This window comes from Microcoleus sp. B4-C2, from assembly GCF_036705265.1.
In the GTDB taxonomy this organism is placed as follows: domain Bacteria; phylum Cyanobacteriota; class Cyanobacteriia; order Cyanobacteriales; family Microcoleaceae; genus Microcoleus.
Genome location: NZ_JAUBUB010000004.1, coordinates 68,467 through 154,610, shown reverse-complemented (window position 1 = coordinate 154,610; position 86,144 = coordinate 68,467). Strand labels below are relative to the sequence as shown.

The window sequence follows — 86,144 nt, the reverse complement described above, 5'->3', positions numbered from 1 at the left end:
GTCCAAAAAGGACGGGCGGGACGCCCATCCCACAATAACAATTAAAATTGTAAGTTATTTAATTCGCGATCCTTAGTTAATCCTGGACGCATTCGCGGCCCAAGAAACCTAGTTTTTTACGAGAATTCAAACGATTAACGCAGTATTTTTGGAAAAAAAGCCGGTTGCGCCATCCAGGGCTATTAGCTATTAATCATTAGTCATTAGTCTCAAGCAATCAACTCATGACTAATGATTAATAGTTAATCAAACTAAGCGTCGTCTTGCGGCCCAAAAACCATTTGTAAAATCATCGTCGGTTCGCCCCGCTTGTGATAGCGATCGGCCCAATTGCGAATAATTTCATCTAATTCCTCAAGGGCTTGGTCGAGCCGTTCCGGCGGAATATCCAAAGTCTCCATAATTCGCATCACCTTCGGTTGTTTTTCCGCCCAATCCTTCATCAGCCGGAAATATCTAGCCGTATCCTCAACCATAGTAAATGTCCGCTCTTCCTGCTCTGCGGGAGAGTAAGTAGCGCGAGTGAGGGCATAAAACGGCATTCCCCAAGGAGAATCAATGCGAGTCACTGTCCCAGAATAGATCAAGCGTCGCTTAATGTGTTCTGCTAGAGCTTCGCTCAAAGGCATTCGTCTTTCTGGAGACATATCTTCTTGCGATCGCCTGTGCAGAAACTCGATCAACTCCATAAACTGAAAAGAATTGATCAGTTGAGCATCAGGCGGATTCGGAGGAATCTTGCCTTCGAGATATTTTTTTTCATCTACAGTCAAATTGTTTCCCGGAATGCGAGGGCGTCCCGGCATCCAACCATACTGTTCCAGCCAGACATAAGGAAACTGAATCAAATATCTAGGTTCTTGGGAACCCAACATTTTCAGCAATTTTCCCTGAGTCAGAGCTTCCCGGACTTCTTCAACAATCACCTTCACCCGTTTAGGCTCAATGTGATGCAAATGTCCGGTCATCCGCAGGTTGTTGTCCTGCTCCATATAAGTCATATAAATGGCACACTTAGCCGCCGTTGCGGCCGCGTCTAGAAACGCCCCGTGCCTGTGCCCACTGGTTCTCATGGCGCTAAACGCCAGATATAGCATGATCTGATCCATTGCACTAGGGCTGAGGCTTTTGACCAGATCTAAAGAGTCATTTTTCATCACTATCCCCGAAATAGCCAAATTAGGAGGCATTTTGTCATCCTCCATTAAATTATTGCGAGAGCGCCGAATCAAGCATAGCCGACTGTTGCCGGAAAGCTTGCCAGCTACCCTAATATTCAGGTTAGTTAATTTCCCTGAGGTAACAGGGGCATGGGCTTAAAGGCTATCAACACCGCATAAGTGGTTCTTATTGGTGGCCAATTTAAGTAGATTGCTGCACCCTCTGCGCTGACAGTTTACCTATATATAAGTTAGTTATCGCACGTTTATTATAGTGCAGCGGTTGAAAATTAAACCCTACCTGTGGGGGGGAGAAGGTAAATAACTGTTGCGATGCCAGGAATTTGAGGCGACTCCGAGCCCCTAATTCTTGAATAGTCATGGATGCCCAAACCCGGTTTTATCAACTAAAATAAGGCTGTTGCATAATTGCGGGAAGATTTTGATAGTTTTGTGGGATGGGATCTCGTTGCCCGTCCGCTGTATTTTCACAGCAGGCGGGACAGCCCACAAAAATCCGCCTCAAATTGTGCAACGCCAAAATAAGGCGTGGGGGGCGAGGGATATCGGTTGAAAAACCCAGATGATCCGAGGCCTGTGGTTAGTGCTTGTTTAATTGAAGCGTTTTCAATACAAAACCGCCACATACTAGAATCTATCTCTAGGTAGATGGCGGTTCCGCGTTTATATGCTAACATTTCTTACACTAAAAAAAATCTCCTAATAACTGTCCACAAAAAGTGCAGTTGTCGCTTAACCTGAAAAACTAGAATCCCAGAAAATCCGATCGAGCGATCGAATGAACGGCCCAAAGCAACTCAGTTGTGGTAATCACTTGCCTCCAGTGCGATTAGAAATCTTGTAGCGGATGAGTGTAAACATTAGACTCGGTAAAATCCCTGCGGTTGCCTCGCCTCTTAATAGGACGCTCGGGCTTTTGTTGAGTTTGGGCTGACAACATATATTGGGCGGTGGCAGTTTCGAGCATGGGGAGTGAAGATTCAAAAGCTTGAGCGGCGCTGGCACTCAAGGTAATGCCCAACAGGCTCAGTAAAGCAATTGCAGTGTAGGTTTTCATGGGTAGTATTCGTCTCAGTATCTATTTAGAGATACGACATTTACCCAGACCTATCAGGATGAATTTCCCTGAAATTATCAAACTATAGAATTAGGAATCAGGAATCAGGAATCAGGAATCATAAGGAAGAAGGAAAAAGAAAGAAGGAAAAAGGCTTTAGTTAAGCTATCGCGCCTTTAAATTGTCTCCTAAAATCCTTGTATAAAAAGCGGAAAATTATCTTTACCTCTCCCTTTCTCACCCTCTCCCCCTCCCGAAGCAACAGACACTTTAGATGCGTAGCATCTGATCTATGAGAGCAGCCAGAAGTCGATGTAAAATGAAATAAAATCTCTTGCTTCAGTAATAAAAAAAATCCTAATTGCACTACCCAGAAGGTTGCAATAATATACAAAACCGCCAAATACGAGCTTCAATGTCTCGATAGATGGCGGTTTAAGGTTTATATGCTATCATCACATAAAAGAATATCCTAATGACTGTAAACAAGAAATGCAGTTGCCTTGGAAACCAGAAAAACTATCATCCCAGGAAATCAGATTCAGCGCTCGACACGGGCGGCAGAAACTAACTCAATAACGGAAATCGCTTTCGTCCAATGTCATTAAAATGCTTGTAGTTGATGAGTGTAAAGATTAGGTTCACTGAACTCTCGGCGTCCGCTGCCTCTTTCAGGAGAACGATCGCCCCTTTGTTCGGTTTGGGCGGATAAAATGTATGAAGCGGTGGCAACTTCCAGCAGTCCGACGAGGGATTCAAAGGCTCGAACGACAGTGGCGCTCAAAGTAACGCCCAAAAGACTCTGTAAAGCAATCTGTAAAGCAATTGGTGTGTAAGTTTGCATGGGGTTAGTATCCGTGTCATTGTCTATTAACTGATACGGACTCTCCCCGATCTATCAGGATAAATTTCTGTGAATTTTTCGGATCTCTGCAAAAAACCTCACCTCTTCAATTCTACTGAGTCCGCCAGCAGCCAAGCACCTGCCGAATTCAGCCGGCCCCATACTGTCAGAGGCTTTTCGGTTTCGCAACTGTGTAAAAATCTGTCGGTTTCCGAGTCCAAAGTCACGAGTTGCCAAGTTTGACCGGCCGCAGATGCGGGGCTTGTCAGCGTTAGTGTCCAGTCTTGTTCGCGGAGGCGACGGAAAATGCCAGAAAATTGGCTGTGGGTATTTGCTGTTTGACTGCTTGGTTTTTCTACTGACTCCTGACATTCGCCGCTGGCGGGATATGCTTGGGGTCGATCGAGATAATAGCGTTGCCAATCGAGCCAGTCCGATCGATCCCGTGTCAAATTAAATAAAGGAATAACCGCCGCACTCGCCTCGGAATCTTGCAGCAAAGCTTCCTGCAAAACTCTCACCGGCAACTCCCGCGGCTGACATCCAGATTCCGCGCACAAAGCCGCCGCCATCCCCGCCGCCTGTCCAATATTCATTACCGTCGGTTGCAAGCGAGTTGCACCGTTAGCGATGTGAGATACGGAAATATTTTTTTCGCAGACTAGCAAACCGTCCGTACTCGCAGGAATTAGCGCGCTGTAAGGAATGGTAAACGGAGTTCCAGTCCAGCGGCCGCCCCAGCGGATCGATTTTGGCTGCAAGGGAATGTCGCCACTGGTGTAGTGGTGATCATTGGCATAGTTCCCGATCGCAATTGTTTCACAAATGCCCTCAGAATTTATCGGCAACTTCGCGACTCTGCCACCGACAATAGGCAAAATATCTTGTTCTCTGATTGTTTGTACTCCCCGCAAGCGCCGACTTTCTCGGTAGTAAGGATGTAAGGCAAAGGAAGAAAGAAGGGAAGAATTTTGTTGATTGTCGATCGTTGAAAGGGGGAAAATATTCTGTGCAAGGCCGTAGCGGGGGCCGAGTTGCGTTTGAATGAAGCGGGCGAAACTTTGACTGTGCCAGAGACTTTCTTGGAGGAATTCTTGTCGAGATGCTTTAGATGCAATTAGTCGATCGATCCCTTCACCATAATCATTACCTCGAATCGGCCAATTAATCATCAACAATCCCCCCGGAAGCCTGCCGTAATTGAGAAATTGTTCGGGAGTGTAACCGTCCCAAGCACCGATAAATCGATCGAGATTGTCAACAGGCGGCGCGGGAATTTCTGGCGCCACCGCACCTTTACCAAAATCCTGCATAATTGCCACCCAAGTCGGAGCTTGCACCGAATAACGCTCTGTGAGAGCATTAGAGGCAGCCGGCGCGCTGGGTTCTCCCCACTCGGCTTGGAATTCCCAACCCCAGCGGTGCCCAACATCCGCTAAAGCCAGCAAATCTCCCAATTCCGTTGCATCCAAAGTGATTTTGGCCGAAACCGTAAAATCTGCAAACTGAACGCCAGAAATGCGATCTCCTTCATACAGCACATCGTGAGCTTTTTGTCCACAAATCCACTGTAAGTTCGGCAAACATTTAACCCAATCAGCGAAAATTTCAGCACCGATGCGGGGATCGTAAGTAAAAAAACTTACCCAGCCCCAATCCAAACCTCCCGGCTGTCGCTGCTGGAGTTCCCGGAGAAACGCGCCCCACAAACCAGTTTGAAAAGCTGCTAATTCATTGCCATCGGGGGCAGAAACGCCAGCAGAAGTCAGCATTCCTCCCAGCCAGGGGAATTCACTTACTAAAATAGTTTTGGCCCCTCGGCGGGCTGCTTGCACGGCTGCGGCAGTGCCGCCAGTGCCGCCACCGACTACCAAAACATCTGCTTTTAAGACCGAAGACATGGGCAATACCATTTTAGATTTTAGATTTTAGATTTTAGATTGCAAGAGGCTCATTCATCATGTAAGGTGCGACCACAAGCACCCAGAGGATAGATGTTCGGCGTTGGCGCCCATTGAATGTAAGGGTACACAGGCGGCGCACCCTACAGATTTTAAAATTACCTCTTTCTCCTCTTCCCTCTACCTCTGCGTCCTCTGCGTCCTCTGCGGTAAAAAAAAATTAGTTATTGTGAAAGTCAGATCGCATCTCAAATCAAAAAGAATCAGAAAATGGGGAACCGGGACACTAAAGTCATACGTCGCGTAATTTCCCCACTACTCACTACTAACCAAGCAATTGAAAATGGAAAAAGGTTTTATTTTGTGGTTCACCGGGCTGAGCGGTTCCGGCAAGACAACTATCACCAAAGCTCTCGAACCTGAATTGAAGGCAAGAGGTTGCAAAGTGGAAATATTGGATGGAGATGTCGTTCGCACCAACTTGTCAAAAGGTTTGGGATTTAGCCAAGAAGACAGAGATACTAATATTCGGCGGATTGGATTTGTAGCTCACCTACTGAGCCGCAATGGAGTAGCCGTAATGACCGCAGCTATTAGCCCCTACAGAGCAATTCGCGACGAAATTAGAGCAATGGAGCCCCATTTTGTTGAAGTATATATCACAGCGCCGTTAGAAGTGTGCGAAGGTCGCGATGTCAAGGGGCTATACGCTAAGGCGAGAGCAGGAGAAATTAAGGGTTTTACGGGAATTGACGATCCTTATGAAGAACCGCTTAATCCTGAGATTATTTGTTACACAGAGCGAGAAACTGTGGAAGAGAGTGTTAAAAAAGTTCTGACCAAGTTAGAACAGTTGGGTTACATTTGATGTTGGCGGGGTTGGATGAGGATAGGGGCAAAAAGCGATGGTGGTGAAAAGTTATTCGCACGGCGTGCAACTTGAGAAAAAATCTCATCCTTGTGTCCCCTTCGCGGAGAGGGAGGGTGAAGAATTTCTCCCATTTCCTGCAAGAAGAGGGGCTCAGGGAGACATTTCCAGCAAAAGCTGCAAGCTAAGTTATTGGGCAAGCAATGCTGTCAAAAGTTTAATGATTCAAAGTTTAACAGTGTCAGTGCTGGCGGCGGTGGGTTCATCTCCTGCAGCGGCCCAGTTTATGCCTCCTCCTCCTCCTCCTGCGGATGCGGGTTCTCCTGTTCCTGTACCAGTACCCGCAGCGCCGGGATTTCCGGGATTTCCGGCAACTGAACCTTCAAGTGTACGATCGGAAGTTTACACTTTAGGCGCGGGCGATCGTATTCAAATGGACATCTTCAACGTCCCGGAATACAGCGGCCCCAACGGTCAACACCAAGTACAGGCCGACGGTTCCCTGAGTTTGCCGTTAATTGGCAGCGTTTCGGTGTACGGGATGACCCTAGAACAAGCTTCTAATGCTGTTAAAGACAAATACGGCAAATACCTTAAACGTCCCTGGATTACCCTGAAACTGCTAGCGCCACGTCCTTTGCAAATTGCGATCGCGGGCGAAATCAACCGCCCCGGAGCCTATACAATATCCTCAGCAGCAGGCCCCGGAGGCACAGCAGAGCAAATGGGAACTCAAATGCCAACGATATCGCGGGCTCTGCGAATGGCCGGCGGAATTACCCAGTCAGCAGACGTGCGGCAAATCAAAATCCGCCGCCCCCAGCGCAACGCACCGGAACAAATTATTAGTGTGGATTTGTGGGAATTATTGCAAAACGGCGATTTGCGGGCCGATATGACTTTGCGCGACGGCGATACTATATTTATTCCCACTGTAACTAGCCTCAACCGCCAAGAAGCACCGACTTTAGCAGTAGCTAACATTACCGGACAAAGCACTCAACCAATTAATATTGCTGTGGTGGGCGAAGTAACTCGCCCCGGTACTTATACTTTGACAAAAGAGGCTCAAAGTAGGGTACAAGAGAATGAAATGGGTGAAAATTCTGGTTTGTTTGCTGCCAGCGAAACCAACGGCGGGGAAAATGTTTTGCAGCAAACTGTAACGAGGGCAATTAAAATGGCGGGCGGCATTACGCCGGTAGCTGATATCAGACAAATACAAGTTCGTCGCCTGACGCGGGCGGGTACAGAACAAATTATTAATGTAAATTTGTGGCAACTTTTGGAAGGGGGAGATGTATCCCAAGATTTAGCGCTACAACAGGGAGATACAGTAATCGTCCCCAAAGCCGAAAACCTCGATGAAACCCAAGACGAACAAGTTGCTAATTCTAATTTTTCACCGGATACGATTAGGGTGAACATTGTAGGAGAAGTCGTGAAACCGGGAACGATTGCGGTGGTGCCCAACACTACTTTAAATCAAGCGCTGGTAGCAGCGGGAGGTTTTAATAAAGCGCGGGCAGAAATGGATTCGGTGAATTTAATTCGCCTCAATCCTAACGGCACCGTTTCGCAGCTAACTGTTAAGGTGGATTTTTCTGCAACTGCCAATGAAGAAACTAATCCCAAACTGAAAAATAATGATGTAATTATGGTAAGGCGATCGGGTCGCGCTACGTTCTCGGATAATGTAGGAGGGACTCTCGCTCCTCTCAGCCCGCTGTTAGGAATATTTCGGTTGTTCGATATTTTTCGGTGATTTGAATAAACTGGCATTAAGACCTCAGAAACCCGCTTTATAGAAAAAATTGCGGTTTGGTAATGAAATATCTAGGAATCAACCGATTTCCTGAAACTCCGCCACCAATACAGACGTTTAAACTAATAAGTTGTAGAAATCAAATGAAACCAGGGAAACAATCTCAAGTAGCACTGTTTAATCATAAAAAAGCCGCTGATTTGCAAAAAATGTCTTCTGGGCTTTATGGAGAAGATCAATTTTTAGGCAGCAACAAAACCGAGACAGAAGAGTTAACTTTTTGGGAAGTTTGCCGCAGTCGCTCCATCTTAGTAATCGGCGTAGCAGCGGCAGTGACTACCGGAGTTTTCGCCTGGACACTGAATCAAAAAAGCGAGTACGAAGGGCGCTTTCAATTATTAGTAGAACCAGCGGTTACGCAAAATACTTTAGCCAAGATATACTCCGGTGAGCTGAAACTGCAACCAGCGGCGCCCGCGACGACAGAAAATGCTGGTTTTGACTACGAATCGCAAATTCAAGTTTTACAAAGCCCGCAAGTAATGGCGCCGATTGTTAAAGAGTTGCAGGCTAAGTATCCTGACATAAATTACAACTACCTCTTGAACCAAAAAGCAGATAATTTGCCGTTTTCTCAGGAAACTAGGTTGTCAATTAATCGATTCAAAAATACCAAGATTATCGAAGTTAGATATCGGGATTACGATCCGAAAAAAATTCAGTTTGTTTTGGAAAAAGTTGCGCTAGGCTACCGCAACTACAGCGTGCAAGATACCACAACTCAAATTAGTCAGACTCTGGATTTTGTAAAATCGAAAATTCCCAATCAGCAAAAACGCCAACAAGCTCTGCAAACAGAAATTCAAAAGTTGCGGCAGCAGTACAATTTCATCGACCCGCAAATTCAAACGCAACAACTCGCGCAGCAAATCAGTGAACTTCAAACGCAAAGATTGGAAGCGCAAACGCAGCTCAATCAGCAGAGATTGCTCTATTCCAATCTGCAAAATCAGCTTGGATTAAACCAGAAGCAAGCGCTGATGGCCTCGGCTCTGAGTCAAGCTCCCCGCTATCAAGGGATGCTGACTCAATTGCAGCAATTAGAAGGGCAAATTGCGATTAACTCGGCTACGTTTACAGACGAAACTCCGCAAATGCAATTGTTGCGAGAACAGCGTAAAAACCTGATTCCTTTATTGAAGAAAGAAGCCCAACAAGTTCTGGGAACTGATTTGGCTAAGGTAAATTCACAAGTGCTGGCTTTTCAAGATCCGGTGCGGATTAAGTTAATCGAGCAGTTTATCGGTACTGCTAATTTAATTCAGGTGCTGGGCGTGCGGAATCAAGTTTTGGAACAAGCTGCTAAGCAGTTGAATCAATACTCTCAAAAATTCCCGGTGATTTTGCGGCGCTATTCGGATTTGCAGCGCGAGTTGGATTTAACTAACAATACGCTGAATGGTTTGCTGGCAAAACAGCAAGCTTTGCAGCTTGAAGCTGTGGGCAAAAAAGAGGTGGCTTGGGAAGTTATTGCTAAGCCGGAAATTCCACGTTACAAAAATGGCGAGTTGAGGGCTGTTGCTCCGATTATGCCTTTGAATTTGGCTTTGGGGGGATTAACTGGTTTGCTGTTTGGTATGCTGGCGGCGCAGTTGGCGGAACGGTTTAAAAATAAAACGGTGTTCCAAACTCCAGAGGATGTCAAACAGTCGATTCGCCTGCCTTTGTTGGGGGTAATTCCTGCTAGCGATAAAATTTTGAGACTTCCTCCTGCTGAGACAAGCCCGGTGGATGTGGCAATTTCGCCGATGCCGACGGATGCTTTTCAAGAAGCTTTTCGATCGCTCAATGCGAATATTCGCTTACTAAACGTTGATACTCCGATTAATTCTTGCGTAATTACTTCTTGTCAAGTAGGTGACGGCAAGTCTACGGTAGCAGTCAATCTGGCGCGGGCGGCGGCTGCAATGGGGCAGCAAGTGCTGTTGGTGGATGGGGATTTACGGCGCCCGCAGGTACACGAAATGCTGGGTTTACCGAATTGGCAAGGCTTGCACAATGTGATTGCTGATGATGTGGATGTGCAACAGGTGATTGTGCGATCGCCCCGCGATGAAAATTTGTTTGTGTTAACTTCCGGCCCGGTTCCTTTCGATCCCACAAAGGTGCTTTCTTCCAAAAAAATGCAGCATTTAATGGCAGCTTTGTCAAGTCATTTTGACTTAGTTATTTACGATACTGCACCACTTTTGGGTTTGGCGGATGCGAATTTGTTGGCGGCTCACACTAACGGATTGATGCTGGTAGTAGGGCTGCATCAAACTGAGCGGGAGGCGCTGTTGTTGGCTTTTGAAGATTTGAAAATGGCGGGAATTCCGCTGTTGGGAATGGTGGCGAATAACGATAAAGGCAGCAGGTATTACTATCAGTCTTACGTGCAGGATTACGTCCAGGAACCGTCTGTTTGAGGGAGGGGAATTGAGAAATGTGTAGTGGGACAGGCCGTCGGGCCTGTTCTTGAGAATGCAAGGCTGGCGGGACAGCCGACAAGATATTTCATCCATCTTGCACCATTAATTGTGAATAAAGCTGTCATGGGCGGGCGGGACGCCCCACAAGAACATTTAACTTTTGTGGAACAGGCCGTCTAGCGTGTTCGGGAGATTTGTGCGTGATTTCAGAAAGACAAATTTTCTTAAGATTTGCGATCGAGACTCTGAACTATAATAAAAAGTAGAGAAATTTAAACAAATCGCGGCACTTGCAACTTAGCAATATCTGAAAGAAAACGTGGCAGGTAAATTCCTATTTTGTAATACCTTGATACAACTCCCTGCCTCGGCTCAAAACTAGCAGGGAGTTTTGTGTTTTTCACACAGGAGATGAAACAATGGCTATTGCTACTATCAACCCGGCAACGGGAGAAACGCTGAAAACTTTCGAGCCGATCGCGGATGAGGTAATAGAAGCTAAGCTGGAATTAGCACAGCAAGCTTTTAACAAATACCGCCAACTGCCGTTTGAGCAGAGAGCTCTGTGGATGCAGAAAGCGGCGGACATCTTGGAGCGCGATCGCGAAATTTACGCTGAAATGATGACTCTGGAAATGGGTAAAACGCTCAAATCTGCGATCGGCGAAGTGGAAAAATGCGCCTTAGTTTGTCGGTATTACGCCAAAAATGCCGCTCAATTTATGGCAGACGTACCGGCAACCACTGACGCTAGCAGCAGCTTTGTCCGCTACCAACCGCTAGGCGCTATTTTAGCCGTTATGCCCTGGAATTTCCCATTTTGGCAAGTTTTTCGGTTTGCGGCGCCGGCGCTGATGGCGGGCAATGTCGGCTTGCTCAAACACGCTTCCAACGTGCCTCAGTGCGCTTTGAAAATCGAAGAAATTTTTACGCTTGCTGGCTTTCCCGAAGGCGTGTTTCAAACTTTGTTAGTTGGCGCCGACAAAGTAGCCGATATCGTTGCGGACGATCGTATAAAAGCAGCAACTCTCACCGGTAGCGAACCAGCGGGTGAAAGTTTGGCAGCAAATGCGGGCAAAAATTTGAAAAAAGTAGTGCTGGAATTGGGAGGAAGCGACCCATTTATTGTGATGTCGAGCGCCGATGTAGCAGCAGCTTTATCAACTGCTGTGACATCCCGGATGCTCAATAACGGTCAATCTTGCATCGCCGCCAAACGCTTTATTTTAGCAGAAGAGATTGCCGACGAATTCATCACAGGATTTGTCGAAAAATTCGAGCAATTAAAAGTAGGCGATCCGATGTTGCCAGAAACCGATATCGGCCCTTTAGCTACTCCCGCAATCCTCAAAGACTTGGACAATCAAGTGCAAACTTGCATCCAATCGGGAGCAAAACTTCTGACAGGTGGCCGCCGATTGTCAGAGAATGCCGGCAATTTCTACTTGCCAACTATTTTGGCAGATATTCCGCCGAATGCCTCTGCCCGTCAAGAAGAATTTTTCGGGCCCGTAGCTTTAGTATTCCGAGTTGCAGGCATCGATGAGGCGATCGCCCTGGCAAATAGCACATCTTTTGGCTTGGGTGCGTCAGCTTGGACTACAGTAAACTCAGAGAGCGATCGATTTATTTCCGAACTAGAGGCGGGCGCGGTATTCATCAACGGTTTAGTAAAATCCGACCCTAGATTGCCCTTCGGCGGCATCAAACGCTCCGGTTACGGACGCGAATTGAGCATCCAGGGAATGCACGAATTTGTTAACATAAAAACAGTGTGGGTGAAATAAGCTCCCACTGTATCAACCGATCGCACAAATCTACATAAGTCTGCGTTTATCTGCGTTTATCTGCGGTTAAAAATTCCCATTTAGTATTTTTGCGATCGGTTGAAAAAGACAAAAAAACCATTAACCGAGGAGAGAAACGGAAATGAACACAGCTCAACTATTGGTAAAATGTTTAGAAAATGAAGGCGTCGAATACGTCTTTGGACTTCCCGGAGAAGAAAATTTAGAAGTTCTAGAAGCCCTGAGAAACTCTTCAATTAAATTTATTACTACTCGCCACGAACAAGGCGCCGCATTCATGGCAGACGTTTACGGTCGTCTCACCGGCAAAGCCGGCGTTTGCTTGTCCACCTTGGGCCCAGGCGCAACTAACTTAATGACAGGAGTTGCTGACGCCAACTTAGACGGCGCTCCTTTAATAGCAATTACCGGACAAGTCGGCACAGATAGAATGCACATAGAATCGCACCAATATTTAGATTTGGTCGCCATGTTTGCGCCAGTTACTAAGTGGAATGCTCAAATTGTTCGCCCCAGCACGACGGCCGAAATTGTCCGCAAAGCCTTTAAAGTAGCTCAAAGTGAAAAGCCGGGAGCAGTTCACATTGACTTACCTGAAAACATCGCAGCCATGCCTGCTGAAGGACAGCCGCTCACCAAAGACAACCGCGAAAAAACTTTTGGCGCTTACCAAAGCTTGAATAAAGCCGCTGTGGCAATTTCCAAGGCAAAAAGTCCTCTGCTTTTAGTAGGAAACGGCGCGATCCGCGCTAACGGCAGCGATGCTTTGACACAGTTTGCTACTCGATTGAATATTCCTGTAGCTAATACTTTCATGGGTAAAGGTGTTATTCCTTATACTCATCCTTTGGCACTCTGGACGACGGGATTGCAAAAACGGGATTACATTAGCTGTGCTTTTGAAGAAACGGATTTAGTGATTGCTGTTGGCTACGATTTGATTGAATATTCCCCGAAAAAGTGGAATCCCGAAGGAAAAATTCCGATTATTCACATTGGATCTTTGCCAGCCGAAATTGACAGCAGTTATATTCCTCTTATAGAAGTTGTGGGGGATATTTCTGATTCCCTCAATGAAATTTTGCAGCGTGCCGATCGCATGGAGAAAGTAGACCCTTTTGCTAAGCAATTGCGGGCGGATATTCGGGCTGGGTACGAACAATATGCAGCCGACGACGGTTTCCCGATCAAGCCACAAAAACTCATTTACGATTTGCGGCAAATCCTGGACCCGGAAGATATTCTTATATCTGATGTGGGAGCTCACAAAATGTGGATCGCGCGGCACTATCATTGCGATCGCCCGAATACCTGTTTGATTTCCAACGGCTTTGCGGCGATGGGAATTGCGATTCCGGGTGCGGTAGCTGCAAAACTCGTTTATCCCGATCGCAAAGTAGTAGCCGCCACCGGCGATGGTGGTTTTATGATGAATTGCCAAGAGTTAGAAACTGCTTTGCGAGTCGGTACTAATTTTGTGACGCTGATATTTAATGACGGCGGTTACGGGTTAATTGAATGGAAGCAGCAAGATTATTTTGGTCATTCCGATTTCGTCAAATTTGGCAATCCCGATTTTGTGAAATTTGCGGAAAGTATGGGTTTAAAAGGCTATCGAGTGGAATCTGCAACAGATTTTATTCCGATTCTGAAAGAAGCCCTGGCTCAAGATGTCCCTTGCGTGATTGACTGTCCGGTAGACTATCGGGAAAATGCGCGTTTCAGTCAATTATCTGGGGATATGAGTTGCAATTTGTAATAGTAGCTAGAGCCTCGGCTTCTTTAATAAGTCGGGGTTCTAATAATGGATATTCTTCGAGATAGAGTTTTGTAGCTTGTTTAAGATTGGCGATCGCTTCTTCTATGGTTTCGCCTGGGTCAACCGTGCTGACTTCAGGACATTCGGCAATGTACATATCTTCTTCTTGGTAAATGATGCCTGTGAAGCTTGGATTTTTCCTTATAATTTTCGCTTCCATTTAGATAACGCTCAAGCTAGCATCCGGGCGTGAGCAATTTCTCTATCACCTATGAGACGGACTTGGGAGCTAAAGAGTGAAATAATAGCTAATGTTTTCCCCGTCAAGGTAACAAATTCTACTTCATATCCTACCCCACCTTGATGTACTAAAACAACAGTGCCAATATCGCCTTGGCTTAATTTTTTTTCTGGGATATCAATTGTTAAAACAATGCTGTCAAGTTCTTGAATCATTTTATTTTTTAATCTGGTGGATAGGCACTTACTAGCCTGGGAGTGTCGCCTCCGGTTTCAATAAACCAAACAGAACGCACAAAGGGTTTTCTGCCATCTGCTGCTAGCATTTCTCCTTCAATAACGTACCGACTGCCAAAAGGAGATTCTTCAATTTTAGCTAATTCATGGTCGGCGGCATGACGCAGCAAGGCCGTTGCCATGATTTCCCAAGCATCAACTGAAAAGCCAAACCGTAAAAAAAATTTTGCTTTGCTTTTCCCGTCGCGGTGGGTGAGTGAGAGCAGATATTCGGTAATTTTCTTTTCAGGAACGACTGCTCTTTCATAATTGGGCAGTTTCAAGCACTCTCTCCAAAGCTTACTCTTGTATATTAACCAGAGTGGAGGCGATCGGTCAAGCAGGGGCGATTACCTACGGGATAGCTGCGCCTCGCGTGCTTTTTGACAAGTTGGGATGTAAGGGCGATCGCTATTACGTCAGTCATTATTCCGCACTGTTTGCTAGAATTATTTAAGTCAGCTATAAGGACGGCTATGACTGAAGCTATCTCAACAAAAAATGAATATCAAATAACTGTGAGTTCTCCAGTTTGGCAAAGAGTTGAGCAAATTGCCGCAGAATTTAACTTGTCAGTTTCGGAACTATTGGAACAGATAGGCAAAAATCAACTCAAAGTTGTTGCGGTTCCCGGTAATTCAGTAAAAGTGAGTGAGCAAGATATTGCAAATGCGTTTATTTGGTTAGCCGCCCAAACTAATGTAGCAATCAACGCCTACAAGCTACAAAAACTTATATATTACGCTCAAGCTTGGTATTTAGGAGTTTACGGAAAGCCACTATTTGATGCAGATTTTCAAGCAGGGATTCACGGGCCGGTTATTCCTGATTTATTAGAAAAGTATCAACGCCAATTTAGTTGGGAACGCATTACAGAGAAAATCGAACAACCGAAAATTCCCCAAAAAGTTGGGCAATTTATCGAAGAAGTTGCGGAGGCATATTTTGAGTATGATGATGAAACTTTGGAACGAATGATTTGCAGTGAAATGCCTTGGCTGGAAGCGAGAGGGGATTTGCCGAGAGACGAATCTTGTCATGGGATTATTTCTCACGAATCGATGAAGAAATATTATTCGGGCCGTTTCTTCTCTAAATAATATAAGGGCGATTCCCTACGGGATAGCTGCGCCGCGCGTGCTTTTTGACAATTTGGGATGTAAGGGCGATCGCACTTTTTCAGCTTCAAGTATTCGGATTAGCTGTTACCTGCGTGATGTACGGGATAATCAGGTCAAAATCCTTACGGATTTCTGCCAGTTGTTTTACCTAAGTATGAGAAGCATAAATCACTTCCTCTTACTTCGGGCGATCGGTTGCAATTTGCTTCTCAATCTCTCCGTAGAGTTTTATTTTAACTTGTCGGATTTGATATGATGCGTTTTTTCAGTCAATTCAGACCTAGTTGAGTTTTTGGCTACTTAAACTAATATTTAAGGACACTAACTAAGAAAGAGCCTATTTTTTGATTGTTTAGCGACACGCCACACTTCTCTCTAAAATATCATCACTTCAAACCCAATAATAAGGCGATTCCGCCGATCGCACCAACTACCCCCAAAACAGCCCGAAGGCTCACTTTTTCGCCCGCCAGCACCGCTAAAGGCAGTATAAATAGGGGACTGGTAGAACTGAGTGCTTGAGCTATTGCTGCGGGTGCATATTTCAGCGAAGTCTGTTGCAGAAAAATTCCGAGATAGGTTCCTAAAAAAGCTGCTAGAATTATTGCACCTAATAGTTTGGGCGCTTTTAATTGTTTGAAACTGTCAAGTTTTTTGGGGTTCAAAAAGCATAGCATAACGGCCATGCCGCCGCTCAAACGCAAGGCGGCTGTCCACAGGGGATCAATATCTATTTGAGTGAAAGCGGCGCGGGATAAAATTGCTCCGATGGCGTGGGATGTTTGTCCTAATAAACTAATGGCTAATCCTTGCCAAAGATGTTTTGATGGTAAGGTTGTTTCGGCTGTTCGTTCGGCAATTACCCAAGCTACGCCGCAAATTGTTAAAAGAATGCCAGTACAAGCAATGGGCGATAACTTTTCTTGCAAAAAGATTAAGCCGAATAAAGCTGTTAAAGGGGGAGATAGGGTTTCTAAAAGCAGCGTTCGCCTCGCGCCTAAATATTTTAAGACGATAAAGAAAGCGGTGTCTCCGATGCCAATTCCTAGGCCGCCGCTGATGAGCAGCATTGCTAAAATATTAGGGTTGATTGCGGGTAAGGGTTTACCTAAAATTAGTGTAGTGGCAAGGAGCATGAAAAGGGCGATCGCACCTTTGAGTAAATTTAGCACGACTGCGGGGATTTGCTGTCCCACTCGCTGCCAGATGCTGGAAGATAGAGCCCAGACAAATGCAGCGCCTAAAGCGGCAATTTCACCCATAAAATCTATTGACGGTTGACGGTTGACTGTTGACTGTTGACTGACTAACGACTAATGACTAACGACTAATGACTAATGACTGTTGTTACCGATGCCCGATGCCCGATTCCCCATGCCCGATGCCCGATTCCCGATGCCCGATTCCCCATGCCATATAAATTAGGGTTCCAGACTTATCATCTGGAACCCTAGATTTATTAAGCTTCTTTAGCAGTGGGCGGGGAGAGAATCGAACTCTCATACCTTTCGGTGTCAGATTTTGAGTCTGATGCGTCTACCAATTTCGCCACCCGCCCTTTTTCGTTTCACCATCATAACACATTGATCGATTTCCTGCAAGCAAAGATTCATAATCTTTTGAACTTGCCCAACGATCGATCTCTCTGGCGCGCAATACTGGTACAGGATGGGACAACTGAGCCGTTTGAGCTTGTTTGAGCATTTCTCCCAGTTGAGTGCTGCTGAGGTCGTCGTAGGCCCGCGCCTGCGCCAAAAACGCATCTACATTCAGTTTCGGAGCTAAAGTCGGCGAACCTCCGGCCAGTTTCATCAACAGCGATGCTACCACTTTTGGGTCTTGGGTGGCGAGCAAGGCGGCGCGATCGCACGTAAATTCCGCACACCGCAACCATTCCAACATTTGCGCCTGCAAACCCTGCGCCAGCACGGTTCCCACAGGCGAAATTTGACCTGCAGCCAACACAATTAAATTAGCCAGAGTCAGGTAAACTCCGTGCTCGCACTTCAAATGCCCCAACTCGTGAGCAATTACTGCCTTAACTTCCTCGTCTGTGAGCAAATCAATCAGAGAAGTGTGCATCACCACAAAAGGCTGTTTTCCCCGCATCGCAAACGTGTAAGCATTTGGCATCGGATGCTGGCGGACATAAAGCTGCGGCGGCTCCAAATCAAGAGTTTTGCAGGCATCCAACAACAATTGATGCAGGTGGGGCAATTGATTTTCGCCGACTTGGACACTGGAAGCCAGATTTTCCAGCATAAAAAACTGTTCGCCAAGTTGTCCCAACAACTGCCGGACGATCAAATCCAGGCCCGGCAGTTGTTTGAGAGTGCTGGTAGCTTCCAAGTCTAGGGGGTGGCGAAACTGGTCTGCTTTCAAACCGATGAGGGGTATGTTAGACATTTTAATCCTGAGTCATTAGTCATTGGTCATTAGTCATTGGTCATTGGAAAGTGGGAATTGGCAATTGGGAAGCGGGAATTGAAAAAGGTTGAATTATTTTTCTTTCTTCCTTTTTCCTTCTTCCTAATGACTAATGACTGCTGACTAATGACTAATGACTAATTAACAGTTTAAACCCGATCGCACGGGATTGACAGGAGCCTCTGCAGTCGCCGGGTCTGTACCCTCTTTGACCCGTCGCAAATTCGCTCCCAATTTTTGCAGTTTCACCTCTAACTGCTCGTAGCCGCGGTCTAAATGCTGCAAGCTGCTGATGGTGGTGACACCATCGGCTGCAAGTCCCGCTAATACTAACGCCGCCGAAGCCCGCAAATCTGTTGCCACTACCGGCGCACCGGACAGCCGCGACACTCCGCGCACAATCGCGACATTGCCTTTAAGGCGAATGTCGGCGCCCATGCGGTTGAGTTCTGCTACGTGGCGCAAGCGATTCTCAAACACGGTTTCTTTGATCAAGCTGTCTCCTTCGCTCAGCGTCAGCAAAGCCATAAACTGAGCTTGCATATCTGTGGGGAAACCGGGATAAGGCAGAGTTTCGATGTCTGTGGCGGAGTGAGTTTGGCCGGGAACTATCCGCAAAATGTCGGGGGATTCTGCAATAATTTTCGCCCCAATTGTCTGCAATTTGGCAATGACTGCGGTCAGGTGGTCGGGAATTACTGGCGACAAACTGATTTCCGAGTGAGTGATGGCTCCTGCTACTAAAAATGTTCCGGCTTCAATGCGATCGGGAATAATTGGATAGTCTACCGCGTGCAGCTTGGGAACTCCCGAAATGACGATCGTATTCGTGCCCGCGCCTTGAATTTTTGCTCCCATGGCGCGGCAGAAATTCGCCAAATCTGCGACTTCCGGCTCTTGAGCCGCATTTTCAATCACGGTTTCTCCTTCAGCCAGAGTCGCCGCCATCATCAAAGTTTCAGTTGCGCCAACGCTGGGGTAGTCCAAATAAATTTTGGCTCCTTTCAGGCGGCGGTTCGGCCCTTTGACGTAAGCGTGAACCGTGCCGTGGTCGATGTGGACTTCGGCGCCGAGAGCTTGCAGACCGCGAACGTGGAGTTCAACGGGTCGCGCACCGATGGCGCAGCCACCGGGCAAGGGCACTTTGGCAAATCCCAAACGCGCTAGCAGTGGGCCGATGATGAAGAAGCTCGCCCGCAGTTGGCTGACTAATTCGTAGGGGGCTTGAGCGTCTATGAGGTTGCTGGCGTTGATGTCTAAAACGTCGCCGTGCTGCAGTAATTTGACTCCTACAGCCGAGAGAATTTGCCCCATGCGGGCAACATCGACTAGACCGGGAACGTTGCGGAGACGGCAATCCTCTGGGCATAGCAGGGCTCCTGCCATGACGACTAAGGCCGAGTTTTTGGCGCCGCTGATTTTGACGTGTCCTTTAAGGGGCTGGCGACCCCAAATTTGCAATACTTGTTGGTCGCTTTCAGGTGAAGCTGGCAGGTTAGATGAGTTCTGAGCTGGTGTAATGGGTTTGCCCTCCATAATTCGCTTCGTTACTTTATACATTATTAATTTTGGTTCGATTTTACCGGAAAGTTTTTATATGTCTAGGGGTAACATTAGGAATTCCGGGAATTGTATTTGCTGGAATTCAATCTGGACAAGGCTTTCAGGTTTAATCGCACAAATAATGTCGATCGAGTCTCATGAAATTATCTGTATCAAAATTTACGTTCATTTGTAGCGGTCGCTCGGATCGCAGATGTTGTACTTTTGTCAACGATCTTTTGAAGTAAAAGCCGGCTGGGTTGTTGACAAAGGTGTAAGATATCTGTTCGATCGACAATGCCAGAAAGTTAACACATTGTCGATCGCCCCATTGCCTGTGCTACCCTGTGACAACAACCTAGAGCCAAAGCTACTCCTAGCATATGGTTCACATTAAACGGATCGAACTGACTAACTTTAAATCTTTTGGCGGCACGACGGCCATTCCCGTGCTGCCCGGTTTTACTGTGGTTTCCGGGCCCAACGGTTCTGGGAAGTCCAACATCCTCGACGCTTTGCTGTTTTGTCTCGGACTTTCGAGTTCTAAGGGAATGCGGGCTGAACGTTTGCCGGATTTGGTGAACAGCGCCCAAAACAAACGCGGTACGATCGAAGCTAGCGTGACTGCGACTTTTGCCCTGGAAGATGTGGGAGAGGAATGGTTCGCGCGGGATGAAGATGAGGAGGAAAATGCAGCAGATGAGTTATCTGTGGAAGCAGAGGAAGTCGAAGGGATAGAAACTGCCGAAACTCAAGACAACAACGGACAATCATCTGCCAATCGAAAATCCAAAATCGAAAATCGAAAATCGGAAGAGTTATCTGTTGAAGCAGAGGAAGTCGAAGGGATAGAAACTGCCGAAACTCAAGACAACAACGGACAATCATCTTCTGTCAATCAAGAATCGCCTCTCTCTGTTGCAGAAGCCGAAGGGATAGAAATTACCGAAACTCCAGACAACAACGGCCAATCACCTGCTGCCAATCGAAAATCCAAAATCCAAAATCAAAAATCGGATGAGTTGTCTGTTGAAGACGTAGAAGAAATAGAAATCGCAGCAACTCAAGACAACAACGGACAACTACTCGCTACTAATAAAAAATCCAAAATCGAAAATCAAAAATCGGATGAGTGGAGTGTGACGCGCAAACTTCGGGTAACTCGCCAAGGTACTTACACTTCAACTTATTACATTAACGGCCAACCTTGCACCCTGACTCAACTTCACGAACAACTCAACCGCTTGCGAATTTATCCCGAAGGCTATAACGTCGTGCTGCAAGGAGACGTTACCAGCATTATTTCGATGAATTCTAAGGAACGCAGAGAAATCATTGACGAATTAGCTGGGGTGGCTCAGTTCGATCGCAAAATCTCCTTAGCTAGGCAGAAGTTGGATGAAGTTAAAGAGGTGGAAGAACGCAGCAGGATTGTGGAAAAAGAGCTGATGTCTCAGCGCGATAGACTGGCTTCCGATCGCACAAAAGCGGAAAAATATCAAAAATTGCGGGCGGAATTTCAAGAAAAGTCGCAGTGGGAAATTGTGCTGAAATTCCGGCAATTGCAAAAGCAAGAATGGAAACTGCGCGAACAAATCGAAGCGGGCGATCGCACTTCAGCATCTCTTACCGAACAACTGCAAACAATTAGCACCCAAATTCAAGCAGCAACCGCCGAACTAGACGCGCTGAATGCCCGCGTTAAAGCTTTGGGAGAGTCGGAATTGTTGGCTTTGCAAGCGACGATTGCCACTCAGGAAGCGGAAAGGCGGCAACTGCAAAACCGCAAACAGGATTTGGAAAAAACTGCTGGGCAAATGGCGGCTAATATAGCACAAACCGAGGAAGAAGTTCGGCAATTTCGGCAAAGTTTGGAGCAAATTGAGATTGAAATATCTTATGTTAAGTCTCAAATAGGAAGTTTGCAGGAACAGCGGGACGCAGCCCAGCAAAGTTTAGATGAAAATCGGGAAGTTGCAAATGCGATCGCCTCCACGGCAGAAGTTTGGGTACAGCAGCAAACGGAACTGCACCGCCAAATCGAAACAATTCAACAAACTTTGGAACCGCAGCGTACAGAACAAGCTACCATTGGCGAAAGAGCCGATCGCCTGCAAAGTCAAATTCAAGAACAAAACCAATCGCTGCAAGTATTGGAACAGGAAATTGCAGCGAAAAAAGAGCAGCAATCTCGCCTTGTGGAAACCAAAGGCGTGGCATCTTTGCAAGTAGAATCGCTGAATCAGATTTTAGTCGAAGCCGAACAAGAATTACAACTGCAACAGGAAACTCAAACTCGTTTGTTGGAAGAACAGCGGGAAAGACAGCGCAAATTAGACAAACTAGAAGTGCAGTTTCAAGCACTGCAAGAAGCGACGGGAACGTTTACTGCAAAAATTGTCGCGCAAAGCGGAATTGGCGGAGTTTGCGGCTTGGTGGCTCAACTGGGTAGGGTGGAACCGCGCTATCAGTTGGCGCTCGAAATTGCGGCGGGCGGGCGCATGGGAAATATGGTGGTGGAAGATGACAGCGTGGCTGCTGCTGCGATCGAATTGTTGAAACAAAAACGGGCGGGAAGGATGACGTTTTTGCCTTTGAATAAGATTAGGGGCGGCAGGTATTCGGTGAATGAAAATTTGCGGCGCGCGGCTGGGTTTGTGGATGCGGCTGTTAATTTGATTGATTGCGATTCGCGGTATCAGGAAATTTTTGCTTACGTTTTTGGCAGTACGGTTGTGTTTAGCAACCTCAGCGACGCGCGCCGCTATTTGGGACAGTACCGGATTGTCACTTTGGACGGGGAAATTTTGGAAACTAGCGGGGCGATGACTGGGGGAAGTTCTACTAACAGATCTACTTTGCATTTTGGCACGGTTGAGGCTAGTGAGGCTGCTAGTGAAGCGCGGACGATCGCATCTTTGCAAGAAAGGTTGGAGGAAATTGAGCGGATTTTGGAACGGTGCAAAATTGCGATCGATCGCGCTTCTGTTGCAGTCAAAACTCGCAGCCAAGAATTGATGGAAGCGAAACAAAATTTGCGCGAAAATCAGTTGCGCTTGGAACAGTTGGATTCAGAAATTAAGAATTTGCAAGCGCAACAGGAACAAGTGCGATCGCAAATTGCCAAAAATACACAGGAATTAACTAATTCGCGATCGAGATTGCAGTTGCTGGAACGAGAATTGCCCGCACAGGAAACTCAATTGCAACAGTATCGGCAAACTTTGGCGCAGTTGGAAGAGTCGAACAGTCACAGCGAATGGCAGCAAATGCAATCGGGTTTGCGCGCTCTAGAAGCGCAACTGCAAGAGCGAGAATTGGCTCTGAGAAACGTCCAGCAGCGCCTTGTAGACTTGGAAAATCAATTCGGGCGTTTGGAAGACAAAATTAAGGAAGGCAGCGAGAAATTGCAGGAATGGCAAGTGCAGCAAAACGCCGGGGCGGATGCACTCGATCGCATTGTTTCGCAGCAGTTAGAACTCGATCGGCAAATTGCAGAAGCTAAGGCGGCTTTGGGGGAAATTGAGGAAAAATTGGGCGTGGAAAAGGGAGAGCGCGATCGGGCGGAATCTCAATTGCGAGAACAGCATTTAGCCAAACAACAGTTACAATGGCAGTTGCAAAAACTCCACGAAACCCAGCAAGAACGCCGGGAACAATTAGCCGCTGTCCGCACTCTATTGGAAACGCAGCGGGCGGAAATGCCCGACCCCGTGCCGTCAATTCCTGAAAATGTCGAGAAAGCCAATTTGACGGAATTGCAGCAGGAAGTAAAGGCGATCGCCAAGCGCATTCAAGCTTTAGAACCAGTCAATATGCTAGCCTTGGAAGAGTACAACCGCACTCAAGAACGCCTTCAAGAATTGAGTCAAAAATTGACGACATTGGAAGGAGAACGCACTGAACTGCTGTTGAGAATCGAAAACTTTACCACACTCAGGCGACGCGCTTTTAAGGAAGCTTTCGACGCGGTTAACGAGAACTTCCAGACTATCTTTGCGGAACTTTCCGAAGGCGATGGCTATCTCCAGCTAGATGACCAGGAAGACCCTTTCAGCAGTGGCTTGAATTTGGTGGCTCACCCTAAGGGCAAACCCGTACAGCGGCTGGCTTCCATGTCTGGAGGCGAAAAGTCGTTGACAGCGCTGAGTTTTATTTTTGCGCTGCAACGCTACCGCCCGTCTACGTTTTACGCTTTTGATGAAGTGGATATGTTTTTGGATGGGGCAAATGTGGAGCGATTGGCTAGAATGATAAAGCGACAGTCGGAACAAGCCCAGTTTATTGTGGTGAGTTTGCGGCGACCTATGATTCAATCGGCTGAGCGTACAATTGGTGTTACTCAAGCACGGGGAGCTTATACTCAAGTCATAGGACTGAAGTTGTAGTCCGGGAGTCTCTGTTGATGACCCTACCCAAAAACGGATACAAGCCGCCGACAACAGTCGTGGATAGATCAAAATTTTAGACCCTAGTTCCAGCTCCCACATTCCTCTGTGGAGTAAATCTAAAATCTAAAATCTAAAATCTAAAATCGACTGACTGAAGTTGTAGTCCCGGAGTCTCTGTTAAAGCTCGTGTTGAGTGATATATGTACTTATTGACACTCCTCGCCCGGTCGGTACGAGGATTCTTGGCTCACCGAGACCACTTAAACTAGATTCCTTGAAGTCTCTAGCCCAGAGGTGGGACTCTCCCCAAGCGTTAATTCGGGTATGCCCTACCCTATTTGCTTTTAGGCAAGTCCTGTTTCAGTTTGAAGCAAATTCGCTTCACATGCTGTTTGTCTAGCTCCTCTGAATCTTTTACCTACTGCGAGGTGGAGTCTAGAAAAATGCAGTAGAACCGCTTAGATTCAATTTTCAAGGTTCAGCGCTTTGTCTTTTGACAGCTAGGTTTTTAGAGTGGTTGATTACCTTTCCACTACTACAAGCATACAGCAAAGCCGTGCTAGAAGCACGGGGGTTTTAGGCCCATTTTTATGATAAATAAGGATTAAAGTTAGAATGACATCAGAACAAATCTGCCAACGCTCCGACCTTCTCGGCACTCAAGTCATCACTCGCGACAGAGGTAAACGCTTGGGGGTGGTTAGTCAATTGTGGGTGGACATCGATCGGCGGGAAGTTGTGGCGATCGGTCTGCGTGATAATATATTCGCGGTCGCTGGAATGCCGAGGTTTATGTTCCTCAGCAATGTCAGTGAAATCGGCGACGTGCTGTTGGTGGAAGATGAGAGCGCGATCGAAGATGATGTTGATGTTGAAGTCTACAGCATTTTGATTAACAGCGAAGTTATTACCGAAACCGGCGAACTTTTAGGTAGGGTGCGGGGCTTTAGGTTCGACCCCGAAGACGGTAAGTTAGTTTCTATAATTATCGCTTCCCTGGGAATCCCCCAAATCCCCGACCAAGTTCTCAGCACTTACGAGTTGGGGATTGAAGAAATTGTCAGCAGTGGCCCGAATCGCTTGATTGTGTTTGAAGGTTCCGAGGAAAGGCTCAGGCAGCTTAGTGTGGGTTTGCTGGAGCGCGTTGGTTTGGGCCAAGCACCTTGGGAACGAGAAGAGGACGAGGCAGGTTATTATCCGAAACCCGTGGCTACGGGCAATCAATTGGGCCCGGGCGTGCGGATACCAGCACCGGAAATGCGGAGCCGCGTAGCTGCGCCTGCGGTGGAGGAAGTTCCTTGGGATGAGGATTTAGAGTGGAATCGGCCTGCGGTTCGCCAGCCGCCGATGCGCGCGGTGCAGGTACAGCAGCCGCCAATCGACGATTACGAGGATTACGAAGAGGATAATTGGGGCGGGGAGGAGGACGATTACGAAGAGGAGGAGTACGAGGAGAAGCCGCAATACACTCGCGCCGAGATTTCTCGCCCGAAGCAGCCGGTGGTGGAGTACGAAGATGATGTGGAGGCTGATGCTTGGGCTGACGATGAGGCACCGAAGCCTTACCAGGCTCCTCGCGTGAATATCCCTGAGAAAACTAAGACTCCTGAGTACGAGGAAGAGCCTGGTTATTAGAAATTAATCCATTAGCTCAAACCAATATTTGGCACTCTTCTTAAGAACGGGCAAGATGCCCGTTCCACAATCAAGTTTATTTTTTGTGGAACGGGCTTCTAGCCCGTTGCTGATATTGGTGCAAGATGTGAGTTTAAACTGAGATGTGGCACCATTCTTAAGAACAGGCAAGATGCCTGTTCCACAAAGAGTAGATTTTCTTGTGGAACGGGCTTCTAGCCCGTTGCTGATATTGGTGCAAGATGTGAGTTTAAACTGAGATGTGGCACCATTCTTAAGAACAGGCAAGATGCCTGTTCCACAAAGAGTAGATTTTCTTGTGGAACGGGCTTCTAGCCCGTTGCTGATATTGGTGCGCTCAATCTAATTAAATTAGATCCATGAACTAGAGAATACTGGCATGGCAGTTTATTATACTTTTGCTGACGTTTCATATTATGTTAATGATCGAAAAAGATTTTGCTAAAAATGTTGCTTTCAGATTAATAACATATCTAATTTTTCCAATTTTTTTATCCACCACCACGGCTGAAATTGTCTTGCGAGTTGCGGGATACAAACCCTGGCAAATAGAAAATGTCGATGTTGCGGTCGAACCAAAAGGTAACTTTTTTACCAAAGACTCGGAACTTGGCTACAAGCATTGGCCGGGTAAATTCAAGGTGACACTTAACGGCAATTACTCGTTTAATGCAACTCATCTCAATAATAGTCTCAGAATAACACATCCCCTCAATACTTACAATTTATCGTCAAAAAAACCTGAAATTTGGATATTTGGCTGTTCTTTTACCTACGGTTGGTCATTGAATGACAGCGAAACTTATGCTTGGTTGCTGCAAGAGAAATTACCGAAATATGAAATAGTGAATTTTGGCGTTAACGGCTACGGCACGCTGCACTCGTTAATTCAGTTCAAAGCAGCACTCAAACAAGGAAATAAACCAAAAATTGCGGTGATTGCTTATGCGGGATTTCACGACCGCCGCAATACTTTGTTAAGGGCTAGAAGAAAGCAAATGGCTGCTTGGAATAAACTGGGTATTTTATTCCAGCCCGATGCTAGGCTGAATGGAGAAAATAATTTTACATACCAAATGGCAAAACTTGAATATCACGAGTTCCCCCTGATGCGGGTTTCTGCATTAAGCCATTTTTTGGAGGTTAATTACAATCAATTTGAAGAGGGATTGTACAAAAGTCACGAGGTTTCTAAGGCAATTATTCAAGAGTTTAACCGTGTGGCCGAGGCTAATGGTGTTAAGTTAGTTGTGGCCGGAATTAATGTCGGTTCTGCTAAGATGTTGGGGGAGTTAAGTCAGGAGGGAATTTCTACGGCGGATATTTCGGTTGATTTGAAAATACCTGCCAATAATAATTTACCTCATGACCTTCATCCAAGTGCGATCGCGAATCGGCAATATGCAGAAAAGTTGGACGTTTTTTTGCAAGGTAGTGTTTTAAGGTAACAATCTTGGACGCGCATCCATACCAAAGAAACCGGGTTTTTACCGAAATTAAAAGTTTTGATGCAAGATTTTGGCAAAAAAACCCGGTTTCTGACTACCCGTGCGTCCAGGACTATACAATTGATTGAGGGTTGCTAGAGTGATGGAAGTATTTGATGTTGTTTCTTTTAAATTGCCTCGAAAATTTCTAATTGATGGGTTTTTCCTGTTTTTACTTGTTCTCCTCACAGTTGCAGTAACATCAATCTATGTATCCAGCGAACATACTTTTTATTGGTGGGATTACGCGGGATACAATACCGCTACAGTCAACACGGCAAATTTATTTCGAGAGTCGCCAGATAAAGCATGGCGCGGAGTTATAGAATCGCTATCTAAGGAAAAAAACCTATTAATTTCTCTGCCGTTAGTGCCGTTTATTCTCTTATTTGGCGAGTCTCGGCTGAGTTACATTCTCAGTGTATCCCTGATTTATGTGCTGCCGTTTCGTCTGTTGCTGGGGGCAATTTCTGCAAAGCTAATTCCAGTTTATCCCCGCCGGGTATTTTGGTCAACTGTGCTGCTGAGTTTATTAATTCCTATGAGTTGGATACCGACTCTGCGGGGATATCTGGATACTGGCGGCTGTGTGTTTGTAGCCTTGGCAATTTTGGTTTATTTGCAGGATGTCACGCTGAAATCTTGGTGGAAAATCCCGTTGATTGGGTTTTTGCTGGCGGCGGCGATTCTGTTGCGGCGCCATTTTGCTTATAGTGCGATCGCATTTTTTGGTGCCGCGACTTTACAGGCTTTCATCGAGTTTATTGTACAGTATAGCAATCCCAAGGCAGTTATCACAATGGTTCAGGCTTTTAGCCGGGACGGGCTAGAAGCCCATCCCACAAGTCATTTAGGATTGCTATTTCAAAGTATTCAAAACAAAGGTTGGAAAAATTTGTTTGAATCCGCTGTAAAATTGGGCTTGATAGCTGTAACTAGCTTGATTATTTTAATGTTGGTAGCGGGGGATTTTACTCGCAGTGCTCTGACGGTTGACTACCGCAATTTGTATGTCGCTTGGAGTTTGCCTGTAAATGATATTTTAACTCGTTATGCGGATTTTTACGGTTTGGGAACTTGGCTGCTGGTACTGATTGGTTTTTCGGCGGGAATTCTGACTCGAATGCTGGTTCCGGCGGCGGCTATTTTTGTTTCGCTGTTTGGGGTTTTGTCGCTGATTGAATGGCTGTTAGTGTTGCGTTATGGCTACTTGCACTATACAATTCATATTACACCGATCGCACTTTTGGGACTCTCCACATTTTTCTGGACAACTTGGCTGACACTCAAGGGAAAAGTCCGGTATTTCATGCTGGGCGCGGCGGGTTTGTACCTGGTTTTGAATGCCGGAGTCGGGTTAATTCCTCTCAAAATAGATTTGCCAAGACTGTTTGTGGGTAATTTTCCGCCGTTAGTGCGATCGGACTACGATGAAGTTGTAAAATTAGTAGAGTTTCTGCGAAAATTAGCACCGAATGAAGAACCAATTTATATTGCTGGTGCTTCTAACAATTTCAATGCTAATATCCTCAGACAAGCCAACCGAAAATTAAACCCGCCGGAGGGCTGGTGGAAATTAAATACAATCGGGAGGCCGCAAATTGACTCGCGCGATACTTACCCGCTACCGGAGTTGTTGCAGGCACAATATGCGGTGGTTGCTGTACCTTTTCAGCAGGTGTTGCCGACTGACGAACAAGTTTTGCGATCGCACGAACAAGATGTTGTTAAAGTTGTGTACGATGCCTTTACTCAAAACTGGGAAATTGCCCGCGATTTCCAATTGCTACCGGAACAGTTTAAGCTAGAAAACGGCGTGACACTCAGCGTTTACCGGAGGATGCGGCCGACTGATACAGCAACGGCAGTTAGGACTCTGGATGCAATGCAGCGACAAATAGTCGATCGACCAGGCACGCAGTTAGATTGGATTAGTTTGCATCAATCAATCTACACAAGTGCCAATTATTCAGTAAGTCAAGAATCGGATAACCTATATAATATTGTAACTCATCCAATTAAAAACAGCAAGAAACTCGATACATCTTTTCTGTATTTAGGTTCCATTTCAGATAAAGTAAAAGTTACCGGCAAACTCAATTTACCTAACCAACAATGTCCGGGAGTTGCCCTGCGCTTGACTTTGTGGGACAAGCAAGGTAAATTAGTAGACTCAGCAGAGATGGCTTATAGTCAAAAAAGTTATCTCGCCTTAAATCTATTAGTTGAAGGCAAAAATCCCATTTATCTGCTGCTTGAGGTATTGAGTAGCAGCCAACAGGATTTAACAAACCAATGTCAACTGGAGATTAACAATTTGGCTGTCAGTAGATAAATTGAACCGTCAATGCAAAAACATCAAAAATCCCACTGGTATTTTAATCTATCTCTCTATACTTTTGTCATCATCGGCTCCCTGATGGCTACTGGCTATATTTTCCCCATTGGAGGCAATTTCCCGGAAGTGCCACCAATTCAATTTATGTTAAATCCTGAACTCTACAAAAATGACTATTACGTTCAGGAAATGGTGAAATTTAATCCGAGATATTACTATTATTATATTATCTATTTTCTCGCCAACTTAGGAACAAGCATTCCCCTAGCGCACTTTATTTATCAATTCCTCGCCTTCGGTTCATTTGTCCTAGCTTGCTACGCAATTCTCAATATCTATACTAATTCCAAACTGCCAGCAGCAGCGATGGCTTTTTTATGTATAGCCGCTTCATTTACCGATGTTGGTAACACGCTGATATTTTCCACTAAATCAGTACCCAGTATCTTCGCAATGGGTTTCGCAATCTGGGGAATTTACTTTAGTTTGCGCCAGAAATGGCTGACTGGATATTTCTTTTTTGGACTAGCTTGTCTGCTGCAATTCTTAGTGGGTTTGTTGCCGGGATTGATGATGGTTCCCGTTTTATTTATTGAATCTGTAAGACAGCGGAATTTCAAAACATTGATTTTGGCGATCGCACTTTTAGCAGCAATGGCAAGTATCGTTTACGTACCGATGTTATTAACAGGTACTACCAGCACTCAAACTATCGACAACGCCGATTTTGTCTACATTCACGCAAAAGTCCGCAACCCCCACCACATCCTCCCGTCAAATTGGTATTTGGGGAATTGGTTCAACTTTATATGTTTCATAATTGGTGGCTTACTGTGCATCAAAAATTCCGATTTATTGTCCAAAGAAGACAAGGTTAATTTTTATATAATTGTTACTACATCCATTTTGGGACTGTTTCTAAATTACATATTTGTAGAAATTTACCCGCTGGCTTTTATCGCAAAACTACAGTTAGCTAGAACCGTACCTTTTGCTCAACTAATTATATTTATTGCTGTTGCTTTGACGGTCGAGCAACTTTACAGAGAAAAACACATAGCTATTAGCTTGTTGCTGTTAGCTGTACTAACTTTGCCTTTTAGGGGTATCATTTTCCTAGGATTATCAGTTTGGCAAACAAAAAAATACGTATTTCCCAAACGATATAATATATTGTTGTGGATTTTAGCAGCAGGAACGGTAATTTTCAGCTTGATATATCCGGTGACTGATTCATGGGAAATAATGGGCGATAGAATAATTAGCATCCCAGTTTTTTTCTCAATCCTCGCCTTCCCATTCATTTTAGAAAAAACATCCCTAGCTACATCTATCAAACAAACTCTAACTCACACCTTAGCCTTAATAACTACTGCCACCTTAGTTTGTGGAATAGCAGGAATTCTGCCCAAACCTATATTAAATGTATTTCAAACAAGAGTTAATATCAATGCCGTTCCCAGAGACGACTTAAGCAAATTAGCTGTGCGATTTTCGCAAAGTAGCAGCCCCGATTCACTCGTATTAATTCCACCCTCAGTTACCAGCTTCCAGTTTTTCTCCGAAAGGGCGATTGTCGTCAACTTCAAAAACTTCCCCTTTACCGAAAAAGGCATCAAAGAATGGCAAAATCGCATGGAAGCTGTTTTAGGGGTTCCCTTAAACCCGCAAATGATTTGGGGAGGAAATGACTTTTTCATCCGCCGCAGCAGTGCGGATTTAGTCAAAGTAGCCAAAAACTATCATGCCGATTATATCCTGACTCGTACTGACTGGCATCCAAATATTCAAGGGGAAATCGCCGACAAACAAGGCAAATGGATACTGTATAAAATCAGATAATACTATTCTTGAAAATATGATATCTTTCTTCAGTCTGCGGAGGCAGACTTTGCTTGTGTAGAAGCCATTTCAATCGCCGTTTCCATCTTGCGCTTAAATATCAAAACCCGAATCATCAATAATTTCGCTAATTTGCTTATCCACATAATCAGCATCCACATTCCGCGCCATCAACTCAGCTAAAATCCCCAAAGAAATCAACTGCACCGACAGAATTGTACACAAAATCCCAAAAAATAACAAAGGTCGATTCCCGATCGGCCCAAAATTCATCCCCGCCAAATTCAGAAACCAAATAACTATCAAATAACTCAGCGAAACAGTTCCAACGAAGCCAAAACACAATCCCAAACCGCCAAACAAATGACCCGGTTTGTGCAAATATTGCGTCGTGGCTAACACCGTCAACAAATCAATAAAACCCCGCGCATAACGTTCCCAGCCGTAATTCGATTTTCCGTGCTTTCGCGGATGATGTTCTACGACTACTTCGCCAATTTTAAACCCTAAATTGTTTGCTAAAGCTGGAATGTAGCGGTGCAATTCTCCGTACAATTTAATCGACTGCAAAACTTCCCTGCGGTAAGCTTTAAAACCGCAATTCATATCGTGCATTTGCACCCCAGTCAGCAAACACGCAACGGCATTAAACAGCTTGGAAGGTAAAGTTTTAGAAAGCGGGTCGTTCCGCTGTTTTCGCCAACCGGAAACTAAATCAAATCCCGATTCTAAATGATGTAAAAACTTGGGAATTTCAGCGGGGTCATCCTGAAGGTCAGCATCGAGAGTAAAGATAATTATCCCTGCTGCATTGCGAAATCCTGCTGAAAGTGCGGCGGATTTGCCAAAGTTGCGGCGCATTTTAATCGCTTTAATTAGTTTGGGATGTTGGCTGGCTAAATCTGTGATTTCTTGCCAGGAATAATCGCGGCTACCGTCATCTATGAAAATGACTTCGTAACTGTCAATTTCTGTTTGCAACATGACAATTTTGATTTTGTCAAACAGCAATTTTAGGGTGGCTTCTTCGTTGTGAACTGGGATTACGAAGCTGAGTTGTTTTGGCATAGAGATATTTTATTTCATTTTTGTTGTTAATGAGATTTTTTTTTATTAACCGCAGAGGGCGCAGAGGGCGCAGAGGAGGAGAAAGAGAGGTTTTTTAGTTTTTATTGATAACTTGGGAGTTTCGTAAGGCTACCCAACCTTTGCGGTTTTTAAAGGAGGCATAGGCTGTCAATAGTTTATCTGTTGGTGATGTTTGAATGTATCCTCTCCAAGCTGCGAATTCGTAGGAAGGGCCAAATAATTTAACTAAATCTGGGCGCGGAAATCCTGACATGGCAAAACCTCTAACGATATTTTCTTGGTTGAGAATGGCAATACATTTTACATTGTTTTCGGGGTCTCCTACCCAGCCAATTACTCTGGCTGCTGTTGGTGCCAGTCTGGTGGCTGTATCAAAGTATCCGGGTACTCCGTCTTTGGGGGCTGACAGTAAATTTGCGTCGATTTTTGTGTCTAATGCTGCACAGAAATTGTGTTTTTTGATGTCTCGGTTAAATGGCACTAAGTTGTTAGTTTTTAAAGCGTCGATTAAGCCGACAAAAGCGGCGGGTTTGTTGCCTACGCGGTCTTTAATTAGGGTTACGTCGGTGATGCCTAGTTGCAGTGATAATGCTACTAACGGTTGATAGGTTGCTCTGTGGGCGATCGCCATTGCAGTTTCGCCTCCCACCCCGTACATTAAAATAATCGCGACTGTGGTGACAGCAAACAGCGGTGTCAGCCAGCGCCCTTGAATTCTTGGTGTTGGCTGCCACTCGCGCACCCACAATACTGTCAGCACAATTGTGCTCATCCAAAACAAGGCTGGGAGTGTGGCGTAGCGGGAAGCGGTGGCTTGTTCGACGCCAAATCCCGATCGACTAACCGCGGCCATTAACGCCGTTTGCAGCGTGTAAAGTTGGATTGATAGCCAAGGTAGCCAATCCGGGCGATCTACCTTTTTTACAAATAGCCAATAACCCACAAAACCCGTCGCTGCAATCAAACCAATTATACCAATAATTGAAGCAACAATAATATTTTCGCTAAAAATTCCGCCGAGATAAATGGGAATATATTCGAGAGTTTTGAGCGGGTTAATTTTAGTTAAAGAAGGGTGATGAGATGGAGTTTTATAAGTTAAAAAATAAATCCCAATCACTGCAATCGAAGCAATGAAATACAAATAAGTTATTCGCCGAGGAAACCGCAGCACAACAGCAGCAGCACACAATATCGGCCACAAACCTAAAGGAGTGCTGTAACTAATACAGCCTAAAACGCCAAAAACAATGCTGCCAATTACCCACTTATTTTGTAAATGCGGGGGCGGGCACGGGGGCACCGCCCCTACCAACTCGTTACCAGGCTCTGCCTCCCTTTTCTTTAATAAATCTGTCACATAGGATTGCAAACAAAATATCGAACAAATCACAAATAAATTAGCAATTATCCAGTGAACACCGCTGAATCCCCGCATCCAATTGTGAGCCGCCGCCGGAGTAAAATTAAAAATAGAAATGCAAAGGAGTAGCGAGATAAATTGCAGCGGAAAACGCCTCAATTTTAATGGCAGCAGAGCAATTAATACATGGCACTGCATCCAAGCCAAGAACCAGGCAACTAAACATAAACCAATATTTGAACCTTGCGTTACAGCTATATTCAAGCCATAAATAATTGCCGGAATCAAGACAAAATGCTCGTTCGCCCGAAAGATCCAATTAAAAGGATTTGTAGAAAAACCGTCTACTGAATAAAAATTCCATGTCATCCACCAATAATCAAAATTAGACAAGTCTCCCGCTTGCGATATCAAGTACAAAATATATGAAGCTGGTATTAGGATGCCGAGAACTGAGGCGGCAATTAAAATATATTGTTGCTTGATTTTCATGGATTCAGACATGGGGTATTTTTAATTAATGGGGCAGGTTTAGCGACGCACTCCCGACAAAGAAACCGGGTTTTTTATTTAATCTCTAGGCTACAGCGAAGGATTTTCGTAAAAAACCCGGTTTCTGGCCACCTGTGGATAAGTCCTATTGTCCTGAATCCCTAAATTTTAGACTAAAGTTCAAACTCCCAGATTCAATGCTGCAAGTAAATCTAAAATCTAAAATCTAAAATCTAAAATCGACTGACTTCTCTTGCCAGCATTTGTCTGAGCCCTTGCCGCCAGTGGGGAGGATACGTGCCCAAAAGTGCTGATATTTTTACCGTAGATAGGACAGAAAAAGCGGGGCGTTTTGCCGGTGTCGGATATTCGGCGGTGGTGATGGGAATTACGCGCTGAACTTTTAGGGGAAAGCCGAGTTGTGCTGCTTCCTCAAAAATGGCGATCGCAAAATCGTACCAACTACAAACACCGCTGTTAGTGTAGTGGTAAGTCCCAAAAGTTTCTGATCCAAGGAGAGGAATAATTTGTGAAGTCGCCGCACCTAAATCCCGAGTCCAAGTAGGACTTCCGATCTGATCTGCTACTACTCGAATTTCTTCCCTTTCCTTTCCCAACCTCAGCATGGTTTTGACAAAATTACCTTTGCCACCGTTGCCGTAAACCCACGCGGTTCTAATAATAATATGTCGGTTTCCCGATTTGAGAATTGCTGCCTCGCCTGCTAATTTCGACTTGCCGTAAGTTCCCAGTGGATTCGTAGAATCTGTTTCCAGATAAGCAGAACCGTGGCTGCCGTCAAATACATAATCAGTAGAAAAGTGAATCAAACTTGCTCCCTGTTTTTCGCATTCTTCGGCAAAAATTCCTGGGGCAATAGCGTTGACTGCATATGCTAATTCTGGTTCACTTTCGGCTTTGTCTACCGCAGTGTAAGCACCCGAATTGATGACTAAATCCGGTTTAATTTCAGCCATTGCTTGACGGATGCTTTCGGGTTGGGATAAGTCGAGGCGAGTGCGATCGAGCGCAATTACCTCTCCCGAAGATAATAAAATCGGCTGCAATTCTTGAGCTAGCTGTCCGCTGCCGCCTGCGAGTAAAATTTTCATGATCAAAACACTTGAGCTGTTTTCAACGTTTGTCCAGCTTGGTCTTTAGCTGATAAGATTGGTTTGGCACCATCTAGCGGCCAGTCGATCGCCAAATCGGGGTCATTCCACAGGATACACCGCTCGTGTGCCGGTGCGTAATAATCTGTAGTTTTGTACAAAACTTCAGCCGTCTCGGAAACCACTAAAAAACCGTGTGCAAATCCCGCCGGCACCCAAAATTGCCGTTTATTTTCTGCACTCACCAAACACCCCACCCACTTTCCGAAAGTCGGCGAACTTTGTCTAATATCCACCGCTACATCAAATATTTCGCCAGCAACTACCCGCAGCAATTTTCCTTGAGGTTGCTGCAGTTGGTAGTGCAAACCGCGCAACACATTTTTAGAGGATTTGGAATGATTGTCTTGAACAAATTCGGCTGTCACGCCTGTTTTTTCGACAAAAGCTCGGTGATTGAAACTCTCAAAAAAGAAACCGCGATCGTCTCCGAAAATTTTCGGCTCAACGATCAGAACTTCCGGTATTTCGGTAGATATAACATTCATAGTTAGCTGTGAAAGTGATAAACTCATACTCAGTCTAGGCTATTTTACTATGAAAACTGACACATATCTCAAAAAGTTGTATGCCAACCGCTTTGATTCGCGACAAATGCAAGCCAAGGTGGCACTATGGAAAGTTTTAATTGACGAATTCTTACAAAATTATGTTCCTCCCGAATCAGCGGTTTTAGATATAGGCGGCGGTTACTGCGAATTTATCAATCAAATTTGTGCTAAAAAAAAATATTTAATTGATCTTAATCCCGATTCAAAGTTATTTGCTAATGCTGATGTAAATGTGCTTAATATTGATGTGTTGAATTTAGAAAATTACACATCTTTTACCGAACAGTTCGATAGTATTTTTATCTCAAATTTTTTTGAACACCTCCGCAACAAAGAGGAACTTGTAGAAATTATCTCTTTTTGCTTCGAGGCCCTCAAGCCTAGCGGTTCTCTGTTGGTAATTCAGCCTAATTTTAAATATTCCTACAAGGAATACTACGATTTTATCGACCATCAATTACCGATAACGCATTTATCGCTACAAGAGCTTTTACAAACTGTCGGGTTTGAAATCGACTTAATTATACCGAGATTTTTACCCTTTTCGACGAAAGGCAGACCGGCCTCGCCCTTGCTGTTAAAAATTTACTTAAAATTGCCTTTGTTGTGGCGTTTTTTGGGAGGGCAAATGTTTGTTAAAGCATCGAAACAAAACAATAGAGGCAGAGCCTCATGACAGGCAATCCTAGTCATATGCAGGCAGAGAGATTCATCTGCGTTTAGCCGCGTTTATCCCCCTGTACCTGCCATTAAAAAAATCCCTACAAAATCGAACTTAACACCACCTCATTAGCAGCAATCCAATCATAAATATCCTGCAAAGCCGCTTCCGGCCCAATAACAGGCTGCCATCCTGTTTTCTCCATCACCCTAGAAGAATCCGTAATAAAAATCGGAATATCCCCCGCGCGTTCCTCCAAAACAGGATTAATTGAAATCGATTTACCCGTAATCTTTTGGCACAAATCAGTTGTCTCAACCAAAGAAAGACTGTTGCTAAAACCACCGCCTACATTAAAAACTTCGCCGTCAAATTTAGCAAAATTTTCTAACTGATAATTAACTAACCTCAACAAATCTTCCACGTGCAGCAAATCCCTAACCTGCTTCCCACTGCCACCAAAACCGATATAACTCAGCGACTTTTGAAAATAGTGAGCCGCCACCCACAAACCGCAAACTCCCTGATCTACTTTACCCATTTGCCAAGCACCAGTAATTAACCCGCAGCGGTTAATAATTGCGGGTACATTGTATGCTTCCCTGTATTCTTCAATCAGCAATTCCGAAGCTAATTTAGTGGCTCCGTAAAGCGAACGGTGTCCTTTTAATGGGAAGTCTTCTGATATGCCCAACTCGGATATACCGGGTAAAGTTTGCTCAGGGGCGATCGCAAATCTATTCGGCAACTCTAACAGTTTAACAGACTTGACACTGGCGATCGGATAAACCCGACTCGTAGACAAAAACAGCAAACTCGCACCAGTCTGTCTCGCCAACTCCAAAACATTCACAGTGCCCAGTAAATTCGTCTGCAAAACGTACTGAGGCGAACTAAAACCAGCCAGCACAGAAGGCTCCGCAGCACAATCTATAATGCAGTCAGCATTGAGTGCAACTGGATCTAAATCTGCCGCTGTACGAATATCCCCGTAAACAAACTGAATCCCCCAACTTTTAAGCCGAGGCAGATTCAATTCCGAGCCCCGGCGACGCAGGTTATCTAAACAAATTATTTGCCATTCCGGGTGCAGTTTCTTCAGGCCAATTGCCAAACAACTGCCGATAAAACCCGCACCACCAACAATTAAAATTTTATCAGGCATTCACTTTCAACTTTGCTATCTTTCTAGTCCGGTGGTAGTCGCCGCGAGACAGATGTTTTTCGAGCCAGACATACAAGACAATAAACAAATATCGACTGCCCATCTCTTTGATTTTCAGCTTAGAAATACCCGCAGTCCGATTGTACCACCTGAGAGGAATCACCGTATAGGAAAAACCCCGAACTATTGCTTTTAAAGGCAGTTCCACTGTCAAATTAAAATGATGGCTCAGAATCGGTTGCACGCCTTCAATTACTTCTCTGCGGTAAATTTTAAAAGCATTGGTGACATCGCTGTACCGCAAGCCGAAAATACTTTTGACAAACCAGTTTGCTAAGCGGTTAATTACTAACTTGTGAATTGGATAATCAACTATAAAACCACCTTTGATAAAGCGGGAACCGAAAACGCAATCATATCCTTCTTGCAACTTGCGGTATCCTGCTACCAAATCCATCGGATCGTCGGAAGCATCCGCCATCACAATTGCCGCAGCATCTCCGTCAAATTCCGCCAATCCCCGTCGCACCGCAAATCCGAAACCGTTGGGAGGTTGATTGTTGATGTATCTCACTGTGGGAAAAGTCTCTGACAACTCCTGGCAAATATCAATAGTTCGATCGACACTATTGTCATTCACAATCAAAATTTCGTGCGGAATGCCTTCTAAATCAAGCGTCTGGGCGATCGCCCGCACAGTACCGTACAAACAGCCCTCCTCATTGTGAGCTGGTATAATCACAGAAATTTTCACTCCTCATCCTCCGCGCAACTGGACAAACTGGTTGTCAACAGGATTATACACCCAAGCTTTAATTTCTGTTTGGGCGATCGGCAAATTATTATCCGACAAATCAACAGCCCACCTGGCATTATTGTATAACTCAGATTTTAAACTCTCAGCAATGTCGGGACTGTCCAAATTTACATAAGCGTTAGCAAAAAAAGATTTTTTATCCCCGACAGATAGCAGTACAATATTGGGCTGTTGCAATTTTTCTGGCCAAACCGCCCAACCAGCAGCCTTGACAGCCTCATTTTGCTTAACAGTCAAGGATTTATCGCTAGTTTGAGGTTTGTCTAAATAACCGTAAACTTTCTCCGTATTAGAAATAAACTCTACATTTTTCGCGAACTTGATCCAACCTATTTTGTCGATAATTGCAGCGCCTTCTCTCACCAGCCAAGTTTTTTTGCTCAGCACCCTCAAACAGCTTTCCGGCGAATTATTGAAAAACTCCGAGGGTTCCAGATAGTTAATTAACTGCAAACAATCTTGAGCGCCTTGTTTGTAAAGAAGTGCCGATCGAGATTGGGCGATCGCCTGTTGAGAGTTAACAATAATTGTGGCAATTAACAGCCCTGCCACTACCCGATAAATAAATTTATAATTACGCTTTAACCTTGCTTTTGTTTCTTGATAATTACCTAGAACAAACAATTGCCCTAGCTGAACCACAGCAATTAATAGCAAAATCGAATTAGTCGTATATCTAGACGATTCTAGCGCCTGAATTGCCCCAAATTCTGCCCTCCCCGCCGTAATAAACAGAGCCGATAAAACCGAAAAACCACCTATTGACAGCCAAGGTAAAGCCTCACGATGCTCGGTAATCTTTCTCCCAAAGTGGAACACAAAAAATAAGAAACTTGCAAATATGGCTAATCCAACTAATGCTGAAATTCCAGGCGATCGCACAATTGGCGAACCCAGCAAACTTAAAAAGTAATCAATCACCACAAACGGCTTATTCAACAATGAAATAATACTTGCTTTCCGACTAGGATGATAATCAATTGAGTAAACAGCACAAGTTGTCGCAAACAGCAGCATCCAGACAATAAGTCTTTTTCTTTTCTGCGCCGCATTTCCTTCTACAGCCGCCACAGCGGGAATTGCAGCCAACCAAGACAGCAAGCCTTGAGCGAGCGAAAAACTCGCAACAAAGCAGAATACAGCAGCAATAGAGATTCTAATATTAGGCAATAATTTGTGATTTGAAACCAGCGCATAAACCGCAGCTACAAAACAAAAATTGACCAAAAACCACGCTAATTGAAACCCCCAAAGCCAGTTTTCGTGCTGAACTAGCGAGAAAAGCCAAATACAAGTTAAAATATTAGCTAAATGCCACAAATCATCCCCGACATTCTTAAGCTGCATCGAGGATAACTTGTACATAGCGATAAAAGTTATCGCAGCCAAACCTATGCTGAGACACAACTGATAATTAATATTCCATCGGGAAGCAAAAGCCAGCACCGCAATAATTATTTTAGGGAAAAGTATGCGGTGGTTGCTGTGCAAAGCCCAAAAATCGTTAAAAGTTACATTTCCCGCAGCTATTTTTTCAAAAAGGCTAGCTAACCTCCACTCGTCATCAACGGGAACGTTAACGTTAAAATTCGATACAAATCCGATTAATAAGAGGACAGGAATTAGATATAAAGTAAATAATATGATTTTTTTCATTAATATCCAATCCGGTAGCATCGGAATTGTAAAATCTAGTCATATCATGTCCGATCGATTAACCATAATATCCCGGTCAGGGCGGGTTTTTGAGAGTGTAAATTATTCGCAAGTATTGTTGGCTCACGGGCCCCTACAAAAATCGCGATCGCTCGAACGGACATGATATCATCAGCTTTTCGACTGAAAATCAACAGTAAACCGTCAACGGTCAACAGTCAACAGTAAACCGTCAACAGTAAACCGTCAACGGTCAACAGTCAACCGTCAACTGTTCGCTACTTAATAGTCTTGAACGTATCCATTTTCCCAGTAAATCGGTTAATAAACATCTGCAAAACAGTCCGCTTGCCGATATTGATATTAGAACTCACTGCCATTCCAGACTGCAAACCAACCTCCACTTCATTTGCCTTGCCCTTGTTCAAAACAAACTTCTGATTTTTGAGCTTAATTTTGGTTTTGAAAGCATAGTATTTCCGCAGTTCAGTAGGAGGCTCAGCATCGCTGCTAATCTCTATCACTTCACCCTGAGCAGTACCAAACTCCATCGCCGGGAAAGCTTCTACATTCACTTCCACAGGCACGCATTGGTATTTCGTCAAACCCAGTTTCTCTCTGTTAATTTCCTTCTCTGGACAAACGCAAATTTTACCTATTTCGCAGTCAATCTTTTCTCCGTCTAATTGCTTGCCGTGATACGGCTCCAATTTTGCCCGCTTCTGTCTCAAAGCATCCAATACCAGAGCCACATTGCTGTTTTCCAGGTAAACAACTGCTTCCAAACCGTTGTCGTCATCCAAAACTTTAAGCAGCTTTTCAGTTTGCTGTGCTTCGTAATAAGCTTCTTCGCAGCGTGCTGGGCGCGGTTCGCCCGGTTTCACCACCGAATTAATAATGGATTGGCATATCGGATCTTTCGCCATATCCAACTTAGCTTTCTCCTTCGTAGAAGGCTTCAAATCGAAGATAACACCGGATACCGGAGCTTTCAGAACTTGAGTGTCGCGGTTTTGTTGAGCCTTTTCTAGCTGAGCGTTCACCTCGGACAACTTTTTCAGGTTTTCCACTTTGAAGCGGCTTAGCTGAGAATCGCTGCTGGCAATTTGTTTCTCGTTTTCAGCAATTTTGGTATAAAGTTCTCTCGCCCAGGCATCCTTGGTATTTTTTAACTGTTCTTGAGCGCGGGCGATGGACTCCTGAATGCGCGCTTGCTCTCCTTGCTGGCGCTGTATGTCAGCACTAATTTTTTGGATGTCGCCTTGACGCGCGTTAATTTCGCCTCGGCGCGTATTGATTTCACCGAGGCGCGTGTTAATTTCGCCCCTGCGAGAGTTGATTTCACCTTCGCGCTGCTTGATTTGATCTTGCTGTTTGAGAACGTCGCTTTGGCCTCTAAAAACATCTTGTTCTTGACGTTCTTTTTGCAGTTCAGCGATGGCTCCTTCCTCCACCAGGGGGGCGAGTCTGCCTAGAATGTTTTGATTCGACTTCAATACTTGTTGCGATTTCGCTAACTGTTCTTGGGCCAAATCTCTCTGAGCCAGGGCGGATTTTACTTGCTCTTGCGAAGAAGCTAACTGCTGCTGGGCATAATTTAATTGGTTCTGGGCAAAACCCAATTGTTGCTGTGCGACTATCATTTGATCGCCGGCAGCTTTCTCAGCATCCTGAGCTTGCTTCAGTTGTTTTTCTAACTCCTGAACTTGCCCTTGGGCTGTAGCGACGCGAGACAGAAATTCATCTTTGTAATTAGCATAAAGTCCTTGCTGAGCAGGAGCAAAATTTCCGCTTGCTCCCCTGTTGAGGTACAGCTCGTCAATCAAAGCTTGCAGCACTTGATTTTGTGCCGTGAGGCTCTGTCTGTCCCTGATTGTTGATTCTAGGTTAGAAGGAACAGGGCCTTGAATTTTGCCGCTGACAACATCTTCGTAAAATTTATTTTCCTTTTCCAGAGCTTCTTTAGTTTTCTGAACCGATGTTAAATCGGCACTGGGTGCAAGGGGGTTGAAAGTGAGCAGAGGCTGGTTCTTTTCCACACGATCGCCATTTTCAACGTGAAGTCTCACCACAGCGCCCGTAGCAGGTGCTTGGATGTCTCTAGCACCATCTTTGAGTTCCAATTGGCCGACAGCGGGGACAGCTTGCTCTACGCTAGCAAAATAAGCCCAAACTACAGCAGAAGTGGTCATCAGCATGATCATCCACAAAAACAAGTGCGACCAAATCGCTGGTTTTTCGAGAATGACTGGTTGCTCAGAAAGTATTAACGATTTCATAGCCATTTGTTAGTTCTCAGTTGTTAAGGGTTAGCGATCAGTTGTGAGTTGTTAGAGATTAGGTATTCGATGACTCTTGTTGTTGGAAGAGGCAGTAGTAACGCCCTTTAAGAGCCATTAATTCTTTATGAGTTCCCCGCTCGACTACAGAACCTTGATCCATCATAATAATTACATCAGCGTTTTGGATGGTAGTCAGGCGGTGAGTAATGAAAAACACCGTGCGGCCGGCGAAAGCTTCTGCTAAGTTATTGCAAACTTGGCGTTCGGAATGGTAGTCGAGGGCGCTTGTAGCTTCGTCCAAAATCAGCAGTTTCGGGTTTTGCAAAATCGTCCGGGCGATCGCCAAACGCTGTCTTTGACCCCCAGAAAGCGACGAACCACGCTCTCCGACTATCGTATTGTAGCCAGCAGGCAAGCCCATAATAAAATCGTGAGCTACCGCTAATTTCGCAGCTCGCACAATCTCATCCGTACTCGCATCTGGATTACTCAGAGCAATATTTTCCTGTACCGAGCAGTTAAACAGCAAAGTATCTTGCAGCACCACCCCAAGTTGGCTGCGGAGCGAATATAATTCCACCTTGGCAATGTCATAGCCGTCAATAAAAATCCGGCCCGACAGCGGCGGATAAAGACGCTGCAACAGCTTCATCGCCGTACTTTTACCGGAACCGCTTCCCCCCACAATTCCCACAAAACTCCCAGGGGGAAATTCCAAATTAACATTAGCCAATTGCAGTGCCCCGCTCTCCAGGAATCGGAAGGAAACCTCCTCATAGGTAACCTGCCCTTGAATTGCCGGCAGCGGGATATTGCTGCGATCTTCATCGCTGGTTTCCGTCGGCGTATCGACCACATCCTTGAGCATATCGATCGACATTGAGACTTCTTGGAAACTCTGCCAGACGCTCACAAAACGCAGCAGCGAACCAGTCACGTTCCCGGAAATAATTCGGAAAGCAATCAACTGACCCAAAGTAATCTCATTTCCCAGTACCAAATAAGCTCCCACCCACAACTGAGCTAAGTTACCCACCTGGTTTAAAAAGGCGCTAATCGTACCGGCCGTAGTCCCCGTGATAATTGTTTTAAAACTGGCTGTAATGTATTTTGCGTAGCGGCTCGACCACTCCCAGCGGGATTTCAATTCAATATTTTGAGCCTTAACAGTTTGAATCCCGCTGACTACTTCCACTAAATAAGATTGAGAGTCAGCAAAACGCATATTTCTTTGTTTTATCAGGCGAAGCACCAGCGGATTGATTAGAACAATCATCAGCCCCAGTACCGGTACCACTGCCAAAGATACAAACGTTAGCTGCACGCTGTAGGAGAGCATCACGGCGACGTAAACCACCGAAAATACCGCATCGAGAACCACTGTCAGAGCTGTACTCGTCATGAATTCCCGAATCTGGCCCATCATGCTGAATTTGTAAACCAGATCTCCGACGCGCCGATTGTCAAAGTAATTCTGGGGCAGCCGGAGCAAGTGGTCGATGACTTCTGCACTCAATTTGACATCAATGCGGTTTGAGGTATCTATAAACAAAAAGGTACGCAAACCGTTGAGCAGTCCTTCAAACAGGGCAACACCTAACAGAAATGCTCCCAAAATATCCAAGGTGTCAATGCTGCGCTGACCTAATACTTTATCAATAATTACTTGGCTGATTAATGGGTTGGCTAGACCAAATAACTGTACAAAAAACGAAGCGAGCAACACCTCAAAAAACACTGTCTTGTGTTCCATCAGCGCCGGCACAAACCACCAGAAGCTGAACTGCTCTTTTTGTTCGACTTGCGGAGCTTGCAGCAGCAGGACTTCTCCTGATTCTCCCCAGATTTCTTTAAACTGAGGTATCCGCTTCCGCATTAACCCTTTTTCGGGCGTGGCCATCACCAATTCTTGCTCGGTGATGCTGTAAATAATGGCAAAGCTGGTTTCCCATTTAATCATTACGGGAGCTTTGATGCGGTTGATGGCTTCGGCGGGCACTTGCGCCAATTGGGGCGTGAGGCCGATGCTTTGGGCGATCGCCCCGCAGGCTTGCATACTGATAGAACCGGCGGTTTTTAACTGATTTTCTAGAACTTTGCGGATGATATCTCGACGAAACTTGAGGCCGAAATACTTGCTCAACATCTGGAAGCAAGCAAGCGGGGCCTCAATCTGCCCTTTGGCGCGGAAAACTGGGTATCTCCCGGCATCCTTTGGTTGGTCGGTTTTGGGTTCTGGGGGACGATCTGGGGCGTCTATAACCGTGATCGAGGTTCCGTTGGGCGGATTCTGCCCAGAGCCTCCTGTCTCTGTCGTGCCATTTAATGAGTCTGTTTCGGGTTGGGGTTCGGAGGGTTCCCGGAAGCCGACCAAGCGGGCGCCGAGGCGGCCTTCTACTTTTAAGGATTTGGCTGCGTTTTCCACAGAGAAGCGGCTGCCGGTGGGAAAGTCGCCCAAGACGCCGCTGCTGACGAGCCAAATTCGATCGGCATCTAGCTCTTTGGCGATGTCTTGAGTTTTTTTGTTGCCGTTTGGTACGTTGACAACTGTCGCATCTTGCCAAGCTTGCAGGGTGAGTTCCTTGAGATTGGAAGTGCCGTCGGCTTGGCGCTGCAATTCCAGGCTCAACAGTTCAAATACTTCGCTCAACGAACAGTGTTCGCGAAAGGCTTCTCCAAATGTCGGCTGTTTTTCCAGTACGCTCAGGAAATCTTCGGCAGGTAGGACGATCGCGATCACATCTGTAGAGGCGATCGCCGTTTCGCAGGGAACCCCCCTGAGCAAGCCAGCCCAGCCCAGGATTTCCTTCGACTGCACCAAGCGTAAACTTACGTGGCGCTGCGAGCGCTGGTCAAAGCCCAGCAGCCGGGCCTGGCCTTGATAGATAATTGCCACCTGAGTCGGCATTTTTTCCCGTTCAAACAGGGGTTGCCCCGTCCGGTAGCCAAGGAGTTGGCATTTAGCCACCAAGGCTGTCAGAGCCGTCTCTGACATTCGGTCAAAGGGAGGTGTTTGAGCTAGGAAATCCTGAATTTGGGAGAGGGAAACAGCGGAAGAAGTCATCCAATTTTAGATTTTAGATTTTAGATTTTAGATTGAATCCAGGGGGTTTTTGTCAGGATGCTACGCTTTTTCAAGTCTCCACGGATAAATCCGGGGGCCCCTGACCAACTTGCTTGATTGTCATGAAATTGAAGACACGGAGGAGAGGGGCTGTAGCGGGCCTATTTGCGATATCTGTTCGGCGAGCCAGCTTTCAAATAGTTCGTTAATCAAGTGCAGCCGCATCGATTCATCAAGCTGGGCCGGCATGAACTTTTCTAATCGAATAATTACCATCCATTCTGCCAGAGGACGCGGCGTCCAGAGTTGATTTGGCTGGCTGACGGACAAAAGTTTGCTGATTGCCGGGTGGGGCTGGCTGAGGGGTACTGGGCCCAACAAGCCGCCTGACTTGGACTCCGGCCCTTCGGAATAGTCGCGGGCCACTTCAGCAAAGGTTTGTTCCCCTTCGAGGATGCGAAAGTAAAGTTCGTTTGCCAGTGCTGGATTTTTGGTGCGTACCAGGGAATAGACTACGTGGTCTAGGCTGGCTTTGCGGGTTAAAAAATAATTATCTACTTTAGGTCTCCAAGTGGCTTGCTTAAATTTTTCGATCAGCAAGGGCCTAACGGCCATCTCTTGAAGTTCTTCTTCCGTCATATTTTGACCGCGCAGCCAAGCTTCTTTGGCTTCCGGGGCTGTCAGTTGGTGTTGTGCCAGAAAGTCAAGGACGGCGGATTTTCGTTCTTCGTCGCTGCAACTAAAGGATGCGATCGCTTGGTCTACTATTACACCCCGCAAGAATTGTGGCATCAACTGATACCGCTTCAGGAGCGATGGCATATCCTGAGCTTGCAGTAATTTATCGCCTATTTGAAAAAGTCCTGTCATTTTTTTTTCTCCAACTGACTTGCGCTTCCCCTTTTAATTTAGCTGTGGCAGGAAAAGAGCGACAACCACTAACCCCTCGATTCCCCGATGATAGCAGACCGTCAGTGGGCTAGCGCTATTGCTGTCTATTTCTTGACGCTCTGCCTAGCGAGGGGTTCCCCGCGGGGCTCAGAATGGTAACGGGATGCGAGAGTGGGAGAGTGGGAAAATCTTCCCTCAACATCTATCCGTTAAATCCCGTACACTGCTTAGTTGCTGAACTTCCTTCTTCCTTCATCCTTCACTCTCGGAATAGTCTTTCAAAGAGTGCTTCGAGTTGGGTCGAGCAAGCGCGACTGTCGAGATATTTGGGGTTTGCTGCCATTTTTTGCTGGATTCGCTCGCGGTAGTGCCGGCGCAGTTCTGGGTTGGTTCCCAGTGCTGTGTTCAGCTCTAAATAAGAGTTCTCGCTGTCAGCTACCAGTTCCGGAATTAGTAGTTCTTCGAGCACTGCGGCTGATTGTCGCGATCGAGTTTTTTGCCCTTTTCTTACCACTACAGGCAACCCCACCAACAGGGGTTCTGCTAAGAAGCAGCCACTGCTGTATGGATAGGAGTCTAAATATATATCAGCCAATTCCAGACATTTTATGCAATCTGCGCGAGATGGCAGCGCCTTAATCACAACTAAGCGCTTTTTGTCAATCCCAAATTCGGCAAAGAGCGATCGAATTTGGTTGTAAAAAGGCACCGTCGGATAGTTTTCATTGCCGGAACTAAAGGGATACAAAACTAAAATAGAATTCGGTACGGCAGCAATAATTTTTGCCCAAGTTTCTCTCAATTCTGGGATAATTGTCCAAGCTTGAGCGCCGGACATGAACACTACAGATTCGTCGGTGGCTCCCCAACTGCTGCGAGTCGGTTCAACTGTGGCAGGTGCTGATCCTACAGTATAGCTTAAACAAACTCCCGAACCTTTTAAAGTAATTAATTTTTCGCGATACTCTGCTGCTGCACCTGCGGGTAATGTCAAATCTCCAGCAATGAAATAATCGATATTTCGGGTGCCGGTGGTTGCGGGGGTTGATGCACCGGTAGCGATTTGCACCCGCGCTAGTCGGTGCAGGCACAGCAGCGCGCTTGGTTGAGAAGTGTCGGTAGTATTGGTGCAGATTAGCAGAATATCTAAATCGTGCGATCGCATTTCTCGGACTTGATTGGGCAAAGTTTCTGACAGTTGCACCAGTTTGTCAGCGCAATTTTCGCAATATTTCCCCAGTCGCTCGTCTTGTACCTGGAAATAGTACACAATAATTTCAAATTTGCTTCTGTCTAAATATTCAAAACTCGAAATTGCTGCACGAGTCTCGGATTCCTCACTAATTTTATCCAGCAAAAAGCCAACTCGGATTTTAGTTCTTTCAGGTTCTCTCTGAGGAAAATTCCATTCTATTTGACTGCCTATATTTTTCAAATAAAATTCCAGAATATCAGCTCGCTGACTCAATATATTGAGCAGATTGACCTCGCTCAAATACAAAGCTTGGAATCTAACATTTTTCGCAATAAAATCCGCCAAATAACGCCAAACCTCTGAATCGGGGAAACTGGCGATATTAGCTGCGACGTACTTGATTAACTGCTGGAAATATTCTGAGTACATTTCTATTTCCCAGTTTTGTTGAAAATAACCGGGAGACTGAAATATAAATTTCAGAAAATCGTCAAAAAACCACTGGGGAATCGCTGCATTGTTATACTCAATCGGCAACTGATAAGCGTCGCGGTACAGCATCGCTGCGAGGAGATATTGCATCTTCTCGGCAATTTCCCCTCCTTCAGCAAGTTTCGAGGATAACTGCTGGACAAAACTTTTTTCTGACTCAGTTAAAGTTTCATTTTTGAGGGCGCTATCTAGTAGCAATTTATGAGCTTTCCCCATGTCTTTCGAGTAAGAAATTTCTAATTTTTCCGCTGGCAAATTCAGCCAATACTCAGCTAGCTGTTGGCGGTAGGGGCGCAGCGCGAGAAGAGGCTGTTTTGAGGGGAATTTATTGTATTGATCGAGCAGTGGTGATAATTCTGATAAACTCGGCTGGGTTCTCAATGCCAACTTATGGCGGATTGTCTGTTTGATTTGTTGATCCAGGAAACTGTAATCAGGACTATTTAGTAGTTTTTTGTAAAATCTGACTACATCTTTATGGTTTTCCCCAGCGGCGAAGTTTTTCCAAGTTTGTTGTTCGGGATGAATCCGCAGTGATGACAGTTTTTCATCGACAAATCCGATGTGATAGTTACCCATGATTCGCCACCACATATCTAAGTCTACATACTGAGATAATCCCGAATCAAATAATCCTATTTCTTCAAAGACTCGCGCGGCAATTAAGACGGTACTCGGTTCGCCAATTTTGTTTATCGGGTTGTTCAAGCATTTAGTATCTGCGAGTAATTCTTTTCCTGGCTGAATAGATTTTAAATTCGACCAGCTTTTGTGCAAATCTTTAATTGATTGGGAAGCTCTCCGCAAAATTGGGTTAGATTCATCTTCAGCTATGGTGATGCCGCGCGGGGAGAAAACCATACCTATTTCTGGGTTTTCTTGGGCGAGTGCGACCATTTTTTCAATACATTCTGGTGCGAGCAAGTCGTCTTGAAAGAGAAATTTAATGTATTGACCTTTTGCTTGGGATATGCAAAAATTCCAGTTTTGTGATAAGCCGTAGTTGCGGTGCAGTATGATGCGGAAATCGACTGAGGTTTGTGATTGGAATGATTGGGCGATCGCAATTGTGCGGTCTGTGGAGCCGTCATCGGATATAATCAGTTCTATGTTAGGGTATGTTTGGGCCAAAGCACTTTTGATTGCTTCCCCAATAAATGCTTCTCCGTTGTATGTCGGAATGCAAATGCTAACCTTCGGCTGTCCGTTTAGCAGTTCTGCTTTTGATTGACTTTGTTGCTGAGATGGCGACAAGTTAGCCCTGATTTGGGCAGACTGCGCTTTGGCTGTTCCTGACAGAGGTATGCTTTGAAAGTTATCGGTAATCTCGGCAATATATTCGAGACGTTTTCTAATTTTATTCCCTGTAACTTGCGGGTTGAGTAAAGTCTTAATTTCCTCAGCAGCTATAGCTCCAATTTGTTGAGCTTCCCGGTAATTGTTACAGACGTACCGCATTAAATCCGCAGCGTGTTCGACATCCGCTTGGGCCCAAACATTGCCTTTTTTGTAAGGCCCGCAATCTTGCTCAATTGGGATTAACTTATACTTGACTAAATAGCTATTTCCGACATTCATAAATTCTGTATTTGATGAATAGCCGGTGGCAATTACGGGTTTGCCGTAAAACATGGCTTCAGCCATTGTTAAGCCAAATCCTTCGCAGCGGTGCAGGGATACATAACAGTCGCAATTGTACAGCAAACCGTTTAGTTTATTTTTGGACAAATACCCGTCTAGATGTTTGATATTTGAACAATTGGCGATAGCAGACTTTAATAACTTTTGCTGTTCTAAATGTTGGGTTGAATTAGAAGATTTGATGACCAATAATACGCTGTTATCTTCGCCAAAAGCTTGCTTAAATGCTTGAATTGTCGCTAAACTATTTTTGCGCTCGATGCGGCTGGAAAAGTCGAATACAAACAAGAAAATAAATTTATCTTTAGGTAAATTCAGTGCTTCTCTGTTCAGGGAAGGTGCGGGGAGAGCAATACTGGGCATGATTTTGATAACGGGAATTGGCGAGACTGCTGAAATTGCCTCGGCGCAATAGTTGCTGTAAGTCCATATTTCGTGAAAGTTATTAAATGCTGGCTGCCATTCTGGGGGAAATTCGGGAAGTTCCCAGGCCCAAAATCCGATATTGTATTTGTTTTCAAAATAGCTGGAACCTCTATCTTTGATAAAGGTTGCAACTTCATCGGCGTTGACTTGAATTAAGTTTACGGGATGGGGATTGTCTTGGCTAAAGTTTTGATAGGTGGTGTCTTGTTTGCGGTGGGGACTGCGGGTAAAATTGTTGATAATGAAGGGAATGTTGGCTGCTTCTGCGGCTCTGATGTTGGCTCGGACACCTTCTCCTATGCCAAATTCGCCGCTGATGTAGCCGGCGATGTTCATTCCTAGATTAGGGTTCATAGTTTCTAATGTATTTAGCAAATTGTTGGGTTAATTTTTTTTGGGAAAAAGCCGAATTAATTGAGTTTTTCTATCGCGCTGAATGAGGGTAGGGGTTGAGAATAAATTATAATTTTGCTCAATTTTTGCTAAGATATAGGAATGCTTGTATGATGGGTGAATAAGATTAAATGAACCGCAGAGGGCGCAGAGAACGCAGAGGAAGAGAAGAGAGGGAATAGAAAGGGTTGGCAACAGAAAATAGGGTGCTTGACAAATGTGCCGATCGCCATTGTATACTGGCATCGCAATGCTAACCTTCGGCTGGTGGTCTGTCGGCATGGGTTGCTCTGTTTTATTTTACGATCAACTAATCAGGAATTTTAGACAAAGTGATCGATCGCGTCAACCACGACTTATTGAAGCTGCTACCGCCGGATGCTAAAGTCATTGTTGAAATTGGCTGCGGTATGGGCTCGACGGGCGAACAGTACAAGCTGATTAATCCCCATTGTCAGTATATTGGCATTGAATGCGATCGAGAAAAAGCTAAAATAGCAGTCGATCGGCTAAACTGGGTGACGGTAGCCGATATTGAAGAAATTGCCATCGAAAGTCTCGACATCGCCCCAGGAACCGTCGATTGTTTGGTTTTTGGCGACTTGCTACCCTATCTCAAAAACCCTTGGGAAGTCCTCAAGCAGTACAATTCTTTGCTGAATCCAGAGGGGCAAATTCTCGCCCGAATCCCTAATGTTCAATACTGGCGGCGGATTGTCAATCTGTTGCGGGGACAGTGGGAGAATCCCGACAACAAGATGCAGCACTGGTTTACCCTAGAAAGTATTAAATCACTATTTGCTCAAGCCGGATTGCAGGTTTATGAATTTCAAGGGAAGGGACACAAAACCGAAAATTTTGTCCAGTTTCAGCAATTGCTGCATCCAATGGTACAGGCTTTAGAGCTCACATCGAGCAGCTTTGCTACGGAAACCGGTGCTGAACATTATATCGTGCGATCGACCAAATCGACCCTACCTGCGCGCAGACTGCTGATTCAGACTATCATTATGGCTCCTACAGGGTGCGATCGTGTGCGAGTTTTGGAACCGGACAAATTTAGCGCTACAATTCCCGGTGTCCGCGCCGTATCCGGCGTGAAAAAAGCCGAGTTAATTCCGCCGCTGCCGGAAGAAGAAAAAGTCTTCATCTGGCAGCGGACAATCATGCAATATCCCGCGTACATTCCCCAAATCAAAGAACTCCTGCAACAAGGCTATTTAATAGTAGCTGAAATTGACGACAATCCCATCCGTCGCCGCGAATACGCCGACAATAATTACCTCAGCTATCGCGGCTGTCACTGCGTTCAAACTTCGACAGAACCGCTAGCAAAAATTTTGCGCCAATACAATTCAAATGTTGCCGTATTTCCCAATCAATTAGCCTATCTACCTCCGCCACGAATTTATCCGGCAGAAGATACAGTCACAATTTTTTTTGGTGCGCTCAACCGCGAAAAAGATTGGCAGCCGATTATGGCAGCGCTCAATCGAGTTTTAGTCGCACACAAGCACCGGATTCGAGTTAAAGTAATCCATGACCGCCGATTTTTTGAATCCTTGGAAATACAGCAAAAAGAATTTGAACCCTTTTGCAGTTACGAACGGTATCAAGAAATAATGTACAGTTGCGATATAGCTTTGCTACCGCTTGTTTCCAACCCGGTTAACGAAACAAAATCCGACTTAAAATTTATTGAATGTGCAGCGCGGGGAGTAGCGGTGCTAGCAAGTCCCACTGTGTACGAACATTCCATAGTCGAAGGTGAAACCGGATTGATTTATAGATATGAAAAAGAGTTTGAAACCAAACTAAATTCGCTAATTTCTGATACTTCTATGCGCCGGAAAATAGCGGCGAATGCTTACGAATGGGTGCGCGACAACCGCTTGCTGTGCGGGCACTACCGACAGCGCCGAGATTGGTACTTACAAATGCGGGACGAGTTGCCCCGTTTAAATGCTGAACTGCGCGATCGCCTGCCGGAGTTATTTGGTGACTAAGTGCGGTAAGATTTATAGGCTATTGTGCGATCGTTCTGTTTTATTGTTTAATTTCTAATTGTTACTCCACACCAATGCGAATTCTATTCACTATTGCTCACTTTTACAATCCCAGCGGCGACGGAAAACACGCTTCCCAGCGAAATGATCCGCAACCACGACTAAATGCTTTAACCGCTTGCGTGACATCGCTGCAAGCTTTATACGGCAAATCTCAGTCCATGATTGACATTCGCGAATGTGCAACTATCCCAGCAAATCAATCTCAACAGCACGAAATTGACATTGTTGTTTGCACTACTCAAGGTTATCATCTGTTGCCTCAACTGCCAGTGCAGCCCAGATGTTTTATGCACCACGCTACCAAATGCGAACCGCTGCTGTTGGGGTTTGAGTGTCAAGCAGTTTTGCGATCCTGTCTTAACAAATACGATTATTTCTGTTATTTGGAAGATGATTTAGTTCTGCATGACCCGTGGTTTTTTAGTAAATTAAAGTGGTTTACGCATCACGGAGGAAATGGGAATTTGCTGCAACCTAATCGCTATGAAATAGCGCCTCAAGGCGCGGTTTTTAAAGCATATATTGATGGTGATTTAGCAGCAACAGCTACTGCTAAGTTTCAAAATGTGGAGGAGCAGCGGCAGTTAAAGGGAAAAATCATGGAACAAACAGTCGCTTTTGAGCGGGCGTTGAATCCTCATTCCGGCTGCTACTTTTTGAATGCAGAACAGATGGCACACTGGGCTAAGCAGTCTCATTTTTTGGATAGAGATACTAGCTTTATCGGCCCCCTGGAAAGTGCGGCGACTTTAGGAATTATGCGGACTTTTAGAGTTTACAAGTCAACTCCTTCCTATGCTAATTTTTTGGAGATTCAACATTTTGGAGCGAGTTTTCTGAATTTGATTGGTAATAAGGTGAGGGTGCCGGAAGCAGGATGAGTTAAGATATTCAGGTAAGCTGCAATCCTTGAGAGGTGCATCTCACATCTTGCACCATTCTCAGGAACAGCCAAGATATTCTCATGAACAGGCAAGATGCCTGTTCCACAAATAATGAGTTTTCTTGTGGGGAGTAGGGGTTGGGCATCTTGCCCGCCCGTAAGTCCTACTATTTTACAGCAGTCAAAACATCGCCGATTTTAACTGTGCCGCTGTTGATAATTTTGGCTAAAACTCCAGTTTGTGCGTGACCGAATTCCTGTTGCAGTAAACTGAGTAGGGAAATATCCCGATCGCCCGTTTCTGGATTCACTTCTATATTGACACAGCGGCCGATTCGTGCTGTAACTTCTATACGCGCTGTTCCTAATTGAAACTGTTTTCCGATCAACTCAAATTCTGACCAAGCTGCCATACCTTCTAGCACAATGTTCGGGCGAAATCGGCCCACGTCAATGTTTTGAACAGCAATTTCTGTTAATTGGTCTAATGTGGCTTGACTGAGTAAAGAAATGTGTACGGGTTCTCGATCGGGATAACGAGTTTCGCCGCTGGTGTCGCCGACTAATTGCAAAGGTGCAAACTGCGGGTGTCTCGCTTCTTTTGTTGGTTCAATTGCCGCCAAATATTCGGTGAAAAAACTGCCAATGCGATCGCGCCCCGCTGCTGTGTTCGTTTCTGCCGATAAGACTGCAACTCCTTCACGCTTGACTGTTAAAACGGCAGTTTCCGGTTGATAATCGCATTCTAAAGCTGCTAACAAAGGCCAATCGTTTTGGACAGCAAAATGTTTTTTGCTCATCCAAGGCATATTTTGGGCAGGCATCTTTGCAGCTTCCAGATTATCTGCGAACATTAAGGCAAAAGCTCGATCGCCCTTAATTCCGTGTCCTGCTGTTAAAGCAAACTCTGACATTTCTTGCGGTGTCAGCCCTTTAATTGGATAAATAAATAACTGTTTTATTGTTGCAGGTATCATAATTTTTAGGAAGTTACTACAATTTTAACTCTCACTCTTATCCCCCCCTTTTTGTAGGGGCGGTGCTCCCGTGCCCGCCCCTTTTGTAGGGGGGCATAAGCTATTTCACAAACCTTAATAAAATTGCTATAAAAACCCGATTAAGCTAGCAATTCATAGCGGCGGATATCTGGAGGCCCAACGGCCAAACCGTCTAATTTCTGCACGGCGTCTTGAATGTGAGTTGAACCGAGATGTAGTTCGAGCAAATCTGCACTTTCCCACTCTTCAACATAGGTAAAATCTGTGGGATCGGCTTGATTTTGCAGGAGTTCGTATTTGATGCAGCCTTTTTCTTTACGAGTTGGTTCTATAATGCTCAGCAGCAGAGATTTAAGTTCTGCTACTTTGTCAGGAAAGGCAGCGAGGCGGGCGACTACTCGCAAGGTTGGTTGGGACATAGGAGAAAAAAGAAACAGATAGGACGATCGAACTTACCGATTTTTACTTGGCAAACTCAGCAAAAGACGATTTTACTTAAAATAACCTAAAGAGATCGAGCGGTCAACCGATTTTAGATTTTAGATTTTAGATTTTAGATTAAAGAATTGCAGCATTGACTTGCGCGAGATAAATACGTTCGGCAAGTTTCATCGGATACAGGTTTTTTATTTCTGGGTCCTGAGTCTGCTTTCGGAATGAATCACGTGGCGGGTATCCTGGATGCGAGGAGGTCAACCGCATTAAAATCAGCCCAGGACGCACTCAAGTCTCAGAAACCCGGTTTCTTGCCAAAGTCTTCGTTACTAAGCGCAGAGCGTCGTATAAACCGGGTTTCTTGAGATATTTTTGTAAATACCGAAGGAACTCAATCTTTGGGATAAAATCGCTTGTTTTCTGTAGAATATTCCCAGGCGAGATCCTCCGGGTCTTTTTCACGGCTCCATTGAGCAAACTCCGGCTTAAGTTTCCACTTGCCGATCGTAGTTGCGTGAACTTTGAACCTGCGAGAGAGTTCCGTCTGGGTAAAAGAGATTTTGGGCTTTTGAGGAGTCTTAGTTTGAGCAATGGGGAATAAATTTGGTTTTTTATCTTGTGCTTTTTCCCGATTTGTGGGAGGCTCTTGAACAGCTATTGCCACATTAGGTGTTTCGCTTGGAGTGACAGTTGGAGCTATTTGAAAATAATACAAAATTCCGCCTTGTTCCGTCACCTCAAAATCCGCTGCAAACTCAGAGGCTCGTTCGTCGAGATACTCTTGAACCTTTTCTCCGGGGAGTTTCGCATTCATCGCCAAATCCAAAGCCGTAACTCGCCCTTGATTTTCCTTGATCAACTTATAGAAAACCGAGTCTAAATGAGCGAGTTTATTTTTTTGCTGCTGCTGGTAGAGCTTGTAAGCCCAAGCAACGCCCGCTGTGGTGGCGATCGCCCAAAACATCTTTCCCGACTCGAAACTGGCAACCGCCGTCAAGGAAATAGGCAAAAGCAGGGTAAGATATCCCCAAATGCTTCCCTTCTTTAGGTTATTGCTGTTTTTGACCATAGTTCCTAAACAGGTAGGTAGTTTAGCTTAGTAGAGCGTGTCTGAATGCCGCGAAAGTTTTTCGACAGTCGATATATCGATCGGCCCGCTGACACACCCAAAAACGGATACTGTGCCGCGTACACTCGCCTTCTGGACAATCCCTAATTTTAGACCAAAGTTCCAGCTCCTTTAATTCAATGTCGCAAGTAAATCGAAAATTGAAAATCGAAAATCGAAAATCGAGTGACGCACTCTACGACAAAATCCCAGAATCTACTTTTTTTTGCAACCGAGGGTTCATGTACTTTTTTCGCAAACAGATTGCCATCCTGCTGATAGTTGTTGCTTGCTGTACGCTGACGATTAGTTGCAGCGATAGCCGAGCTGTCCAGTGTACTAAATTTACTGAAATTGTCAACAAAGGCAACGCTCTCATGGATGTTGATAAAGACAGCAACGATGCTGCAACGACCGACAGCTTAGCTAAAAATTTGAACCGGATAGCGAAGGAACTTGAAGATCTGCGAATAACAGATCCAACCCTCAAAGAAATTCAGGAGCCATCGGTCAAATCCTTCCAGGAAATTAGTCTAGCACTCGGCGACATAAGCAAAAGTCTTCAGGCTGGAAATCTCGCTTCTACAAGTATAGAAGGTCGAGTCCAAATCCAAACAGCTCAAGCAGATATTATTAGAGCCGGCCAACAGGCGAATCAAGCAGCAGCAAATCAAGACGCTTTGACTAGCAAACTGATTAATTATTGTAAGGGCGATCGCTAAAGGCTAAGAGTTTTGAGTTTTGAGATGGCCACGCAAACCCCAACAACCCACAGCGGGTGAATGAATTTGAGAAATGCGTCGCCTTCACCTACTATCTACCCCTTTGCAATTACCCAATTTAGTGATGAATTTCTAGATTCAAAATATAGCGACCGAGTTGCACTTTCTCCGACCACAACTCATATTCTAACCGCAAGTGATCCGGTTCCGGCTTTCCTGTCAGCGTCAAGTTGCGAGTGAAGTTGCGGAGTCGCAACTGTTCGGGAGTCGCCAAGGATTCACCCTGAAGCCAATAACGGCTCAGGCCGTACATTCCTCGTTCCCAGCAGTGGCGGTAACTATATTTGCCGTTTCCTTGCATGGTCATAATGACTCGATAGGGCGAAACTTCTAGCCAGAGCAACCGGGGTTTTGTAGTTGGGGGTAAAATTGTAACTGGCTCGGCAGATGCGTCGGAAACGTCGGAAAATTGGCGATCGATGATTGCTGGTTCATGCAACAACAAGTGAAAGCGATCGCGGTCTTTTTGATAAAGCGTAGCAGCGGTTTCAACGACTGACCACAAAGGTAAATCTGTGGAGACGAGCGATAAACTTACAGGCTTGCGGTGATGGGTCAGCATAAATAAAAGTTTAGGAGTTGTGGTGGATCGGGCAGTTTGAGATTTGAGATTTTAGACTTTAGATTTTAGATTGGCTGGGTTCCAAATTCCGGAGCTTTTGCTTAACAAAATGAAAAATCTACAACTCGCAATCGAAAATCTAAAATTGTTTAGTCACAATTCAATCATCTGGTCGATAACTCAGAGCTGGAGATGAAATCTAAGCAGATACACGGATAATATTTGTGAAATTAATGTAAAATCCGTGCCGTTGCGTCCGCACTCCCGTGTCGCCGACAACTGACAGCGGAGTCTCCGGGCGAGTTTAATCAGCCTTTAAGTTAACCGGACACATTGGGAAAAAACCCTAAGCCCGTACAAAAGACGACTGACTTAGGACTGAGAAAAAGGTAGGATAGCTAACGCCATCCAATCCTAGTTTATCTCAATGCAAGCTGACATTATAACTACTACGCTTCTTGACAAAAGCCAAACTTTAAGCATTCAAAAACCGGCATCGGGCTTGTCGCTGGTGGGGAGGATTCGAGTTCCGGGCGATAAGTCGATTTCTCACCGAGCTTTGATGTTGGGTGCGATCGCCCAAGGTGAAACTACTATTGAGGGACTACTCCTAGGAGAAGACCCCCGCAGCACGGCTAAATGTTTCTCGCTCCTGGGAGCCAAAGTTTCTGAACTCAACGCGGAACGGGTGAGGGTCCGGGGCGTCGGAATTGGCGAGTTAGAGGAGCCTGTGGAAGTCTTGGACGCGGGTAATTCCGGCACGACGATGCGGCTAATGTTGGGAATTTTAGCCTCTCATCCGGGGCGTTTTTTTGCGGTAACGGGTGACAGTTCTTTGCGATCGCGCCCGATGTCGCGCGTCATTAAACCGCTACAACTTATGGGAGCGCAAATCTGGGGCCGAAAGAGCAATTCTTTAGCTCCTTTAGGGATACTGGGACAGCAGTTAAAACCGATTCACTACCATTCTCCGATCGCCTCGGCTCAAGTTAAATCTTGCATTTTGCTCGCCGGTTTGATGGCGGAGGGAGAAACTACAGTCACAGAACCCGCTCTGTCGCGGGATCACAGCGAGCGGATGCTGCGAGCATTTGGAGCTCAATTGAGCGTCGATCCAGAAACTTGTAGCGTGACAGTCACTGGGCCGACACAACTGCGAGGACAGAATGTGATTGTACCGGGGGATATTAGTTCGGCGGCATTTTGGCTAGTTGCTGGGGCGATCGTCCCGGGTTCGGAACTCGTAGTCGAAAATGTCGGCGTCAACCCAACTCGTACAGGGATTTTGGAAGCTTTGGAAATGATGGGCGCCGACATTGAACTGCAAAATCAGCGAGAGGCGGCTGGGGAACCGGTAGCGGATATTTTGGTTCGTAGTTCCGGCCAATTGCGGGGATGCACCATTGCGGGCGACTTAATTCCCCGGCTGATTGACGAAATCCCGATTTTGGCAGTAGCGGCGATCTTTGCGTCCGGTACTACAATAATTCGAGATGCGGCCGAGTTGCGGGTCAAAGAGAGCGATCGACTGGCCGTGACTGCTGCCGAACTCAACCGCATGGGAGCTCAAATTTCCGAGTTACCCGACGGTTTAGAAATTACCGGGGGAACTCCTTTGACCGGCGCGGATGTTGACAGCTACACCGACCACCGAATAGCGATGAGTTTGGCGATCGCAGCCCTCAACGCCACAGGTATTACTAACATTCACCGGGCCGAAGCCGCTGCCATTTCCTACCCCGACTTTACCGCCACTTTGCAACAAGTTTGCCATCCAAATTAAGATTGGGCATTGGCCAAACAGGGCATTGGGCATTGGCCAAACAGGGCATTGGGCATTGGCCAAACAGGGCATTGGGCATTGGCCAAACAGGGCATTGGCCAAACAGGGCATTGGCCAAACAGGGCATTGGGCATGGGTTGCTGGTTACTTGTTATCGGTTATGGCTATAGCCTTACAAATAACAAATAACCACTAACTAATGACCAAGGACTAATGACTAATGACTAATGACCAATGACTAATGACTAATGACTAATGACTTCCTCTAAGAATCTTTGCCTACAACTTGTTCTTTTAAAGAATCAATTTCCGTTAACAACTCTTGGCGATCTGAAGCCTTGAGCAGATAGCGATAAACAAACCAACCCGTATATCCCATGCCAATCAACTCAAAAATGGGAGCTACCAAAGGGACATCATTAAGAGCACCTAAAACTCCCAGCATTACCTTAATACTAATACCGCCTGCCAAGATTAAACCAACTGTTATTAGGGGCTTTTGGTAGTCAGCAAAAAAATTAGAGAGATAGGCTGGAAGTTCCGACAAAATTGTAATAACTTGGTCTTTAATATCTTGGAACTGGCTGGCCGGTGTTTCTGTGGTGGTCACTGTAGTCATGACCCCCGGTTTGTCCTCCACCAGATCTACTGTCACGACTTCAGTGATTGTTTGTGCGTCGTCAGAAAAGTTAGCTTGTGTCATTGGATACTTACTCCGTTGTCAGGTAAAATTGCAGGCTGTGAATTGCTGCCAGTATAATTCTCCGGTAATTAGCACAGCATCCACGCTGCAGGGACTAATTGATGAGACTAAGGCAGAGTTTCACAAATTGCAAGCAAAAAGAACGATATGACTTGATTTTAAACAATTTCCCTCGTTGCCAAATCGGTCTTTTGACTCATTTTTTCACTTGAGCGAGGTCGATTTGATTCGGGCAAGGGCGTCCTTGTTCAAAGTCGGTGATATTGCCGATCGTGGTTTCGGCGATATTTTTCAAAGCTTCCTCGGTGAAGAAAGCTTGATGTCCGGTAATCAGGACGTTGGGGAAAGTCAGCAAGCGCTGAAATACGTCGTCTTGAATGACGTGATTTGACAAATCCTCAAAAAACAGATCCGTCTCTTGTTCGTAAACATCTAAGCCGAGGTAGCCAATTATACCAGACTTCAGTGCTTTGGTGACAGCTTTAGTGTCAATCAACTGACCGCGGCTGGTATTTATCAGCATCATCCCTGGTTTCATTTGCTCGATCGCCTCTGCACCGATTAAATGGTAAGTTTCCGGTATCAGCGGACAGTGGAGGCTGACAATATCAGAAGTGGCGAAGAGTTCCGGGAGTGCAACGTATTCCATGCCTATGGCAAGGCAATCTGGGTTTTGGTAAACATCGTATCCCAGCAGGCGACACCCGAATCCGTGCAGAATTTGGGCAGTAATTGCGCCAATTCTGCCTGTTCCGACAATTCCCACCGTTTTGCCGTGGAGATCAAAACCCAACAAGCCATCTAGGGCGAAATTGCCTTCGCGGACGCGGTTGTAGGCCCGATGGATTCGGCGGTTGAGGGACAAAATCAGAGCGACTGCGTGTTCGGCCACTGCGTAGGGAGAATAAGCCGGAACTCGCAGCAGAGTTAGATCTAAATCCTTCGCTGCTGCTAAATCCACGTGATTGAATCCGGCCGATCTCAGGGCCAGCAAGCGGACGCCTTTTTCGGCAATGCTAAGCAGCGTTTTCGCGTCCAAGGAGTCGTTCACGAACGCGCAAACGGCCGGAAATCCAGCAGCCAAAACGCTGGTTTCCAGGTTCAGACGCGGTTCAAAAAAAACTAAATCGTGTTTGCCGCCGACATTCGCTGCTTCCAGAAATGTGCGATCGTAGGATTTAGTGCTGAATACGGCTACCTTCATGATTTTTGCCTGCAAACCCAGTAATAGTTGGAAATTTTTTCCAGAGATCAACTCTAAATTTTACTAGAGCGCCGTTGCCCCAAACAACCCACTTTCCCTGATAAATATTGAATTTCGTAACAAGAGCATCTGTGAAGATACCAATTTTTTAGCTTTAGCACAACTCCTGCTTAATTTTTTTAATTTAATTGTTTAGACTGTAGTAAAGCGTGAGCGTTAATTGCTAAAATCTTAGGACAAACTCAGATGCGTAAAAAAATCAAAACAATAATTTATGAAATTTTAGAAACCTCAGACTCAAGCAATTTATACAGTTTAGCCGATGATGTTGTCATAACTTGTTTAATTCTGATCAACGTCGCAGCTTTTATTGCTTCTACTTCGCCCACATTGTCGCCAGAACACACATCGCTTTTGGTAAACATCGAAATTGTTTCCTCCTTAGTATTTACAATAGAATATATTTTAAGGCTCTGGGTGTCTACAGTCGATCGCAGATACAGCCACCCGCTTTGGGGAAGATTGAAATATGCTCTTACACCGCTAAGTTTGATAGATTTAATTTCTATCTTGCCTTATTATTTTTTGCTGTTGTTTCCTAGTTTTAAATTCGTTAATTTAATTCGTGTTTTGCGCTTGTTGCGCTTGCTAAAAATGAGCCGTTATTCAGAGTCAGTCAGAACTCTGGGAGCAGTATTGTACGCTAAGAAAGAGGAGTTGATTGCCACTGCATTTGCAGTTTTTATTCTGTTAATATTTGCCTCTAGCATCATGTATTTTGTTGAATACGAGGCACATCCCGAAGCTTTTGGCAGCATCCCCGATGCAATGTGGTGGGGAGTTGTGACATTAACTACTGTGGGTTACGGCGATATTTATCCAATCACTCCTTTAGGAAAATTGTTAGGAGCCATGTTAGCATTTTTGGGAATCGGAATTTTTGCGTTACCTGCGGGGATAATTGCTGGGGGTTTTTCCGAGGAACTACAAAAGAGAAAGCAGGAAAAAAAAGCTGAAAAATTAGAGGAATTTGCGAATTGTCAATCGGTCAAAATGCTGGCGGAAATCGAGGCCAGTTTTGAACAAAAGCAAAGGGCGATCGCACTTCACATCGAAAGTTCATCAGACTTGATGAAAAAATGTGTTCAAATTGCCAAACAGAAGTTAGGAAGTGAGTTTCAAAATGAACAAATTTTGCGCGATTTAGCTATTCATTTGTACAATGAAGCCGTTCGCAAATTCGAGCTTTAATTACAGATATACATTGCCTGTTATTGCCACCCCATCGTTACCATCACTTGTGGTTAGTTATCACTGCTTTATGTAATGAGTAATAGTCAATAGTTAATTACCAATCTGGTGGCAAATTGTAATATTCGAGAGTTGATTTATCTGCAAGCAAATCTTTGGTTTTTCTGTCAATTTTAATCTCACCATCCGCCAAAACTAAAGCCCTTTGAGTCGTTTTCCCGATCCAATTCAAATTATGAGAAGCGATTAAAATTACCTCGATCGGCAATTGGGACAAAACCTTAGCCAAATGACGCCGCCACGAGGGATCTAGTCCGTTGGTCGGTTCATCTAAGATCAAAATTGCCGGCTCTAATGCTAAAATTGCTGCCAAGGCTGCTAATCTTCTTTGACCTCCCGAAAGTTCATGGGCCGAACGGTTGGCAAATTCTACTAAACCAAATTCGTCTAATAGCGATAAAGCTCGATCGCGCGCAACTCCCGGCGGCACTCCGTAATTGCGTGGCCCGAACATAACATCCTCTAAAATAGTGGGCATAAATAGCTGGTCATTTGCATCTTGAAAGCAAAATCCAATCTGCCTCCGCGCCTGCGATAAAGTCGCCTCTTCCAGCTTTTTTCCCTGCACTCTAATCTCGCCCGCTTGAGGCATTTTTAATCCGATCAAGTTTTCGAGCAAAGTGCTTTTACCAGCACCTGTCAGGCCGAGTAGAGCAACTCTTTCTCCCGGTTGCAAAGTAAAAGAAATTCCCCTCAATATTGGCTTTTGATCGTGATATCCGAATACTAAATTTTCTACTTCGATTGTTGGCACGGATTTGAGTATAGTCAATTTTTATTTTCCTCGATTTTAGGATTAAGAGTATTTAACCGCAGAGAACACAGAGGGCGCAGAGAGGGGAAGGGAGAGGGCAAAAGGTAGAGGCATGAATTAATCAATTACCAATTCTACTCGTTCACAGGCTCTGCCTGGGAACGCAGATCGGGAGGCTCTGCCTCCAATTGTCCTCCGCAAGAAGCGAGGCAGAGCCTCTGGATATGGATTCCCAGGCAGAGCCGGGGAACCAGTTAAATGCCCAATGCCCAATTACGAATAACCGTAAGAAGCTGTTGTTAATCCGGCTGCGGTTAAAACTGCTAGTGTCAGCCAGATTCGCTCTTTAGGTGTTGATTTGGAGTCGGAGGGCAAACTTCCTTGATAGCCGCGAATTAGCATGGCTGCGTGTACTCTTTCTGCCCGATCGAGACTTCGCAAATAAAGCGCTCCGATCATGGAAGCACTGGCGTAGCGCAGCCATCCTCCGGTACCGGACAAGCCCCGGAGTTGGGCAGATATTTTCATGCGGTTGACTTCGGCTAGCAGGATTTCTAAGTATTGTGCTGTTAAAAGTACAATCTCTTGCAAACCTGCTGGTAGGGGCAATCCTTTGAGGGCGATTCCGAAACTGTGGGGTGGCAAAGTTAGCAGAAAACTGTTCATAATTAGCAAGCAAATTAGGGAACGCAGCAACAAAAAACTGGCGCGTTCCCAACCTTGGGGCAGCACTAATAAGGAGAGAAAAACCAATTCTGCTCCCAACAGTTGCGCTAGGGTTCGCACGGGAGCCCTGAGCCAAAACGACCAAAAAAGTGCGATCGCCCCATAAATTCCCAGCCACAGCCAAGCGCCTGTCTTCAGAAAACCCATGCCAATCACAATTGTGAGAGACACTCGCAATCGAAAAGGTATGGAGAGTTTAGACATCTTTAGGTTTTACCACCAACTGAGCAATCCCAAAAGCCGCGCCGAAGCTGAAGGCAGACCCTAAAAGTCCAGCAATGCTAGTACCAATCGGCTGTTCTTCTAATCCTTTAACTGTGTAATCTGCTAAAGGAGTGGGATTTTCGATCGCCACAGCTTCTTTATCTTTAAAGCCGTATTGTTCGGCTACCGCTTCTAACCCGTCAGGCCAACTTGAAGCAAACAGTGAAAGCACCCCCGAAATTAATAAAACTCCGATTACTGGCACTACCCATTTCTGCAATTGTGGCTGTTCTCCCGGCAGTAAATCCGGCCGCACTTTGACGAGATAAGTTAAAACTCCACCTGTAATTACCCCTTCGCCAATGCCGATTAAAATATGTACGCCTACCATTGCTGGCAGTGCAATATTCAGGCCTACTGTTCCAGAAATGGCCAGGGCGATTGTGCAGCAAATAGAAGCAGCAACGACGCTGATGGCGGCGGCGATGCCCGCGGCGAGGGGCAAACGATTTCGGGAACCTCCCAAGAGTTGCTGCAACGGTTGCAACAGCCACCAGCCCACCCAAATGCCAACTAGCCCTATGAAAATATTGGCCCCCAGGGCGGTGATGCCCCCATCGGCAAATAACACGCTCTGAATTATAACAACCGTGCTCATGGCCAAAGTTGCCGCCCAAGGGCTTCCCAAAACGACGGATGCGAGCGCCCCTCCCAACAAGTGCCCGCTGGTGCCGCCGGCTACGGGAAAGTTGATCATCTGGGCTGCAAACACGAAAGCTGTGGTTAAGCCCATGACTGGGGCTTGTCGGAGTCCCAGACTGGCGCTGGTTCGATTTAGGGCAACTGCGATTGCTGCTGCGCTTGCTATGCCGGTGGCAATGGCTACTGGCGGTGAAAGGAAACCATCGGGTATGTGCATTGATGTATCCAAACGAGAGAAGTTCCAGCCCTTTAGTCAACTATTTTTTACAAAAATTTACTATCCCCTGTGGGGGTATTTCTGCGATCGAGCGATCGGGGGAGTTGCGGCGGGCGATCGCTTATGGGATATAGATTAGCGCCTCATGGGCAGAATTTCGAGGATGAGAAATTTTACATTAAATAATCCTGAAGAATTATTCGGATAACCGACCACCCGCACATTCAAGCTTTTTGATAAGAATTATCAATGTTTGTTTACAGATTCAACTGCCAAATGTATTTACCATCAAGCTCAAGCAAGAATTTAAAAAAAATATCAAGAAAAAACTGAAAATCCCTAATTGGTTTTATTCCCACTCTTGAGAAGAGCTTACATTAAATTTTTGACAATCAAGCATCCAGGATACAAGCCCCGGATTCATTCCGAAAGCAGAATCAGGACCCAGAAATAAAAAACCTGTATCCGATGAAACTTGCCGAACGTATTTATCTCGCGCAAGTCAATGCTTTAATCTAAAATCTAAAATCTAAAATCTAAAATCGATTGACTTTTCCCATCGCAATGTGGCGCGTTAGGGAACATCTCATATTTGTAAAAACACTTCTTCTGGCTCCTTCCTTCTTCCTCTTCCCTCCTGCCTCCTGCCTCCTGCCTCCAAACTCCAATTTTTAGCTTTGCTGCTTTCATTGAGATGCTCCCGCGCGTTAGCCAAAAATAAATGTTTCGCGGTTTTCATGTCAAGTCTTTGACAATGGAGAGGCAAAATCCCGCTAATGCTGTTGCTAAGGGGTGGCCTAACCAGCTATTGCGAGTAACAGTCCGCTTCCGGCTGCAAATAATTCCAGTTTAGCTGTTGACAACCCCAAAAATTTGCCTGACAAGTCTCCAGAGGTTGTACCTTTCACTAATATGTCTACTGAAACGGCTATGGCAAGTAGGGCTACAGATAATACTCTCCAAGCTGTACCTGTATCAGCAGCCCAGCAGAAAGTTTAGGCGGTAGATGGAACAAATCAGACAGCAGAAATTACGGCGTAAAACTAGATGAGTTAACTCTGAAACTGTACGATCGCATCGATGGAAGTTGGCAAACTAGCCCTACATTCAATCAAAATCTAGTCTATCGAGTCAGTACAAGTCAAGATGGGGCGATGGCGTTCCGCCCCGCAAGCTACGGCAATTTCGAGCCGCTCAATCAACCAGCCAAGGATTACACCAAAGAAACTCCTTTGCCAAATCTCCTCAAATCTCCCGAAACTAGCAGCAACAATGCAGCACCACTCGCTAAGTTTACTGTAGTGTTTGAACCTACAGGAACCTTAGAAGTTAACCCCTAGCTCACATACAACATCTCTCCGGTAAGCTGCGCCATCAGCACCTTACTTTTCCTTTTTAACTTAAATGTGCTATTATAAACAGCGCCCTCTAAGGCATTCTACCTCTAAAACAACAAATGAAAGAACTTGACGAGAAAAAAACCCAGGAACTGCTATGCACCATCATGGAATGGGAACTTGCAGGTGTCGTGCGCTATACCCACTATTCACTAATGGTGACAGGGCCAAACCGGATTCCCATCGTGCAGTTTTTTAAAGCACAAGCAACGGAATCTCTACTCCACGCCCAACAAGCAGGAGAAATTCTCACCGGTTTAGAGGGACACCCCAGTCAGAAAATTGCTCCCATCGAAGAAACCTACAAACACTCGGTGAAAGACTTGTTAGAAGAAAGTTTAAATCACGAGAAAAAAGCCCTCAAAAAGTATAAGTCTTTACTTGAAGTCGTGACCAACTCCAGCGTTTATTTGGAAGAATATGCCCGAAATCTAATTGGGCAAGAAGAATTACACCAAGTAGAACTGAAAAAAATGCTCCGGGATTATAGTTGATTTAATCATTAGTTAATTGTGATTGGTTATGGGTTATTGGTTATTGGTTATTTCCAATGACCAATGACCAATGACCCATGCCCCATGACCATGCCCCCTAATTATAAAAAATGAATTTTAGTGAAGCCATACCAACTTTTATAATTACCCTGCGCGAAGGCGTAGAAGCCGCCTTAGTCGTCGGAATTGTACTAGCTTGCCTCAAAAAAGCCGAGCAAAGTCACCTCAATTCTTGGGTTTATGCAGGTGTCGCAGCCGGCATTGGTGCTAGCGGTTTGGTGGGTGTTTTATTCAATGGATTGCTCGCAGCACTATCAACATCCCAGCAGCCTTACGCACCAGTCATTAAACAGCTATTAGAGGGCGTATTGGGAATTGTGGCGATCGCAATGCTAAGCTGGATGCTAATTTGGATGACTCAGCAAGCGCGGTTTCTCAAAGCTGAAGTTGAAGGAGCAGTTACAGCAGCTTTGACAGAAAATAGCAATGCCGGCTGGGGCGTATTTGGCTTAATTTTTATTGCGGTACTGCGCGAAGGTTTTGAAACAGTTATATTTGTCAGCGCTCAATTTCAACAAGGTTTGAGTCCCGCTTTAGGTGCTTTGGGCGGTTTGACTGGGGCGGCAATCATTGGCGCGCTACTGTTCAAGTGGGGTGTCAAAATTGATATCCGCCTGTTTTTCAAGTTTATGGGGATTTTGTTGTTGTTAATCGTGGCAGGTTTGGCAGTATCTGCACTCAAGCATTTTGACCAAGCCGCTGGAATTTTGTCGCAGATGAATAGCCAGTATGCAGCGATTTGTGTTTATTACGATCGCCTCGCACCACTCCACTCTTGTATTTTAGGGCCGATGGTGTGGAATGCAGCGGAAATTTTGCCCGATCGACAATTTCCAGGAGTGATTCTCAAAGCACTGTTTGGATACAGAGATCGACTTTATCTCCTCCAAGCGGCGGCTTACACAATATTCTTAACCACCATCGGCAGTCTTTATTTCCAAAAATTAAGTTCTAAGCCGACTGTTCCCAACCAAAATACTCAGCTAGCTCGATCGGAAACTCGCCCTCAGTAGGTATGCAAGCGGTTTTTATCGGTTGTTTTACTAATTCTATGGCGAGCAAAAAATTAGCCCCACAGACAAAAAAATAACCAAAAATTGTCAGGTTGCGGGATTGATTATTTGACTTTTATATGATATGATTTAAAGATGTTAATTTACTTTAGTTTTTTATAAATACTTATATTGATATTATTTAATAATACCATCAATACCCGAAAAAAACAAGCCCTACCCCCTGAAAAAACACAAAAATTTTATAAGCAAAATTAACTAACTTAAAAAATTTACAGTTAACGGTTAACAGGGTAATGCAAGACGCGGACTACCGTTAGGGCGATCCTGTGAAGCCCCAGGCGCACCCGGCAAAAGTTAAGGCTGTTCTTTCCGACCAAAAAATCTGTCCCCAGCCAGATTTGGGGTAAACAGTTTTCTGATATGCGATCTTATCGCTTATAATAAGTACAAGAATATTTACAGAGCCCCGAAAGTTCTTAATCAACCTTATAATCCTTAATGAAGCTTAAAATTAAAAAATTGTTCGTTAAAGTTACCTGGAACCCCCAGAAGGCTGTAGGATCTGCCATTCGGTTAGCGGTGAGATAAATAATGATGCCCCGGATACTTGTTATTGATGATGACGCGGCGATCGCCGAACTTGTAGCCGTCAACCTAGAAATGGCTGGCTATGAAGTCACCCAGGCAGAAGACGGCATCAAAGGTCAGGCACTAGCAATACAACTGCTCCCCGACCTGATCATCCTAGACCTCATGCTGCCTAGAGTAGACGGATTCACCGTATGTCAGCGTTTGCGGCGTGACGAGCGCACCTCAGACATTCCCGTCTTGATGTTGACAGCCTTAAGTCAAACTCAAGACAAAGTAGAAGGCTTCAACTCCGGCGCCGACGACTACCTGACCAAACCCTTTGAACTAGAAGAGATGCTAGCCCGAGTGCGAGCTCTACTAAGGCGAACAGACCGCATCCCCCAAGCTGCCAAACACTCCGAAATTCTGAATTACGGCCCGCTGACCCTTGTCCCCGAAAGGTTTGAAGCTGTTTGGTACGCTCAGACAGTCAAACTGACCCACCTAGAGTTTGAGTTGCTGCACTGCTTGCTTCAGCGCCACGGTCAGACAGTCTCTCCCAGCGAAATTCTCAAAGAAGTCTGGGGTTACGACCCCGACGACGACATCGAAACAATTCGTGTACACATCAGACACCTGAGAACCAAGATGGAACCCGATCCCCGCCATCCTCGGTACATCAAAACCGTATACGGGGCTGGTTATTGCCTGGAGTTACCCAACAACGAGCAAGTAGCTGAAGAAACCAAATCTTCTGCTTGAGCTAGCCCGCCAGATGCAACAAGCAGTTAAAAATCCCGCTAGAAAAGCCTGAGAGCAAATGCTCTCAGGCTTGCTTGTTTGGAGTTTGAGTGAATATGTCAACAAGTAGGCATTGACTCTCTGGATTCGGAAAAAAACAATCCTGCACCCTCCTCCAACCGTACTTTTAGAGAAGCTTGTCCATAGGAAAGTACCGGATTTCTTTTTCCACCTTGTATTGTCCGAGAGGATGGGATAGCTACTTAAACAATAGTCTAGCCATCATACCCCTTAATAATACTATTTATCAATAAATTTAGAGGTATTCCTTTAGCTGCTATTTTTGCTAACGAGAAACCAAATTCCGCTCAAGCGCCAAAAACAGTCATACTCGTGATCTAACGAGGTTTTTTCCTACTGATTTACATACCAGAACTCAAATCAGTGAAAATTTTTCTCAAATACCCCTTGACTAAAATACTAAAATTGTTGATTATCTATATCAATAACCTGCGATCGCTTAAAACTCCACTGACATCTTTCTCAAGAGGTAAATCGCCGTGACCAGCATGGCAAAATCCTTCCCAGCCGAAGGAAAATCATTTCCCTGGTGGGTCGGCAACGCCCGCTTAATCAACCTTTCGGGCCGTTTGCTCGGTACCCATGTCGCCCACGCCCGCCTCATCGTCTTCTGGGCGGGAGTCTATACCCTATTGGAGTCTAGATTTATATGGATTCTCACGGAAAATATACTTTAGGAGCATCTAAAAATAGCACGAATAAATAACAGATAATCCCCTACAATCCTCGTTCAACTTTTTTATTTTTTCCGACATGAATTTATACAGTGCTAACTCACTCAAAGTCGAACTCAACCAAAGAGGCTGCCGCCTGACTCCCCAGCGAGAAACTATTTTGAGTGTTTTTCAAAATCTGCCACAAGGCAATCATTTAAGTGCGGAAGAATTATACAAGACATTGCAGAATAAAGGAGAACGAATAGGCTTGTCTACTGTCTACCGAACGCTGCATTTATTAGCCAGGATAGGAATTTTGCGTGAACTAGAATTAGCAGAAGGACACAAACATTATGAACTGAATTTTCCCGAATTGCACCACCACCACCATCTGGTTTGCATTCAGTGTCACAAAACCTTTGAATTTAGCGATGAATCGATTTTAAAAATTGGCAAAAAGCAAGTTGAAAAAGCTGGGGTAGAACTGCTTGACTGTCAATTAACTGTGCGTGCGGTTTGTTTGGAAGCGCTACGGGAGGGATGGCCTTCTTTGGTACCCAGCAATTGGTTGTGTCCCAGATATCATTCAGAAATGGAGGAAGAAATTAGTTGATTTGGATGCAATACACTTCCGTAATTGGTAATTTGTGCTTTTTTATTCGTTATGAGCTGTTAGTTATTAGCACCTAAAAATAACCAATGACAACTGACAACAGACGGCTGACTGCTGAATTCACTTTTGCAATTAAGCAACCTCAGAAGAATCGCAACGTTGGTGTTCCATCCGAAATATGTTAGCGTACAAACTAGCAACAATCTGTTTGCCTTCCTGCGTCAACTGCAAGTAACCGAGAGATTCACTGATGTGAGGATAAATACCGCTCCAGTAAAACTTAGAGTAGCTTTGCAGCAAGTCGCCCGGATGTCGATACCCCAAAACTTTAGTCGCACCGCTTTCTTCCAACTCGTAAAACAGCGCGCCAATTTTCTGCAAATATTGGGGGTTGCTGAGCTGACCTATCAAGTCAGCACCGCGCACTAAACTAGAGTAATTAACTGCATCCTCGTCTGTGTTACCGTCAAGCACCGAGAAACGAGTCTGTTCTATGTTCTGCTTAATTATCTCAGCATTAATTAGCTTGTGGTTGCCGAAGCGCTCGTCAATGAACAATTTAGCTCTGTCAACTCGGTAAGGAGCTAGGCTGGCCGCCGTTGCACCGGGAGCAAGTGCAATTCTCATGCCATCTTTTCCTGTAGCATACAATCCTTCTGATTCTTGGTCTTGCCGGCAAACTCCTTTGACATATCCGATGTCTTGGCACAGCAAAGAAATGATGAAGTGCAGCCAATCTTCGCAGGAAACTCCGCCCTTGCGAATGTGTTTTCCCCGCAAGATTTCTTGACCGACTAAGCTAATGCAAATGGCGTGTTCTACATTGTGATAAAGAGCGTCGCTGTTGGCGATGTTTTCTAACGCCATTGCCCCCACCCAGGCAATAATGTCAGCATAGTCTGATTTGTAGCCTCCGTAAGTGCGGCTGTAACCGTTCTGAAGTTGTTCGATGAAAGCCTCGATCAGAAGTTCTGTAGAATTAAACATACCCTATCCTTTTACCTTAATATTGCCTTTCCACAGGGGTGCATCTATTTGGGAGTCCTCTAAATTTTATGGATGAGATTTTAGCTCACAACTCCTGCACCCCGTGTGTGTGATCTGTGGATGGCAAGTGGGTAGCAATCTCAAAACTCATTGACGCAGCTACGCCCGGGGACTTACGAAGCAATCTCGCGCCCTGACTCAAAACTCCGAAGCAACTCAGTCCATCACTGACACCCATCCCCGCCGTACTGCATACAGCAGCCTGCTAACAATTTTTCGATCCTCTGAACTTTTTAAACTGTGAGAATTAATTGCGTATTGAATTTGCTGGAACACAGTGCGATCGATCTTACCGGATTTCCAAATGTTCAAGTAAAGTTCGGAAATTGTATATTCAGGAATATAAGCTTTGGTTGTCATCTGCTGTCAACTCAATGTATATTTCTTATTGTCCGGTAATTTTAGATAACTTTATGTGATGTAGATCGGCTATAGACTGTGATGCGATCCCAGGCTGGAGTTAATGCGCCTCTCCTCACAATGGTAATTCGATCGCAAAAGCGCGATATTGCGATCGTCATAAATTTTGCTGACGGCTGTGACAATCATCATAGTTGCGCCTAAATTATAGGATGTCACATACCATTCTCCCGTTGCGCTCGCCCCCTCCCAACTTGCAGCAAGGAAGGAAGTTTGAGCGCGGGTCGCGCAAATTTCTTGCCAAAGAAACACGCGTCGTGTACAATACAGAGTCTGGTATCCTCACTTACCCATAATTATTTTCATTCATCCCGTCCCCCCAGAGGGGAAGGGACTTTCAGTGCGGATACAGCCAAATCACTATATTCAGCAAAAAGCTAGAAATGCCGTAACTCATGCCCACTATTCAGCAACTCATCCGTTCAGCACGGGAACAAACGCAGAAAAAAACCAAATCGCCAGCTCTCAAGAGTTGCCCGCAGCGCCGCGGAGTTTGCACCAGAGTGTACACGACCACCCCGAAAAAACCCAACTCGGCGCTGCGGAAGGTGGCTCGGGTACGGCTGACCTCTGGTTTTGAAGTCACCGCCTACATCCCAGGGATCGGTCACAACTTGCAAGAACACTCGGTAGTAATGATCCGAGGCGGTCGGGTAAAAGATTTGCCAGGAGTTAGATACCACATCATTCGGGGTACATTAGACACCGCTGGGGTGAAAGACCGCAAGCAGGGTCGTTCCAAATACGGGGCCAAGCGTCCTAAAGAGAAAAAATAACACGGAACTCGCCCGATCGTCGGGGTTGGGAAGCAAAAATAGATCCGATCGCGCCGCTCAATTGCACGCTCGATCGTCATAAATCGAAATGTGATCCCAAAACCCCAAACTCAATCATTCAAAATCAAAAATCCCAAATAGAACTATGTCTCGCCGCACAGTTATTCAAAAACGTCCAGTTCCACCAGATCCAACCTACAACAGCCGGTTGGTAAGCATGATGGTGAGACGGATCATGCAGCACGGCAAAAAATCCGTTGCCTCCAGCATCGTCTACGACGCCCTCAAAACCATCCAAGAACGCACAGGGGCTGAACCGTTAGACTTGTTTGAAAAAGCAGTCAAAAACGCGACACCCCTGGTCGAAGTCAAAGCCCGCCGGGTAGGTGGCGCCACCTACCAAGTGCCAATGGAAGTGCGTTCCGATCGCGGTACCACCCTCGCCCTCCGCTGGCTGATCAGATTTGCCCGCGCCCGCACCGGCCGCTCGATGGCAGCCAAGCTAGCCAACGAACTGATGGATGCAGCTAACGAAACAGGGAGTGCTATTCGCAAGCGCGAAGAAACTCACAGGATGGCTGAAGCTAACAAGGCTTTTGCTCACTACCGCTACTAACTGCAACAACTGGCATGGAGAAGAGCGCGATCGTGCGGTATAAAAGCATCGGGTGAGAAATTGGAAAGTGTAAGTTTTGAGTGTTGAGATTGCTTCTCTTGGCGCAGTTGCGATTCGTGAAGCAAACTCAAGACTCCCAAAATCAAAATTCATGCACTCAAAATTCACGCACTCTCTGAATCCTCCATGTCGCATCCTTAATATTTTTGTAAACAAATCTTGCAAAAAATATTAAAATGTAACAATAAGCTCCAAAGACTTTTGTAAGTCACTGGGGAGTGCAAAATAGGGTTACTGTGTAGTATAATAGTATTATAACAGCAACACAAGATTAAGGAGGTAGCTGTGGTACGTATCGTCCCGCTAGAAAAAACTCGCAACATCGGCATCGCCGCCCACATTGACGCGGGCAAAACAACAACAACAGAAAGAATTCTGTTCTATTCCGGCATGGTTCACAAAATGGGTGAAGTGCACGAGGGAACAGCAGTCACCGATTGGATGGAGCAAGAGCGAGAGCGTGGAATTACGATTACTGCCGCTGCTATCACCACCAGTTGGAAAGATTACAAAATCAACATCATCGACACTCCCGGACACGTAGACTTCACGATCGAAGTCGAACGCTCGATGCGAGTGCTCGACGGAGTGATCGCAGTGTTCTGCTCGGTAGGGGGAGTGCAGCCGCAATCCGAAACAGTTTGGCGACAGGCCGATCGGTACAAAGTACCGAGGATCGTGTTCGTCAATAAAATGGATCGGATGGGGGCAAACTTCTACAAAGTCTACGGCCAAATTCGCGATCGCATGAGAGCGAACGCCGTACCCATCCAAATCCCGATCGGCAGTGAAGAAAACTTCCGGGGAATTGTAGACTTAGTGCACATGAAAGCCTATATCTACAACAACGACACGGGAACCGACATCGAGGAAGTAGAAATCCCCGATGAAGTAAAGGATCTAGCCGTAGAATACCGCACCAAGCTGATCGAGTCGGTAGCAGAAACCAACGACGCCCTCACGGAGAAATACCTCGAAGGCGAAGAGTTAACGGAAGACGAAATCCGCTTGGCCCTGCGTCACGGCACTGTCGAAGGTACGATCGTCCCCATGTTGTGCGGTTCGGCATTCAAAAACAAAGGCGTTCAGTTGTTGTTGGATGCAGTCATCGACTATCTGCCGTCGCCCTTGGAAGTTCCTCCCATACAAGGACTCCTGCCCAACGGCGACACAGCAGAGCGGTTTGCCGACGACAACGCCCCCCTGTCAGCCCTGGCATTCAAAATCATGGCTGACCCCTACGGTCGCCTGACCTTTGTTCGCGTCTACTCCGGTATCCTCAAAAAAGGAACCTACGTCCTGAACTCCACCAAAGACAAAAAAGAGCGGGTTTCTCGCCTAATTGTACTCAAAGCGGACGATCGGATAGAAGTTGAGGAACTGCGCGCCGGAGACTTGGGAGCAGCCTTGGGTTTGAAAGACACCTTCACAGGCGACACCCTCTGCGAAGAAGGAGCGCCAGTGATTCTGGAATCTCTGTTTATACCAGAGCCAGTCATATCGGTGGCTGTCGAACCCAAAACCAAACAAGACATGGAGAAGCTCTCCAAAGCCCTCCAGTCACTCTCGGAAGAAGACCCCACCTTCCGAGTCAACGTTGACCCAGAAACCAACCAGACAGTCATCGCCGGCATGGGCGAACTGCACCTGGAAATCCTGGTTGACAGGATGCTGCGGGAATTCAAAGTAGAAGCCAACGTGGGTCAGCCACAAGTAGCCTACCGTGAAACCATTCGCAAATCCGTCCGCGCCGAAGGTAAATTTATCCGCCAAAGCGGCGGTAAAGGTCAGTACGGTCACGTCGTGATCGAACTAGAACCCACCGAAGTCGGAAGTGGCTTTGAATTTGTCTCCAAAATTGTTGGTGGCACTGTACCCAAAGAGTACATCGGCCCAGCAGAACAAGGGATGAAAGAAGCGTGCGAATCAGGTATTGTAGCAGGATATCCCGTGATTGACCTCAAAGCTACTATGGTAGACGGGTCTTTCCACGATGTAGACTCCTCAGAAATGGCATTTAAGATCGCCGGTTCAATGGCGATCAAAGAAGCCGTGATGAAGGCGTCGCCAGTGCTGCTAGAGCCTATGATGAAAGTAGAGGTTGAAGTTCCCGAAGATTACATCGGGAACGTCATCGGAGACCTCAACTCGCGTCGGGGTCAGATCGAAGGTCAAGAGACGGATCAGGGGATAGCCAAAGTTTCTGTAAAAGTTCCACTAGCAGAAATGTTTGGTTACGCCACCGACATCCGCTCGAAAACCCAAGGTCGAGGCATCTTCACAATGGAATTCAGCCATTACGAAGAAGTGCCGCGAAACGTGGCTGAAGCCATTATCGCTAAGAACAAAGGGAACTAATGATTTTAGATTTTGGATTTTGGATTTTGGATTGAATCCAAAGTCTAGAATCTAAAATCTCAAGTCTAAAATCGCTAAAAGAAACAAGGAACAGATCAAGAATGGCACGCGCAAAATTTGAACGGAATAAACCCCACGTAAACATCGGCACGATCGGTCACGTTGACCACGGCAAAACAACTTTGACCGCCGCGATTACGATGACTCTCTCTGCACTAGGTCAAGCAAAGGCTAAGAACTACGCCGACATCGACGCTGCGCCTGAAGAAAAAGCACGGGGTATTACGATTAATACTGCTCACGTTGAGTACGAAACCACAGGTCGGCACTATGCCCACGTAGATTGCCCCGGACACGCTGACTATGTGAAAAACATGATCACCGGTGCAGCTCAAATGGACGGCGGCATCCTAGTAGTGTCAGCGGCAGACGGCCCCATGCCTCAAACTCGCGAACACATCCTGCTAGCTAAGCAAGTTGGCGTTCCCAGCCTGGTTGTCTTCTTGAACAAAGAAGACATGGTGGATGATGCTGAACTGTTGGAATTGGTAGAACTGGAAGTTCGCGAACTTTTGAGCTCTTACGATTTTCCGGGCGATGACATCCCCATCGTCACAGGTTCGGGATTGAAAGCTCTTGAAGCGATGCTTGCTAATCCCAAGACTGTCAAGGGCGAAAATGAGTGGGTTGACAAAATCTACAAGCTGATGGAAGAAGTAGATGCTTACATCCCCACCCCAGAACGCGAAGTTGACAAGCCTTTCTTGATGGCAGTTGAAGACGTATTCTCGATTACTGGTCGGGGTACGGTCGCCACTGGTCGGATTGAGCGCGGAACCATCAAAGTCGGCGAAACAGTCGAATTGGTGGGTCTTAAGGACACTCGCAGCACTACGGTGACTGGTGTGGAAATGTTCACCAAGTCTCTGGAAGAAGGTTTGGCCGGCGACAACGTTGGTCTACTGCTACGGGGGATTTTAAAGGCGGATATTGAACGCGGAATGGTGATTGCCAAGCCGAAAAGCATCCTCCCTCACACTCAGTTTGAATCTGAAGTGTACATCCTCAAGAAGGAAGAAGGCGGTCGGCACACGCCCTTTTTCTCTGGCTATCGCCCTCAATTCTACGTCCGTACCACTGACGTGACCGGCACGATCGCACAATTCACGGCTGATGACGGTACTGAAGCAGAAATGGTGATGCCCGGTGACCGGATCAAAATGACGGTTGAGTTGATTCACCCGATCGCGATCGAACAAGGAATGCGCTTCGCTATCCGCGAAGGCGGCCGCACCGTCGGCGCCGGCGTTGTTTCCAAAATCCTCAAGTAGGACTCGCATAACAGCTTAAATAGCAGAAAAGCCGCCAAATGTCAATAGGCTTTTCTGCTATTTAGTGAGTAGTGAGTAGTTATAGGTTAGTGGCCAGTTGTTAGTAGTTATGGGTTAAATGTTCAATAACAGATAACAAATAACAAATGACTGATGACTAATGACTAATGACTAATGACTAAAAATAAACTGAACCTCGAAAATTCAAGAAACAAAAATGGCAACAATTCAACAGCAAAAAATTCGCATCCGCCTCAAAGCTTTCGATCGCCGAATTCTAGACGCATCCTGCGAAAAGATTGTAGATACAGCAAATCGGACAGCAGCCACAGCGATCGGCCCGATTCCCCTACCGACAAAACGGCGGATTTACTGCTTGCTGCGATCGCCCCACGTAGACAAAGATTCTCGCGAACACTTTGAAACCCGCACGCACCGCCGGATTATCGACATTCACCAGCCATCGGCCAAAACAATTGACGCTTTGATGAAACTGGATTTGCCAGCCGGCGTAGATATCGAAGTCAAGCTGTAGATTGACTCATCGGAAACTCGGAAAGAAGGAACAATGGAAAAATACATTGTTCCTTCTTTTTTATGAAAGTTCGTTATTAGTTTAAAGTGAACATTGCCGGAGTAATAGAACTAGCTGATGAGTCAGTCAGAGATGCTAAAACTGCCCCAGTGCTAACAAGACGGATCAGGGTATCCCGGGCTTGAGTGCCTGTACCTTGGGTAATAGTTAACTGCTCAAATTTGAGGCCGCCTGCTAATTCTAATAAGTCTTGGCCCATAGTAAAATCTGCGATCGTATCAGTTTCATTTCCAGGCGTTAAAACAAAAGTATCGCGTCCTTTACCACCATTGAGCAAGTCGTCACCCGCACCTCCATTGAGAATATCATTGCCTTTACCGCCAAAGAGAATGTCATTGCCTTTGCCACCATTGAGCAAGTCGTCATCGGCATCTCCATTGAGAGTATCACTGCCTTTACCGCCAAAGAGAATGTCCTTGCCTTTGCCACCAGAAACGAAGTCATTGCCTTTGCCACCCCACAGGGTATCATTGCCTTGACCGCCAGAGAGAGTATCGTTCCCTTGATTACCATTGAGGAAATTGTCGCCGGAGTTGCCATTGAGTAAGTCATTGCCTTCAGTGCCAATGAGTGTATCGTTACCAGTCGTACCAGAAAAAGGCAGCGAATACTGCAAGCCAAAGTCAGCAGCAAGTGCGTTACTGTCGCGCCGGAGAACGTTGGAATTGAAATGACGATCGTACATTTCTCCATAGTTCCCTACTGCTTTGATCGCCTTCGCAGCAAAGTCCTTTGGCAAACCTAGCGCTTCACCTATATTCCCTTCCAACCCTAAGAATTGTCGAATGGCGGAGTTAGAGTTATTCGCGGGGTTGTCGTCAGTATTCTGGGCGATCCACTCCTCAATATTGCCTGAAGTAATGCCATATTCTTCTGCTTGAACTAAGGCATTATAAACCCAACGTACTACATCTGCCCACTTGGATTGATTTTCGTCAACCCCCATTGCCAGGGGTTCTTTAGAAATAACTTCATCAAGAATCTGATGCTGTGCGGGATTGGATAAGGTAGGAATTCGGGCACTGATAATAGTCAGGTCACTTGAGGCAGCATCTATTTCTCCTTTGTCGTAAGCTGCAAACATTTCATCATTGGTTGCAAACTTAACAGGGATAAACGTACCCCCGTATTTGCTTAAAGAATCTTGGAGGTTTTGTAAAGAAGTGGCTCCTTCCAAAATACCAACTCGGCGACCATTGAGAGCCGGTAAAACGCTTATACCGCTATTATCCCTGACTAAAACACCTTGTCCGGTGTAAAGATAAGTCGGACTAAAATCAACACCCAAACTCGCATCGCGCACAAGGTTTTGAGTTATTCCCATTGCTGAGAGATCAACCACACCATTAGCAGTATTGGCGAAACTGTCCTTAAACGACTGAACCTCAATTTCAAGCTTAGTAGGATCGCCAAATAAAGCCGCAGCAATAGCACGTCCTAAGTCAACATCAAAGCCCACATATTCGCCATTCGCTTGCTTCACGGCAAAGCCGGGGTTGTTACCGGGAAGTCCTAGCTTCAGGGTGCCACGCTGCAATACTTCTGCCAGCAAATTGCGATCGTCGTTATCAATTAAAGTCGCATCAACCTTAGTACCAGAGAACGGTGGAGAATACAACAAACCTCCCTCATTCCAGAGGAGATTGCGATCGCGCTCTACCCCAGGGAAGTGACGATCGTATATTTCTGCGTAGTTGCCAACTTGCTTGATAACGTTTACTGCGAAGTCCTTGGGAAGCCCCAGAGAAGCTCCTAAATCGCCTTCTAAGCCCAGAAAACGACGAATTGCAGGACTGGAGTCATTATTCGGATTATTATCAGTATTAGCCGCAATAATTTCGTCAATGTTTTCAGAGCTAATTCCAAATTCTTCCGCTTGAATCGGGACGTAATTAACCCAGCGCACTACATCTGCCCATTGCGAGTCATTTTGGGGTAAGACCAGGGCGATCGGTTCTTTGGAGAATTCTACGTCTAAGAGACGGTGATTTTCCGGGTCAGCGAGGCGCTCCAGAATCAGGGCGCGGTCAGTGGCGTAGGCATCAATTTCACCTCGATCGTAGGCGGCGACAACTTCTTCAAGGGTGTCAAACAATTTGGGTGTAAACTTAACCCCTTCAGGGCTTAATTGATTTTGTAAATCGTCTAATGAGTTACTGCCTTCAATAAGGCCAATGGTACGGTCCTGGAGGTCTAAAGCATTCTCAATGCCGCTATCTTTGCGAACGACGACAGCTTGGTAATCGTAGAAGTAAATTGGGCTAAAATCGATGTTGTCCTCTGCATCCGCTCCTAGGTAGTGGGTAGAGCGTTGAGCAGCGATGTCTACATTCCCATCCGCTACCTGTTCAAAGGCTTCTTCAAACGTGGTTGTTACCCCTTCTACTTTGCTAGCATCCCCAAATAACGCTGCGGCCAAAGTACGGACAAATTCAAAGTCAAATTTTGACCCAGAAGAAGAGGTGCCGAGTTTAATCTGACCCCGCTTGATAATGTCATCAAGAATCGTCTTTTCTGGATTTTTTACTAAATCGGCATTTGCAACACTGGGACTGGTTTGAGCGGAAATTTCACCGGCAGTCGGGGCAGGCTGGGCTGTGGGTGCGTCTACAATTTCAAGGATTTCACCTAAGTTAGGAAAGTTATTGTAGGTTTGCCCGTTGTTTTGAATCAGCGCGATTTCTTGTCCTTTGAATTCCAGAGTCCCAGCTAGGACGCTAAAGTCGGCCAGAGATTTAGTATTAAACCCAGTGGCGGAGATTTGAATTTTATCTCCTTGGGTGGGGTCAAAGTCGAGGATTAAGTCGCCGCCGTCGGAGGGTGCGTTGAAGTAGAAGACATCGGCACTGTCTCCCCCATTGAGTAAGTCCACACCCGCACCGCCGATGAGGATGTCTTGTCCCGCGTCACCCACTAACCAATCGTTTTCTTCGTTGCCTTCGAGGGTATCGTTGCCGAGACCGCCTTCGAGTACGTCGTTTCCGGTGTTTCCTTTCAGTTGGTCATCGCCGGCATTTCCTTGCAGTTGGTCGTTTCCTTCGTTTCCTTCCAGGGTGTCGTTTTCTGCACCGCCTGCCATCACATCATCTCCGGCGTTGCCTTGGAGGATGTCTGCACCGAAGTTTCCTTCTAATTTGTCGTTACCTTCTCCACCTACCACGGTATCGCTGCCAGCACCGCCCCTCAGTTGGTCGTTACCAGCCAGTCCTTGCAGGACATCGTTACCCTCATTCCCAGAGAGATTATCGTCGCCTTCGGTTCCGGTGAGGGTATCGTTGCGGAAGGTTCCGGTTTTGGCCATCCCGTTTTGGCTATTAGCGCTGTTCTGTTGGTCGTTATCGGCAATTTGCAGGACGGCGGTTTGATACACCGGGTCGAGGGCGTAGCCAGTGCCGACATATTTGAGGTTGAGGGTTAAGGCTTCCGGCTTTTCTGGGAGGGTATCGTCTAACACCGAGAGGTCGATAACAGCTTCAGTTTCTCCGGGTGCGATGTTAATTTCCCCAAATTGACCGCCTTTGGTGCTGTAATCTTGTCCCAGAGAGGCAGTACCGGAGAGGGTGTAGAGGATTTTCAGCCCTTGAGCGGGGGCAGCTTCACCCAGCGCGATCGTAAATTGTCCTTTGCTATTGCTATCGCCTTCAGTGATGGTTGGGCTGGCGGTTACTTTCACAGTACGCTTTTCGTTCAGTGCGTACTGCACTAAGAAGGTGTCTGCCTTCAGTAATTCTTGGAGTTGAGTTTGGGATTCTTGAGCGGTAATTTTTCCTTCGATTAGCTGTTGGGTGACTTCGGGTAGGGTGCTATAGACGGCTTTTTTGATCGGGCTGATGCTGGGTAGAACATCTGAAACAGAACGAGTCAGCGCCTGTCCTACTAAGTCGTCAACTAAGTGGTTGCTTTGGGCAACTAATTCGGCGACTGCTGTTACAGGTTCGCTGGCAATAGAGAGATTGTGTTTTTCGGTTAATTGAGTAAAGAGTTTTTGCAGGTCATCGCCCTTGCTTAAGTCAAAGGTGTCAACCTTTTGCAAGACTTCACCTAGAGCAACAATCACCTGAATTTCCGCATCTGAACCTTGATATTTTGCGGCTTTAAGGAATGCTGTGCCATTGAGCAACAAGTTCATTACTTTGATGTGACCAGAGGCAATATTAATGCCGGTGGTGTCATCTTTTCCAATGGCGGCGTAGGGGTCAAAGTTGTCTAAGGGTTGAGAGAGGGAAGCTAAGGGAAGTCCTGAGATTTTTTCGAGCAAAGTTTCGACTTCTTCCGCCGCAATTCCTTGGCTTGAAAGAACTGCTTGGAGGGTGGTTAAGGGTGTCGTGGTTGTCGCTTCGGTTCCCGAACCGACTTGAGAAATTAGGGGTAATGTTGCAGGCAGACCGGTGGTAGTGTCGATGCCGCCAATTCCTACAATTTGTCCTTCTTTCGAGTCAATTTTTCCGTCTCCATTGACATCTAATGCAGCAATTTTCGACTCGTCAAAGTTGTATTGTCCGTTGTCGTCGGTGGTGGTTTGCAGTTCGCCTTCATCCGGTTTGAAGTTGCCGTTGGTATCTATGAAGACTGTCGCATCTGCTAAATGGCCGTTGGAGAGACTGCCACCCCCCCGGAAATAGCTATATGATGATGCTGGTACCTTGGTTCCTGAGTTGCCACCTGAGTTAGTACCTGAGTTAGTACCTGAGTTAGTACCTGAGTTAGTACCTGAGTTAGTACCTGAGTTAGTACCTGGGTTAGTACCTGAGTTAGTACCTGAGTTAGTACCTGAGTTGCTACCTGAAGGGCCGGCAAAACTACTTGGCTTCAGAATTGGCACCGAATTATCAAACTCAAAGTTCTCAACGTCGATGACAACTTTTACACTATTTTGACGAGTAATTTGCCACTTTTTACCGCTGGAAGAATTTAACTCGGTAAACGTATAGTCATCCTTATTACCCCTCAAAATCAAGGTATCGTTACCAGAACCTCCATCGATGGTATCGTTACCAATCCCACTGGCAAGATAGTCCTCTCCTGCTTCTCCTTTCAGGATGTCATCGCCTTCATGACTGTAGAGCGTATCGTTGCCCTCACCCCCATTGAGGTAGTCTCGATCATGATAGCCATCAAGAAGGTCATTCCCTTCTTTACCATAGAGCGTATCATTACCGGCGCTGCCGTTAAGAGAGTCGTTGCCTTCTCGACCATCTAGATAGTCGTTACCCGTTCCCCCATCAAGTTTGTCATCGCCAGCTCCCCCATCTAGAGCATCATTATCTTTACCACCATTGAGAATATCGTTGCCAACACCTCCGAAGAGATAATCCTTGCCATTGTCACCGTTTAGGGTGTCATTGTCCCAAGACCCACTATAAGTTTGTCCCTGTTTTCCATTGTCTTCGCCATAGAGAACATCGTCCCCGTCTCCACCTTGGAGTAAATCGTGACCTTGCTGACCGTAGAGAACGTCTTGGTCAGTGTCGCCGTTTAGGGTGTCTTCACCGTTAGAGCCGTGGATTTCGTCTTTACCACCTTCACCTAAAAGCAAATCGTTGCCTGCGTCACCGTAGAGACGATCCTGGTCTGGTCCGCCATAGAGAGTGTCTTTGCCATCCCCACCATAAAGAACGTCAGAACCTTCATCACCCCGCAGGTCATCGTCCTCTTCTTCACCATAGAGCTCGTCTTGATCCCGTCCCCCGTTGAGAGAATCTTTACCAGGTCCACCGTAGAGGCGGTCATTGCCCGAATCCCCGTAAAGTTTGTCGTTGTCCCGGTTACCGTAGATCACATCGGTGTTATCACCCCCGTATATCTCGTCATTTCCATTTTCACCATGAAGCTTGTCATCTCCACTTTCACCATAAACATAGTCATTGCCATTCCCCGCCCATACTTGGTCACCGTCAGGGCCACCCCAAATTTGGTCGGAACCTCCCTGCCCTACGAGCTTGTCATTGCCTCGATGACCATACATCCGATTATCCTTATCATCTCCATAAATTTCGTTGTTTTTATCATTACCATTGCGATTGTTAGAAAATGTAGTTTCCAAAAAGCTCCCAACTTCATAGGCAGCATTTTCAAAAGCTCTTCCTACCTTATTGAAGGTATCAAGTACACCTGATGTAGCACTATTAAATCCATTCACAACGTCATTAATGGCACCATTTACAACATCTGTGACTGCACCCAGGGCCGCGCCGGTCACTTGGTCAAACAAATCTTCGATACTTCTGAGCGGAGCTAGTGACACGGTATAGTCACCCTTTAGCGATCCAGCTTGATAACCTACCTTTACCTGGGAACCATCAGGTGTACCATCTGAGGTAATCGTCAGGTTGGCCCCAACCTTGCCAACGAGCGGAATATCGATGTCTATGCTGCCTGTAACGTTTAGCTTGCCATTCTGTAGACTGATGTTGGCACTGCCTAAATTTCGACCGAAAATTTTGGCTATCCCTCCGATTTTTATATCGGTTGAACTTGCGATCTCAATTTTCGCCTCCTCGATTGATAAGACCCCAAATAAGTCAAGATTTCCTTCAACTTTCAGACCATTACTATCAGCATTTATCTTAGCTCCGGCAACTTCTCGACCAAGAATCTTCACTGCACCGGATCCACTCGCCGTCTTTTCCTTAATATCAACTGAAAAATCGTTAATATCTAGTGCTACGAGTCCTAAATTCAAATCAAAATCCTTGATTTTGGCACTCGTGGTTGTAAATTCCACGTTCGCTTTCGCAACTTCAGCCCCAAAAATTACAAGCTTACCGTCCCCTTTGAGATATTGTTCAGTTGGACTTACGTTGAGTTTTAAATCCAAAGTCTTATCGGTGGAACCATCTGCTCCTGTCAGCTTCAAAAATCCTAAGTCAATTTCAGGAATATTCAAACTTCCGCTTAAACTTGGAGCGCTAGAGAAGGGATTTCCGGCGAGATTTAGAGTAGCTTCCTTTCCCCAAGCATTTACTTTGCCATTGACTGCAATTCCTTGGGTTAAAGTAGTGTTTGCAAACGTGGTTTCCACCGGCACAAACTTGATGAGGGGATCGAGCTCAATACCTGCATCTGGGCCATCAATAGATACAAGGGTGACATCGAGGGTACTCCTTAAAAATCTATCTATTTTGTTGACAAATGTGCTTTGACTACTCACTTGCTGCAAGGCATAAGCACCCAAAGGTCCCAACAAAATGTCAACCAAGCCGACTGGTTGAGAGGCGGTTAATTCTATACCCACTTTATCGGGGTCGTTGGTATCTATCAAAACCCTCGACTTAACATTGAAGTTGCCAAATTGTACATCTGCAAAGACTCCAATATTATCAATGTAGGGAGTTACATAAGTCACGCCTAGCTGAAAAGATAAATTCCTGACTTCTGAGTTAGGTAAACCAAATGGGTTTTTCCAAGCATTACCACCTAGTTGAAACGTAGCCGTAAGTGACTTTGGATCTAAATTAAACCCTCCACTTAGGGTTAATTCTGGTTCATTTTTTTGGAAAGGATCGTAGTTTTTGAGGAGGATATCTCCCTTAATACCAATACTGGGTTTCGCATTTTTGTTAACCGCTAATCCCAAGGTGGCGCCGGTGAGGGTGGCACTGAAGTCTGTCTGCGAGTTTTTATCTCCAAACAGCGGACTATCTATATTAAACTTTCCTTTGAGGCTGGCTCCGTTTGAATCTACCTTTGTGATTAGGTCTAATTGTGGAATTTTCAGTTTTTTGTCAATAAATTCTGCGAGACCGTTATTGCCCTTGTTAAAGTTGGCAATTCCAGAGATTTCATAAGTTTTATTGGGGGTATCAAGTTTCCCTATTCCGAAGCTGGGATTGGTTATGGGTACGGATAATGCTGTCGCAATTGTTTCTACACCAGGAACTCCTTTGAAGATATCAACTAGGGAGGTCTCTCCCTGATAGGTGATTTTAATTTGTTCTTTGGAAAACTCCAAGTCAATCGGTTTTTTACTGATGTTTCCCGTGAGTTTATAGCTGGTATTTTTGCCACTTAAGTTGCTAATTTTTAAACTGGCATCCGATATAGAGTTGTTTAAAATAGCAACTTCGCTTTCTACAGTAATTCCTACTTTTTTCAAGAGGTCAGCTAAAGAAATATCTCCGGTATAGGCGACTTTTAACTCTTGACCCTTTTGATACTCGAACGTAACGTCTTGTCCGCTGATTTTTCCAGAGAACTTATAAGCGGAAGGGGACTTGCTGCTGTCCACTGTCAAGCTGGGATTGTTGATCGCACCCGTTAATATTGCGCTTCCTTGGGTGTCGGTCACGCCAACAGTTTTCAACAGGTCAGCTAAAGAAATATCTCCGGTATAGGCGACTTTTAACTCTTGACCTTTTTGATACTCGAACGTAACGTCTTGTTCGCTAATTTTTCCAGAGAACTTATAAGCGGAAGGGGACTTGCTGCTGTCCACTGTCAAGCTGGGATTGTTGATCGCACCCGTTAATATTGCGCTTCCTTGGGTGTCGGTCACGCCAACAGTTTTCAACAGGTCAGCTAAAGAAATATCTCCGGTATAGGCGACTTT

Annotated in this window: 67 protein-coding genes, 1 tRNA gene and 1 pseudogene; 32 read left to right on the top strand and 37 right to left on the bottom strand. The window is 45.7% G+C overall.

Going from position 1 to position 86,144, the window contains the following annotated elements; all coding sequences use genetic code 11:
• Window positions 1-251: 251 nt before the first annotated feature.
• The 4 genes from hetR to QUB20_RS03010 all read right to left on the bottom strand — a co-directional run bounded on the left by hetR (window position 252) and on the right by QUB20_RS03010 (window position 4,983).
• Window positions 252-1,157, bottom strand: a complete 906-nt coding sequence (gene hetR / locus QUB20_RS03025) for a heterocyst differentiation master regulator HetR (RefSeq protein ID WP_333034952.1) — start codon at window positions 1,155-1,157, stop codon at window positions 252-254.
• 853 nt (window positions 1,158-2,010) lie between these two features.
• Window positions 2,011-2,238, bottom strand: coding sequence for a hypothetical protein (locus tag QUB20_RS03020; protein WP_333237331.1), 228 nt, complete (start codon window positions 2,236-2,238; stop codon window positions 2,011-2,013).
• 604 nt (window positions 2,239-2,842) lie between these two features.
• Window positions 2,843-3,082 carry a hypothetical protein gene (locus QUB20_RS03015; RefSeq protein ID WP_333237329.1) on the bottom strand — a complete coding sequence of 80 codons (240 nt, stop codon included), beginning with the start codon at window positions 3,080-3,082 and terminating at the stop codon, window positions 2,843-2,845.
• A gap of 98 nt (window positions 3,083-3,180) precedes the next feature.
• Complete coding sequence (locus QUB20_RS03010) at window positions 3,181-4,983, bottom strand: FAD-dependent oxidoreductase (RefSeq protein WP_333243227.1); 1,803 nt, start codon at window positions 4,981-4,983, stop codon at window positions 3,181-3,183.
• Window positions 4,984-5,326: 343 nt separating this feature from the next.
• Between QUB20_RS03010 and cysC the strand changes: the two genes are divergently transcribed.
• The 6 genes from cysC to QUB20_RS02980 all read left to right on the top strand — a co-directional run bounded on the left by cysC (window position 5,327) and on the right by QUB20_RS02980 (window position 13,654).
• Window positions 5,327-5,851: an adenylyl-sulfate kinase gene (gene cysC, locus QUB20_RS03005; protein WP_333053383.1), complete on the top strand. Its 525-nt coding sequence runs from the start codon at window positions 5,327-5,329 to the stop codon at window positions 5,849-5,851.
• Window positions 5,852-5,888: 37 nt separating this feature from the next.
• Entirely contained in the window at window positions 5,889-7,616 is a 1,728-nt protein-coding gene (locus tag QUB20_RS03000; RefSeq protein ID WP_333243224.1) for an SLBB domain-containing protein, read from the top strand.
• Window positions 7,617-7,759: 143 nt separating this feature from the next.
• Window positions 7,760-10,084, top strand: a complete 2,325-nt coding sequence (locus QUB20_RS02995) for a polysaccharide biosynthesis tyrosine autokinase (protein WP_333243221.1) — start codon at window positions 7,760-7,762, stop codon at window positions 10,082-10,084.
• A 24-nt stretch (window positions 10,085-10,108) separates the two neighbouring features.
• Window positions 10,109-10,267, top strand: a complete 159-nt coding sequence (locus QUB20_RS02990) for a hypothetical protein (protein WP_333243218.1) — start codon at window positions 10,109-10,111, stop codon at window positions 10,265-10,267.
• A gap of 239 nt (window positions 10,268-10,506) precedes the next feature.
• Window positions 10,507-11,874 (top strand): NAD-dependent succinate-semialdehyde dehydrogenase, encoded by a 1,368-nt coding sequence (locus tag QUB20_RS02985; RefSeq protein WP_333243215.1) that lies wholly within the window; start codon window positions 10,507-10,509, stop codon window positions 11,872-11,874.
• A gap of 142 nt (window positions 11,875-12,016) precedes the next feature.
• A complete protein-coding gene (locus QUB20_RS02980) occupies window positions 12,017-13,654 on the top strand; it encodes an acetolactate synthase large subunit (RefSeq protein WP_333243211.1) in 1,638 nt (545 codons plus the stop codon).
• Here QUB20_RS02980 and QUB20_RS02975 read toward each other — a convergent pair.
• The 3 genes from QUB20_RS02975 to QUB20_RS02965 are packed head-to-tail and all read right to left on the bottom strand — an operon-like array spanning window position 13,617 to window position 14,454.
• Window positions 13,617-13,874, bottom strand: a complete 258-nt coding sequence (locus tag QUB20_RS02975; RefSeq protein WP_333243208.1) for a type II toxin-antitoxin system HicB family antitoxin — start codon at window positions 13,872-13,874, stop codon at window positions 13,617-13,619. The genes QUB20_RS02980 and QUB20_RS02975 overlap by 38 nt on opposite strands.
• 11 nt (window positions 13,875-13,885) lie before the next feature.
• On the bottom strand, window positions 13,886-14,110 hold the full coding sequence (locus tag QUB20_RS02970; protein ID WP_333053374.1) for a DUF4926 domain-containing protein: 225 nt from the start codon (window positions 14,108-14,110) through the stop codon (window positions 13,886-13,888).
• An 8-nt stretch (window positions 14,111-14,118) separates the two neighbouring features.
• Window positions 14,119-14,454: a DUF6883 domain-containing protein gene (locus tag QUB20_RS02965; protein WP_333142691.1), complete on the bottom strand. Its 336-nt coding sequence runs from the start codon at window positions 14,452-14,454 to the stop codon at window positions 14,119-14,121.
• Between the two features lie 192 nt (window positions 14,455-14,646).
• On the opposite strand from QUB20_RS02965, the gene QUB20_RS02960 reads away from it, so the two are divergent.
• The gene (locus tag QUB20_RS02960; RefSeq protein WP_333053372.1) at window positions 14,647-15,270 is read left to right on the top strand and encodes a type II toxin-antitoxin system antitoxin SocA domain-containing protein; all 624 of its coding nucleotides are present in this window, start codon (window positions 14,647-14,649) and stop codon (window positions 15,268-15,270) included.
• A 407-nt stretch (window positions 15,271-15,677) separates the two neighbouring features.
• Here the strand turns inward: QUB20_RS02960 and QUB20_RS02955 are convergent, their stop codons facing one another.
• From QUB20_RS02955 to murA, 4 genes are all read right to left on the bottom strand, one after another.
• On the bottom strand, window positions 15,678-16,553 hold the full coding sequence (locus tag QUB20_RS02955) for a DMT family transporter (RefSeq protein WP_333243205.1): 876 nt from the start codon (window positions 16,551-16,553) through the stop codon (window positions 15,678-15,680).
• Between the two features lie 214 nt (window positions 16,554-16,767).
• Window positions 16,768-16,849 (bottom strand) — tRNA-Leu (locus QUB20_RS02950).
• Window positions 16,828-17,697, bottom strand: coding sequence for a M48 family metallopeptidase (locus QUB20_RS02945; protein WP_333243202.1), 870 nt, complete (start codon window positions 17,695-17,697; stop codon window positions 16,828-16,830). Before QUB20_RS02945 ends, QUB20_RS02950 begins: the two co-directional genes overlap by 22 nt.
• 162 nt (window positions 17,698-17,859) lie before the next feature.
• Window positions 17,860-19,278, bottom strand: coding sequence for a UDP-N-acetylglucosamine 1-carboxyvinyltransferase (gene murA / locus QUB20_RS02940; protein WP_333243199.1), 1,419 nt, complete (start codon window positions 19,276-19,278; stop codon window positions 17,860-17,862).
• Between the two features lie 365 nt (window positions 19,279-19,643).
• Between murA and smc the strand changes: the two genes are divergently transcribed.
• Both smc and QUB20_RS02930 read left to right on the top strand, forming a co-directional pair.
• Window positions 19,644-23,648 (top strand): chromosome segregation protein SMC, encoded by a 4,005-nt coding sequence (smc, locus tag QUB20_RS02935; RefSeq protein ID WP_333243195.1) that lies wholly within the window; start codon window positions 19,644-19,646, stop codon window positions 23,646-23,648.
• A gap of 618 nt (window positions 23,649-24,266) precedes the next feature.
• Window positions 24,267-25,286, top strand: a complete 1,020-nt coding sequence (locus QUB20_RS02930) for a PRC-barrel domain-containing protein (RefSeq protein ID WP_333243192.1) — start codon at window positions 24,267-24,269, stop codon at window positions 25,284-25,286.
• A 3-nt stretch (window positions 25,287-25,289) separates the two neighbouring features.
• Here QUB20_RS02930 and QUB20_RS02925 read toward each other — a convergent pair whose 3' ends face one another.
• On the bottom strand, window positions 25,290-25,574 hold the full coding sequence (locus QUB20_RS02925; RefSeq protein ID WP_333291151.1) for a hypothetical protein: 285 nt from the start codon (window positions 25,572-25,574) through the stop codon (window positions 25,290-25,292).
• A 149-nt stretch (window positions 25,575-25,723) separates the two neighbouring features.
• Here QUB20_RS02925 and QUB20_RS02920 point away from each other — a divergent pair, with 149 nt between their 5' ends.
• The 3 genes from QUB20_RS02920 (at window position 25,724) to QUB20_RS02910 (ending at window position 30,974) form a co-directional block, all read left to right on the top strand.
• Complete coding sequence (locus QUB20_RS02920) at window positions 25,724-26,755, top strand: SGNH/GDSL hydrolase family protein (protein ID WP_333243188.1); 1,032 nt, start codon at window positions 25,724-25,726, stop codon at window positions 26,753-26,755.
• Window positions 26,756-26,897: 142 nt separating this feature from the next.
• A complete protein-coding gene (locus QUB20_RS02915; RefSeq protein ID WP_333243185.1) occupies window positions 26,898-29,129 on the top strand; it encodes a hypothetical protein in 2,232 nt (743 codons plus the stop codon).
• A 12-nt stretch (window positions 29,130-29,141) separates the two neighbouring features.
• Window positions 29,142-30,974: a DUF6798 domain-containing protein gene (locus QUB20_RS02910; protein ID WP_333243181.1), complete on the top strand. Its 1,833-nt coding sequence runs from the start codon at window positions 29,142-29,144 to the stop codon at window positions 30,972-30,974.
• A gap of 93 nt (window positions 30,975-31,067) precedes the next feature.
• Here QUB20_RS02910 and QUB20_RS02905 read toward each other — a convergent pair whose 3' ends face one another.
• From QUB20_RS02905 to rfbC, 4 genes are all read right to left on the bottom strand, one after another.
• Window positions 31,068-32,042, bottom strand: coding sequence for a glycosyltransferase family 2 protein (locus tag QUB20_RS02905; protein WP_333243178.1), 975 nt, complete (start codon window positions 32,040-32,042; stop codon window positions 31,068-31,070).
• Window positions 32,043-32,136: 94 nt separating this feature from the next.
• Window positions 32,137-33,930, bottom strand: a complete 1,794-nt coding sequence (locus QUB20_RS02900; RefSeq protein ID WP_333243175.1) for a hypothetical protein — start codon at window positions 33,928-33,930, stop codon at window positions 32,137-32,139.
• 221 nt (window positions 33,931-34,151) lie between these two features.
• Complete coding sequence (gene rfbD, locus QUB20_RS02895; RefSeq protein ID WP_333243172.1) at window positions 34,152-35,030, bottom strand: dTDP-4-dehydrorhamnose reductase; 879 nt, start codon at window positions 35,028-35,030, stop codon at window positions 34,152-34,154.
• A gap of 2 nt (window positions 35,031-35,032) precedes the next feature.
• On the bottom strand, window positions 35,033-35,578 hold the full coding sequence (gene rfbC / locus QUB20_RS02890) for a dTDP-4-dehydrorhamnose 3,5-epimerase (protein WP_333053480.1): 546 nt from the start codon (window positions 35,576-35,578) through the stop codon (window positions 35,033-35,035).
• Window positions 35,579-35,627: 49 nt separating this feature from the next.
• Between rfbC and QUB20_RS02885 the strand changes: the two genes are divergently transcribed.
• Window positions 35,628-36,317, top strand: coding sequence for a methyltransferase domain-containing protein (locus QUB20_RS02885; protein WP_333243169.1), 690 nt, complete (start codon window positions 35,628-35,630; stop codon window positions 36,315-36,317).
• An 85-nt stretch (window positions 36,318-36,402) separates the two neighbouring features.
• Here QUB20_RS02885 and QUB20_RS02880 read toward each other — a convergent pair whose 3' ends face one another.
• The 7 genes from QUB20_RS02880 to QUB20_RS02850 form a co-directional block, all read right to left on the bottom strand.
• Entirely contained in the window at window positions 36,403-37,467 is a 1,065-nt protein-coding gene (locus QUB20_RS02880) for an NAD-dependent epimerase/dehydratase family protein (RefSeq protein ID WP_333243166.1), read from the bottom strand.
• A complete protein-coding gene (locus QUB20_RS02875) occupies window positions 37,460-38,221 on the bottom strand; it encodes a glycosyltransferase family 2 protein (protein WP_333243163.1) in 762 nt (253 codons plus the stop codon). The genes QUB20_RS02880 and QUB20_RS02875 overlap by 8 nt, the downstream gene beginning before the upstream one ends.
• Before the next feature lie 3 nt (window positions 38,222-38,224).
• The gene (locus tag QUB20_RS02870) at window positions 38,225-39,940 is read right to left on the bottom strand and encodes a hypothetical protein (RefSeq protein WP_333243161.1); all 1,716 of its coding nucleotides are present in this window, start codon (window positions 39,938-39,940) and stop codon (window positions 38,225-38,227) included.
• Window positions 39,941-40,218: 278 nt separating this feature from the next.
• Window positions 40,219-42,225: a chromosome partitioning protein ParA gene (locus QUB20_RS02865; RefSeq protein WP_333291149.1), complete on the bottom strand. Its 2,007-nt coding sequence runs from the start codon at window positions 42,223-42,225 to the stop codon at window positions 40,219-40,221.
• Window positions 42,226-42,277: 52 nt separating this feature from the next.
• Entirely contained in the window at window positions 42,278-45,286 is a 3,009-nt protein-coding gene (locus QUB20_RS02860) for a peptidase domain-containing ABC transporter (protein WP_333243155.1), read from the bottom strand.
• Window positions 45,287-45,406: 120 nt separating this feature from the next.
• Window positions 45,407-46,156 (bottom strand): peptidylprolyl isomerase, encoded by a 750-nt coding sequence (locus QUB20_RS02855; RefSeq protein ID WP_333158023.1) that lies wholly within the window; start codon window positions 46,154-46,156, stop codon window positions 45,407-45,409.
• Window positions 46,157-46,436: 280 nt separating this feature from the next.
• Entirely contained in the window at window positions 46,437-50,285 is a 3,849-nt protein-coding gene (locus QUB20_RS02850) for a glycosyltransferase (protein ID WP_333243152.1), read from the bottom strand.
• Window positions 50,286-50,656: 371 nt separating this feature from the next.
• Between QUB20_RS02850 and QUB20_RS02845 the strand changes: the two genes are divergently transcribed.
• Window positions 50,657-52,330 carry a methyltransferase domain-containing protein gene (locus tag QUB20_RS02845; protein WP_333243149.1) on the top strand — a complete coding sequence of 558 codons (1,674 nt, stop codon included), beginning with the start codon at window positions 50,657-50,659 and terminating at the stop codon, window positions 52,328-52,330.
• 74 nt (window positions 52,331-52,404) lie between these two features.
• Window positions 52,405-53,274 carry a calcium-binding protein gene (locus QUB20_RS02840; RefSeq protein WP_333243146.1) on the top strand — a complete coding sequence of 290 codons (870 nt, stop codon included), beginning with the start codon at window positions 52,405-52,407 and terminating at the stop codon, window positions 53,272-53,274.
• A gap of 10 nt (window positions 53,275-53,284) precedes the next feature.
• Here QUB20_RS02840 and QUB20_RS02835 read toward each other — a convergent pair whose 3' ends face one another.
• The 4 genes from QUB20_RS02835 to QUB20_RS02820 form a co-directional block, all read right to left on the bottom strand.
• Window positions 53,285-53,422 (bottom strand): hypothetical protein, encoded by a 138-nt coding sequence (locus QUB20_RS02835; protein ID WP_333291147.1) that lies wholly within the window; start codon window positions 53,420-53,422, stop codon window positions 53,285-53,287.
• Window positions 53,423-53,443: 21 nt separating this feature from the next.
• Window positions 53,444-54,253 carry an MOSC domain-containing protein gene (locus QUB20_RS02830; protein ID WP_333243143.1) on the bottom strand — a complete coding sequence of 270 codons (810 nt, stop codon included), beginning with the start codon at window positions 54,251-54,253 and terminating at the stop codon, window positions 53,444-53,446.
• A 140-nt stretch (window positions 54,254-54,393) separates the two neighbouring features.
• On the bottom strand, window positions 54,394-54,693 hold the full coding sequence (locus tag QUB20_RS02825) for a putative quinol monooxygenase (protein ID WP_333243140.1): 300 nt from the start codon (window positions 54,691-54,693) through the stop codon (window positions 54,394-54,396).
• Between the two features lie 407 nt (window positions 54,694-55,100).
• On the bottom strand, window positions 55,101-55,778 hold the full coding sequence (locus QUB20_RS02820) for a hypothetical protein (protein ID WP_333243137.1): 678 nt from the start codon (window positions 55,776-55,778) through the stop codon (window positions 55,101-55,103).
• A gap of 281 nt (window positions 55,779-56,059) precedes the next feature.
• On the opposite strand from QUB20_RS02820, the gene QUB20_RS02815 reads away from it, so the two are divergent.
• On the top strand, window positions 56,060-56,539 hold the full coding sequence (locus QUB20_RS02815) for a hypothetical protein (protein ID WP_333243134.1): 480 nt from the start codon (window positions 56,060-56,062) through the stop codon (window positions 56,537-56,539).
• A gap of 118 nt (window positions 56,540-56,657) precedes the next feature.
• On the opposite strand, the gene QUB20_RS02810 is transcribed toward QUB20_RS02815, so the two are convergent.
• Window positions 56,658-57,161 (bottom strand): hypothetical protein, encoded by a 504-nt coding sequence (locus tag QUB20_RS02810; protein ID WP_333243131.1) that lies wholly within the window; start codon window positions 57,159-57,161, stop codon window positions 56,658-56,660.
• 427 nt (window positions 57,162-57,588) lie between these two features.
• Here QUB20_RS02810 and aroA point away from each other — a divergent pair, with 427 nt between their 5' ends.
• On the top strand, window positions 57,589-58,944 hold the full coding sequence (gene aroA, locus QUB20_RS02805; RefSeq protein ID WP_333243128.1) for a 3-phosphoshikimate 1-carboxyvinyltransferase: 1,356 nt from the start codon (window positions 57,589-57,591) through the stop codon (window positions 58,942-58,944).
• Between the two features lie 265 nt (window positions 58,945-59,209).
• Here aroA and QUB20_RS02800 read toward each other — a convergent pair whose 3' ends face one another.
• Together QUB20_RS02800 and QUB20_RS02795 are read right to left on the bottom strand one after the other, a co-directional pair.
• Window positions 59,210-59,647, bottom strand: a complete 438-nt coding sequence (locus tag QUB20_RS02800; RefSeq protein WP_333243124.1) for a CAAD domain-containing protein — start codon at window positions 59,645-59,647, stop codon at window positions 59,210-59,212.
• A 196-nt stretch (window positions 59,648-59,843) separates the two neighbouring features.
• Complete coding sequence (locus tag QUB20_RS02795) at window positions 59,844-60,851, bottom strand: 2-hydroxyacid dehydrogenase (RefSeq protein ID WP_333243121.1); 1,008 nt, start codon at window positions 60,849-60,851, stop codon at window positions 59,844-59,846.
• 246 nt (window positions 60,852-61,097) lie between these two features.
• Here QUB20_RS02795 and QUB20_RS02790 point away from each other — a divergent pair, with 246 nt between their 5' ends.
• A complete protein-coding gene (locus tag QUB20_RS02790) occupies window positions 61,098-62,102 on the top strand; it encodes an ion transporter (protein ID WP_333243118.1) in 1,005 nt (334 codons plus the stop codon).
• Window positions 62,103-62,199: 97 nt separating this feature from the next.
• On the opposite strand, the gene QUB20_RS02785 is transcribed toward QUB20_RS02790, so the two are convergent.
• The 3 genes from QUB20_RS02785 to QUB20_RS02775 all read right to left on the bottom strand — a co-directional run bounded on the left by QUB20_RS02785 (window position 62,200) and on the right by QUB20_RS02775 (window position 64,765).
• Window positions 62,200-62,934: an ABC transporter ATP-binding protein gene (locus QUB20_RS02785; RefSeq protein WP_333243115.1), complete on the bottom strand. Its 735-nt coding sequence runs from the start codon at window positions 62,932-62,934 to the stop codon at window positions 62,200-62,202.
• Between the two features lie 255 nt (window positions 62,935-63,189).
• Window positions 63,190-63,846 (bottom strand): energy-coupling factor transporter transmembrane component T, encoded by a 657-nt coding sequence (locus QUB20_RS02780; RefSeq protein ID WP_333243112.1) that lies wholly within the window; start codon window positions 63,844-63,846, stop codon window positions 63,190-63,192.
• Entirely contained in the window at window positions 63,839-64,765 is a 927-nt protein-coding gene (locus tag QUB20_RS02775; protein ID WP_333243109.1) for an energy-coupling factor ABC transporter permease, read from the bottom strand. The genes QUB20_RS02780 and QUB20_RS02775 overlap by 8 nt, the downstream gene beginning before the upstream one ends.
• On the opposite strand from QUB20_RS02775, the gene QUB20_RS02770 reads away from it, so the two are divergent.
• On the top strand, window positions 64,765-64,899 hold the full coding sequence (locus tag QUB20_RS02770; RefSeq protein ID WP_333252564.1) for a hypothetical protein: 135 nt from the start codon (window positions 64,765-64,767) through the stop codon (window positions 64,897-64,899). The two genes, QUB20_RS02775 and QUB20_RS02770, sit on opposite strands and share 1 nt — an antisense overlap.
• 452 nt (window positions 64,900-65,351) lie before the next feature.
• Here the strand turns inward: QUB20_RS02770 and QUB20_RS02765 are convergent, their stop codons facing one another.
• Complete coding sequence (locus QUB20_RS02765) at window positions 65,352-65,504, bottom strand: hypothetical protein (RefSeq protein ID WP_333243106.1); 153 nt, start codon at window positions 65,502-65,504, stop codon at window positions 65,352-65,354.
• A gap of 134 nt (window positions 65,505-65,638) precedes the next feature.
• Here QUB20_RS02765 and QUB20_RS02760 point away from each other — a divergent pair, with 134 nt between their 5' ends.
• The 7 genes and pseudogenes from QUB20_RS02760 to QUB20_RS02730 all read left to right on the top strand — a co-directional run bounded on the left by QUB20_RS02760 (window position 65,639) and on the right by QUB20_RS02730 (window position 70,393).
• On the top strand, window positions 65,639-65,764 hold the full coding sequence (locus QUB20_RS02760; protein WP_333237244.1) for a hypothetical protein: 126 nt from the start codon (window positions 65,639-65,641) through the stop codon (window positions 65,762-65,764).
• 155 nt (window positions 65,765-65,919) lie between these two features.
• Window positions 65,920-66,105 (top strand): hypothetical protein, encoded by a 186-nt coding sequence (locus QUB20_RS02755; RefSeq protein WP_333243101.1) that lies wholly within the window; start codon window positions 65,920-65,922, stop codon window positions 66,103-66,105.
• A gap of 116 nt (window positions 66,106-66,221) precedes the next feature.
• The gene (locus tag QUB20_RS02750) at window positions 66,222-66,656 is read left to right on the top strand and encodes a ferritin-like domain-containing protein (protein WP_333034807.1); all 435 of its coding nucleotides are present in this window, start codon (window positions 66,222-66,224) and stop codon (window positions 66,654-66,656) included.
• Between the two features lie 110 nt (window positions 66,657-66,766).
• Window positions 66,767-67,729 carry an FTR1 family protein gene (locus QUB20_RS02745; RefSeq protein WP_333243097.1) on the top strand — a complete coding sequence of 321 codons (963 nt, stop codon included), beginning with the start codon at window positions 66,767-66,769 and terminating at the stop codon, window positions 67,727-67,729.
• A gap of 597 nt (window positions 67,730-68,326) precedes the next feature.
• The gene (locus tag QUB20_RS02740) at window positions 68,327-69,064 is read left to right on the top strand and encodes a response regulator transcription factor (protein ID WP_333053479.1); all 738 of its coding nucleotides are present in this window, start codon (window positions 68,327-68,329) and stop codon (window positions 69,062-69,064) included.
• A gap of 548 nt (window positions 69,065-69,612) precedes the next feature.
• Window positions 69,613-69,762, top strand: a pseudogene (locus tag QUB20_RS02735) (chlorophyll a/b binding light-harvesting protein); the annotation flags it as partial.
• Window positions 69,763-69,877: 115 nt separating this feature from the next.
• On the top strand, window positions 69,878-70,393 hold the full coding sequence (locus QUB20_RS02730; protein ID WP_333243095.1) for a transcriptional repressor: 516 nt from the start codon (window positions 69,878-69,880) through the stop codon (window positions 70,391-70,393).
• 132 nt (window positions 70,394-70,525) lie between these two features.
• On the opposite strand, the gene QUB20_RS02725 is transcribed toward QUB20_RS02730, so the two are convergent.
• Together QUB20_RS02725 and QUB20_RS02720 are read right to left on the bottom strand one after the other, a co-directional pair.
• On the bottom strand, window positions 70,526-71,380 hold the full coding sequence (locus QUB20_RS02725) for an Npun_R2479 family HD domain-containing metalloprotein (protein WP_333058221.1): 855 nt from the start codon (window positions 71,378-71,380) through the stop codon (window positions 70,526-70,528).
• A 216-nt stretch (window positions 71,381-71,596) separates the two neighbouring features.
• Complete coding sequence (locus QUB20_RS02720) at window positions 71,597-71,800, bottom strand: hypothetical protein (RefSeq protein WP_333058222.1); 204 nt, start codon at window positions 71,798-71,800, stop codon at window positions 71,597-71,599.
• Between the two features lie 81 nt (window positions 71,801-71,881).
• Between QUB20_RS02720 and QUB20_RS02715 the strand changes: the two genes are divergently transcribed.
• The 6 genes from QUB20_RS02715 (at window position 71,882) to rpsJ (ending at window position 77,536) form a co-directional block, all read left to right on the top strand.
• On the top strand, window positions 71,882-72,004 hold the full coding sequence (locus QUB20_RS02715) for a hypothetical protein (RefSeq protein WP_333291145.1): 123 nt from the start codon (window positions 71,882-71,884) through the stop codon (window positions 72,002-72,004).
• Between the two features lie 251 nt (window positions 72,005-72,255).
• A complete protein-coding gene (rpsL, locus tag QUB20_RS02710; RefSeq protein ID WP_006632197.1) occupies window positions 72,256-72,636 on the top strand; it encodes a 30S ribosomal protein S12 in 381 nt (126 codons plus the stop codon).
• A gap of 145 nt (window positions 72,637-72,781) precedes the next feature.
• Window positions 72,782-73,252, top strand: coding sequence for a 30S ribosomal protein S7 (rpsG, locus tag QUB20_RS02705; RefSeq protein WP_006632196.1), 471 nt, complete (start codon window positions 72,782-72,784; stop codon window positions 73,250-73,252).
• A 345-nt stretch (window positions 73,253-73,597) separates the two neighbouring features.
• Window positions 73,598-75,670: an elongation factor G gene (gene fusA, locus QUB20_RS02700; RefSeq protein WP_333243092.1), complete on the top strand. Its 2,073-nt coding sequence runs from the start codon at window positions 73,598-73,600 to the stop codon at window positions 75,668-75,670.
• A gap of 101 nt (window positions 75,671-75,771) precedes the next feature.
• Complete coding sequence (tuf, locus tag QUB20_RS02695; RefSeq protein WP_242724596.1) at window positions 75,772-77,001, top strand: elongation factor Tu; 1,230 nt, start codon at window positions 75,772-75,774, stop codon at window positions 76,999-77,001.
• Between the two features lie 217 nt (window positions 77,002-77,218).
• Window positions 77,219-77,536, top strand: coding sequence for a 30S ribosomal protein S10 (gene rpsJ, locus QUB20_RS02690; RefSeq protein ID WP_006632193.1), 318 nt, complete (start codon window positions 77,219-77,221; stop codon window positions 77,534-77,536).
• 76 nt (window positions 77,537-77,612) lie between these two features.
• Here rpsJ and QUB20_RS02685 read toward each other — a convergent pair whose 3' ends face one another.
• Window positions 77,613-86,090, bottom strand: coding sequence for a transporter substrate-binding domain-containing protein (locus tag QUB20_RS02685; protein ID WP_333291142.1), 8,478 nt, complete (start codon window positions 86,088-86,090; stop codon window positions 77,613-77,615).
• Window positions 86,091-86,144 lie beyond the last annotated feature (54 nt).

What these genes read in the sequence shown, in the direction of transcription:
- hetR (WP_333034952.1), bottom strand. Translation starts at nt 1,157, where the DNA reads ATGAAAAATGACTCTTTAGATCTGGTCAAAAGCCTCAGCCCTAGTGCA.
- QUB20_RS03020 (WP_333237331.1), bottom strand. Translation starts at nt 2,238, where the DNA reads ATGAAAACCTACACTGCAATTGCTTTACTGAGCCTGTTGGGCATTACC.
- QUB20_RS03015 (WP_333237329.1), bottom strand. Translation starts at nt 3,082, where the DNA reads ATGCAAACTTACACACCAATTGCTTTACAGATTGCTTTACAGAGTCTT.
- QUB20_RS03010 (WP_333243227.1), bottom strand. Translation starts at nt 4,983, where the DNA reads ATGTCTTCGGTCTTAAAAGCAGATGTTTTGGTAGTCGGTGGCGGCACT.
- cysC (WP_333053383.1), top strand. Translation starts at nt 5,327, where the DNA reads ATGGAAAAAGGTTTTATTTTGTGGTTCACCGGGCTGAGCGGTTCCGGC.
- QUB20_RS03000 (WP_333243224.1), top strand. Translation starts at nt 5,889, where the DNA reads ATGGTGGTGAAAAGTTATTCGCACGGCGTGCAACTTGAGAAAAAATCT.
- QUB20_RS02995 (WP_333243221.1), top strand. Translation starts at nt 7,760, where the DNA reads ATGAAACCAGGGAAACAATCTCAAGTAGCACTGTTTAATCATAAAAAA.
- QUB20_RS02985 (WP_333243215.1), top strand. Translation starts at nt 10,507, where the DNA reads ATGGCTATTGCTACTATCAACCCGGCAACGGGAGAAACGCTGAAAACT.
- QUB20_RS02980 (WP_333243211.1), top strand. Translation starts at nt 12,017, where the DNA reads ATGAACACAGCTCAACTATTGGTAAAATGTTTAGAAAATGAAGGCGTC.
- QUB20_RS02975 (WP_333243208.1), bottom strand. Translation starts at nt 13,874, where the DNA reads ATGGAAGCGAAAATTATAAGGAAAAATCCAAGCTTCACAGGCATCATT.
- QUB20_RS02970 (WP_333053374.1), bottom strand. Translation starts at nt 14,110, where the DNA reads ATGATTCAAGAACTTGACAGCATTGTTTTAACAATTGATATCCCAGAA.
- QUB20_RS02960 (WP_333053372.1), top strand. Translation starts at nt 14,647, where the DNA reads ATGACTGAAGCTATCTCAACAAAAAATGAATATCAAATAACTGTGAGT.
- QUB20_RS02955 (WP_333243205.1), bottom strand. Translation starts at nt 16,553, where the DNA reads ATGGGTGAAATTGCCGCTTTAGGCGCTGCATTTGTCTGGGCTCTATCT.
- QUB20_RS02945 (WP_333243202.1), bottom strand. Translation starts at nt 17,697, where the DNA reads ATGTCTAACATACCCCTCATCGGTTTGAAAGCAGACCAGTTTCGCCAC.
- murA (WP_333243199.1), bottom strand. Translation starts at nt 19,278, where the DNA reads ATGTATAAAGTAACGAAGCGAATTATGGAGGGCAAACCCATTACACCA.
- smc (WP_333243195.1), top strand. Translation starts at nt 19,644, where the DNA reads ATGGTTCACATTAAACGGATCGAACTGACTAACTTTAAATCTTTTGGC.
- QUB20_RS02930 (WP_333243192.1), top strand. Translation starts at nt 24,267, where the DNA reads ATGACATCAGAACAAATCTGCCAACGCTCCGACCTTCTCGGCACTCAA.
- QUB20_RS02920 (WP_333243188.1), top strand. Translation starts at nt 25,724, where the DNA reads ATGTTAATGATCGAAAAAGATTTTGCTAAAAATGTTGCTTTCAGATTA.
- QUB20_RS02915 (WP_333243185.1), top strand. Translation starts at nt 26,898, where the DNA reads ATGGAAGTATTTGATGTTGTTTCTTTTAAATTGCCTCGAAAATTTCTA.
- QUB20_RS02910 (WP_333243181.1), top strand. Translation starts at nt 29,142, where the DNA reads ATGCAAAAACATCAAAAATCCCACTGGTATTTTAATCTATCTCTCTAT.
- QUB20_RS02905 (WP_333243178.1), bottom strand. Translation starts at nt 32,042, where the DNA reads ATGCCAAAACAACTCAGCTTCGTAATCCCAGTTCACAACGAAGAAGCC.
- QUB20_RS02900 (WP_333243175.1), bottom strand. Translation starts at nt 33,930, where the DNA reads ATGTCTGAATCCATGAAAATCAAGCAACAATATATTTTAATTGCCGCC.
- rfbD (WP_333243172.1), bottom strand. Translation starts at nt 35,030, where the DNA reads ATGAAAATTTTACTCGCAGGCGGCAGCGGACAGCTAGCTCAAGAATTG.
- rfbC (WP_333053480.1), bottom strand. Translation starts at nt 35,578, where the DNA reads ATGAATGTTATATCTACCGAAATACCGGAAGTTCTGATCGTTGAGCCG.
- QUB20_RS02885 (WP_333243169.1), top strand. Translation starts at nt 35,628, where the DNA reads ATGAAAACTGACACATATCTCAAAAAGTTGTATGCCAACCGCTTTGAT.
- QUB20_RS02880 (WP_333243166.1), bottom strand. Translation starts at nt 37,467, where the DNA reads ATGCCTGATAAAATTTTAATTGTTGGTGGTGCGGGTTTTATCGGCAGT.
- QUB20_RS02870 (WP_333243161.1), bottom strand. Translation starts at nt 39,940, where the DNA reads ATGAAAAAAATCATATTATTTACTTTATATCTAATTCCTGTCCTCTTA.
- QUB20_RS02865 (WP_333291149.1), bottom strand. Translation starts at nt 42,225, where the DNA reads ATGGCTATGAAATCGTTAATACTTTCTGAGCAACCAGTCATTCTCGAA.
- QUB20_RS02860 (WP_333243155.1), bottom strand. Translation starts at nt 45,286, where the DNA reads ATGACTTCTTCCGCTGTTTCCCTCTCCCAAATTCAGGATTTCCTAGCT.
- QUB20_RS02855 (WP_333158023.1), bottom strand. Translation starts at nt 46,156, where the DNA reads ATGACAGGACTTTTTCAAATAGGCGATAAATTACTGCAAGCTCAGGAT.
- QUB20_RS02850 (WP_333243152.1), bottom strand. Translation starts at nt 50,285, where the DNA reads ATGAACCCTAATCTAGGAATGAACATCGCCGGCTACATCAGCGGCGAA.
- QUB20_RS02840 (WP_333243146.1), top strand. Translation starts at nt 52,405, where the DNA reads ATGCGAATTCTATTCACTATTGCTCACTTTTACAATCCCAGCGGCGAC.
- QUB20_RS02835 (WP_333291147.1), bottom strand. Translation starts at nt 53,422, where the DNA reads ATGCCCAACCCCTACTCCCCACAAGAAAACTCATTATTTGTGGAACAG.
- QUB20_RS02830 (WP_333243143.1), bottom strand. Translation starts at nt 54,253, where the DNA reads ATGATACCTGCAACAATAAAACAGTTATTTATTTATCCAATTAAAGGG.
- QUB20_RS02825 (WP_333243140.1), bottom strand. Translation starts at nt 54,693, where the DNA reads ATGTCCCAACCAACCTTGCGAGTAGTCGCCCGCCTCGCTGCCTTTCCT.
- QUB20_RS02820 (WP_333243137.1), bottom strand. Translation starts at nt 55,778, where the DNA reads ATGGTCAAAAACAGCAATAACCTAAAGAAGGGAAGCATTTGGGGATAT.
- QUB20_RS02815 (WP_333243134.1), top strand. Translation starts at nt 56,060, where the DNA reads ATGTACTTTTTTCGCAAACAGATTGCCATCCTGCTGATAGTTGTTGCT.
- QUB20_RS02810 (WP_333243131.1), bottom strand. Translation starts at nt 57,161, where the DNA reads ATGCTGACCCATCACCGCAAGCCTGTAAGTTTATCGCTCGTCTCCACA.
- aroA (WP_333243128.1), top strand. Translation starts at nt 57,589, where the DNA reads ATGCAAGCTGACATTATAACTACTACGCTTCTTGACAAAAGCCAAACT.
- QUB20_RS02800 (WP_333243124.1), bottom strand. Translation starts at nt 59,647, where the DNA reads ATGACACAAGCTAACTTTTCTGACGACGCACAAACAATCACTGAAGTC.
- QUB20_RS02795 (WP_333243121.1), bottom strand. Translation starts at nt 60,851, where the DNA reads ATGAAGGTAGCCGTATTCAGCACTAAATCCTACGATCGCACATTTCTG.
- QUB20_RS02790 (WP_333243118.1), top strand. Translation starts at nt 61,098, where the DNA reads ATGCGTAAAAAAATCAAAACAATAATTTATGAAATTTTAGAAACCTCA.
- QUB20_RS02780 (WP_333243112.1), bottom strand. Translation starts at nt 63,846, where the DNA reads ATGTCTAAACTCTCCATACCTTTTCGATTGCGAGTGTCTCTCACAATT.
- QUB20_RS02775 (WP_333243109.1), bottom strand. Translation starts at nt 64,765, where the DNA reads ATGCACATACCCGATGGTTTCCTTTCACCGCCAGTAGCCATTGCCACC.
- QUB20_RS02765 (WP_333243106.1), bottom strand. Translation starts at nt 65,504, where the DNA reads ATGAAAACCGCGAAACATTTATTTTTGGCTAACGCGCGGGAGCATCTC.
- QUB20_RS02755 (WP_333243101.1), top strand. Translation starts at nt 65,920, where the DNA reads ATGGCGTTCCGCCCCGCAAGCTACGGCAATTTCGAGCCGCTCAATCAA.
- QUB20_RS02750 (WP_333034807.1), top strand. Translation starts at nt 66,222, where the DNA reads ATGAAAGAACTTGACGAGAAAAAAACCCAGGAACTGCTATGCACCATC.
- QUB20_RS02745 (WP_333243097.1), top strand. Translation starts at nt 66,767, where the DNA reads ATGAATTTTAGTGAAGCCATACCAACTTTTATAATTACCCTGCGCGAA.
- QUB20_RS02740 (WP_333053479.1), top strand. Translation starts at nt 68,327, where the DNA reads ATGCCCCGGATACTTGTTATTGATGATGACGCGGCGATCGCCGAACTT.
- QUB20_RS02730 (WP_333243095.1), top strand. Translation starts at nt 69,878, where the DNA reads ATGAATTTATACAGTGCTAACTCACTCAAAGTCGAACTCAACCAAAGA.
- QUB20_RS02725 (WP_333058221.1), bottom strand. Translation starts at nt 71,380, where the DNA reads ATGTTTAATTCTACAGAACTTCTGATCGAGGCTTTCATCGAACAACTT.
- QUB20_RS02720 (WP_333058222.1), bottom strand. Translation starts at nt 71,800, where the DNA reads ATGACAACCAAAGCTTATATTCCTGAATATACAATTTCCGAACTTTAC.
- QUB20_RS02715 (WP_333291145.1), top strand. Translation starts at nt 71,882, where the DNA reads ATGCGATCCCAGGCTGGAGTTAATGCGCCTCTCCTCACAATGGTAATT.
- rpsL (WP_006632197.1), top strand. Translation starts at nt 72,256, where the DNA reads ATGCCCACTATTCAGCAACTCATCCGTTCAGCACGGGAACAAACGCAG.
- rpsG (WP_006632196.1), top strand. Translation starts at nt 72,782, where the DNA reads ATGTCTCGCCGCACAGTTATTCAAAAACGTCCAGTTCCACCAGATCCA.
- tuf (WP_242724596.1), top strand. Translation starts at nt 75,772, where the DNA reads ATGGCACGCGCAAAATTTGAACGGAATAAACCCCACGTAAACATCGGC.
- rpsJ (WP_006632193.1), top strand. Translation starts at nt 77,219, where the DNA reads ATGGCAACAATTCAACAGCAAAAAATTCGCATCCGCCTCAAAGCTTTC.